The organism is Sporosarcina sp. 179-K 3D1 HS (assembly GCF_047228905.1).
Taxonomy (GTDB): Bacteria; Bacillota; Bacilli; order Bacillales_A; family Planococcaceae; genus Sporosarcina.
Window position 1 is genome coordinate 115,344 of record NZ_JBFEGI010000002.1, and the last position, 115,343, is coordinate 230,686.

The 115,343-nt window shown below is 46.3% G+C and carries 114 protein-coding genes, 1 other RNA gene, 1 riboswitch and 1 other annotated feature (2 of these 117 cut by a window edge); of the genes, 72 read left to right on the plus strand and 43 right to left on the minus strand.

Annotated elements, in window-relative coordinates; genetic code table 11:
• The 12 genes from AB1K83_RS03255 to AB1K83_RS03310 form a co-directional block, all read right to left on the minus strand.
• Positions 1–280 carry the 5' end (the start) of an amino acid ABC transporter ATP-binding protein gene (locus tag AB1K83_RS03255; protein ID WP_413056721.1) on the minus strand. It extends 452 nt beyond the left edge of the window, so the window shows 280 of its 732 coding nt (coding positions 1–280); it begins with the start codon at positions 278–280; its stop codon lies off the left edge, out of view.
• 14 nt (positions 281–294) lie between these two features.
• On the minus strand, positions 295–966 hold the full coding sequence (locus tag AB1K83_RS03260) for an amino acid ABC transporter permease (protein WP_413056722.1): 672 nt from the start codon (positions 964–966) through the stop codon (positions 295–297).
• Between the two features lie 28 nt (positions 967–994).
• A complete protein-coding gene (locus AB1K83_RS03265) occupies positions 995–1,807 on the minus strand; it encodes an amino acid ABC transporter substrate-binding protein (RefSeq protein ID WP_413056723.1) in 813 nt (270 codons plus the stop codon).
• A gap of 482 nt (positions 1,808–2,289) precedes the next feature.
• Positions 2,290–3,426, minus strand: a complete 1,137-nt coding sequence (nspC, locus tag AB1K83_RS03270) for a carboxynorspermidine decarboxylase (protein WP_413056724.1) — start codon at positions 3,424–3,426, stop codon at positions 2,290–2,292.
• Positions 3,427–3,441: 15 nt separating this feature from the next.
• Complete coding sequence (locus tag AB1K83_RS03275) at positions 3,442–4,641, minus strand: saccharopine dehydrogenase family protein (protein ID WP_413056725.1); 1,200 nt, start codon at positions 4,639–4,641, stop codon at positions 3,442–3,444.
• Between the two features lie 24 nt (positions 4,642–4,665).
• Positions 4,666–5,523: an agmatinase gene (speB, locus tag AB1K83_RS03280; RefSeq protein WP_413056726.1), complete on the minus strand. Its 858-nt coding sequence runs from the start codon at positions 5,521–5,523 to the stop codon at positions 4,666–4,668.
• On the minus strand, positions 5,504–6,364 hold the full coding sequence (speE, locus tag AB1K83_RS03285) for a polyamine aminopropyltransferase (RefSeq protein WP_413056727.1): 861 nt from the start codon (positions 6,362–6,364) through the stop codon (positions 5,504–5,506). Before speE ends, speB begins: the two co-directional genes overlap by 20 nt.
• Positions 6,361–7,824 (minus strand): aminotransferase class I/II-fold pyridoxal phosphate-dependent enzyme, encoded by a 1,464-nt coding sequence (locus AB1K83_RS03290; protein ID WP_413056728.1) that lies wholly within the window; start codon positions 7,822–7,824, stop codon positions 6,361–6,363. Before AB1K83_RS03290 ends, speE begins: the two co-directional genes overlap by 4 nt.
• Before the next feature lie 11 nt (positions 7,825–7,835).
• A complete protein-coding gene (gene speD, locus AB1K83_RS03295; protein ID WP_413056729.1) occupies positions 7,836–8,657 on the minus strand; it encodes an adenosylmethionine decarboxylase in 822 nt (273 codons plus the stop codon).
• 389 nt (positions 8,658–9,046) lie between these two features.
• The gene (locus AB1K83_RS03300) at positions 9,047–10,054 is read right to left on the minus strand and encodes a PQQ-dependent sugar dehydrogenase (protein WP_413056730.1); all 1,008 of its coding nucleotides are present in this window, start codon (positions 10,052–10,054) and stop codon (positions 9,047–9,049) included.
• 165 nt (positions 10,055–10,219) lie between these two features.
• Entirely contained in the window at positions 10,220–10,525 is a 306-nt protein-coding gene (locus AB1K83_RS03305) for a monooxygenase (protein WP_413056731.1), read from the minus strand.
• Positions 10,526–10,538: 13 nt separating this feature from the next.
• Complete coding sequence (locus AB1K83_RS03310; RefSeq protein ID WP_413056732.1) at positions 10,539–11,477, minus strand: polysaccharide deacetylase family protein; 939 nt, start codon at positions 11,475–11,477, stop codon at positions 10,539–10,541.
• A 78-nt stretch (positions 11,478–11,555) separates the two neighbouring features.
• On the opposite strand from AB1K83_RS03310, the gene AB1K83_RS03315 reads away from it, so the two are divergent.
• From AB1K83_RS03315 to AB1K83_RS03335, 5 genes are all read left to right on the plus strand, one after another.
• Positions 11,556–12,197, plus strand: a complete 642-nt coding sequence (locus AB1K83_RS03315; protein ID WP_413056733.1) for an SIMPL domain-containing protein — start codon at positions 11,556–11,558, stop codon at positions 12,195–12,197.
• Positions 12,198–12,247: 50 nt separating this feature from the next.
• The gene (locus AB1K83_RS03320) at positions 12,248–12,466 is read left to right on the plus strand and encodes a spore coat associated protein CotJA (RefSeq protein ID WP_413056734.1); all 219 of its coding nucleotides are present in this window, start codon (positions 12,248–12,250) and stop codon (positions 12,464–12,466) included.
• The gene (locus tag AB1K83_RS03325; RefSeq protein ID WP_413056735.1) at positions 12,463–12,729 is read left to right on the plus strand and encodes a spore coat protein CotJB; all 267 of its coding nucleotides are present in this window, start codon (positions 12,463–12,465) and stop codon (positions 12,727–12,729) included. The genes AB1K83_RS03320 and AB1K83_RS03325 overlap by 4 nt, the downstream gene beginning before the upstream one ends.
• 15 nt (positions 12,730–12,744) lie before the next feature.
• Positions 12,745–13,314, plus strand: a complete 570-nt coding sequence (locus AB1K83_RS03330) for a manganese catalase family protein (protein ID WP_413056736.1) — start codon at positions 12,745–12,747, stop codon at positions 13,312–13,314.
• A gap of 226 nt (positions 13,315–13,540) precedes the next feature.
• Positions 13,541–14,521: a YcjF family protein gene (locus AB1K83_RS03335; RefSeq protein WP_413057071.1), complete on the plus strand. Its 981-nt coding sequence runs from the start codon at positions 13,541–13,543 to the stop codon at positions 14,519–14,521.
• Between the two features lie 262 nt (positions 14,522–14,783).
• On the opposite strand, the gene AB1K83_RS03340 is transcribed toward AB1K83_RS03335, so the two are convergent.
• Complete coding sequence (locus AB1K83_RS03340; RefSeq protein WP_413056737.1) at positions 14,784–15,923, minus strand: DUF6612 family protein; 1,140 nt, start codon at positions 15,921–15,923, stop codon at positions 14,784–14,786.
• A gap of 148 nt (positions 15,924–16,071) precedes the next feature.
• Here AB1K83_RS03340 and AB1K83_RS03345 point away from each other — a divergent pair, with 148 nt between their 5' ends.
• Complete coding sequence (locus AB1K83_RS03345; protein ID WP_413056738.1) at positions 16,072–17,859, plus strand: mechanosensitive ion channel; 1,788 nt, start codon at positions 16,072–16,074, stop codon at positions 17,857–17,859.
• A gap of 366 nt (positions 17,860–18,225) precedes the next feature.
• Here AB1K83_RS03345 and AB1K83_RS03350 read toward each other — a convergent pair whose 3' ends face one another.
• On the minus strand, positions 18,226–18,699 hold the full coding sequence (locus AB1K83_RS03350; protein ID WP_413056739.1) for a general stress protein: 474 nt from the start codon (positions 18,697–18,699) through the stop codon (positions 18,226–18,228).
• Positions 18,700–18,833: 134 nt separating this feature from the next.
• Between AB1K83_RS03350 and nadX the strand changes: the two genes are divergently transcribed.
• Entirely contained in the window at positions 18,834–19,622 is a 789-nt protein-coding gene (nadX, locus tag AB1K83_RS03355; RefSeq protein WP_413056740.1) for an aspartate dehydrogenase, read from the plus strand.
• 44 nt (positions 19,623–19,666) lie between these two features.
• Here the strand turns inward: nadX and AB1K83_RS03360 are convergent, their stop codons facing one another.
• On the minus strand, positions 19,667–20,476 hold the full coding sequence (locus tag AB1K83_RS03360; RefSeq protein ID WP_413056741.1) for a DUF2935 domain-containing protein: 810 nt from the start codon (positions 20,474–20,476) through the stop codon (positions 19,667–19,669).
• Positions 20,477–20,586: 110 nt separating this feature from the next.
• Here AB1K83_RS03360 and AB1K83_RS03365 point away from each other — a divergent pair, with 110 nt between their 5' ends.
• Both AB1K83_RS03365 and AB1K83_RS03370 read left to right on the plus strand, forming a co-directional pair.
• Positions 20,587–21,009 carry a DUF1801 domain-containing protein gene (locus tag AB1K83_RS03365; protein ID WP_413056742.1) on the plus strand — a complete coding sequence of 141 codons (423 nt, stop codon included), beginning with the start codon at positions 20,587–20,589 and terminating at the stop codon, positions 21,007–21,009.
• A 59-nt stretch (positions 21,010–21,068) separates the two neighbouring features.
• Positions 21,069–21,260: a cysteine-rich CWC family protein gene (locus AB1K83_RS03370; protein ID WP_413057072.1), complete on the plus strand. Its 192-nt coding sequence runs from the start codon at positions 21,069–21,071 to the stop codon at positions 21,258–21,260.
• A gap of 20 nt (positions 21,261–21,280) precedes the next feature.
• Here AB1K83_RS03370 and cobT read toward each other — a convergent pair whose 3' ends face one another.
• From cobT to AB1K83_RS03390, 4 genes are all read right to left on the minus strand, one after another.
• Complete coding sequence (gene cobT / locus AB1K83_RS03375; protein ID WP_413056743.1) at positions 21,281–22,342, minus strand: nicotinate-nucleotide--dimethylbenzimidazole phosphoribosyltransferase; 1,062 nt, start codon at positions 22,340–22,342, stop codon at positions 21,281–21,283.
• Positions 22,343–22,384: 42 nt separating this feature from the next.
• Entirely contained in the window at positions 22,385–23,536 is a 1,152-nt protein-coding gene (gene trpB / locus AB1K83_RS03380) for a tryptophan synthase subunit beta (RefSeq protein ID WP_413056744.1), read from the minus strand.
• Between the two features lie 341 nt (positions 23,537–23,877).
• Positions 23,878–25,941 (minus strand): ATP-binding protein, encoded by a 2,064-nt coding sequence (locus AB1K83_RS03385; RefSeq protein WP_413056745.1) that lies wholly within the window; start codon positions 25,939–25,941, stop codon positions 23,878–23,880.
• A 52-nt stretch (positions 25,942–25,993) separates the two neighbouring features.
• On the minus strand, positions 25,994–26,722 hold the full coding sequence (locus tag AB1K83_RS03390; RefSeq protein ID WP_413056746.1) for a response regulator transcription factor: 729 nt from the start codon (positions 26,720–26,722) through the stop codon (positions 25,994–25,996).
• A gap of 248 nt (positions 26,723–26,970) precedes the next feature.
• Here AB1K83_RS03390 and qhpC point away from each other — a divergent pair, with 248 nt between their 5' ends.
• From qhpC to AB1K83_RS03435, 9 genes are all read left to right on the plus strand, one after another.
• Positions 26,971–27,288: a quinohemoprotein amine dehydrogenase subunit gamma gene (gene qhpC / locus AB1K83_RS03395; protein ID WP_413056747.1), complete on the plus strand. Its 318-nt coding sequence runs from the start codon at positions 26,971–26,973 to the stop codon at positions 27,286–27,288.
• Between the two features lie 12 nt (positions 27,289–27,300).
• A complete protein-coding gene (gene peaA / locus AB1K83_RS03400; RefSeq protein ID WP_413056748.1) occupies positions 27,301–28,914 on the plus strand; it encodes a quinohemoprotein amine dehydrogenase subunit alpha in 1,614 nt (537 codons plus the stop codon).
• A gap of 141 nt (positions 28,915–29,055) precedes the next feature.
• On the plus strand, positions 29,056–30,375 hold the full coding sequence (locus AB1K83_RS03405) for a radical SAM protein (protein ID WP_413056749.1): 1,320 nt from the start codon (positions 29,056–29,058) through the stop codon (positions 30,373–30,375).
• Between the two features lie 15 nt (positions 30,376–30,390).
• Positions 30,391–31,455 carry a quinohemoprotein amine dehydrogenase gene (locus tag AB1K83_RS03410; protein WP_413056750.1) on the plus strand — a complete coding sequence of 355 codons (1,065 nt, stop codon included), beginning with the start codon at positions 30,391–30,393 and terminating at the stop codon, positions 31,453–31,455.
• 17 nt (positions 31,456–31,472) lie between these two features.
• Positions 31,473–32,384: a hypothetical protein gene (locus AB1K83_RS03415; protein WP_413056751.1), complete on the plus strand. Its 912-nt coding sequence runs from the start codon at positions 31,473–31,475 to the stop codon at positions 32,382–32,384.
• A 16-nt stretch (positions 32,385–32,400) separates the two neighbouring features.
• Entirely contained in the window at positions 32,401–33,393 is a 993-nt protein-coding gene (locus tag AB1K83_RS03420; RefSeq protein ID WP_413056752.1) for a peptidase U32 family protein, read from the plus strand.
• Positions 33,390–35,174: an ABC transporter ATP-binding protein gene (locus tag AB1K83_RS03425; RefSeq protein WP_413056753.1), complete on the plus strand. Its 1,785-nt coding sequence runs from the start codon at positions 33,390–33,392 to the stop codon at positions 35,172–35,174. The genes AB1K83_RS03420 and AB1K83_RS03425 overlap by 4 nt, the downstream gene beginning before the upstream one ends.
• A complete protein-coding gene (locus AB1K83_RS03430) occupies positions 35,143–35,859 on the plus strand; it encodes a S8 family peptidase (protein ID WP_413056754.1) in 717 nt (238 codons plus the stop codon). The genes AB1K83_RS03425 and AB1K83_RS03430 overlap by 32 nt, the downstream gene beginning before the upstream one ends.
• Before the next feature lie 109 nt (positions 35,860–35,968).
• The gene (locus AB1K83_RS03435) at positions 35,969–37,447 is read left to right on the plus strand and encodes an aldehyde dehydrogenase family protein (protein ID WP_413056755.1); all 1,479 of its coding nucleotides are present in this window, start codon (positions 35,969–35,971) and stop codon (positions 37,445–37,447) included.
• A gap of 141 nt (positions 37,448–37,588) precedes the next feature.
• On the opposite strand, the gene AB1K83_RS03440 is transcribed toward AB1K83_RS03435, so the two are convergent.
• From AB1K83_RS03440 to AB1K83_RS03455, 4 genes are all read right to left on the minus strand, one after another.
• The gene (locus tag AB1K83_RS03440; protein WP_413056756.1) at positions 37,589–38,344 is read right to left on the minus strand and encodes an arylamine N-acetyltransferase family protein; all 756 of its coding nucleotides are present in this window, start codon (positions 38,342–38,344) and stop codon (positions 37,589–37,591) included.
• Between the two features lie 109 nt (positions 38,345–38,453).
• Positions 38,454–39,449: a hypothetical protein gene (locus AB1K83_RS03445; RefSeq protein ID WP_413056757.1), complete on the minus strand. Its 996-nt coding sequence runs from the start codon at positions 39,447–39,449 to the stop codon at positions 38,454–38,456.
• A 59-nt stretch (positions 39,450–39,508) separates the two neighbouring features.
• On the minus strand, positions 39,509–40,414 hold the full coding sequence (locus AB1K83_RS03450) for a DMT family transporter (protein ID WP_413056758.1): 906 nt from the start codon (positions 40,412–40,414) through the stop codon (positions 39,509–39,511).
• 43 nt (positions 40,415–40,457) lie between these two features.
• Positions 40,458–41,366, minus strand: coding sequence for an AEC family transporter (locus AB1K83_RS03455; protein ID WP_413056759.1), 909 nt, complete (start codon positions 41,364–41,366; stop codon positions 40,458–40,460).
• A gap of 267 nt (positions 41,367–41,633) precedes the next feature.
• Between AB1K83_RS03455 and AB1K83_RS03460 the strand changes: the two genes are divergently transcribed.
• Positions 41,634–42,941 carry a globin-coupled sensor protein gene (locus tag AB1K83_RS03460; protein ID WP_413056760.1) on the plus strand — a complete coding sequence of 436 codons (1,308 nt, stop codon included), beginning with the start codon at positions 41,634–41,636 and terminating at the stop codon, positions 42,939–42,941.
• Positions 42,942–42,993: 52 nt separating this feature from the next.
• Here the strand turns inward: AB1K83_RS03460 and AB1K83_RS03465 are convergent, their stop codons facing one another.
• The gene (locus AB1K83_RS03465) at positions 42,994–43,320 is read right to left on the minus strand and encodes a DUF5658 family protein (RefSeq protein ID WP_413056761.1); all 327 of its coding nucleotides are present in this window, start codon (positions 43,318–43,320) and stop codon (positions 42,994–42,996) included.
• A 131-nt stretch (positions 43,321–43,451) separates the two neighbouring features.
• Entirely contained in the window at positions 43,452–44,945 is a 1,494-nt protein-coding gene (locus tag AB1K83_RS03470) for a catalase (protein WP_413056762.1), read from the minus strand.
• Between the two features lie 435 nt (positions 44,946–45,380).
• Between AB1K83_RS03470 and AB1K83_RS03475 the strand changes: the two genes are divergently transcribed.
• The gene (locus AB1K83_RS03475) at positions 45,381–47,174 is read left to right on the plus strand and encodes an SLC13 family permease (protein ID WP_413057073.1); all 1,794 of its coding nucleotides are present in this window, start codon (positions 45,381–45,383) and stop codon (positions 47,172–47,174) included.
• A 205-nt stretch (positions 47,175–47,379) separates the two neighbouring features.
• A complete protein-coding gene (nhaC, locus tag AB1K83_RS03480; RefSeq protein ID WP_413056763.1) occupies positions 47,380–48,813 on the plus strand; it encodes a Na+/H+ antiporter NhaC in 1,434 nt (477 codons plus the stop codon).
• A gap of 38 nt (positions 48,814–48,851) precedes the next feature.
• On the opposite strand, the gene AB1K83_RS03485 is transcribed toward nhaC, so the two are convergent.
• On the minus strand, positions 48,852–50,102 hold the full coding sequence (locus AB1K83_RS03485; protein WP_413056764.1) for a hypothetical protein: 1,251 nt from the start codon (positions 50,100–50,102) through the stop codon (positions 48,852–48,854).
• A gap of 90 nt (positions 50,103–50,192) precedes the next feature.
• On the opposite strand from AB1K83_RS03485, the gene AB1K83_RS03490 reads away from it, so the two are divergent.
• The 4 genes from AB1K83_RS03490 (at position 50,193) to AB1K83_RS03505 (ending at position 54,407) form a co-directional block, all read left to right on the plus strand.
• Positions 50,193–51,305 carry a mandelate racemase/muconate lactonizing enzyme family protein gene (locus AB1K83_RS03490; protein WP_413056765.1) on the plus strand — a complete coding sequence of 371 codons (1,113 nt, stop codon included), beginning with the start codon at positions 50,193–50,195 and terminating at the stop codon, positions 51,303–51,305.
• Positions 51,302–51,997, plus strand: a complete 696-nt coding sequence (locus AB1K83_RS03495; RefSeq protein WP_413056766.1) for a GNAT family N-acetyltransferase — start codon at positions 51,302–51,304, stop codon at positions 51,995–51,997. Before AB1K83_RS03490 ends, AB1K83_RS03495 begins: the two co-directional genes overlap by 4 nt.
• Positions 51,998–52,165: 168 nt before the next feature.
• The gene (locus AB1K83_RS03500) at positions 52,166–53,905 is read left to right on the plus strand and encodes a methyl-accepting chemotaxis protein (protein ID WP_413056767.1); all 1,740 of its coding nucleotides are present in this window, start codon (positions 52,166–52,168) and stop codon (positions 53,903–53,905) included.
• 109 nt (positions 53,906–54,014) lie between these two features.
• Entirely contained in the window at positions 54,015–54,407 is a 393-nt protein-coding gene (locus tag AB1K83_RS03505) for a YmaF family protein (RefSeq protein ID WP_413056768.1), read from the plus strand.
• A gap of 43 nt (positions 54,408–54,450) precedes the next feature.
• Here the strand turns inward: AB1K83_RS03505 and AB1K83_RS03510 are convergent, their stop codons facing one another.
• Positions 54,451–54,630, minus strand: a complete 180-nt coding sequence (locus AB1K83_RS03510; RefSeq protein WP_413056769.1) for an H-type small acid-soluble spore protein — start codon at positions 54,628–54,630, stop codon at positions 54,451–54,453.
• 137 nt (positions 54,631–54,767) lie between these two features.
• Here AB1K83_RS03510 and AB1K83_RS03515 point away from each other — a divergent pair, with 137 nt between their 5' ends.
• Complete coding sequence (locus AB1K83_RS03515) at positions 54,768–56,261, plus strand: LysM peptidoglycan-binding domain-containing protein (RefSeq protein WP_413056770.1); 1,494 nt, start codon at positions 54,768–54,770, stop codon at positions 56,259–56,261.
• Here AB1K83_RS03515 and AB1K83_RS03520 read toward each other — a convergent pair.
• Complete coding sequence (locus tag AB1K83_RS03520) at positions 56,258–56,959, minus strand: DUF421 domain-containing protein (protein WP_413056771.1); 702 nt, start codon at positions 56,957–56,959, stop codon at positions 56,258–56,260. The two genes, AB1K83_RS03515 and AB1K83_RS03520, sit on opposite strands and share 4 nt — an antisense overlap.
• A gap of 149 nt (positions 56,960–57,108) precedes the next feature.
• On the opposite strand from AB1K83_RS03520, the gene corA reads away from it, so the two are divergent.
• Positions 57,109–58,065 (plus strand): magnesium/cobalt transporter CorA, encoded by a 957-nt coding sequence (corA, locus tag AB1K83_RS03525; protein ID WP_413056772.1) that lies wholly within the window; start codon positions 57,109–57,111, stop codon positions 58,063–58,065.
• A gap of 42 nt (positions 58,066–58,107) precedes the next feature.
• Here the strand turns inward: corA and thpR are convergent, their stop codons facing one another.
• A complete protein-coding gene (gene thpR, locus AB1K83_RS03530) occupies positions 58,108–58,677 on the minus strand; it encodes an RNA 2',3'-cyclic phosphodiesterase (RefSeq protein ID WP_413056773.1) in 570 nt (189 codons plus the stop codon).
• A 146-nt stretch (positions 58,678–58,823) separates the two neighbouring features.
• Between thpR and AB1K83_RS03535 the strand changes: the two genes are divergently transcribed.
• Positions 58,824–59,630, plus strand: a complete 807-nt coding sequence (locus tag AB1K83_RS03535) for an HAD family hydrolase (protein WP_413056774.1) — start codon at positions 58,824–58,826, stop codon at positions 59,628–59,630.
• Between the two features lie 46 nt (positions 59,631–59,676).
• Here the strand turns inward: AB1K83_RS03535 and serA are convergent, their stop codons facing one another.
• Together serA and AB1K83_RS03545 are read right to left on the minus strand one after the other, a co-directional pair.
• Positions 59,677–61,263 carry a phosphoglycerate dehydrogenase gene (gene serA, locus AB1K83_RS03540; RefSeq protein WP_413056775.1) on the minus strand — a complete coding sequence of 529 codons (1,587 nt, stop codon included), beginning with the start codon at positions 61,261–61,263 and terminating at the stop codon, positions 59,677–59,679.
• Positions 61,264–61,542: 279 nt separating this feature from the next.
• Positions 61,543–61,775: a binding site (T-box leader), on the minus strand.
• A gap of 110 nt (positions 61,776–61,885) precedes the next feature.
• Positions 61,886–62,830 (minus strand): M23 family metallopeptidase, encoded by a 945-nt coding sequence (locus AB1K83_RS03545; protein WP_413057074.1) that lies wholly within the window; start codon positions 62,828–62,830, stop codon positions 61,886–61,888.
• Positions 62,831–63,018: 188 nt separating this feature from the next.
• Here AB1K83_RS03545 and AB1K83_RS03550 point away from each other — a divergent pair, with 188 nt between their 5' ends.
• From AB1K83_RS03550 to AB1K83_RS03570, 5 genes are all read left to right on the plus strand, one after another.
• Positions 63,019–63,528 carry a DUF3231 family protein gene (locus AB1K83_RS03550; RefSeq protein ID WP_413057075.1) on the plus strand — a complete coding sequence of 170 codons (510 nt, stop codon included), beginning with the start codon at positions 63,019–63,021 and terminating at the stop codon, positions 63,526–63,528.
• A gap of 102 nt (positions 63,529–63,630) precedes the next feature.
• Complete coding sequence (locus AB1K83_RS03555) at positions 63,631–64,431, plus strand: GNAT family N-acetyltransferase (protein WP_413056776.1); 801 nt, start codon at positions 63,631–63,633, stop codon at positions 64,429–64,431.
• 15 nt (positions 64,432–64,446) lie between these two features.
• A complete protein-coding gene (locus tag AB1K83_RS03560) occupies positions 64,447–64,764 on the plus strand; it encodes a thioredoxin family protein (protein WP_413056777.1) in 318 nt (105 codons plus the stop codon).
• 18 nt (positions 64,765–64,782) lie between these two features.
• Entirely contained in the window at positions 64,783–65,502 is a 720-nt protein-coding gene (locus AB1K83_RS03565) for a gamma-glutamyl-gamma-aminobutyrate hydrolase family protein (RefSeq protein WP_413056778.1), read from the plus strand.
• 196 nt (positions 65,503–65,698) lie between these two features.
• Positions 65,699–65,842 carry a hypothetical protein gene (locus AB1K83_RS03570; protein WP_413056779.1) on the plus strand — a complete coding sequence of 48 codons (144 nt, stop codon included), beginning with the start codon at positions 65,699–65,701 and terminating at the stop codon, positions 65,840–65,842.
• Between the two features lie 18 nt (positions 65,843–65,860).
• Here the strand turns inward: AB1K83_RS03570 and AB1K83_RS03575 are convergent, their stop codons facing one another.
• The 3 genes from AB1K83_RS03575 to AB1K83_RS03585 form a co-directional block, all read right to left on the minus strand.
• Positions 65,861–66,445, minus strand: a complete 585-nt coding sequence (locus tag AB1K83_RS03575; RefSeq protein WP_413056780.1) for an SLOG family protein — start codon at positions 66,443–66,445, stop codon at positions 65,861–65,863.
• A gap of 109 nt (positions 66,446–66,554) precedes the next feature.
• A non-coding RNA gene (gene ssrS, locus AB1K83_RS03580) (6S RNA) lies at positions 66,555–66,749 on the minus strand.
• Between the two features lie 52 nt (positions 66,750–66,801).
• Positions 66,802–67,071: an AbrB/MazE/SpoVT family DNA-binding domain-containing protein gene (locus tag AB1K83_RS03585; protein ID WP_413056781.1), complete on the minus strand. Its 270-nt coding sequence runs from the start codon at positions 67,069–67,071 to the stop codon at positions 66,802–66,804.
• Between the two features lie 204 nt (positions 67,072–67,275).
• A riboswitch (SAM riboswitch) is annotated at positions 67,276–67,382 on the plus strand.
• Between the two features lie 92 nt (positions 67,383–67,474).
• Between AB1K83_RS03585 and metA the strand changes: the two genes are divergently transcribed.
• Positions 67,475–68,383 (plus strand): homoserine O-acetyltransferase MetA, encoded by a 909-nt coding sequence (gene metA / locus AB1K83_RS03590; RefSeq protein WP_413056782.1) that lies wholly within the window; start codon positions 67,475–67,477, stop codon positions 68,381–68,383.
• Positions 68,384–68,456: 73 nt separating this feature from the next.
• On the opposite strand, the gene AB1K83_RS03595 is transcribed toward metA, so the two are convergent.
• Positions 68,457–69,608, minus strand: a complete 1,152-nt coding sequence (locus tag AB1K83_RS03595) for an acyl-CoA dehydrogenase family protein (protein WP_413056783.1) — start codon at positions 69,606–69,608, stop codon at positions 68,457–68,459.
• A gap of 128 nt (positions 69,609–69,736) precedes the next feature.
• Here AB1K83_RS03595 and AB1K83_RS03600 point away from each other — a divergent pair, with 128 nt between their 5' ends.
• Both AB1K83_RS03600 and AB1K83_RS03605 read left to right on the plus strand, forming a co-directional pair.
• Positions 69,737–70,447 carry a hypothetical protein gene (locus tag AB1K83_RS03600; protein WP_413056784.1) on the plus strand — a complete coding sequence of 237 codons (711 nt, stop codon included), beginning with the start codon at positions 69,737–69,739 and terminating at the stop codon, positions 70,445–70,447.
• Positions 70,448–70,523: 76 nt separating this feature from the next.
• Positions 70,524–71,225, plus strand: coding sequence for a DUF421 domain-containing protein (locus tag AB1K83_RS03605; protein WP_413056785.1), 702 nt, complete (start codon positions 70,524–70,526; stop codon positions 71,223–71,225).
• A gap of 116 nt (positions 71,226–71,341) precedes the next feature.
• On the opposite strand, the gene AB1K83_RS03610 is transcribed toward AB1K83_RS03605, so the two are convergent.
• On the minus strand, positions 71,342–72,544 hold the full coding sequence (locus AB1K83_RS03610; protein WP_413056786.1) for an NAD(P)-dependent malic enzyme: 1,203 nt from the start codon (positions 72,542–72,544) through the stop codon (positions 71,342–71,344).
• Positions 72,545–72,809: 265 nt separating this feature from the next.
• Between AB1K83_RS03610 and AB1K83_RS03615 the strand changes: the two genes are divergently transcribed.
• The 3 genes from AB1K83_RS03615 to AB1K83_RS03625 all read left to right on the plus strand — a co-directional run bounded on the left by AB1K83_RS03615 (position 72,810) and on the right by AB1K83_RS03625 (position 74,125).
• Entirely contained in the window at positions 72,810–73,388 is a 579-nt protein-coding gene (locus AB1K83_RS03615) for a TetR family transcriptional regulator (RefSeq protein ID WP_413056787.1), read from the plus strand.
• A gap of 75 nt (positions 73,389–73,463) precedes the next feature.
• Positions 73,464–73,811, plus strand: a complete 348-nt coding sequence (locus AB1K83_RS03620) for a DMT family transporter (RefSeq protein WP_413056788.1) — start codon at positions 73,464–73,466, stop codon at positions 73,809–73,811.
• Entirely contained in the window at positions 73,811–74,125 is a 315-nt protein-coding gene (locus tag AB1K83_RS03625; RefSeq protein ID WP_413056789.1) for a DMT family transporter, read from the plus strand. Before AB1K83_RS03620 ends, AB1K83_RS03625 begins: the two co-directional genes overlap by 1 nt.
• Before the next feature lie 53 nt (positions 74,126–74,178).
• On the opposite strand, the gene AB1K83_RS03630 is transcribed toward AB1K83_RS03625, so the two are convergent.
• Complete coding sequence (locus AB1K83_RS03630) at positions 74,179–74,841, minus strand: HAD family hydrolase (protein WP_413056790.1); 663 nt, start codon at positions 74,839–74,841, stop codon at positions 74,179–74,181.
• Between the two features lie 184 nt (positions 74,842–75,025).
• Here AB1K83_RS03630 and AB1K83_RS03635 point away from each other — a divergent pair, with 184 nt between their 5' ends.
• Both AB1K83_RS03635 and AB1K83_RS03640 read left to right on the plus strand, forming a co-directional pair.
• A complete protein-coding gene (locus AB1K83_RS03635) occupies positions 75,026–75,934 on the plus strand; it encodes an RluA family pseudouridine synthase (RefSeq protein WP_413056791.1) in 909 nt (302 codons plus the stop codon).
• Between the two features lie 16 nt (positions 75,935–75,950).
• Entirely contained in the window at positions 75,951–76,736 is a 786-nt protein-coding gene (locus AB1K83_RS03640; protein ID WP_413056792.1) for an MBL fold metallo-hydrolase, read from the plus strand.
• Between the two features lie 89 nt (positions 76,737–76,825).
• Here AB1K83_RS03640 and AB1K83_RS03645 read toward each other — a convergent pair whose 3' ends face one another.
• Entirely contained in the window at positions 76,826–77,461 is a 636-nt protein-coding gene (locus tag AB1K83_RS03645; RefSeq protein WP_413056793.1) for a spore coat protein, read from the minus strand.
• A 157-nt stretch (positions 77,462–77,618) separates the two neighbouring features.
• Here AB1K83_RS03645 and AB1K83_RS03650 point away from each other — a divergent pair, with 157 nt between their 5' ends.
• Entirely contained in the window at positions 77,619–78,905 is a 1,287-nt protein-coding gene (locus AB1K83_RS03650) for a LysM peptidoglycan-binding domain-containing protein (protein WP_413056794.1), read from the plus strand.
• Positions 78,906–78,982: 77 nt separating this feature from the next.
• On the opposite strand, the gene AB1K83_RS03655 is transcribed toward AB1K83_RS03650, so the two are convergent.
• A complete protein-coding gene (locus AB1K83_RS03655) occupies positions 78,983–79,123 on the minus strand; it encodes a hypothetical protein (protein WP_413056795.1) in 141 nt (46 codons plus the stop codon).
• 385 nt (positions 79,124–79,508) lie between these two features.
• On the opposite strand from AB1K83_RS03655, the gene gdhA reads away from it, so the two are divergent.
• The 3 genes from gdhA to AB1K83_RS03670 all read left to right on the plus strand — a co-directional run bounded on the left by gdhA (position 79,509) and on the right by AB1K83_RS03670 (position 84,146).
• Positions 79,509–80,888 carry an NADP-specific glutamate dehydrogenase gene (gdhA, locus tag AB1K83_RS03660; RefSeq protein WP_413056796.1) on the plus strand — a complete coding sequence of 460 codons (1,380 nt, stop codon included), beginning with the start codon at positions 79,509–79,511 and terminating at the stop codon, positions 80,886–80,888.
• A 271-nt stretch (positions 80,889–81,159) separates the two neighbouring features.
• Entirely contained in the window at positions 81,160–82,368 is a 1,209-nt protein-coding gene (locus AB1K83_RS03665) for an argininosuccinate synthase (RefSeq protein WP_413056797.1), read from the plus strand.
• Positions 82,369–82,571: 203 nt separating this feature from the next.
• A complete protein-coding gene (locus AB1K83_RS03670; protein WP_413056798.1) occupies positions 82,572–84,146 on the plus strand; it encodes a hypothetical protein in 1,575 nt (524 codons plus the stop codon).
• Between the two features lie 51 nt (positions 84,147–84,197).
• Here the strand turns inward: AB1K83_RS03670 and hpaB are convergent, their stop codons facing one another.
• A complete protein-coding gene (gene hpaB / locus AB1K83_RS03675; RefSeq protein ID WP_413056799.1) occupies positions 84,198–85,682 on the minus strand; it encodes a 4-hydroxyphenylacetate 3-monooxygenase, oxygenase component in 1,485 nt (494 codons plus the stop codon).
• Positions 85,683–85,867: 185 nt separating this feature from the next.
• Here hpaB and AB1K83_RS03680 point away from each other — a divergent pair, with 185 nt between their 5' ends.
• From AB1K83_RS03680 to AB1K83_RS03690, 3 genes are all read left to right on the plus strand, one after another.
• Positions 85,868–86,749, plus strand: a complete 882-nt coding sequence (locus AB1K83_RS03680; protein WP_413056800.1) for a LysR family transcriptional regulator — start codon at positions 85,868–85,870, stop codon at positions 86,747–86,749.
• A 118-nt stretch (positions 86,750–86,867) separates the two neighbouring features.
• Positions 86,868–87,854: a 3,4-dihydroxyphenylacetate 2,3-dioxygenase gene (gene hpaD / locus AB1K83_RS03685; protein WP_413056801.1), complete on the plus strand. Its 987-nt coding sequence runs from the start codon at positions 86,868–86,870 to the stop codon at positions 87,852–87,854.
• Between the two features lie 184 nt (positions 87,855–88,038).
• A complete protein-coding gene (locus AB1K83_RS03690; RefSeq protein ID WP_413056802.1) occupies positions 88,039–88,899 on the plus strand; it encodes a MerR family transcriptional regulator in 861 nt (286 codons plus the stop codon).
• A gap of 10 nt (positions 88,900–88,909) precedes the next feature.
• Here the strand turns inward: AB1K83_RS03690 and AB1K83_RS03695 are convergent, their stop codons facing one another.
• Entirely contained in the window at positions 88,910–89,548 is a 639-nt protein-coding gene (locus AB1K83_RS03695) for a GntR family transcriptional regulator (protein ID WP_413056803.1), read from the minus strand.
• A gap of 346 nt (positions 89,549–89,894) precedes the next feature.
• On the opposite strand from AB1K83_RS03695, the gene AB1K83_RS03700 reads away from it, so the two are divergent.
• The 15 genes from AB1K83_RS03700 (at position 89,895) to AB1K83_RS03770 (ending at position 106,704) form a co-directional block, all read left to right on the plus strand.
• Positions 89,895–90,995: a TRAP transporter substrate-binding protein gene (locus AB1K83_RS03700; protein WP_413056804.1), complete on the plus strand. Its 1,101-nt coding sequence runs from the start codon at positions 89,895–89,897 to the stop codon at positions 90,993–90,995.
• A gap of 13 nt (positions 90,996–91,008) precedes the next feature.
• Positions 91,009–91,512: a TRAP transporter small permease gene (locus AB1K83_RS03705; RefSeq protein WP_413056805.1), complete on the plus strand. Its 504-nt coding sequence runs from the start codon at positions 91,009–91,011 to the stop codon at positions 91,510–91,512.
• Positions 91,509–92,813: a TRAP transporter large permease gene (locus tag AB1K83_RS03710; protein WP_413056806.1), complete on the plus strand. Its 1,305-nt coding sequence runs from the start codon at positions 91,509–91,511 to the stop codon at positions 92,811–92,813. Before AB1K83_RS03705 ends, AB1K83_RS03710 begins: the two co-directional genes overlap by 4 nt.
• A gap of 235 nt (positions 92,814–93,048) precedes the next feature.
• Entirely contained in the window at positions 93,049–94,545 is a 1,497-nt protein-coding gene (locus tag AB1K83_RS03715; RefSeq protein WP_413057076.1) for a 4-hydroxyphenylacetate 3-hydroxylase family protein, read from the plus strand.
• A 26-nt stretch (positions 94,546–94,571) separates the two neighbouring features.
• Positions 94,572–96,425, plus strand: a complete 1,854-nt coding sequence (locus tag AB1K83_RS03720) for a XylR N-terminal domain-containing protein (RefSeq protein WP_413056807.1) — start codon at positions 94,572–94,574, stop codon at positions 96,423–96,425.
• 206 nt (positions 96,426–96,631) lie between these two features.
• A complete protein-coding gene (locus AB1K83_RS03725; RefSeq protein ID WP_413056808.1) occupies positions 96,632–97,420 on the plus strand; it encodes a fumarylacetoacetate hydrolase family protein in 789 nt (262 codons plus the stop codon).
• Positions 97,417–98,175, plus strand: coding sequence for a fumarylacetoacetate hydrolase family protein (locus AB1K83_RS03730; protein WP_413056809.1), 759 nt, complete (start codon positions 97,417–97,419; stop codon positions 98,173–98,175). Before AB1K83_RS03725 ends, AB1K83_RS03730 begins: the two co-directional genes overlap by 4 nt.
• 14 nt (positions 98,176–98,189) lie before the next feature.
• Positions 98,190–98,576 carry a 5-carboxymethyl-2-hydroxymuconate Delta-isomerase gene (locus AB1K83_RS03735; RefSeq protein WP_413056810.1) on the plus strand — a complete coding sequence of 129 codons (387 nt, stop codon included), beginning with the start codon at positions 98,190–98,192 and terminating at the stop codon, positions 98,574–98,576.
• Between the two features lie 147 nt (positions 98,577–98,723).
• On the plus strand, positions 98,724–99,200 hold the full coding sequence (locus tag AB1K83_RS03740) for a flavin reductase family protein (RefSeq protein ID WP_413057077.1): 477 nt from the start codon (positions 98,724–98,726) through the stop codon (positions 99,198–99,200).
• A 37-nt stretch (positions 99,201–99,237) separates the two neighbouring features.
• Entirely contained in the window at positions 99,238–100,695 is a 1,458-nt protein-coding gene (locus AB1K83_RS03745; RefSeq protein ID WP_413056811.1) for an NAD-dependent succinate-semialdehyde dehydrogenase, read from the plus strand.
• A gap of 33 nt (positions 100,696–100,728) precedes the next feature.
• The gene (gene hpaI, locus AB1K83_RS03750) at positions 100,729–101,652 is read left to right on the plus strand and encodes a 2,4-dihydroxyhept-2-ene-1,7-dioic acid aldolase (protein ID WP_413056812.1); all 924 of its coding nucleotides are present in this window, start codon (positions 100,729–100,731) and stop codon (positions 101,650–101,652) included.
• A gap of 73 nt (positions 101,653–101,725) precedes the next feature.
• Complete coding sequence (gene hpaE / locus AB1K83_RS03755) at positions 101,726–103,237, plus strand: 5-carboxymethyl-2-hydroxymuconate semialdehyde dehydrogenase (protein ID WP_413056813.1); 1,512 nt, start codon at positions 101,726–101,728, stop codon at positions 103,235–103,237.
• A gap of 488 nt (positions 103,238–103,725) precedes the next feature.
• Positions 103,726–104,919: an ABC transporter permease gene (locus tag AB1K83_RS03760; protein ID WP_413056814.1), complete on the plus strand. Its 1,194-nt coding sequence runs from the start codon at positions 103,726–103,728 to the stop codon at positions 104,917–104,919.
• The gene (locus AB1K83_RS03765; protein WP_413056815.1) at positions 104,916–106,040 is read left to right on the plus strand and encodes an ABC transporter permease; all 1,125 of its coding nucleotides are present in this window, start codon (positions 104,916–104,918) and stop codon (positions 106,038–106,040) included. The genes AB1K83_RS03760 and AB1K83_RS03765 overlap by 4 nt, the downstream gene beginning before the upstream one ends.
• Positions 106,033–106,704: an ABC transporter ATP-binding protein gene (locus tag AB1K83_RS03770; protein ID WP_413056816.1), complete on the plus strand. Its 672-nt coding sequence runs from the start codon at positions 106,033–106,035 to the stop codon at positions 106,702–106,704. The genes AB1K83_RS03765 and AB1K83_RS03770 overlap by 8 nt, the downstream gene beginning before the upstream one ends.
• 6 nt (positions 106,705–106,710) lie before the next feature.
• Here the strand turns inward: AB1K83_RS03770 and AB1K83_RS03775 are convergent, their stop codons facing one another.
• On the minus strand, positions 106,711–106,896 hold the full coding sequence (locus tag AB1K83_RS03775; RefSeq protein WP_413056817.1) for a hypothetical protein: 186 nt from the start codon (positions 106,894–106,896) through the stop codon (positions 106,711–106,713).
• 52 nt (positions 106,897–106,948) lie between these two features.
• Between AB1K83_RS03775 and AB1K83_RS03780 the strand changes: the two genes are divergently transcribed.
• The 3 genes from AB1K83_RS03780 to AB1K83_RS03790 all read left to right on the plus strand — a co-directional run bounded on the left by AB1K83_RS03780 (position 106,949) and on the right by AB1K83_RS03790 (position 109,081).
• Positions 106,949–107,887: a hypothetical protein gene (locus AB1K83_RS03780; RefSeq protein WP_413056818.1), complete on the plus strand. Its 939-nt coding sequence runs from the start codon at positions 106,949–106,951 to the stop codon at positions 107,885–107,887.
• Between the two features lie 19 nt (positions 107,888–107,906).
• Positions 107,907–108,488, plus strand: coding sequence for a YdcF family protein (locus AB1K83_RS03785; protein WP_413056819.1), 582 nt, complete (start codon positions 107,907–107,909; stop codon positions 108,486–108,488).
• A 179-nt stretch (positions 108,489–108,667) separates the two neighbouring features.
• On the plus strand, positions 108,668–109,081 hold the full coding sequence (locus AB1K83_RS03790) for a carboxymuconolactone decarboxylase family protein (protein ID WP_413056820.1): 414 nt from the start codon (positions 108,668–108,670) through the stop codon (positions 109,079–109,081).
• Positions 109,082–109,143: 62 nt separating this feature from the next.
• Here AB1K83_RS03790 and AB1K83_RS03795 read toward each other — a convergent pair whose 3' ends face one another.
• Entirely contained in the window at positions 109,144–109,950 is an 807-nt protein-coding gene (locus AB1K83_RS03795) for a histidinol-phosphatase HisJ family protein (protein WP_413056821.1), read from the minus strand.
• Between the two features lie 302 nt (positions 109,951–110,252).
• Here AB1K83_RS03795 and hisZ point away from each other — a divergent pair, with 302 nt between their 5' ends.
• The 6 genes in view from hisZ to hisF are tightly spaced (at most 30 nt apart) and all read left to right on the plus strand, a layout consistent with a single transcriptional unit that may run on beyond the window.
• The gene (gene hisZ, locus AB1K83_RS03800; protein WP_413056822.1) at positions 110,253–111,476 is read left to right on the plus strand and encodes an ATP phosphoribosyltransferase regulatory subunit; all 1,224 of its coding nucleotides are present in this window, start codon (positions 110,253–110,255) and stop codon (positions 111,474–111,476) included.
• Positions 111,476–112,111 (plus strand): ATP phosphoribosyltransferase, encoded by a 636-nt coding sequence (hisG, locus tag AB1K83_RS03805; protein WP_413056823.1) that lies wholly within the window; start codon positions 111,476–111,478, stop codon positions 112,109–112,111. Before hisZ ends, hisG begins: the two co-directional genes overlap by 1 nt.
• Positions 112,108–113,385 carry a histidinol dehydrogenase gene (gene hisD, locus AB1K83_RS03810; protein ID WP_413056824.1) on the plus strand — a complete coding sequence of 426 codons (1,278 nt, stop codon included), beginning with the start codon at positions 112,108–112,110 and terminating at the stop codon, positions 113,383–113,385. The genes hisG and hisD overlap by 4 nt, the downstream gene beginning before the upstream one ends.
• Positions 113,382–113,966 (plus strand): imidazoleglycerol-phosphate dehydratase HisB, encoded by a 585-nt coding sequence (gene hisB / locus AB1K83_RS03815; RefSeq protein ID WP_413056825.1) that lies wholly within the window; start codon positions 113,382–113,384, stop codon positions 113,964–113,966. Before hisD ends, hisB begins: the two co-directional genes overlap by 4 nt.
• 30 nt (positions 113,967–113,996) lie before the next feature.
• Positions 113,997–114,710 carry a 1-(5-phosphoribosyl)-5-[(5-phosphoribosylamino)methylideneamino]imidazole-4-carboxamide isomerase gene (hisA, locus tag AB1K83_RS03820; protein ID WP_413056826.1) on the plus strand — a complete coding sequence of 238 codons (714 nt, stop codon included), beginning with the start codon at positions 113,997–113,999 and terminating at the stop codon, positions 114,708–114,710.
• Positions 114,707–115,343: the 5' portion of an imidazole glycerol phosphate synthase subunit HisF gene (hisF, locus tag AB1K83_RS03825; RefSeq protein WP_413056827.1), read on the plus strand. It continues 128 nt past the right edge of the window; 637 of the gene's 765 nt are visible here — the first part of the coding sequence; its start codon is at positions 114,707–114,709; its stop codon lies beyond the right edge, outside the window. Before hisA ends, hisF begins: the two co-directional genes overlap by 4 nt.

Sequence of the window (115,343 nt, forward strand, 5' to 3'; positions counted from 1 at the left end):
TTTTGAATAAATTATAGTTTTGGAACACCATGGCAGTCTTCTTTTGCAGTTGCCGCGCCTCGTCCCGGCTATATTTTTCCGCATTGAGCGCGGCGTCACCGATTTGGATGGTCCCGCTATCCGGTTTTTCCAATAGGTTCAAGCAGCGGAGGAGGGTGGATTTCCCCGAACCGGATGGCCCGATAATTGCGACGGTTTCCCCTCGGTTAACTTTGATATCGATACCATCCAGAACGACGAGATCCTTGAACTTTTTCTTTAAATTATGTACATGAATCATAAGTACGTTACCTCCTACACTTCATACGGCTTATTCAACCGGCGCTCCATCAATCCTTGCAAGTAAGTGTAGATGATGGTGAGCATCCAATAAATTAGGGCCACGGCCAAATAGGTTTCAAAATAATTCAGGGAGGCGGAAGCCATCATTTTTCCTTGGGCGAAAATCTCGGCGACTCCTAGCGTAAAAGCCAAAGAGGTCTCTTTCACTAAACCGATGAAAATATTGCCTGTGGCAGGCACTGCATTCCGCACCGCTTGTGGCAACACAATCCGGTACATCGCCTGGAATTTCGTCATCCCGATCGAATGACAAGCCTCCAGCTGACCTTCATCGACCGAATTGATGGCAGCCCGGAAAATCTCTGCCAAATACGCTGCGTTTTTCAGGCTTAACCCGATGATCGCCGCCGTCACTGCATTCAAGATGGACAGTGACGGGACCATCTGGGGCAATCCGAAGTAAATGAGGAATAGCAACGCGAGCATCGGGATGGCCCGGAAAAAGGAGAGGAAGACGGCTGTAAATTGGTACAGCACGGGCACCTTATATTTTGTAATCAATGCCATGATTAGTCCGATGATTATGGCGAAAATCATCGATACCACAGCCAACCCCAGGGTCAACGGAATGTATTTAATTAACGTAGGAAACACTTGCAACATATATTGTAGATCGAAATTCATAGCTTTCGGGCACCGCCTGCCTGTTTAATCAATTATTTGCTTCAACTGTAATATCTTCTTTGAAATATTTATCGGAAATCTCTTTGAGTGTGCCATCTTCGCGAAGTTTGTCGATGACTTTGTTGAACTCTTCAATGAGAGCGTCATTTTCTTCCTCTTTCACGAAAGGGAAGGCGACTTCCTGAAAAGTGATCGGCTCGCCGACCATTTTCAACGGCAAATCGATTTTTCCGAGTTCCGCGGATAGAATATTCCGTCCGCTGACATACGCATCAACGCGGCCAAATTCCACTTCATGCAGCGTGCCATCATGGGCTTCATAAGTTTTAATTTTCACTTCACCCGACGTGTCAGCAGTTTCCAAGTTTTTCGCGTGGTTAGAGCCAAGTACCGCAGCAACGGTTTTCCCTTTCAAGTCTTCCACGGATTGGATTTCGTTGTTATCTTCTCTTACTAAAATCTGAGTACCGTCATACGCGTATGGCCCGGTGAAATTGAACTTTTCCTGGCGCTCCGCATTAACGGCGACCTGATTGGCAACCGTGTCAATCTTACCTGATTCCAATTGTCCCATTAGGCCGCTGAAATCGGCAAGCTGCCACTGGATTTCATATCCTAAATTTTCGGCGACCTTCTCTATCACTTCCACATCAAATCCTTGTAATTTATCGTTTTCTTTAAAAGAGAATGGATATACAAGTCCAGTAGTGCCGACCTTTAATACTTTCTTCTCGGATTCAGCGGAAGCGTTAGCTCCTTCCTTTTTCCCGCAAGCAGCAACCGCCAGCAGTAAAATGATTGAGATGAGTGTAAGTAGTACTTTACGATGATGTTTTCTCATTTCCTTTGTCCTCCAATTTGTTTATTTCTGCAAGTAAAAACTATTCTGTTAACTAGATGTAATTATAAATAAATAAAGTATACCTGTCAACTAAGGATTTAGATTAAAAGGTTGATATAAATGCTTTCAGAGCAGGCAAGGACTAACAAGATCATATTGTGGAGAGTTGTAAGCGTTATCATTTAATTGTCAAAAAGCATAATTTCTTTATAATGGTAAAAAAAGATACTGGATGTTGTGCCCGAGGACGATTAGCCATTTGGATTTATGATCGCTTGCCGTGGGATATGAGCGGTCGTTGGGATTTATGATCGCTTGGTGGGAGATATGAGCGGTCCGTCGGGTTTATGATCACTTGCTGGGGGATATGAGCGGCCGACGCGATTTATAATCACTTGCATAGAAATTTGAGCGTGGTCCAGCAGCATAACCTATAGAAAAACCCGCCAAGCGGCGCAACGCGTGCTTGGCGGGTTTCTTTCTTACGACAATCGCTCCTTGAAATCTTCATAGCCGAATTCTTTGATGACTTGGATGCCATTATCGACTGAGTTCAAGACGATGGACGGCAGGTTGATGCCGTTGAATGTATTGTTTTTCACCATGGAGTAATGAGCCATGTCGCAGAAAACAAGTTTGTCTCCTGGCTTCAATGGTTCGTCAAAGGAGTAATCCCCGATGACGTCTCCGGCTAGGCAAGTCGGTCCGCCGAGACGGAACGTATGGGCTTTTTCCCCGGGCATGCCCGCGCCGATAATTTCCGGGCGGTATGGCATTTCCAATACATCCGGCATATGGGTCGTGGCGGATGTGTCCAGGATTGCAATCGGCATCCCATTATACATCGTGTCCATCACAGTCGCGACGAGGAATCCCGTATTCAATGCGATCGCTTCGCCGGGTTCCAAATATACTTCCAATCCGTATTTGTCCTGCATGAACTGGATGGAGCGGATGAGCGTTTCCACATCATAATCCGATCTTGTAATATGGTGCCCTCCCCCGAAATTGATCCACTTCATGTTCTTTAAATACTTGCCGAACTTCTCGTCTACGACTTGGATCGTCCGCTCCAACGTGTCGGAGTTTTGCTCGCACATTGTATGGAAATGAAGGCCGCTAATGCCATCCAACTGGTCCGGTTCGAATTGGTCGAGCGTCACGCCGAAACGGGAGTACGCGAAACACGGATTGTACAAATCGACTTCAATCTCCGAATATTCCGGGTTGATGCGGATGCCGCACTCGATCTGCTTTGGGTAGTTCTGCACTCGCTCTTTAAATTGAATCCACTGGCGGAATGAATTAAAGACAATGTGATCGGAATATTTCAGGATGTCATCGAACTCCGCTTCGGAAAAGGCGGGTGCATACGTATGCACTTCTTTGCCCATTTCCTCATAGCCAAGCCTTGCTTCCAATAAACCGCTCGATGTAACGCCATTCAAATATTTCCCGATAAGCGGATAGACCGAAAACATCGAAAACCCCTTTTGGGCAAGCAAAATTTTGCAGCCGGTCCGGTCGATGACGGATTTCAGTTTCTCCAAGTTCTGGATGAGCAATCCTTCGTCCACCACATAAGAAGGGGAGGGGACTGCGTGTACATCAAAATTCAATTCGGTCGCTCCTCCTTAATCGATCAATACAGGGTTGAAATCTTCTTGCCATGGCAAGCCGTATTCATTCAACGCTTCCATAAACGGATCCGGATCAAATTCCTCTACGTTGTAAACGCCTGGTTTGTTCCATTTACCTGTCAGGATCATCATCGCGCCAATCATAGCCGGTACGCCAGTTGTATAGGAAATTGCTTGTGAACCGACTTCGCGGTAACACTCTTGGTGGTCACAGATGTTATAAACATAATACGTTTTCTCTTCGCCGTCTTTCACGCCTTGGAAAATACAGCCGATATTCGTTTTTCCTTTTGTACGTGGTCCAAGGGAAGCAGGGTCCGGCAGTACGGCTTTCAAGAATTGCAATGGCACGATTTGCTGACCTTCGAATTCAATCGGTTCGATGGAAGTCATGCCGACGTTTTCTAACACGCGCAAATGCGTCAAGTATTTCTCGGAGAACGTCATCCAGAAGCGGATCTTTTTAATGCCTTTAATATTGACCGCCAAGGATTCCAGTTCTTCGTGGTATAGCAAGTACACATCTTTTGGACCGATTTCAGGCAGGTCATAGACACGTTTTAATTCCAAAGGTTCCGTCTCAATAAACTCCCCATTTTCCCAGTAGCGGCCGTTTGCTGTAATTTCACGGATGTTGATTTCCGGGTTGAAGTTCGTGGCGAATGGATAGCCGTGGTCACCCGCATTGGCATCGACGATATCAATCTGGTGGATTTCGTCAAAATAGTGTTTTTGCGCGTAGGCGGAGAAGACGCCCGTCACGCCAGGGTCGAAGCCGCTGCCGAGCAGAGCTGTGAGACCCGCTTTCTCGAACTTTTCTCTGTACGCCCATTGCCATTTATATTCAAATTTCGCCGTATCCAGCGGCTCATAGTTGGCTGTGTCCAAGTAGTGCACGCCTGTTTCAAGGCAAGCGTCCATAATCGTCAAGTCTTGGTAAGGAAGAGCAACGTTGATTACGATATCCGGTTTAAACTCATTGATTAACGCGACAAGTTCTTCGACATTATCCGCATCGACTTGTGCCGTCTGGATTTTCGTACGGCCGCCATCCAACTTTTCTTTCAACGCATCACATTTTGACTTCGTCCGGCTGGCGATGCAAATTTCTTCAAACACGTCAGGCACCTGACAACATTTATGAACGACTACACTTGCAACTCCACCAGCACCAATAATTAAAGCTTTACCCATTTTAAAAACACCACCATTTTTATATTAGTTTTTTGAACTGATTGCCAACAATAATTCACGCAGCACTTTGCATGCGACTGCTGTCGATACACCGCTTTGATCGTAAGGCGGGGAAAGCTCATTAACATCGCAACCGATAATATTGAGCTCGCTCACTTGTAGGATCGCTTGCAATAATTCCATAAAGCTGACGCCGCCAGCTTCCGGTGTCCCGGTTCCGGGGAAAACGGATGGGTCGAGGACGTCCAAGTCAATCGTCAAATAAACCGGTTTTCCTTTCAATTTATCAATTACATCGGTAAGACCGTTGAAATTGAATTTATTCGTAAAGACACGGTCTTTGCCCCATTGGAATTCGCTGCGGTCACCTGAGCGGATGCCGAATTGGTAGATCCGATTGTCCCCTAGCAAGTCCCATACCCGGTGGATGACCGTCGCATGCGACAAAGATTCGCCCAAATAGTCTTCCCGCAAATCGGCATGTGCATCGAATTGGATGACATGGACATCGGGATAATGCTTGGCAACAGCCCGCATCGTCCCCAAAGTGACCAAATGCTCGCCGCCGATCATGCACGGAATCTTGCCGTCTGATAAGACTTTTGCTGTGAACTCCTCGATCTGCCCGAGAGCCCGTTCCGTATTGCCGAAGCTCAGCTCTAGATCGCCACCGTCAAAAATGGCGATATCCTCCAAGTCTTTATCTTGGTAGGGGCTATACGTCTCGATTCCGAATGAGTCGCCCCGCATCGCCTTGCTGGCGAACCGGGTGCCGGGACGGAATGAGGTCGTCGAGTCGAAAGGGGCGCCGAAAATGACGATTCCTGACTCTTCATACTCATTATCACAGCCGATGAAAGTTTCAATGTTTCGGTTCAACATCTTTCAATTGCTCCTTTACATAGTTTGGTAGAGCAAACGAACCGACATGGATCTTCGGATTATAGTATCGTGTTTCCAGACCCAGGCCGTTCCATGCAGAAGCATCCAAATCCTGGATCGGATCAAACTTCTTCGAAGCAAAGCCGAATAGCCAGTGACCGGATGGGTAGGTCGGGATATGCACCTGATACACATCAGAAATCGGGAAGAATCCCATGATCTTTTGATGGGCCCTTTTCATGCCGAGGGCGTCTTCCTCATAGAAAGGACTTTCGTGTTGATTAACGAGAATCCCTTCTTCTGTCAGTGCTTTATAACAATTCCCATAAAATTCTTTCGTAAACAAACCTTCACCCGGTCCGAATGGATCCGTCGAATCAACGATGATTAAATCATATTCGTTCTCTTTCTTGCGGACAAATTTCAAACCGTCTTCGAAATAGAGGTGGACTCGGGGATCTGTCAGTTTGGATGCTGTCTGTGGCATATATTCCATGCACACATCGACGACCATCTGATCGATCTCCACCATGTCGATGTTTTCGATGGTCGGATACTTCACCAGTTCCCGTACCGTTCCGCCATCTCCTGCGCCGATGACGAGGACGTTCTTGATGTGCGGGTGTGTTGCCATCGCTACATGGGTGATCATTTCATGGTAGATGAATTCGTCTTTCTCCGTACACATGACAAGCCCGTCCAATGTTAATACTCTTCCGAATTCAGGTGTCTGTAAAATGTCGATTTTCTGAAATTCACTTTGGCCCGAGTAGAGATGTTTGTCCACTTTAATCGAGAATTTGACATTGGGCGAGTGGTGTTCCGTGAACCATAAATTCATGCCTCGACCTCCTCTTTCAACACGTTGATGAACTCAATACGACTATCTTCGGTACCGGTGAGGAAACAACCTTTTTCTTTGCAGTAATCGATGTATGCTACGATTTCGTCTGTAATCCGTTCGCCGGGAGCGAGGATTGGTATGCCGGGCGGATATGCCATGACAAATTCGCTTGCGACATGGCCGGCGCTTTCCGAGATCGGCAATGTCTTTTTCGGCGAATAAAATGCCGCTTGAGGCGTCTCTGCAATGATCGGCTTGATGTATTCGTGATCGAATAGCCCGCTTTTGTCACGTGAGTACCGTCTTTTGATTTCCCCTAGGGCGGCGACGAGCCGCTCCAAATCTAGCTGGCGATCCCCGACCGAGATATAGGCCAGCAGGTTGCCAAGGTCACCGAATTCGATCTGGATATCGTATTCATCGCGAAGAATATCGTACACTTCGACTCCCGCAAGCCCGATATCGATCGTATGGACGGATAGTTTGGTCACGTCATAATCGTAAACCGTGTCACCATCGATCAATTCTTTTGAAAAGGCATAGTAGCCGCCAATTTTATTAATCTCGTCGCGGGTGTACTGAGCCATCTCCGTCACTTTACGGAATGTCTCTTTCCCATGAAGTGCCAGATTCCTTCTTGAAATGTCGAGGGAGGAGAGCAATAAATAAGACCCGCTTGTCGTCTGGGTCAAGTTAATGATCTGCCGGGTGTACCCCTCACTCATCTCGTTATTGATCAATAAAAACGAACTTTGCGTCAGCGAACCGCCTGATTTGTGCATGCTAACGGACGCCATGTCGGCACCGACGGACATCGCGGAAGCAGGGAGATCTTCCCCGAAATAGAAATGGGTCCCGTGGGCTTCATCCACGAGCACAAGCATGCCGTGTTCATGTGCCAAATCGGTAATCGCTTGTAAATTGGAACAGATACCGTAATAGGTCGGGTTGTTAATCAAAATCGCCTTGGCATCAGGATTTTCCAAAATCGCTTGCTTTACTTCTTCTACGGACATGCCTAGCGGGATTCCGAGTTTGCTGTTGACGCCTGGGTTGACGTAGACTGGAACCGCTCCGCTAAGAATAAGCGCATTAATCGCGCTGCGGTGAACATTGCGCGGCATGATGATTTTCTCGCCCGCTTTACAGGCAGTCATGACCATCGCTTGGACCGCGGAAGTCGTGCCGTTCACCATGAAGAACGCATGCTTTGCCCCAAATGCCTCAGCCGCTAATTCTTCCGCTTCCCGGATGACGGACACCGGATGACATAAGTTGTCGAGCGGCTTCATCGAGTTAACATCGAAAGACAAGGCTTTTTCACCCAAAAAATCGGCCAATGCGGGATTGCCCCGTCCGCGCTTATGGCCCGGCACGTCGAATGGCACGACCCGCATCGCTTTATATTCATTCAAGGCTTCCATAATAGGGGCTCTATGTTGCGAAAGAGGTCCCATCTTATCACCCCTCACTCATTATATTCGTCATATATATTGGAACCGCTGAAGATTTCAATCATTTCTTTGCGTAAATTATTCGTAATGCGGAGCCTCTCCTTGGGAGGAATTTCATAGACGTCCGTGTTAAATAAATAATTTTGCAAATTGATGTCTTTAATCAACAGCTTGGTGTGAAAAATATTGGATTGGTAGACGTTGACATCGATGGCATCATATTTCTGTAATGTTTCGCTATCGATATAATCTTGAATCGACGTCATTTTGTGGTCCATGAATAACTTCTTCCCTTGATCATCCCGTGTGAATCCTCGGACTCGATAGTCGGTTGTGATAATATCCGAATCGAAACTGCCGATTAGGTAATCAAGTGCTTTCAAAGGCGATATTTCACCGCATGTCGAAACTTCGATATCCACCCGGAAGGTAGCGATCGAATTGTCAGGGTGATATTCGGGATATGTGTGGACAGTAACATGGCTTTTATCGAGATGACCGACGACGGAATCACGGGTTTTTAAGATGTTCATTTCGCCCAGATTGCAGGATTCGTCAATCAGGCCGACTGGAATCGATTGCTCTGTGATCAAGATGGTCACACTTGCACCTTGCGGATCATAATCCTGCTTGCTCACGTTCAGGACGTGCGCTCCGATGATTTCCGTCACATTATATAGGATTTTCGTCAATCGCTCAGAGTTGTATTGCTCATCGATATAGGCAATATAATCCTTCTGCTCCCGCTCACTTTTTGCATAGCTCACATCATAGATGTTGAAGCTAAGTGTCTTGGTGAGGTTGTTAAAGCCGTACAATTTCAGCTTATTTTCCAACCTAACACTCACGCCTTTCACTTAAAATACGTGCTGTCATAACTAAATGATCAATTACGCCTCGGCGTAATTGCGAATCGAACAGCGAAGGGTTCGATTTGCCTTAATTTCTGCGTTGTTTGCAGAAATTAAGGCACTAGCCCGTTGCAGCTAAAGCACAATTATAATCGCTTTATTTTACAATGTCGAACAAAACTTTTCCATACGAATTTTTAGCGAATTATATACACTCGAAAAAGCAGTAAACTGAAAAAAGAAGCAACCGTCCACCATGACGAGGTTCGACAGTTACTTCAGGGTTGAAAGTCCAAAATGCGCTTTTCCAGCACTATGCAAGTCTTCCTACATTATACATGGCTTGGCGGACCTGAACAACTGTGGAGCCGCTGTCATGTGCCGAACTGGATCAGCCGGTCATCGTCCCTCGACGGACTGCCACGACCATCAGTATTATTGGTGATGAAGTAAAGAGATTGGCCGTCTGAGAACACGTCACGGACACGGCCGAATCCTTCGATTCGATCAACAACTTCCGCTTGGGCCGGATCGATGACTAAAACGGCCTGACCACGAAGCGCGGCGACATAGAGGAGTCCCTTATGGAACGCCATGCCGGAAGGGGCCCATGTTTCGGACGGGTCGGAGGTGAGAAGTGGCGGCTCCATTCCGATGCGTGTCTCCCGCCCTTGGACGATCGGCCAGCCATAATTGGTACCTGGCACGATTTTATTGATTTCGTCATTTGCGGTTTGCCCGTGCTCGGAGGCGAATAGTGTCCTATCTTCATCCCACGCCAGCCCTTGCGGATTCCGATGCCCCGAACTGATTACACGAAAGGAACCATTCTCTTGAAGTGCAATGATTTTCCCGTTCCATGAATTCGGGTCTTGTGCAGATTCAGGACGAGCTCCGTCGCCTATTGTTGCATAGAGCGTCCCGTCAGGGGAAAGGGCAAGGCGGCCGCCGTGGTGAACTTGGCCTGAGCGGATGCCATCCAGGAGAATGTCTTGCTCCCGCCACGTACTGCCATTATATGATAACGTGACAATCCGGTTGACCGGGATGCCGTCCGAGTCATATGTGTAGTAGGCGTAGGCTGAACGGGAAGTCCGGAAATCCGGACGGAGCACAAATCCCATCAAACCGGCTTCCGCAGCAGTGGACAGCGGTTGTGACAAGGTTACGGACTCACGGACGGCTCGTCCATCCGGGTCCACTCGTACAATATTTCCCGTACGTTCGGAAATGAAAAACCGTTCCCCATCCGTTGAAATGGACCATGGTGCATCCAACCCGGTCGCCAAGGTTGCAAACGGCGGCGGTCCGCCAACGGATTGCGTCTGTTCCGAACAACCGGACAGTAGGAGGAGAAGGACCAGTAGGACGAAGCGTTTCATCAGTTTCACTCCTATACGATAGATATACCCAGAATGGCTAGAGATGAACATCTTTTTCCTTAATGATTGCTGGACGGCAGTATGAAACACTTTTCGTCTGCCGGTTCGGCGAAAAAAGCACGGATCAGTTGCAATCGATCCGTGCTAGGTTGTTTTCCCGATAGGCTATCGGATTGGCCCCCGATTCAGCTTGCTTAATACGGCATTCGTCTTGAAAATCTTGGCGTTGACGGCTGGTACGCCAAATCCTGTCAACCTGTCCGTGTGCATGGCCAGATAGCGTTCCGCATCTTCCTCCGTTTCAAACAAATAGATGCCTCCTGCTTCTTTCGTCTCTTCGTTCTCAGTCCATATTTTCCAAATGAACCCTTGTTCCTCATTAATGCTTTCTGCCAACTCTGTAAAGGCAGCCACCATATTATCACCGAATGGGCCATCATGCTGAAAATCCACTTGTAAAATATAAGTCATTCCGATTCCTCCTTCATCTCAAAGGCCGGACCCGTTCCTCGCTCATCAGTTCGGATACCGTCCCCACAACATAGCCTTTCCCTTTTATTTCTTCAATCATTCGCTCTAATCCTTCCGCAGTCGGCTGTGTCGGGTGCATGAGGATCATGGAGCCTTTTTCCACTTTCGAAACGACCCGATTCACCATTTCGGTCGTGTCCGGCTTTCGCCAGTCGACGGTGTCGACCGTCCAAAGGATTGTATACATACCGAGCTCCCGGGCGATTTCGATCGTTCTCTGATTGAAACTACCGCTTGGCGGGGCAAACCAAGTCGGGGTCAGTCCGAGCACTTCCTCAATCACGTCGTTCGTTTTCTGCAATTCGTCTCTCGTCTTGGCCTCGGAGGATTTTGCCAAATCAGGATGACTGTAAGCATGGCTGCCGATTTCATGTCCGTGGAACTGAATCAGACGTGCCATGTCGGGATTCTTTTTCGTCCAACTGCCGTCTAAGAAGAAAGAAGCCTTCACTTTGTGTTGTTGCAAAGTATGAAGGATGGGTTCAATGAATTCATTTCCCCACGCGACATTAATCAGGAGAGAGACCATTGGCTTTTCAGGGTTTCCCCGATAAATCGGAGAGGGCGGCAGGTCGCTCAAATGGACTTCGGGAGGGGTTTCCTTCCATATAATATCTTCTTCTTTGAATCGGGATCCCTCCATTATTCCCAAACTTTTTTCTTGGTCAACAACCAGGCCGTTATAGCCGGGGATCGCTTTCCATACCCGGTCAATCGTCGCGTCGATTGGTGGAATGTCATGCTTTTGTGCGTACGCTTCGATAGTCGTAGCCGTCGACTTTTCATCATAAGATGTCATGATGGAAATGGGAGAGTCGCCCGGTGTGGTCCACGACTGCAATCCGATCCATAGGGCGGCCATTACTAGGAAAGCAAAAGTTCCATGTTTCATGATATCCTCCTTAATTGACAATTCTTTGTATTCATTCCCTAATGCGGAATTTCAATACAATTTGAAAGGATGTTGCATATGTACCTTCAGCAAGTCCGCTGTTTTCCAAATCGGACGCTGACAGTGACGGGCGAGGGCAGCGTCACGGTCTCGCCTGACGTGGCGGAGATCCGATTGGAAGTGAGCACGGAGAATCTGGAAGTGCGTACGGCGCAGCAGGAAAACGCCGAGATTATGGATCGGGTTTTGGACGCCCTAATGCGAGCTGGCATTCCACGGGAGCAAATCCAAACTACCGCGTATACGATCTTTCCCCGGTATGACTTTGTGGAAGGAGAACAAATTTTCAGGGGATACGAAGTGAACCATGCTATTGCAGTAACGATCCCGGATATCGGCCGCGTGGGAGAGATAATTGACTTGGCTGTCCGGAACGGAGTGAACCGCGTTTCCAATATCCAATTCCGGGTGGGCAATGAAGAGCTTCATTACCAGCAGGCATTGGGGTTGGCTTTACAGGATGCCCGTTCAAAAGCGCAGGCGATAGGGGATGCGATGGGAGTGCAAGTGAACCCTATACCAAAGGAAGTCATCGAAGAACAAGTTCCGCAAGCGACCCCATTTCAGTCGATGGCATTAATGGAACGAGAGGCCGCTACTCCGATCGAACCGGGTCAGATGAAGATAACCGCTCGATTAAATGCCCAATTCATCTATTGAGGTATCAATTCCAGCTGTCCTGCATACGTTGGTCTGAGGAGTGATGAGATTTGGAAAGACCGTCATATCGGGGAAGTTTTCGACCATATGTCTCCCCTCTTGACCCTTGTCCGCCCATTCTTGTAAAGAAGTTCGTTTTGCCGCCGCAACTTTTCATGGATTTCCAGCCTCCGGGTCTTCCGCAATACACACCAGAACAGGCGTTGATTCATGGTTCGCTCTGGCCGGCCCTCGTGGATGGGTTTTCACGGAAGGAGGGTATATCGTGAGTTCGTTTGAAGAGGAACGCGAGATGATGCAACGTGTGCAGGAAGCCGATTTTGTCGTCGTCGAACTGACATTGTACACAAATACACATCCTCATGATGAGGAAGGGCTCAGGCAATGGAGGGAAGCAATCAAAGAAGCGGCACGCGTCCGGCGTCAATACGAAAATCGATACGGCCCGTTATCCTTGTATTCGGTGCCGTCCGAACAGGCACTGGAAGCTGGCTGGCGTTGGAATCAACCACCATGGCCGTGGCAACGGTAATAAGGGGGAAATGGAATGTGGGTGTATGAGAAAAAACTGCTCTACCCGGTCGAAGTAAGTACGTGTAATCCAAAACTGGCCAGATATCTCATGGAGCAATATGGCGGGGCGGACGGGGAGTTGGCGGCGGCCCTTCGATACATGAATCAGCGGTATACGGTTCCTGACAAAGTCATCGGAGTTCTCAATGACATTGCCACGGAAGAGTTTTCCCACTTGGAAATGTTGGCGACCATGATTTATAAGCTGACGAAGGACGCCACTCCCGAGCAGCTGGAAGAAGCCGGACTCGGGGCACATTTCGTCAATCATGGGCATGCCCTTTTTTATGAAAATGCAGGGGGGGTCCCATTTACCGCAACATACATTCAGGCAAAAGGTGATCCGATCGCCGATTTGTACGAAGATATCGCGGCGGAAGAAAAAGCGCGGGCGACCTATCAATGGCTTATCGACATCTCCGATGATCCATCTGTAAACGATTCCTTGCGGTTCTTACGGGAGCGGGAAAATGTCCACTCCATGCGTTTCCGGGAAGCGGTGGAAATTTTGAAGGATGAGCGCGACCGCAAGAAAATATTCTGATGTTAGACCGTCTCTTACTCAGGAGGCGGTTTTTGATTGTCATAAGTTTTGAATCATAAAAAGGAAGGAAAGATATAAGAGAGAGTCATTCGGCAGAACCTTAGGTAACAAGTGAAACTTTCCTATGTAGGAACCGTATAACAAGAAGAAGGAAAAAGTCGATTCACCATTATAAACCCGTCAATCACAACAGAAAGGAGGACGACAATTGGACAACCCAAAGTTCATGTCTGACCAAGAATTCGATCGCATCTTTGACGAAAAGACAACAGAAATCAATGAGCAACTCGAGAGGGAAGTACTCATCGCGATGATCGGCGATGTCAACGCTGGAAAGTCATCGACGTTAAATCAGCTTATGGAGGCGGATGTCGCGAAAGTCGGCGCGATGCCGGGCGAGACGCAAGAGATTCAGAAGTACATATACAAGAAGAATATCGTATTCGTCGACACGCCGGGACTGGACGACATTTATAAAGAACACTCTGCAGAAACAATGAAGTTTTATAAGCAGGCAGACTTGATTTTATTTTTTCTGAACGCCGCAGGCACAGTGTTGTCGGATACCGAACTCGTATCTTTGAAAAAGATCGCCAAGGTCAACCAGGACATCATTCTTGTATTGAATAAAATCGATGCAGCCGAAGATATCGGCAGCTTGGTGAAATATATCCAAGATCATACGAATTATGATTATCCTGTCGCGCCGATATCTTCGCGTACAGGAGAAAACATGGGTATGTTGCAAAATGAAATCCTGAAGCTATTGGAAGGTAAAAAAAAGGACATTTTGATGGCCGCCAACATGGCAGATAAATCGTCCATAGCGAATAAGTGGATTCTAGGCGCAGGCGGATCAGCCGCTGCAATCGGCGCTCTCCCTATGCCCGGTTCCGATTTCATCCCATTGACCGCCTTGCAAGTGGGACTTCTGCTTCGCCTCTCCACACTGTATGGCAAGCCGATTTCCAAGGATCACGCAAAGGAATTGATCATCGCCACCGTCGTGGGGAATGTGGGGAAAACCATCTTTCGCCAAATCGTCAAGATCGTCCCCGGTGCCGGAATGGTGGCGGGGGCAAGTGTGGCAGGAGCGATGACGATTGCGCTCGGACATGCTGTCAAATATGCACATGAAAACAATATAGAGCTGACCCCGAATGCGTTACTTCCTCTTTATAAAAAATTCCTTAAGAAGGGCAAATGAAAAACGGAGCCGTCCATTAACCGGATAGCTCCGTTTTTGAATGAAGGCGGGTGATGTGCAAATCGGTTATGGGCGGTCGTTGTGGAATATGAGCGATCCTCCGCCGTTATCGGCGCTTGCGGAGAAATATGAGCGCCAAGAAGTACTTATGAGCGTTTCTCTGTAAATATAAGCGCCATTCCAGTGTTATGAGTGCTCTCCGAAAGTTATGAGCGCAGGGACCTCAAGCGAAAAGGATTTCCTATGCAGGCTGCCCCGTTTTTCATTCGTCCAACTCGTCAAACAGCCCGATTTCCTTCCAATATGCTTTCTCGCTGATAGCATCCTTAAGAACTTTTTCAGGAATCCGAATTTGCTTCACGGTATCGTCATGGATGAACGAACGGTGCAGCTGTTCATGAATAGAGACCGAATCCTTGTCCGTGTCAATTGTCGTATCTGTGATGGTCAGCGCATGGATTGGAAGGAACGTTCGTTTATCGAACTGCGTGGACGTGTATCGGACCGTTTTACTGGATACGAAATCGTCTTCGTTATCACGATCCGTTATCCGCTGTACCAAAACAAACACATCCCCGTAATCATAAAGCTGAAGCGTCTCATCCTCGCCTATTTCTTTCAGCTGTTCGATCGGGTGGGGGCCAGGCAATACGCTTTCCATGAACTCTGCAGATGGCTCGTCTTCCAAATGGACCCATTTTCGGATTTCCTCTTTATACTCCAAGATACCTTCCTTCGTCAAAAACATTTCGGACGTCTGTTTCACCGGTCTGCCTTTCAACTTGGTTGCCATCGCCGTCTTCATGAATAAGGCCCCCTGCACTTCATTCACGATCAAATCTGTGTCAATCGTGAATTTGACGACTTCCGGATCATAGGAGAATATAGTCCGGTGTTCCAACTTGCTGGTTGATGAATAACCGGAAATTTCCTTTGCGGCAACCTTGTCCAAAAAAGGGGCGATGTCCTGTACCTGGTTGGTCGTCACGTAGACCGCTGACTGGTCCTTCGGGATATTCACCTTAAAACCTTCCAAGCTGGATAAAAAATCACTTGAGATATAGTTTCCGGCATTGCGTAACGTGAGTGGGAAATCGGTTTTCTTCGCCTCGCCATTCACTGTGATGACTCCAGTACGTGGCTGAAACTCGATGGTGAGAAACGAGTTGGTCACTTGCAGATGGCCTGATTTCTCGTTTGTTACATGGAATCCGGCCGCCTCGAATACCGGCTGAACCGGGAGCCATACTTGTCCGTTTGATTTGAGGAACGGTTGTTCATGGCCGTCGATTTTCACATCATCCACGAATAACTCCAATCTTTCACTAGCTGTTACTTTGAATGAAGTCCCTAGTAAACTGACAACCAGAAATATGAAGAGAATAACTGCGTTTTTTTTCACGAAAATCCCTCCAGTCAATGAGTAAATGATGACATATAAGTCTATTCCCGCTGGAGAGGAAATAGAACCGCTGCTCTTAAAAAAGGTTTATCAAAGTCAGTTAATAGGAATAGTCGAAGTAGACTAGCAAACGAATGGAGGAAATTAGATGTTCAGAGATCCGTATTATGATCATATTTTCAGTTGGCTGCCTGATTTATTATTTGCCCTACTCGTTCTGCTTCTCGGCTTCTTTGTCGCAAAAATCGCAGAAAATGCGGTTTACAAAATGCTGCGGAAATCGAGGGTGAACGAGCGGTTCGGCATGAGAGATTCGAAATGGAATATTGAAAAAATAATTAGTAAAGTCGTCTTTTTCGGTATTTTACTACTCGCGTTCCTATTATTCTTCAACATGATGAATATGCACATGATTGCCACGCCGTTCATTTCCATGTATTCCGGGATTGGCGGAGCGATCCTTGGAATTTTGAAAGCGGCCTTCATCCTGTTGTTGGCCTGGGTCATCGCGTTGGTCGTTAAAAAATTGATTTTGATGGCCGGCAATAAACTGAATTTGAATAAATACGTTATGAAAACAGGGGTTCCTCCCGAGGACGTGAACAAAGCGAAATGGGTGGAGACCGCAGCGAATATCGCCTTTTACCTCATCCTACTGCTATTTGTCCCTGCTATTCTTCACTCGCTTGGCTTAAGTGGAGTAAGTGGACCGTTTGAAGACATGCTGGCAGGATTCCTGAATTTCATTCCAAAATTGGTCGGTGCAGCGCTCATTTTCTTTGTCGGATTACTCGTAGCCAAAATTATCCGTACCATTTTGACGAAGTTTCTAGAAACGATCGGAACGGACCGTTTGGCGGATCGATTAAAGCTTTCCTCGTTTTTCAAAGGAACGAGCATTTCCAAGCTGGTCGGGACGGTGGCATTCATCCTGATCATGATTCCCGTCACCATTTCCGCTCTGGAAATCTTGGATCTGGAAGGAATTTCGCAACCGGCGATCGCCATGTTGAATGACATAATGACAATGCTGCCGAAAATTGCAGTGGCCATCCTGCTCGTGTTGGTTGGTACGATGCTGGCACGTTGGGTGAAGGGTGTCGTAATCGCACTTCTTGAAAATATTGGAGTCAATTCTTTGTTTGGCATGATGGGTGCCCGATCGAGAAGACCTTCCACGACGTCATTCACGGAAGTGATCGGAACGATTGCCCAAATCATAATTATTCTGTTGTTCGTTGTGGAAGCTTTGCAGATTTTAAACATGCACTTTATGGTGACACTGGCAACCGCCGTCTTTGCCTACTTGCCGATGGTCATCGCGGCAGTCGTCATCCTAGCTATCGGTTTCTGGCTGGCCAATCTCGCTGAACGATTCGTCGGCAGCATTATGACGACACGTACGGGCACGCCGCATGTCCTTCGTTACGTGGCAAAATATGCGATTTTGGCATTCGCCTTCTTTATGGCATTGAGCCAGCTCGGCATTGCGCCAGCCATTATTAATGCAGCGTTCATCCTGACACTTGGAGGAGTGGCCCTTGCATTCGGCTTGGCATTCGGTCTGGGCGGACGCGAACACGCTTCCCGCTATTTATCGAAAATGGAACAAAGTGTCCAGAATGCCAATGTGTCGAAAGATAAGTGGGAAGACGCTAAGCAGGACATACAGCAAAAGAAAGAGCAAGTGAAAGAGCAAACTGAGCAAGGATTCCGGAAGACGGAGGCAACCGATGGAATGCCGGATGGCGGAAGCGACCCAACCGGTTCATTTGCAACAGGCATGACTGTGGAACCGGAAGTGGACCCTGGCATGATGGGGCCTACCCATTCGGACGACGTGCCTCCAAGCGATCCGTCCTATGACCAATTGCCACCGGAAGGCAATCCGCCATTCAATCCGAATCAAAATCCGGACGATCCACTTAAGCCATAATCTCTAAAACGGCCACCCGAAGAGGGCGGCCGTTTTTTCGTTTCGATAGGGGGATGAGCAGTTAATTGGAGTTATGATCTCTAGGGGGGAATATAAGCGGTTGATTGGAGTTATGATCGCTAGTGGGGAACTATGGGCGGTTGTCCGAAGTTATGATCGCTTGTCGGAAACTATGAGCGGTGGTCTGAAGTTATGATCGCTTGTCGGAAACTATGAGCGGTGGTCTGAAGTTATGATCGCTTGCGGGGAACTATGAGCGGCCGTCTAAAGTAAAGAGCGCTTCCGGAAACTTATGGGCACTAGCACTTCATTCAACCAAAATGAAAAGCGTTCACAGCATTTGTGAACGCCTGTCAATTAGCGAAATCAGATCCGTTTTCCGGGAGGAATGCCTTCTATCGGAGGAATATCCATTTGATTTTCCGGTTGCTGTAGATTGGCTCCCAGATTCGGATCGGTGCCTGCGCCATCCAAGCTGGATACGTCGTCATTGCTCCGAATGCGTTGACCGTATTCACCGTGGTCCACGAACAATAACATAGCTCCGCCTTCCAGCAATTTATAATAGTTTTCCGCCTCGATCGGATCCAGCCCCATCTGTCCAAGTGCCTTCTGTACAGGCTCTTCACCGGACAAAAACGAGGTGAATCGATCCCACCAGGAACCGCCTGTCCGCTCGATTTCTGCGCCTGTCCGTGCTTTCACCATCGTAATATCCGTATTGTCTCTTGTGATGATATAAATATTCTCCTCGGTATACCCTTTTAGCTTCAGTTCATCGATTTTGGCAATCAAGTCATTCTCGTTATCAAAAACACCTATAAAAGAGGTCTCTGCCATAGTCCTTCTCCTCCCGAATTCATGTTGTACTACCATACCCTACCTGGACAAACCTTAAAACAACATCGAGTAACTGAAATGTTCGTCCTTTCAGGAAATGTTCGCTATGATAAAAGGGAAAGGAATGGATTTACATGAATATCGGATTAATTGGAACAGGTTCCATTGGAGAGTTTCTTTTGCAGAAAATTAATAAAGAAAATGGATTGCCTGGCTGTCAGATAACAGCGGTTTTTGATGAGCGAGAAAAAGCGAAGATGGCATTGCCCAAATTGTTGAATACTTATCGTTTCACGGCTTTCGATAATGTAGAGACATTTTTGAAATCGGATATCGATCTTGTTATTGAATGTGCCAATATAGAAGTCGTACGAACATTCGCCACCCGCATTGTCCGGGAAAAAGACCTGCTCTTAATTAGCATCGGTGCATTGGCGGACCTTGCCCTCTATGAGGAGTTAACAATGAATGCCAAAGAACACAACCGTAAAATCTATTTACCTTCCGGTGCAATCGGTGGATTGGATGTCATTAAAGCCGCACGGGTGGGGGGCGGATTGCAACAGGTTTCCTTAGAAACACGGAAACCGGCAAATTCACTAACGGCACAAACAATCACCGAAGAGACCATTCTCTTCGAAGGCTCGGCAAAAGAAGCCATCAGTCGATTTCCGCAAAACGCGAACGTCGCCATTATTCTCGCATTAGCAGGCGTTGGAATCCATAAAACCGAGGTTCGAATCATTGCCGACCCGCTAGTTAAAAATAATATGCACACAATGGAAGCGATTGGCGATTTTGGAAAATTGACAGTCCAGCTAGAAAACCACCCCTCTCCCGATAACCCGAAAACGAGTCAATTGACGGGACTCAGCATTTTGGCCGCCCTTCAAACATTGGATAGGGAGATTCAAATCGGATAATATTAAAAGCGGATCGCCTCATTACAAGGCGATCCGCTTTTCATTTACTCTTTTGTCCGCGGCTTTGCCGGGTCGCAGTCGGGGGCGGGCACCTCGGTCGTTTCAGCCAATTTCGTGAGATAATAGCACTCTTCCCGCGCCATATGGTCGGCCATGAGTGGCGACAAGACACCGAGTCCCTTTTTACTCAGTCTCAATTCCTCCAATTCTCGTAAAAAAGCTTTGAAAATGGTCATTTCTAGATGGACATCATCGTGGAATTTAGACAAGGCAGGAAATTGTGCGGCATTCGTCCGTAAAAAACCGGTCAACTCAATCGCTTTCAGATAAAAAGCTTCCCAATCCTTCATAAATTTACGGCTCTTCTTTTTCAACGGTTTCTCCACCAGGTCCAACCTGTCATCGATCGACCCCGCATGTCCTACTGCATCCAATAGCCAAAGCAAATCATGATGGAGCGGGTGAACGTGGGGCGGCATCTCTTCTTTCTCCAGATGGGAGAATAAGCGGATCGCCTCTTCCACCTCATTGACCATATGATTGATAAAGGTAGGGGGCAACGATATTTTGATTTTCCCGACGAGTTGTTCCCGAAGAATTGTCAGTTTAAACGTTCGGATCATCTCGCTAGCAGCCCTTGCCTTTTGAAGCAGGACTAGAAGTGCACGATGATCCATGTTCTGTTTCGAGTCGACCAGTAAAGAGTCGAATTGGCTGATAAAAGATTCCGCTTGCTCAATGAACGTAGTTTCACTTGGCGCCAACGAATCGTGGATGAACCGGCCGTGATCGCCTAAAATTTGCAACCAGAACTGCAGTTCATCCCGCGCCGTTTTTGTGAAATCCTTGCTCAAACTACCACCTCCGGATTCCTACTGACCAATATATGAAAAGCCGTTACTGAATATGTGATCATGTGATACAATTGGCAGAACAATCACTCTTTACAGGAAAGGAGAAACGTATGTACGAATTAAAAACAAAAGAGACTGATAGTAGCGTCATCGAGTTCATTGAACAAGTAGAACATCCCAAAAAGCGGGAGGATGCCTACCGCCTACTCGATATTTTCGCTGAAACGACAGGGTACGAGCCGAAACTATGGGGGCCCAGCATCATCGGTTTTGGCTCCTACCACTATGTCTATAAAACCGGACATGAGGGAGATGCTCCGTTAGTCGGCTTTTCGCCGCGGAAAGCGAAGATCAGTTTGTACTTTGCGCCCGGCGATCCGGATCGCGAAGCTTTATTGGCCAAATTCGGCAAGCATACGACAGGAAAAGCCTGTGTCTATATTAATAAAGTCGACGATATTAATGTCGATGTGTTAAAGAAATTAATTACCCAATCGGTCGATTTCCTACAAAAGCTGTATCCTGAAAAATAATAGCAAGATATTAGGGGTTAAATTCTGAGGTGGAAGGGTGAATGGTTATGAAGGCGACTATGGAGTATTGTCCGGTTTGCGGAAAAGGAAATAATTGTTGCAATGGTAAAGAGAAATCATTGGGAGAATGCTGGTGCACGAAAGAGTTCTTTCCAAAGGAAGTTTTTAATGAGGTGCCGGCCGACCAACTCCGGAAAACATGCATTTGTTTAGATTGTTTGGATTCATTTAAAAACCGTGCATCCCAGTAAGTGGAAATGCACGGTTTTCTTTAGGAGAGCGTCGCTGTCGATTCTTCTTCTTTTCCAGCAACCCCGGCACTTTCGAAGGTTGCCATTTCATTGATCATATTGACTGCAGCTTGCAAAATCGGGAATGCGACGGTGGCGCCGGTTCCTTCTCCAAGCCGCATATTCAATTGAATAATCGGTTCTTTCTGTATTTGTTCGATGGCCGTAAGATGGCCGGGCTCTGCGGATTGATGGGATAGAATCATATAGTCTGCCACTCGCGGATCGATTAATTTGGCTAAGAGAGCCGAAACGGTACAGATGAATCCGTCCAGTACAATAGGCACACGGTTTTCGGCGGCAGCCAGCATCGCTCCAGCCATCGCGCCCATTTCCAGACCACCTACTTTAGATAGGATATCATAGGCGTCTTGCGGGTCTGGCTGATGAAGTTCAATTGATTCCCGGACGACTTCAATTTTCCGTTCGTGCTGAGAGGAAGAGATGCCCGTTCCATAGCCTACTATAGTAGCGGGATCGGCCCCCGTAATAGCTGCCAGCACGGCACTGCTTGCAGTCGTATTTCCAATGCCAACTTCCCCGACGATCAGGCATTTCACACCGTTTTCCATGAGTCGCTTCGCTTCCGAATATCCGACCTCCACTGCTTGTTCGGCATCTTCCCGGCTCATCGCCAATTCCGATAAAAAGCTTCCGGTACCGGGCCGGATCTTCCTTGAACTAACTTCTTTTTCCCTAACTTCTCCGGCGACACCGACATCGACGACTTGAAACGTAGCCCCAATTTGCCTGCCGAAGACATTAATGGCAGCCCCGCCATGTATGATATTGGAAACCATTTGCAACGTCACTTCTTGAGGAAAAGCCGAAACGCCTTCCCGGGTTACGCCATGATCAGCCGCAAATACGATGATGCCAGGCGGTGTAATGTCCAATTTATGGGTCCCGGTCATTTTCGCGAGTTCGATCACCAATTCTTCCAATCGACCGAGACTTCCGACCGGCTTGGTCAAAGTCGTCAGATAGGCCTCAGCCTCTTTACCCGCTTGTTGGTCCAGGGCAGGTATATTCACTTGAATCATAACTAAATCCCATCTTTCTACAAAAATTTGATGCGGTGTTCCTTATTCATTCTGCAGCATTTCAAAAACTTGTTCAACGTCTTTGTCGCCGCGTCCGGAAAGATTGACCAATACAATGTCGTCCGGCGACAGAGTGGCTGCGTGCTTGATGGCAAATGCAACCGCATGAGAACTTTCCAATGCTGGAATGATGCCTTCCGTTTTGGAGAGTGTCTTAAATGCTTCCAATGCTTCCTGTCCGGTAACCGGGAAATAGGTTGCCCGTTCGGCGTCTTTCAAATAGCTGTGCTCTGGCCCGACGCCAGGATAATCCAGTCCTGCCGCAATGGAATAGGTGGCATCCGGCTCGCCGTTTTCGTCCAATAAAGTATAGCATTTGAACCCATGTATGACAGCCGGCACGCCTTTGGTCAAGCTGGCCGCTTCAGTCGGTTCCACACCGATCAAATCCACGCTCTCATCATTCAAATAATGGGCAAATGCACCAATCGCATTGCTGCCCCCTCCAACACAAGCAATCACGGCATTCGGAAGTCTACCTTCTCTTTCCAACATCTGGCGTTTGGACTCTTCGCTGATGACGGATTGAAAATATTTGACGATGGAAGGGAACGGGTGAGGACCTACCGCAGAACCAAGCAAATAATATGTATTTTCATAATTGGCCACGAGATCATTCAACGCTTCATCGACGGCATCTTTCAAACGGCCTTGCCCTTTTGAGACCGGCACGACTTTGGCACCGAGCAATTCCATCCGGAAGACGTTCAATGCTTGGCGTCTTATATCTTCTTCTCCCATGTAGATGACACACTCTATGCCGAACATCGCACAAGCGGTGGCCGTGGCGACGCCATGCTGGCCGGCGCCCGTTTCCGCAATGACGCGTTTGGCGCCCATCCGGTTTGCCAATAAAATCTGGCCGATCGCATTGTTGATCTTATGGGAACCGGTATGGTTCAAATCTTCACGCTTCAAATAAATCTTTGCGCCGCCGACCTGCTTCGTCAAATTTTCGGCAAAGGTGATCGGATTTTCCCGGCCGACATACTCGGCCAAATAACGGCGGTACTCGTTCAAGAAGGCGGGGTCCTGGATCGCTTCCTCAAATTGTTGTGCAAGATGATCCATCGCTTCCTGCAGCTCGGGCGGAATAAAACTTCCCCCGAATTCTCCAAAATAACCTTTTTCCATCAACTCTTCCTCCCTTTTCTACCATAAGTACTCCAAGTATAGTAGGTAGCTGTTGGCAAGTAAATAGGGTGGTAGGGAGATACTATGTCACAATTCCGACAATTATTAGGTGCGTTTCATTGATTAGGTTCTTGGGCAAAGGGGCTAGTATTCGCCAGCCGAGACTGGGCGCTTATATTTCATTTTAAGAAATCATAAGTGCACCGAGGCGATCATACTTCCGAAGTGACGCTTCGAGCAGCGCCGATAAGTCACCGCAAGCGATCATACTTCCGCACAACCGCTCATATTCCGTTGATTCTCCCCGTTTAGAAAGCGGGAATTCCTCCAATTTCTCCTCTTCAGCTAGACACCCCATCCGCATCCGTTGGAAAGGGGAGTGTGATGGTGAATTCGGTCCCTATGCCCAGTTCGCTGTGGGCTACAATGGTTCCTCCGTGTGCGTTCATCACTTCCTTGACAATGGATAGACCGAGCCCCGTTCCCGGCTTGTTCGAATTTCGTACTTTACTGACGCGGTAAAAACGGTCAAAGATATACGGCAAGTCCGTATCCGAAATGCCCCATCCTGCATCTTTTACGGTGATGACTGCATGTTGGTCCTGCTGTCTTACCTGGACAGCAATAGGTGTGTCAGGCTCGGAATATTTGAGGGCATTTTTAATGAGATTCATCAACGCCCGTTCGATATAGTGGACATCAATATTGAGCGGTGGTAGGTCTGGTTCAATATCGAATGCAATCTGTTCATAGCGGATAAAATTGTTTTTGATTTCCTGGAAGAAGGATACCGTATCGACTCGCTTGAAATGGAAAGGCTGCTCCTTCAAATCGATCCGATTCAGTTCGGAGGCATTCACCACCAGATTGTTGATGGAATCCAGATGATTTTGGATGCGATTGAAATACATCTCATAATCGTCTTCGCCGATCAATCCGTCCTGAATCGCTTCGATATAGCCATGGATGAGCGTGATTGGTGTTTTCAGATCATGTGCGATATTGGCGAAAAGTAGTTTCCTTTGCTGCTCCGTCTCTTGCAGCTTTTTATTTGTCTCGATGAGTGAAATGTTCAGGCGGACCAATTGCTGGGTACGTTCCGACACTTTGTCCTCCAATTGGCTGTTCAACGTCTGGTAGTTGCCGATTAATTTGTTAATCCGCTGGCTCATCGAATTGAAGGACTGGCTGACCACATTAAACTCGTGAAGTGATTGTTTAGGAATCACTGATTTAAAATTTTCATTTTGAAAGGAACGGATCCCGCCTAGGATCTCTCGGATCGGGTTTGTGAAATTGCGCCAAATGGCAATTGAACAAAAAATAATAACTAACAAAGTGAAAATCATGATATTGCGCAGGTGGCTGAAAATCGTTTGCTTATGAGCCGTTAATTCCCGGTCAGTCAAGCTTTTAATATGATCTATAATCCCCGCTTCAGGAATCGCAAAAATCAGTTTCCATCCAGAATGGTCAATTGTGGCGGACAGGAAAATTTTATTCAGACCGTTGACGTTCAGGAGGACAGGCTGTTCGTTTGCCGATATTTGTTGCCGGATTTCTTTTGTCAAGAAAGGCAGATCGTCATCCGCCTTGTCCTGATAGGCGATAAATTCATCATGTTGGTTCAATAATAGAGCGTAGGCGGATTCTTCTTTGAACTTCATATTAAGCAAATGGTTTAAGGCGCGGTGGGTCGTAATATCCGCGCCCAAAATGCCGAGTTCCTCACCGTTGCGGCCGGTAACTGGAGCTGAAATGGAGAACATTTCATGCCGATGAGTCAGGTCAATATATGGATCCGTCCAACCGACCGCATTGCTATCCGAGGAAACATTCGCTCCAGCAGTATAAAAAGTCTCTTTCGTAAAATCAACATCTGCCGTTAAAAAGCCATCCTTAATTTCCTTTGGAGCATCCATTGCCGGGTAAATACGCCACGCGGATGTTGGAGAAACATAATAAACAGCGACAATGGCTTTATTGCTTTTGACGATTTGTTTCATCGCTCCTTCAATGCTTTTTGTCTGTTCGAGCCGCTCCACTGTTTCTTCCGTTACGGGATAGACAGCAGTCGTTCCTGAATTGGAGGAATCTCCTTTTACTGACTCCCAATAAATACCGCTAATATCTTGTTGTAAATGGAGGGAATATCCTGGTGGCACAATGGACGATTCAAATGCCTCCAATAAAGATGTGCGCAATTGAAGGATCTGTTTTTTATATCCCTCCAGCTGAATGCTCGTCGCTTCTGCCTGTCTGGTAATATTTTCTTTATATAGATAAAGGACATACTCGCTGATATCTTCTTCAATATTTTCTCCTGTCACTGTGATGGAGTTTTTGGTGCTTTGAATGACGAAGTAGCTGATGATAACGAGCGGAACAAGTGAGAGAAGGAGCAAAGTCCATAGCATCCTGCCTCTGAATGTATAAAAGGATTTATGAATAAGAGTTTTAGCCTTTTTGGACAGACTCATTGAATTTATACCCTGCCCCGCGAAGAGTTAATATGACCTTTGGCTTTTTGGGGTCTTCCCCTAGTTTCTTCCGTAAATTCCCGATATGAACTGTCACTGTCTTCGTATCAATATCCGACTCGTATCCCCAAACTCTCTCCAGCAAATGCTCTGCGCTTAGCACCTGGAAAGGATGGAGCATGAAGAAATGAAGCAGTTCGAATTCTTTGGAGGAAAGCTGGACTTTTTTGTTCCGTATATAACAATCATGACGTGCGCTATCCAAGACAATTGAAGCTGATGTTAAAACGTTCCCCTCATCTAGAGCCGTATCTTCTAATAAAGGTATCTGGGATTCGAAATAACGGCGCAAATGGGCTTTCACTCGTGCGATTAATTCATTCATCCCAAATGGCTTCCCGATATAGTCGTCACCGCCTACACTTAGCCCAATGACCTTATCAATCTCCGAATCTTTACAACTCAAAAAAAGTACAGGCACGTTCGTCTCTTGGCGAATGCGTCGGCAAATTTCAATGCCATCCAGATCGGGGAGCTGGACATCCAGCAAGATGAGTTGCGGATTGACAGCTTTTAATTTCTCAAGCGCCTCTGTTGCATTGCTTGCCTCTTCGAAGTTATACCCTTCCTTTTTTAAATAAAGACCAATCAATTCCCGGATTTCTGGTTCATCGTCCACATGCAGAATAGTAGATTGATTCATCATTTTTCCCCCTTTTGAAGATGAATTTTTTTATTATGCCATAAACGGATGGTTCCATTGAATCCAAGTCCACATAGTTTCACTAGTTTACCATTGTCGGTATTCGCAATATTTCTCATCATATCAAAATACTATAATTCTGAAAAGTTGATATCTTTACTTTATTTTTACTTTCGCTTTGCTTTGATTTTACTCTACCTTGATATTCTTAATTTTGCAAAGGCTTACATTAAGAAAGGAAGGGTGGGCTTATGAAACATAGTAAACCGTTGAACCGCAAAGGGAAAATGGCCATGAGGCGAATAGAAGCAGGAGAAATTATGGACGTTGAAGGCTTACAATTGCCGATTGGCTGTACAACTGTCTTTGATCCGGGCTGGGAGGCGGACAGTTCGGGGACATCCGTAGCCGCCCTTTGCCAGCCGATGGAGCGTGATCTGTACGGCTGTTACGGAGATTGCTGGTGGGCAGCCCAAGTACCGGATGGTTTAACGAAGTATCCGGAATGGCATCAGGATTGCCCGGCTGCCGTAAGAGATTGGCAAAAATTGAAATTCATTGACGGGTAAGGGGGGATTCAGGTGATTCGCAATAAACGGACAATGATCGGGGTTATTTCATTATTGCTCGCTGCTCTTGTAATTGTTACCGCTTGTACAAAAGAAGAACCGCAGAAAGTAACAGATGACGAGGAAGTCAAGGCACCTGGGGTGAGCTTGGCAAATGAAGAATGGAGCGACACATTCCAGAATTCTTGTATAACATGCCATGCCGTGGGGGAAGACGGAAAGGTCGAGCGGATTAGCGACATCCGCAAAACACCGGAAGGATGGCAGGATACCATTACACGTATGCAAACGGCGTGGGGAGTTCAAATAACAGATGAAGAAAAGGCTGTGATCGTTCAGGAACTGAGCGACAAGAACGGTTTGACTCCCACTGAAACTGAAAAAGTCATGTACTGGCTGACCGAAAGCGGTTCAACAATTGAACCGGTTACGGAAGAGTATAACAAGATTGAAAAAAGTTGTATCGCATGCCATGCGGGAGGACGACCTCTTGCACAGTATCGTACCGAAGATGAGTGGATGAAATTAAAAGACTTCCACATCGGGATGAGTCCGGCCATGATTTATCAAATGCGGACGATGAAATGGGAAGAAGAGGCAGACCAGGTCCTTTCTTATATGGCAAGCATCCACCCGTATGATTCGGAGGATTGGAAAGAATGGAAAGACAATAAGGCTGATTATGAGATTACAGGTACATGGAGGATTGTCGGACATCAGCCGGGAATCGGATTATATAGCGGATACTCGGACATTTCTGAAAAGGGAGATATGTACTTTGAAAAACGGAAGTTGCTCATGTCCGACGAAAAAGAAACGAAATCCGAAGGGAATGTACGGAAGTATGCCGGGTATTCATTGCGCAGTAGCTTAACTGATGGCAATGTGAAAACCCGCGGCGTCTTTAATGTAATAGAAGATGGCAATAGAATTGAAGGCCGATGGAACGAGGTAAACGATAAAGGGATATACGCAGATGAAACGTATTATAAAGCGGACAAAACAGCTGTTTTGGCTACATGGCCAAGATCCATCAAAACAGGCACAACTGAAACGATCCGGGTGATTGGTACAAAACTGCCCGACAAGCTGACACCGGACAGCTTTGTTGCCTCTGAAGGACTGGTTGTCGATAAAGTTGAAAAGCAGAACGGTGATGACGTCTGGATTACAGTGACAGCTAAAGGAACTGGCGAATTAACGCTCGATTTGAAAGACGGTGAACAGCCGGTCAAAATCATAGCATTTGATAAAGTTGATTCCATCAAAGTATTGCCGGAGAGCGGATTGGCCCGTCTGAATTATACCGGTTATCAACAGAGTGTCCAGTTTGAAGCAATTGGCTATACTGCGGATCATCAAGAAATCGGTCCACTAAACGTCAAATGGGAACTTCATGAAGATAAAGAAGGAAACGAAGATTTGAAGTACATTGGACAGATCGATGCCCAAAACGGACTGTTCACGCCAGCAGTAGGAGGTCCGAATCCGGAACGGGTGTGGACTACCAACAATACGGGATACGTCACTGTCAAAGCAATTTATCAAGATGCGACCACTCAGTCTAACATGACCGGTGAATCAAAACTCTTTGTCACACTTCCAGACTATATGTACATCAAATAGAAAGCGGTGATTCCCATTATACAAACGGCAGATCAATTATCTGTGACAAATCAGCTCATTTTTGAAGTCAAAGGCAAATCATATGTGTTCCAGGGACTCAGTGGCTTTATCAGTGAAATCTCACCCCTTGGAAAATCGATTTTGGAAATATTGAAAAGTGGTCCGCTATCATTAAGCGAAGTAAGGGAGCAACTGAGCAGACAATACAAGACGGAGGAAGTCCAGTCGGCAATCGAGGAGTTGCTTCAGCAAGAAGTCATCCGGCTAAATGGCGGTATAGGGATGAACAGCCGGACTCCCGGCGTTCCGCAAGGGGAACTGCCGATCCAGACGCTCGTTTTCCATCTGGTGAATGAATGCAATCTCGGCTGTACGTATTGCTATGCGGGCGGCGGCGAGTACGGTGCTCCGATGAAAACGATGGATGAGCCGACTGCGGAAAAGGCAATTGATTTTCTAATTAAAGAATCCAAAGACGCGCCAAGCGTTTCTGTCATTTTATTTGGCGGAGAACCGACGCTCAATTGGAGGCTGTTGACCCATGTTGTTGAATATGGGAAAAAAGCGGCACGGCAGGCGGGCAAACAGATTGATTTTTCCATGACGACAAATGGGACGCTATTGAACGAAAGACGCATCGATTTCCTCGTCGAGCATAATATCGGCGTGTCGGTCAGTATGGATGGAGATGAAGATACCCAAGACACATGGCGGCCATTCAAAACAGGCCATGGATCTTATGAAATGGTCAATAGAAATGCACGCAAGCTGATTGAAAAGCATCGTACGAAACCGGTTGCTGCCCGAGTTACACTGACCAAGGACTTCCCGCATGTGAAAGAAACGTTTGCGCATCTTCAAGAGATGGGCTTCCATGAAGTCGGATTCGCGCCTGTTTCTGAGACGGACGAGGCTTTTATATTGAACAAACCAGAGTTATCCCGCCTACTTGACGAGTTTGAAGAACTTACAGAGATTTTTATTCGAGAAGCAAAAGAGGACCGCTATTTCGGTTTCTCCAATTTGGTGAATGTCCTAGTTGAATTGCATACGGGAGTCAACAAAAGCTACGGATGCGGGGCCGGTATCGGCTTTTATGCAGTCAGCCCCTCAGGCGACCTGTTCCTGTGCCATCGTTTTAATGAACAGGATGAATATAAGATGGGAGACATTTATCAAGGAGTGGACCGGAAATTCCAGAAAACGCTGCTTGAGTCGCTTCACGTCGATAACAAAACGACATGTTCCCGCTGTCCGCTGAAGCATACGTGTTCGGGCGGGTGCTATTACGAAGCGAAAGAGCGTCAAGGGGAGATCACGGCTCCGAATCTGCATTACTGCAACTGGATGTATCGTTGGTACACCATTGCGCTGAAAGCATATGTACAAGTCATGGAAGACAATCCGACGTTCCTTGACCGGATCGCCGGGCTGCCTCTTGACGATTGTCATGCCAATTAGAAGGGAGGAAGCGCAGTGAAGAGAAAATGGCTTATTTCGGTGCTTGCCGTTTTCCTTGTATGTAGTTTGAATGCTTCGGTATTGGCCGAAGAATCCGGGAAAACGAAAGAAATGCTTTATCTCACTGGTTATGAATATGTCTTTGCAGTAGATCCGGAAACGAAGGAAGTAACGGAAATTCCGGTAACCGGGATGACGAGGGATACGACTTTTTCGAAAGACGGGAGTAAATTATATGTTAGTACAGACATAAGGCAGAAAATTACTGTCATTGACACGGCCAAAAATATTGTTATTGATGAGCTAGATTTTACACAAGACAATTACCGTTCCCGCATCTATGGAATGACGGTAGATCCGGAGGGCAAGCTGCTCTACGCTATGACGATGCGCTCAAAAGTTGAAGGAGCAGAGTTGAAAACATTGCCTCCTGCCATACTCGTTATGGATATAGATAAGAAGGAGATTGTCAAGGAGATTGAAGTGCCCTACGGTGTCAACGCTCTGCAATTTTACGTGGACGGCAGCAAAATCGCTGTCTGGGGAAGAGATCTGTACGAATATGACATTAAGAAGGACACTTTGACATTACATTATGAGCTGTTCGACCCTGAGGATAAGAGTGCTGGCAACAGTAACTACCTCCAACTTTGGCCCCGCGATAGAGAGACTGACTATCTGGCATCCACAGTCAACTATGTGTACTATCCGGAAACAGGCGAAACGACGGAAGGCTTTGTTACATGGGATCTGAGAACGGGCGTTGTGGAGAAAATCGAGTACAAGGAAGAACCGATCGGCTTTTTCTCAGGGATAATTTCACATGACCGGAAAACGGCATATGGAGGCATGAACATGTTAGCCAAGACTGATCTTACGACTTTGAAGCATGATAAAGTCATCCAAACGAAGCTGGGAACGTCTTATGGCTTCAACATTAGCGGTGATGGAAAAACGATTTATGCCGGCGGAGGAGGTCCCGATGTCAACTTCTATGATGCCGAAACATTGGAATTTAAAGGAACAGTCGATTTGAAAACAGATGCGATGGATGTCCGTGTCGTACAAATAAAACAATGAATGGGAAGTGAAGCGATATGGAGTTGGCGCTCGCTGTCCAGGATGCAAAGCAACTCTCCCTGTTGGAAAACAGGGAGAAGCTTTCCCCGATGGAGCAAGAAACTATAGCAATCTTGGAAGAGAACATCAAACGAAAATTTCAGCTGACAGAACCGGAGCGCTTATATTTTGGATCGGAATTTTGTCAATATCGGATTGCGGAGCTGGCGGATGTCCAGAAAGCATACGAGTATGCGAGAGAAAGAGGGTACGCTTTTACATTTGTTACTCCGTATGTGCCGGAAAATGGTATGAAGTTGCTAATTCCCATCTTCGAATGGCTCGAATCACAAGAGGTCGCAGTAGAAGTGGTCGTCAATGACTGGGGTATGTGTTATGCAGTTGCCACAAAATATCCGAATCTACAAATCGTTATCGGCCGGCTCTTGAATAAGATGATCCGAGACCCGCGCGTCGCCCATTTATACAACCAGAAGCATGCACCGGAACGTGCAAAATCGGTGTTCATGAATTCTTCATTTGAAACGCCCTATTTCCGACAGTTCCTAGACCGAATGGACGTCAAGCGGATTGAATATGATTCGTTCATCCAGCCAATTGAAAAGACGGCTGACCGGGAAGGGTTGTCGACTTCGCTCTATTTAGGATATGGGGTCATTGCTACGGGCCGTTCTTGCTTGGTCGGAACGCTGCACAAGCCGAGGGAGGAAAAGTTCCAAGGGGATATCCAGTGCAAGCAGCAATGCTGCCAGTATGTCGCCCAGATGGAAAATACGAGGCAGCAGTTAGGCCAGCTGCCGGTAAAAACGATGCAAAAAGGAAACTCGGCGTTTTACCAGCAAACCGAAGAACTTGTCGGGAATGTCCTCGATTGGGCAGATGACATGCAGGTGGACCGTTTGATCATCAGCCCGAAAATACCGGTGTAAAAGGAGGGGAAATCGATTGAAAGTATTAGCACCTATCAGCCAGATCGAAGAAGTGGAGATGCTCGTCCATAACGGCGCGGAAGAATTTTATGCGGGATTCATCCCGACCAACTGGGTCCGTTCATTCACGAGCGGCGTCTGGATGAACCGCCGTGCAACACAGGCCAGTATCCCGGCTGTAGAAGAGTTTGCTAAATTGATTGAGAAATCGCATTCCTATGATGTCCCAGTCTTTATGACATTGAATGCACCGTACTATACCCAGGAACAAATCCCGTTGTTGCTCGATATTATCGGTGAGGCTTACAAATGCGGAACGGACGCTTTCATCGTTAGCGATATCGGCCTTATGATGGCGATTAAAGCACATTACCCAGATGCCGGCATCCATGTGAGCAGTTTGGCTGCACCGCTGAATAGTGAAAGCGTCAAATTGTATCGCGAGCTCGGTGCGGAGCGAATCGTCTTCCCGCGCAGCCTGTCACTGGAGGAGATGTCGGAGATCATGGATGCGGGCGGACGCGACCTGGAGTATGAGTTGTTCATACTGAATGATGGCTGCGTCTATGAAGAGAGCTTCTGCTTTACAACACATAACCAAGTCGGTGCTTTCTGTGCGACGCAAAACTGGGACTTCCAATTTGAATCGGCGGAAGATCGCGAGCTGTCTTCCAAGGAGCAGGAGAAACTCGCATCACATTTAAAAGACTACCAGGACTTTGTTTGGTTCACGCATAGTTGCGGGTCCTCCGTCTCGGATCATGGTATTCCGCTTGGTCCATGTGGATTATGCGCATTGCCAGACATTGCCGCACTAGGCATCGATTCGCTGAAAATCGTCGGACGAGAAGCGAATTCCGTCCGGAAACTGGCCAGCGTGCAACTCGTTTCAGATGTGGTGAAATCAGTACGTCGGGGGATGGAAAAGGAGAAAGTGCAGGAAAGGGCCATTGCCATCCGCAAGACCCCGGAATTCTGTGAATCCAAATATATGTGCTATTACCGATGATTCGGCAGCGAAAAATGCTCGGATGGCTCTGGCCCTTCTTTGCGCCGCACCGTTTCGTATTGGGTCTCGTTTTCATCCTTGCCATCATCGGAACGGCATTGGAGCTTTCCTACCCTTATTTATCGAAGGTGTTCATCGACGACGTGCTCATCCAGCCGAAATATTCGCTGAAGACCATCCTCTTGCTGACATTCGGATTGACCGTTTTTGGTATCGTCTTGCAACTGATCAATAGCTATATCTATTTGCGGACGACATTGACGATCATCAAGAAGCTGCGGCTGTATCTGTTCCATCAATTGGAACGACTCCGTTATTCATTTTTCGTTCGGACGAGGGTAGGAGACATCACGACGCGGCTTAATGGAGACATCAATATCGTCCAAGGGACATTGACTGACGGGTTGCTTCAACTTTGCATGTCTGTCCTAACGCTTGTTTTCATCACAGGCGTACTGATCTATTTAGACTGGAAGCTGTTTTTAATGACCTTGCTCATTTTCCCGTTTCTCATCGCTTCGCTTTTGTACTTTCGTCCGAAAATTACGAAAAAGACAAAAGATATTCGGGAGAATCAAAGCGATATCCAAGGTCATATGATTGAAACATTTGGCCAAATCCGCCTCATTAAATTGCTGCGGGCGGAAGTGGACAGGAAAGACAAGCTGGGCGTCAAAATCGATCAACTGAATCAAAACTCCTTGCAATACGCCATCATTGAAAGCGTGGCAGGGGGCATTCCGCGGATCATTACGATGGGCATGACATCAATCATTTTATTCCTCGGCGGGATGATGGTCATCGAAGGGAGCATGACGCTCGGGAGCCTACTTGCGTTCACGACGTATTTGGGCCGGTTCTTTTCCCCGGTGCAATCGTTGGCTGGGCTTTACATCCGATTTCAGAATATGTTCGTCTCCTTGAATCGGCTAATGGAGTATTTGCAGATGCCGCTAGAAGATGAGGGTGTGGGTGCTGCGCGTCCAAGGTTACGCCACTCCGGCCCGCTGTTCGAGTGCAGGGCTGTCGGCAAGCAATATGGGAAAGGTATGCCGGCTATATTCCGGAATGTAAATTTGACTTTGGAAAGGGATCGTTCATATGCGCTAGTCGGACCGAGTGGAAGTGGCAAAAGCTCGTTCATCGACTTGCTTGTCCGCTTGAAGGGACCGTCCGATGGAACTTTGTTATTTGAAGGACAGCCTATCAGTGACATACCCGTGAATGAGCTGCGCAAGCAGGTGTTCATTGTCGCGCAAGAAGTGGAAATTCTTCACGACACCGTGACGGAGAATCTGTTGCTCGGCCTTTCCGAGGAGGAACGGAAACAGATCACGCAGGATGAAATCATCCGGGTCTGTAAGGAAATTGGGCTTCATTCAGAAATAGAGAACTTGCCAGAGCAATATGAAACGGTGATCGGGGAACGAGGAAAAGTGCTATCGGGAGGCCAAAAGCAACGGCTGTCGATTGCCCGTGGCCTCCTCCGGAAACCGGCCGTCCTTATATTGGACGAAGCGACGAGCGGTCTCGACTACGAATTGGAGCGGGAGTTGTTCAAACGGCTACACTCCTGGCAAAAAGCGGAGACGGGCAGGATGCTTCTCGTCATCTCCCATCGCTTGGAATCATTGCAATGGGTTGACCGTTGGCTGGTGGTCCAGCAAGCTGCCATTTCGGAAGTAGACTCATATGTTGGGATGAGAGCCGTAGCGGATCATTGGAATGAAGGAGGAGAAGCGAATCGCCATGGTTATTGGGAAACAAGCAGAACGAGTTGACCCTTTGTCGGAGTTTACAGGAAAAGGTGTAAAAATCGCCGTTCTCGACAGTGGGGTCAATGTCTATCATTCGCATATCGATCAAGAGTTGGGAGGATTGGCTTTCCGAGTAAACCGGGAGGGCGGGATCGAGCTTCATGAAGACATCCGGGACTACCTTGGACATGGCACAGCGGTGACCGCGGTCATGCGTCAAATGGCTCCAGATGCAGAAATTCTTGTTGGAAAGATTTTTGATGAAAAGCTTGCTTGCTATCCTTCTGTCCTGGCAGAAGCGATTGACTGGGCGGTGGAGCAGGAAGTTCATATCATCAATCTGAGCTTAGGTGTAAACCGCAACCATCAAGTGATTGAAGAGGCGTGTGCTGCAGCCATTGAAAAAGGGGTTGCCGTTGTCGCCTCATACAACAAGCAAACTGGCTTGCTATGGCCTGCGAACTATCCTGGAGTCTTCGGGGTACGAGCAGGGGAAGTTCCTAGAATGGAATGGCAACTAAATGCTTTAAATAACTTTTCGGCATGTGGATTCCCGCGGGAGCTGCCGGAAGAAACGCAAATTTATAATATTCACGGGCATAGCTTCGCAGCCGCTCACTTCACTTCTTGGCTTGCTCGATTGTATGAAAAACAGGAAAGAAAAACCGTTCAGGATGCAATGTCTTACTTCCAACAATACGTCAGTTGACGGAACGCTCAAACAATTGGAAATCGGCGGTAGATCATTCAGTTATTTATCAAAATAGACACTCTATTTTGTTGGATAAAATAAATACTACACTTAGGGAGGAAATTACATGGAAACAACAATCGAATTGCATGCAAAGGTCAGAGAGTTTTTGAAAGGGACGAAAAAACTCCATATCAATGGACAAGACGTAGAATCCGTCACTGGCAAAACATTCGAAACGCTGAACCCTGCTACAGGTGAAGTGCTTGCGAAAGTGAGCGAGGCGGGTGCAGAAGATATAGATATCGCGGTGAAAGCGGCTCGGAAAGCGTTTGATGAGGGTCCTTGGTCGAAAATGAGTGCGGCGGAGCGAAGCCGGCTCATTTACAAACTGGCCGATTTGATGGAGGAAAACAAGGACGAGCTTGCCCAGTTGGAAACTCTCGATAACGGGAAGCCGATTGTGGAATCGTCGAATGCCGATGTCCCGCTCGCAATTGAGCACTTCCGCTATTTTGCTGGATGGTCGACCAAAATCGTCGGGCAAACGATCCCTGTTCCAGGTCAGTTCTTCAACTATACGCGACATGAGCCGGTTGGAGTTGTTGGGCAAATCATCCCTTGGAATTTCCCGCTCTTGATGGCGGCGTGGAAATTGGGGGCCGCCTTGGCAACGGGTTGCACCATTGTGTTGAAACCGGCGGAACAGACGCCGCTTTCTGCGCTGTATCTTGCGGGGCTTGCACGGGAGGCGGGCTTCCCGGACGGCGTTCTCAACGTGGTTCCTGGCTTCGGCGGTGATGCCGGCGCGGCACTTGTCGAGCATCCGCAAGTGAACAAAGTCGCCTTTACCGGTTCTACAGCGGTCGGAAAGTCGATCATGCGGGTCGCTGCAGATACGATGAAACGCGTCACATTGGAGCTTGGAGGAAAATCACCAAATATCATTTTGCCGGATGCCGACTTGTCCCGGGCAATTCCAGGTGCATTGTCCGGCGTCATGTTCAACCAAGGCCAAGTTTGTTCGGCAGGTTCTCGCGTCTTCATTCAAAAGAAAATCTTTGACAACGTGGTGGCGGATTTCGTCAGCCATGCCGAGAAACTGAAGCAAGGCCCAGGAATCAATCAAGACACGACAATCGGTCCGCTTGTATCGAAAAGACAGCAGGAGCGGGTAGTCGAATACATCGAAAAAGGAAAATCGGAAGGAGCCGAGCTGCTGACCGGTGGAAACCATACGGACAAAGGATATTTCGTGGAGCCGACCATTTTTGCCGACGTGCGCGACGAGATGACAATTGCGAAGGAAGAAATTTTCGGACCGGTGATCTCCGCTTTGCCTTTCGAGGATTTGGATGAAGTGATCAAGCGTGCGAACAACACGAATTACGGCTTGGCAGCGGGACTATGGACGGAAAATATTCGAAACGCCCATTACGTGGCGAACCGCCTGCAAGCCGGAAGCGTTTGGGTGAACTGCTATAACGTGCTGGACGCTGCTTCCCCATTCGGCGGTTACAAAGAATCTGGTTTCGGCCGGGAGATGGGTTCGTATGCACTTCATAACTACACGGAAGTGAAAAGTGTCTGGTTTAACTTGAGCTAATGGGGAAGGGCATCGTAAGTAAAACTAGGAAATGATGACAGAGCCCTCCACTTAAAAAGCGAGTATTCCGGTGCTAATGAAGGATTCAAAACGCCTTAATTTCTGCGCACTTTGCAGAATTTAAGGCGTTTTTGACTTGCTTTAGCCCTCCTTATCCAACACAATCCCAAATACCTCGCGTAACACTTCGATTTTCTCCTCGGGCGTCAGGGATCGATTGGTTTCCTGTCCGTCCTCCTTCACCTTCAATTCATGATCCGAAAGTGTGATCCGTCCCGACTCTGTGGCAATAGTAGCCAAATCTTCATGAGTGAACGTAGACTCCTTGGACACTTGGTTAAACACACAACCTTCATGAAAATCAATTAGTTCCTTGCTGTCCAGGCTAAATCGGTATAGTGTGCGCTTTGCTCCGTTTCTTCTACGCATCAAATCGAAAAATCCATCTTCTTGTGATTCCACCCAGAATGTCCCGCTTGGGTTCGTCCGCTCCGTGCCGTCCAAGGGAATCGGCTGGACTGTGGAATCGCCGAACCCGACGTCGACCAAGTAGGGCTGTCCCATTTGAACGATAAGTGCCGCATGCGTATCGGCTTTCGCCCATTGCCCGTTCGGCCTGCAGACTGTGGCGGCAATCAGGTGTGCCTCGTAGCCAAGTTCATTCAAAAGCCAATGGAATAGGCCGTTCAGTTCATAACAATAACCGCCACGTCTTGCGGTGACGAGTTTTTCATAGATGGTTTTCACATTCAGATAGATGGGCACTTTTCGGATGACGTCCAAATTCTCAAACGGAATATGCCGCATATGCAGAAATTGTAATTCAGTCAAGTTTTCGAGCGAAGGTTTCATTAAATGGGCGGCTTTAAATCTCTTTAAATAATCCGTGGTCTCCATGAGTTTCCCTCCTTGCTGTTCCGGAAGTTCCTGTCCACTTCCGCCTAAAAAAATAAAAAAAATAGCATACGATCACATTGTGATTGTATGCTATTTCACTTACCCTTCTTTAGTTGAAATAAGCCTTAACGTCTTTCGTCACTTCTTCAGGAACTTTCAAGCAAAGTGGTTCCTGATGCAAATAGTTGAAGACATTCATATCGCTCGTTTCCAGCATGCCCGTCGTCATCCGCGGAATCATCCGGACATGGACCCGCTCGTTTCCGCCGTCTGTCATTGGAATGAAAAGCCCCAGGTTGAAGCTGGCGAGTCCCACTTCACCGTAATATTTGAAGAATCGTGTGACGCTCTCCGCGAGATCTTTCCACGCTTCCTCAGTCAAGTCCTTGATGGAAGCTGCATCGAAAACACCGATGAAGTCGACGTGGCTTTTTGGCGCATAGGCATGCACCCAACTGATCGATCCGACTTTTCCGATAAAGCGTTCATCCCGCTTCTGTTCTTCTTCCAACAATTCCGCCAAGCGGTTATCGCCACTCTCCATAATCCGCTGATAGTTCGTCGGATGTTCGGAAGCGAGCACATGGATATGCGGATGTAGAATACTGCCGCCAGAAGGAGGGAGGTAGTTCCAGTTGATGGACGCGTACTTCGTGTCGGCATCGGACTCGGCTACCTTTTCCAAATAGGCAAAAGCCGCAGAGAAAGCATCCGAAATAATTGGCACGGTGAACTCGTCCAATTTCACGTAATGCTGGTCGCACATCCGGACGACGGCATTATGCTTGCTATATGGAAACAGATTCGGAAAAGCGACTGCTTCATTCTTGATCAATCTTCCGCCTTTGACCAGTTCCTCCGGAAACCGGGGTGTGAAGGACTCTACATTCTCCGGACAAAACGGACATTTGGCCCCTTCCGTTTCCTTCCCGAGCGCTTCATAATCAGGCGGCGAGAAAGGCGCGCCCGGATCAAAAATGATGCGGGATGTTTCTCCTGTCAACGGATCGAAACGGACTTCCGTTTTTCGGTCAATCAATTTCCCTTCCTGCATCGGATCGTGGAATGTAAAAAACTCCTCTTTCGCTTCAAATGAAATCGTCATCTAGATAGTTCCCCCTTTGATCTTCACTCTCTTAATCATAACGATAAATGGCAGAAAAGTCAGCCATCACTTGTCCGAGGCTGGGGTTCGCGTGTCGTAAGGAATACTCCCAAAATGACAAACAGGCCGCCGATCACTTGGAACAGTTGCAGCGATTCTCCAATGAATAGCACTGCAAACACAGTAGCAAACACTGGAATGAAGTTCAGATAGATGCCCGCTTTATTTGCCCCTAACCGGATCACTCCCGTATTCCAGCAAACGAAAGCGACAATCGAAGCAAAAATACCCGTATATAAAATAGCTGCAATGGAATGCAAGGACCACGTGATAACGATGTCCGGATTCGCCGTTTCATAGAGGAAGAAAGGAAGCAGCATGATCATTCCGAGAAAGATGCTCACCAGAAAGGTCGGACTCCCCGGAAGACGCATCGAGTATTGCTTCACGAGCAGTGAATAGACCGCCCAGCAGATGACCGCGATAATGACGATCAAGTCTCCCTGGTTGAACGAAAACTGCAATAGGCTTTCAAAGGAGCCTTTGGATATGATGAACAGGACACCGAGCAGCGAGATGAATGTCCCGATCAGTTGGTTACGCGTCAACTTTTCTTTTAAAAAGAAAAAAGACAATATGTATATGATGATCGGCGTCGACGTGTTCATCAGCGACGCATTGATGGACGTTGTATAGTGTAGTGCCACGTAAATAAGCGTATTGAAACTTGCGACCCCCGTAATCGACATGAAAACTACAGTAGGCCAGTGCTCTTTCATCTGCCGCCAGTCCCGTTTCAGGGGAACCCATGCAATCGGAAGAAACAAGAGGAATGCAGTGCACCATCGCAAGAACGATAAGGTGAAAGGCGGCAATTCGCTCGAAATACCCCGACCGATGACAAAATTGCCGCCCCACAAGATGGTGGCAAATACGAGCAAGACGAACGGAGGAACTTTATTCAATGTAATAACCCCACTTCTTTAAATTGAAATCTACACCCCTCAATCAAGGCACACCCAACAATAGTAAAACGATGGGAACTGTGACCAAGCTTAGCAACGTCGTCACAAGTGTGCAAAAGGAAACCAAATCCGATTCCGTCCCGAATTGCAAAGCAAACATCGTCGTGTTGGCTGAAGCAGGCATCGCAGACTGAATAATGAGCACGGTTTTCAGCAAATCGCTGACCGGCAGAAAATAAAGGACGGCAGCCGCGAGCAAAGGGGAAAAGATCATACGGATGAACACGGTAGCGGAAACGAACTTATAGACGACCCGCTTTCGCGTGATGACCGCCAGCTGCATCCCAAGGACGAGCATGACAGTCGGGATGGAGGCGTCTGCAATGAGATGAATGCCTTCCATTAAAGAAGATGGGATTTGGATGTGGAGCAGCTGCATGATTACGCCAACGATCGCAGCGTAAAGCACAGGCATGCGGATGACTCGTTGAAACGAATCCTGGATAGTCGCTTTTTCGGAACCACCTAAAGAGGCGAAAAAGATGCCGAATGAGTTCATCAAAACCGTCTGGAACACCATCATAATAACTGCATAATCGAAACCGACCGCTCCAAGGGCAAACAGGACGACCGGAGCTCCATAATTTCCGCTGTTCATGAATACCGCCCCGAGAATCATTGCAGCGAACTGTGGCCGTGTCGATTTCATCATGCGCGATGTGATCCAGACGGTGAGGAAGAGGGCTCCCATTTGAAAAAAGCAGAAGAGAATAATGTAGAAATAATCCATTGTAATTTCATTCGCATAAAATGTCCGGAATGCTAAAAAAGGGGACATCAGGTACAGTGCCATAGTGGAAATGGTTTTGATATCAAAACCTATGAGCTTCTGCCCTACATATCCTGCAGCGAAAATCAGAAAGACAGGTAAAATGATCAATAATAATTCCAAAGCGGTTCAACTCCACAAATTCTAGTCCTAAAACTCTTTAACTCTATCATAATTAATAAAATAAGAAAATGCTAAAAAACGGATTAAATCAGAAATCTAGCAATACAAGAGAATTAAGACACTTTTGTTTTAAGACACTTTTAGTAATGTAGTGGATAAAAAAGACTATTGAAAAAAATCCCATATCAATTAAAATGGTTCAAGGTACACATAGGGCGATAGACTTGGTAAATTTCCAATTAGCATGGAAAAGGAAGGATGAAAACTATGGTGCGTTATTTTCGGAGGGCGAATTCATCCAATGAACTGGTAGCAATTACTGGCCTGTCACAAACAGTAGCCGGTGTGATAGACGTTGCGGACTTTCCGACAGTCCAAAAGCAACTTACGCTAATCCATCTCACGACGAAGGACTTGGGGTTGCTGAAAGGATTGAAACCCCATATCGAACCAATGGTTGCGACCGCGGTCAATGCATTCTATAAGGCGTTGGAAGTCGAACCAACTCTGATGGAAATCATTAAGAAGAACAGTAATGTGGATCGGCTGAAAGGCACGCTCCATACACATTTGCTTGAAATGTTTGAGGGGCGCATCGATGCAGCCTACTTACACCAACGCAAAACGATCGCACGCGTCCATGTTCATATCGGACTGGAGCCGAAGTGGTATATGGGTTCATTTGAACCGCTCTTTTACGAGTTTTCGGAGTATATTAAAACATTGTCGATCCCACCAGGGCAAAAGCATAAGCTGTTAGTAGCGTTCAATAAAATCTTGAACTTTGAACAGCAGTTAGTACTGGAGGCGTACGAAGACGAACTGGCCAACATCCGGCAACAAGAACAGAATATCAAGATGGGGGTCAAGCAAGAAGTGATCCAGACAGCTCAAGGTCTTGCCTCTGTAAGTGAAGAGACGAGCGCTTCTGTAGAGCAATTGGCCATCCAAGCGGAAACTATCAAACATTTCACATCCAAAAATGTAACGTTTGTATCAGATACCGAGCAAAAATCCAAGCATGGCAATCAATTGATTGCCGAACAAACGATACAGATGGATTCTGTCCAAGCGAGCATCACTCAATTAGTGAGAAAAATGGCAGAGCTGCAGACCTCTTCAAGCCAAATCCGGGAAATCGTCAAATTGGTGACGACCATTGCCAACCAAACAAATTTGCTCGCGTTGAACGCCGCCATCGAAGCGGCACGGGCAGGGGAGCAGGGGGCGGGGTTTGCAGTCGTTGCTTCCGAAGTCCGCAAATTATCCGAAGAAACGAAAGAAGCCATTGGAGGCGTGACGGGTCTAATTCAGCAGACAGATGAAAAGATAGTGGAAATGACAGAATCTGTTACCGAAATGCACCAATTAATTCAAAACAGTGCGGAGAATACGGAACAGATTTCCGAATCATTCCGGGAAATTGTCGATGCGGTATCTGGCATCCAGCAGCAAAGCGAGCAATCAAACGATGAGATCCAAACCATCTCGCAAATCTTGAATGAATTAAATGAAGTTATCGATACATTGGCGCAATCTTCGGATGGGCTGATCCAAACGATGGAAAACCTATAGAAAAAGACCAAGTCCCACCTTTGTAGTTCAGTACAAGGGACCTGGTCTTTTTCTATAGGTGAGCAATCCAAAAGACATGAAGGCCGAAAACCATCAAATAGAGAAACAGTGCGGAACCAAGGAAAAAAGCCAATAATCGCTTCGGTTCGATAGATTTCAAAAGCAGCAAGAGGATTAGGGGGAGGCCGATTTTGATGCCATAGAAATAAGCGATATGATGGTCGTAGAGGAAACGCATGAGAGGGTTGGCTTCTTCAATGTGAGCATGACGTATGCCGATGTCGGTGCTTAGACAGTCAAAAATCGCTAATGCTATTAATAGAAGGGCGGCCTTCCGCATATGGTCACGTGTGAAAAGCAAGCTGTAATCCGCTCCCATCGTATTTTCCTCAGCATATGGAAAGGAACGTCGGTTTATACAGGACCACGAACAAAATACAGGACGCCGGAATCTGACGTTAAACACGAAGCAAAGAAAAAGCCGTGCAACTGGTGCACGGCTTCAGAGCATTATTTTATTTCGACTGGATCCACCGCGACATCGCTCATCGGAATGCCCAACGCTTTTGCTACACCTTCCCCGTATGCCGGGGCGGCAAGGAAACAATGCTTAATGTGGCGGATTTTGATTTCCACAGGGGCGTCACCCAAGTTGCGGGCCGTATTTCCAAACAACGCCTCTTTCTGATCCTCATTCATCAAGTTAAACAGCTTTCCAGGTTGTGTAAAGTAGTCGTCATCATCTTCACGGAAATCCCAATGGGCGGCATCTCCATATACTTTTAAAGGCGGCTCTTTGAAGTTCGGTTGCTCTTGCCATTCGCCATAGCTATTCGGCTCATAGGAAGTCCGGCTGCCGTAGTTACCATCCACCCGCATCTGGCCATCGCGGTGGAAACTATGGAATGGGCATTTCGGCGCGTTAACCGGTATTTGATGGTGGTTGACACCTAGACGGTACCGTTGCGCATCGCCATAGGAGAACAATCGTGCTTGCAGCATTTTATCCGGTGAGAAGCCGATTCCCGGAACGATGGCAGCCGGAGTGAACGCCGCTTGCTCGACTTCCGCGAAATAGTTGTCCGGGTTCCGGTTCAATTCAAATTCACCGACTTCAATAAGAGGGAAATCCCCTTTATACCAAACTTTCGTCAAGTCGAACGGGTTATATGGCATATTCAATGCCTGTTCTTCCGTCATCACTTGGATATACATCTTCCATTTCGGGAAGTCGCCATTATCGATGCTGTTCAGCAAATCACGTTGATGCGTCTCGCGGTCATTGGCAATCAAAGCCGCCGCTTCAGCGTCCGTCAAATTTTCAATGCCTTGCTGGGAACGGAAGTGGAATTTCACCCAATGACGTTCATTTTTGTCATTGATCATGCTGAACGTATGGCTTCCGAACCCGTGCATATGACGATATGTTTTTGGGATGCCGCGCTCGCTCATGACGATGGTGATTTGATGGAGCGCTTCCGGAAGGGAAGTCCAGAAATCCCAGTTATTTGTAGCGCTTCTCATATTCGTGCGTGGATCCCGTTTGACTGCATGATTCAAGTCCGGGAATTGCATCGGATCCCGGAAGAAGAAGACGGGCGTATTATTGCCAACCAGATCCCAGTTACCTTCTTCCGTGTAAAACTTCAACGCAAACCCGCGGATATCGCGTTCCGCATCGGCCGCGCCGCGTTCGCCCGCTACCGTCGAGAAGCGTGCGAACATATCCGTTTTCTTCCCGACTTCGGAGAATATTTTCGCTTTCGTATATTTCGTAATATCGTTCGTAACGGTAAATGTCCCATACGCGCCTGATCCTTTGGCGTGCATACGACGCTCCGGAATCACTTCGCGATCAAAATGAGCCAATTTCTCAATCAACCATACATCTTGCAATAATACAGGTCCCCGCGGTCCCGCCGTCATCGAGTTCTGATTATCAACAACCGGTGCTCCAGCAGCAGTCGTCAGCTTTTTTTGAGAATCATTCTCATTGTTTGTCATAAATAAAAGCCCCCTTAGAATTTTGATGTTAGGCTCAAGTGATTAAAGGAAGGAGCCACTTCCTAACTGCTAATACCTAAATTATAATTATTATCAACAAAGAATTCAACTAAAATGAAATTGATTTTAATAGTTATGGAAAGGGAAATGTCATGGTTAGGAAATTTAGAAATCCAATCGCTTAACAGTCGTGCCCCGCTCATAAGTTTCTTGAATCGCTCTTAATTAAATATTTCCAGACATGCGCTCATCGCCCGCCGCAACTTGCCTTTCCTCCTTGTATAAGTTTACCACATTTGGTAATCTGTTTTCATGTAACTTTCAAACAATCATGGGCTACCGGACTTATCATAAGGAGTCATTATAGAAAGGACTTTGTGCCGATTGCAACTTACGTTATCTTTTATCATTTTGGGAATCACCATTTTCTTTTTCATGAGCAATCTGCTTCGGGCAGATCTTGTGGCCGTACTGGCATTACTGGCATTCGTTATTACTGGCATTTTGGAGCCGGCGGAGGCGCTTGCGGGCTTTTCGAATTCGGTTGTGATCATGATTGCCGGTCTCTTCATTGTTGGAGCTGGCATTTTACGGACTGGGCTTGCCCAAATGGCGGGCAACCTGTTGCTCCGCTACTCGGGAGAGAGTGAAAAACGATTATTTATTCTACTATTACTAATCGTCGCATCGGTTGGTGCCTTCATGAGCAATACTGGAACGGTCGCTCTCATGCTACCGATTGTTGTCAGCATTGCGATCAGCATCAATAACAGTCCGTCCAAATATCTACTGCCTTTATCTTACATGGCCAGCTTTTCCGGATTGTTGACGCTGATTGCTTCGCCTCCCAACTTAATCGTCAGTCAAATGCTAGTTGACAATGGTTATGCAAAGCTTGGATTCTTTGAAATCACTCCTATTGGTATCATCGGGGTGGTTGTAGGGATTTTATACTTATATATGATACGAAACACATTGCTTCCTCATGACAAAAAACAAATCCGTTCGAAAAATGGTCAACGGCTATCCTTGAAGCAACTCGCCATTGATTATAAATTAAGGGGGCAGTTGATCCAGGTTAGTATTCCGTCGGATTCGGAAATTGTCGGAAAGCGTTTGGCGCAATTAAAGATACCAGCCGCGTATCAATTATGTATTTTAAAGATTCATCGTCGCTCGACCGAAGGGATGAATTTATTGCCGATTACGTATCAGGAAATGGCCGGGCCTTCAAGCGTCCTTCAGCCAAAAGATATTCTCTATATTCAAGGAGCACGGGACAAGGTGGAACAATTCGCAGCGGATTTCGGATTGCAAATTAAAGAAGGGGATTCCAATGCGGAAGAATTAATATCGAAACAACTCGGTATTGCGGAAGTTCTCCTTACCCCGCGTTCGAGTCTCATCAATGAGACTGTGCGAAGTATCGGCTTTCGGGAGAAGTATAATTTGAACATTCTCGGTATCAATCGTAGGGGAGAGTACATGCTCCAAGAAATGTCCAAACAAAAACTGAAATTCGGGGATGCGCTCTTAGTACAGGGTTCCTGGGATTCTATCGAATTATTGGCGAGGGAGACGGACGATGTCGTAGTCGTCGGACAACCGAAAGAACATGCTGGTATGGCGGCAGCCAGCGGTAAAGCAGCCGTAGCGGGGGTTATCTTGCTAGTGATGGTTATTATGATGGTCCTTGAAGTGTTTCCGGCTGTCATTACAGTGTTGATTGGAGCGGTGGCCATGATTTTGACCGGATGCTTGCGGAATATGGAGGACGCATACGGGCAGATCAACTGGGAAAGCATCGTCCTGATTGCGGCAATGCTTCCGATGGCGACTGCATTAGAGAAAACGGGAGGCATGGTGATGTTATCGGAAGGCATCATTCAAGTGCTGGGTGGCTGGGGACCGATCGGTGTCTTGGCAGGTGTTTATTTCATCACGATGGTGTTCGGGCAATTCATCAGCAATACTGCAACAGCGGTCTTGTTCGCCCCAATTGCATTGAATGCTGCGCTTAGCATCGGCGTGAGCCCTTATACGTTTCTCATTGCTGTAGCTGTGGCATCCAGCATGGCATTTGCTACCCCAGTCGCATCTCCAACGAATGCGTTGGTCATGACGGCAGGCGGTTATAAATTCATGGATTTTGTCAAAGTTGGAATCCCTCTGCAAATTATCATGTTCATCGTCATGATGGTGGCTGTTCCAATCTTTTTTCCTTTTTAATAAATACAAAACATACTTTCAAGCGCGCTATGTCAGCATGGCGCGTTTTTCTGTATTGAGGGCACTTGTTTGTCACTAGAGAGCGCTTTCAGTTTTTCGAAAATTATATTGACTTTGTTTTCGGCAAACCCTATTATGCAGTATAACGACTATTTAGCGACATTTCTCAAAACTTTAGAAATTTAGTAGGGGGGATTGCATCTTAATGGAGAGACAGAAGAAGGAAATAGGATTTTGGATGGCACTTCTCCCGTTAGTCATCATGATTCTAGTCATGCTAATAACAGTGGTCGGATTGGGACAAGGGCCGCATATGCCGCTCATTTTAGGGACAACCGCCGCAGCATTGGTGACATGGAGATCGGGGTTTACTTGGAAAGATATCGAAGAAATGATGTATAAAGGGATCCGGCTTGCCCTTCCGGCGGTTGTCATCATCATGCTTGTCGGCTTGACAATCGGTGCCTGGATGGGCGGCGGAATCGTAGCGACGATGATTTACTATGGACTTCAAATCATCACGCCATCCTGGTTCCTTGTTGCGATTGCAATTATTTGCGCTATCGTTTCATTGGCCATCGGCAGTTCATGGTCGACAATGGGGACAATTGGCGTGGCCGGTATGGGGATTGGGTTAAGCATGGGAATCCCAGCGGGGATGGTGGCAGGTGCCATCATTTCAGGGGCGTATTTTGGAGATAAAATGTCACCGCTCTCAGATACGACGAATCTGGCCTCCGGTTTGACAGGCACGGATTTATTCGAACATATTAAGCATATGTTATTTACAACAATTCCCGGGTTGCTCATTGCGCTCGGTGTGTACGCATTTCTAGGTAAGCGTTTTGCAAACGGGGAGACGAGCTTGGATCAGATCGCCCAAACGGCGGCTGTCTTGCAGGACAGTTTCCTGATCACTCCTTTCCTTTTACTCGTTCCTCTCGCTGTCATAGTCATGGTGGCACTGAAAATTCCGGCGATACCTGCATTGATTGTCGGGATTATCTTAGGTTTCCTCTCACAGATTTTTGTCCAAGGAGGCTCGGTTGCCGGAGCGATTGAAGCGCTGCAAAGCGGATATTCGATTGAGACGGGAAATGAAATGGTCGACGCCCTGTTTAATGGAGGCGGGCTGGATTCCATGATGTATACCGTATCAATGACGATTGTTGCTATGACGTTTGGCGGAATTCTTGAGTTTTCAGGAATGTTGAAAGCATTGATGGATCAGTTGTTGAAAGTCGTGAAATCGACGTCGTCCTTGATTGCTTCTACAATCGGGGCGTGTGTGTTGACGAACGCGTCTTGTTCCGAGCAATATATATCGATCGTTGTGCCTGCGCGGATGTTCAGTAAGGCGTATAAAGAGAAGGGGTTGAATTCTAAAAACCTATCCCGTGCTCTCGAAGATGGCGGAACGTTGACATCCGTTTTCATCCCTTGGAATACGTGTGGAGTATTCATTCTGGGGACACTCGGCGTCAGTGTGGTCCAATTTGGTCCATACGCTATCCTGAACTTTATTGTCCCAATCATTTCTATTCTCTATGCCATGACCGGCTTCTCTATCGTTAAAATGACAGAAGATGAGAAGTTGGCATATGAAAATGAGAAGGATCTGGAATTACAGGAGAATTAAAGAAGGAAAGCCTGCATCTTCGGACAGGCTTTCCTTTTTCATGTAAATGTTGAAAAGTTGAATTCATATAAAGCGCGAGGTCTACCTTGCCGATAAGTCATCTCCTCGCCGACAATCTTCACGTAGCTAAGTTCCATCAATCGTTTGAGTGTGCGCTCGGCAGTTCTGCGTGTCACCTGCAGATGGGAAGCGAGATCATTCGCCGTGAATTGCTTCGATTGACGGGATTGGCTGAAGACCATCAGCTTCGAGATGGTCATGGAACTTAACTTCGTCTTATTCGCCATTTCCAAGAGTGCAGGTTCATTGATTTTCATCCGGACCGTATCGGAAGAGTTGGGGTAGGGACCATGCAGTTTTTTGGCTCCATCCAATAGATAAAAAGAGAAACCTTCCTTCTTTCGGTTGAAATCAAGTGCGAAATAGGCATTTTCAGTCGCTTCGACGATCGATTCACCGCTGCCGAAGGAAATGCTAGCTGTTCCCGCCGCAGATTTTAACGTGGATAGGAATGTTGCGCTTTTCAATGAAAATCCGATCTGTCCCATTGTCGTAAAAAGCAAGTATTCTTCCTCTTTCTTTGTCCAATGGGCTTGTAAATGTCCTGCAACTCTTTCGACAAATGGGAGGAGGTCTGTATCCGGTCCATATCCTTTAATTACCCCGACTGCTGTTTGAGCCGCATCACTTTTCTGCAAGAGGGCAGCCTGTTTCATATGTTCGATACATTGAGTGATCGAGCTTTCTGGGTCGATCATTTTCATGGAAGGAATCTGCAGCGCTTGCAGCCGTTCATAGACGGCATGCACGCTCGTCACGGCCATATCTGTTTTACCTTCCATGGCCAATTCGCTATGATATGCGGTTATTTCCTCAATAGAATGGCCCTGTTGCAATACATGGATGAAAGGCGGTTCGTCGAATCGGTGAATGTCATGGAGAACGTGATTCAAAAGGCTGACATCGCGGACATCGATGGATAGTCGATGCAGCTCGATTTGATGGTGGGACGCCAGATGGAGCAATGTAATCGCAATAGCTGTTTCATCCTGCTCCAAGTAACTGATCGGAACGGTGAGGGTTTGGATCGCCTCTTTCGCGTACGTATAGGGGAGCGATCCCGAGAACAGAATGGCATCACAAGGTGTTATGGAAGCAATCAACGCTGCTGCCTCCTGGGGATCTGTATAGCGATAAAAAACGAGCTCGACATCATGATGATTGGCCATAACCTGTTCGGTCCGATGACAAAAGTCCTCTGATCCGATAATTGCAATTTTAATTTTCACGCGCAGGCTCCCCTTTAAAAATTATTAGCGGCTAATTAACGACAATGATACAATGAATCATATCATTTGCCAAGAGAGGATGAGAAATTTATGAAAATTTCGGAAATCGATATATATGCGATTCATTTGCCTTTATATGAACCATTCATTATTAGCTATGCTACGTATGATACGATGCCGTCCATTATCGTAAAAATCACAACTGATACCGGCCACATCGGCTATGGGGAAGCAGTAGCCGATGAGCATGTGACGGGGGAAAGTTGGGAAAGTACATTTGAAGTATTAAAACAGACGCTTGCACCCCGTTTAATTGGAGTAAATCCTCGGAACATGGAGAAGATCCATGAAGTGATGGATCAGGCGATTTATGGAGTGCCTGCCGCTAAAGCCGCGTTGGATATTGCGTGTTATGATGCGGTAGGCAATGCGTTGGGTGTCCCTGTCTATGACCTGCTTGGCGGAAGGTATCATAAGGAATTTCCGATCACCCATGTCCTCAGCATCGGGACCCCGGAAAAAATGGCGCAAGAAGCAGCGGACCGGGTGGCGGAAGGATACCGATCCTTGAAAATGAAAGTTGGTACGCAAGTGGCGGAGGATGTCAAGCGGATTGAAGCGGTGCGGGAACGTGTCGGCGAAGACATTGCCATCCGTGTCGATGTCAATCAGGGGTGGAAGAATAGTGCAGCCACATTGACAGGCCTGCAAAAGTTGATCCACTGTTCGTTGGACTGGCTGGAACAACCGGTTGTTGCCGACGATATCGACGGGATGGTCGAAGTGAAGTCCAAATCGATGGTTCCGCTCATGATCGACGAAGGGCTTCGCGGTATGAGGGAAATGCGTGAAATTATTGCCAAACGGGCATCCGATAAAGTGAATATCAAATTGATGAAATGCGGGGGCATCTATCCTGCGGTAAAACTTGCGCATATGGCCGAAATGGCGGGCATTGAATGCCAAATCGGTTCTATGGTCGAATCATCGGTAGGCTCGGCAGCCGGCTTCCATGTCGCCTTCTCCAAGAAAATCATCACGAGTGTCGAATTGACAGGACCTCTAAAATTCAGCAAAGATATCGGGAACTTACAGTATGACGTGCCGTTCATCCGGTTAACGGACAAACCGGGACTAGGCATTGCTATCGATGAAGCGGTGTTGGCCGATTTGAGCAAGTATTCCGGGAAGGTGACGGCATGACGCAGAAGCTGCAATTAAAAGATGGGCGGTCCGTCACGGTGCGATCTTTAATGATAGAACACCTGGATGAAATTCTTACGCTTCAACAGAAGGTCATAGCTGCGTTGACTACAGACTCATTTCTGCAACCGCTATCCGCAGAGGAATATAGCTCCATCTTAAATGGCAACGGCATGATGATCGGCGCTTTCTCGGGTGATGAACTAATTGCTTTCCGTGCGATGTTGGAGCCGGACATTGAAGACGAAGAACATCTCGGGAAAGATGCCCGACTGCCGAAAGAGGATTGGCATCGTATCTTGTATTCAGAGATTACGAATGTTGATCCGGACTTTAGGGGCAATGGTTTGCAATCCATTCTCGGCAACATCCTCTTGGTGGAAATCGATACTACCCGCTATCACTATATTTGCACGACTGTGGCACCTTTTAATATCGCCAGTTTGAAGGACAAATTTTCTCTTGGGTTTCAGATTGTCGCCTTGAAGGAAAAATACGGGACATTATTACGCTACATTATGATGAGGGAAGTCAATCCGCAAGCCAAGAACGGATATTGTGAGCAACGATTGGTTGAAATGGGGGAAATCGAGGAGCAGCAAGTCCTTCTGGAAGCAGGATGGGTCGGAGCCGGCATGACCATGCATGATGGGAAATGGTGGATCCAATTAGAAAAATCGAATCATTCATGATGGAATAACGCGGTCCTGACAGATATGGACCGCGTTGTTTTACCCTAAGGGTAGGTATACAGTCTTATTTATTGGTATATAAAAGAAATTTAAGTATCTTTCAGACTATACTCCATAATCCTATTAGTCTATAATATGCTCTGTACATAAATTCTTAGGGGTGACAATATGAGATTTACAGTCGGACGGAAGTTATGGGGCGGTTTCCTCTCGGTCCTTTTATTACTGATCATTGTTGGGGGTACGAGTTTCTGGTCTATTTCTTCTATGAACAAAGATTACCGCTTCCTGATCGATGATCGTATCAAGAAAGTGTTAATGTTAGAAAACCTGGCCTCCTTACAGAACGAAACCACCAGCAATATCCGGGGCTATCTCCTTTACAAAAATCAATCGTATCTTGAGAACCGAGAGCAATTGGGCGAACATTTCACGGATACGTGGGATGAATTGGACGGCATTATCCGTACGGAGAGTGCTCGTGAAACCTTGATGAAGATCAAGGATGCGAGGGAGGAATATGTCGAGACGGTCAATCTCTTGTTGATAGAATTGGATCGGGGCAACGAGGAGAGAGCACACTCGATAGCCGCTGAAGCGGCAGCTATCCAAAAGACGATCAATGACAATATCGATAGTCTCATCGAGTTTCAAATGAATGCAAAAGAGGTAGCGGAACGTGATATCGAAAGCCAGATTCAGGCTACTCTCACGATGATTATCACCATCATCGCATTATCAATCGCGGTTAGCATCATCGTGGCATATTTCATCGGTCGCAGTATTGCTCGTCCGGTCGGTCAAATGACGGATGCACTTTCGGAAATCGCAGGAGGGAATTTGGCCATCGAGCCTATCCGCATTCGGAATAAAGACGAAATCGGCGATATGTCAGCTGCGTTGAATGAAATGACGGATGACCTACGCGGAATCATCTCCCGTGCACGGGACACCTCCGTTCAGTTGGCAGTCCAAGCCGAGGAATTGTCCGCCAGTTCGGAAGAGAGCTTGGCTGCTTCCGAAATGGTGGCTGAAATCTCAGAGCGTAATTTGGCAGGCAGTGACGAGCAAGTCAGGATTATTAATGAGACGTCAACAGCGATGGGAGAGATGGTGGCGGGAATCGACCAGATCACCGAAGATAATGAGGACATGCTCCGTTCATCCGAAAAAGTGGCACAATTGGTGACGGAAGGTTCCACATTCATGGAAGATGTCACCAACCAGATGAATGTTATTAATTCGACGATTCGCCAATCGACGGAAATGATGAACGAAATGGCGAGCCATTCAGAGAAGATACGGAATGTGACAGGGCTTATTACCGCAATAGCCGAACAGACCAATTTGTTGGCATTAAATGCGGCCATTGAGGCTGCGCGGGCAGGTGAGCACGGGAAAGGATTTGCTGTAGTTGCGGAAGAGGTACGGCACCTTGCGGAACAATCGAAGCAATCCGCACAAGATATCGGCGAAATGGTCGATACAATGATCCAGAACGTAAATCGGGCTGTGAAGAGTACGCAAGAAGGAAACCAACGTGTCGAAGAAGGACGGATCATCACCGAACAAACCGCGGACATCTTCAAGCAGATCGAGCAAGCCGAGCTGGATGTGCATAATAAAGTGACCACGGTGGCTGCGGCCATTGAACAAATCCGGGCCATGACTGACGAAGTCACAATAGGGGCGGTCAAAACACAAGAGTTAGCCTTGCAGGCAACCGAAGAAGCACAATCGACCAGTGCCGCGACCGAACAGCAGCTGGCCGCGAATGAAGAAATATCATCCAGTGCACAAGTGTTGGCGGAACTCGCGGAAAAACTGCAGCAGGACATGGAACAATTCACTGTTTCAAATATGTTGTTAAATGAGGACAAGATAACCATTTCCGACCATAGCAAATGATAAAAAAGGTTGATTGCCCCGGGCAGTCAACCTTTTTTAAATGAGAGGTAACTTACGCTGCGATTCAGACATACGTTAGATAGGACGAATAGAAGAAGGAGTGGGTAGGTTGCAGCCTGAATATATGTTTAACCATTATGATGGGGTGATGATGTATCCCGAAGAAATGGGATACCCTCAATGGCAAACTGCAGTCGAACAACGGAGAGACGGGGAGGGTCATACGCATGGACATGGTGGGGCGACCACTTGCCAAGACGGGCATGTCCATCTTCATCCAGGTGTCACGAGCACCCCGATTGAAACTGAACAAGGCCATGTCCACTGGATGACCGGCAATACTACTTTTGATGATGGGCATATCCATCAATACGAAACCTATACAAGCACCCCGATCCCCTTGCCTGGCGGGTATCATACCCATTATGTAGAAATCAGAACGACTGAAGATGATGGACACACTCATATTATTAAAGGTTTTACGGAACCCTCCAGAAGCTGAACCAAAAAAGCCCCGTTTCTACGGGGCTTGCCAAATGAATCGATTAGCCCTCTTTGAGCTCGGCAATCGCCACTTCGGATCGTTCCTCCAACGATCTTCGCAAATGCACTGTTGCCGTTTTTCCGTCCTCATGAATCTGGTCAATCCATACAGAAACACCATTATAACTGACTTCAATATCGCCAGGGGAGGCGACAATCTGTTTGGCACGCTTCAACTCCAATTGCTATCCCTCCAATTTGTATTCATATTAAAAAAACAGCTGAATCTCGCTTTGCCCGCCATATCTCCTCCCTTACTATGACCCGACTCAGATGTTTTATTCGACCAGCCGGAATAAAAAAGAAAGGAGTGTTGGAGATGCAGGTTCTTTACCGGGTCCGACCCGGTGATACGGTGAACCGAATAGCCGCACGCTGGGGAATTTCAGCTGCCGCCCTGATTGCAGCCAATCAATTGTCGCCGCCTTATACTATATTTATTGGTCAACAATTAGTCATTCCTTTGGGACAGAAAGGGGTGATCGCTTACACATTAAGACGTGACGACACTTATGACATAGGGATTTTCCATCCGCAAAGCGGAGAACAGGAGCGCTTGACGAATGGGATAGGCGATTCGTTCTCGCACCCGTTCTGGTCCCCGGATGGCAATAAGATAGCCTTTGTTGGAAAGGGACGGATTGTCTATGTCATTTATCTTGATACTCGCCTAATAGCGGCCATTGATCGGTTGGAGGAGGGGAACACCTTCCTGTCTTGGTCTCCGGATAACCGACGACTTGCCTATGCAGCGCGCGGCAGCATCATGTTGTATGACGTAACGACACACGAAGCAAATCAAATTCGCCAGCCAGGGGTAACCGATATCAATTGGTTTCCGAGCGGTGTTGAATTACTTTTTCAAGCGGCGGATACTAAGGGGAAAAGTCAGCTTTACCGCATCCGGACAAACGGGAGAGGGAAACAGCTGCTGACGCAAAACACGGAAGGGCTTTTACAAAATGTCCGATTATCACCAGACGGCTCTTTTGCCTTGTATACCACACCGGGGGTCAGTGTCTCCATCATCCATACAGTCGATCTTGCAACCGGACAGGTGCATAGAGTGAAAGGTGGGCCGCTTGGTAAAAATTATTTCCCGGTATGGTCCCCAGATTCATCAAAAATCGCCTTTAGCTCTACTGGTTTCAGCGACAGTGCATATTTTTCCCAAATACGGACGGTCGGTCGTCGGGGAGAAGGAGAGAGGGTGTGGACCACCTCGAACTGCTTTTCGACGCCGGTCTCATGGTCTCCGGACGGAACAGAAATTGCCTACCTTTCTGGTTGCCAACTCAATCAGTTTGCTACAGAAATATGGTCTGTTTCTTTGAATCAACCTGTTCCCAAACGTTTGTTGAAAAGGGATGTCCAGTCGCTCCAATGGTCGCCAACAGTCCGTAATGCGGCGTCGAAGAAAACTTATTCAAACGAACTGTATAAGGTTCAGTTCCAATACCCCGCCGATTGGAATGAAGTGCGGGAGGAAAAGTACCAAGGGCCAAACGGCTTTTTTCAGATTTCAGCTGTATCCGGTACATCCATCGATGAGGTCTGCCATAATGAGGCGTTTCATGGGCTGCTGCCGTACGGGACGTCGCCCCAAATCATGAAAACCAAAATTCAAGGTGAATCCGCCTGTTTCGTCATTCCGTCCGAGGACCAGCCGATTATAATGGAACATCAGGCGGCGCTCATCGTCCGCTATCCGCGGCCTGTAGAAATCGGAGGGCAGCTATATCAATTTTTCGTCCTTTGGGCAGATCGGGATCATATCCATGAGTTTGCCGAAACATTGACCTTTCTCGGCTAACGATAATAATAGAACTTCAACATTTCTCCCTGATCGATTGTGGCAAGCAGGATATCACGGATTTCCACATGGTGAAAGGAAAGCTTATCCTTCAACCATTCCATATCTTTACCTGCCTGCTGCAACCCTACCGAATCGACCTTCCCCTCTCGAATTAGGATGGCTGGGAATGAAAATGGCTTCTTTACCAATTGAACATCCATTGGAGTCAACGGCTGTTGTTGAGGAGATAGGAAAAAAGAAATCGTACCGTCCGGTTCCCATAATGCCAATGCAATACTTTCAATTTCGACGATTTTCTCTTTCCGGATCTCTGACAATAAGTGATCAATTGTAATTCGTGCCTTCCGTAAATTGGCGTACCGTATCTCCCCGTTTTGAATGAGTGGGTAGGGAGCTGGTTCGATCAACTTTCGGAAGGCGTTCCATTTTAAAGTCAAGAATATAAATAAAATATACAAAATCGTCAAAACGGTCGTGGTGATCAATGACCCTTTCATTCCTAATCCTTCATCAGAAAGAGGGTGGGCCAGAATATTCCCTAAAATTAAGGCCATCGTAAAATCGATGAGCCGCAACTGAGAGATGGACCGTTCCCCCATTAACTTGGTCACGATCAATAAAAAGAAAAAAGCGATTACGGCCCGTAATGTCCATTGCACCGCGGTCAACGATTCTTGTGAGTGGAAAAATTCCACAACCTCCACATCCTTGCATTCTTTATTCCTCCATCAGTATTTCCTGTACACCTTGAATTATGTAATCGAGAACAGTTCGGTGGACAATGTTAAAGTTTCAAGGTACGATCTTGAAACAAGAATGGGCGGGTTAGAAAGAGGGGCGAACGATGATCCGGACAATGGGGCTTACTACAAACGATGAATGGATATTCGATTTCAATTTGGAGGATCTTCGCACTCTCTCCTTTCAATGGTATTGGATCGACTTTGACCGGCCGACATTAGAGGAGGAGTCATATTTGCACTCCTATTTTCAATTCCACCCGTTGGCTATTGAAGATTGCTTACAACGTCTACAACGACCCAAAATGGATTATTATGATGGATATGCCTTTTTCGTTTTACATTCCCTATGCCAGGATGACTTGGAAGCGGAGGAACTGAACCTTTTTCAAGGCGAGGACTTCGTCGTGACATTTCACTACAATAATCTTCGGGAATTGTCGGAAGTACGGGATAAAATGGTGCAACAAATGAATAGATGGGAGCGGGGCAGTGTCTTCTTGACCTACCTGATCATGGACAAAGTCGTCGATTACTATTTTCCGATCCTGTATCAGATCGAGGACCATTTAAACGATGTCGAAGAGCAGTTATCGCCATCTACCGTCCATTTGTCGATGGATTATGTGTTTGAAGTCAGAAGCGATTTGCTCCGATTGCGCCGGACCATCTATCCGATGCGGGAATTGCTTTATCGGATCCTTAATTCAGAACGCTTGGGCCTATCTCATAATGAACACACGTATTTCCGGGATATATACGATCATCTGTTGAGGTTGGGGGAAATCCTTGAACTGAACCGGGAGCTGACGGCGGATATCCGGGATAGCCAATTATCCATCAACTCCAATCGGATGAATAGTATTATGATGACGTTGACAATCATCTCTTCCATCTTTATCCCGTTGACTTTCATCGCTGGGGTCTATGGCATGAACTTTGATAATATGCCCGAACTACATTGGCGTTATGGATATTTCATCATCCTGCTCGCTATGCTGGTCATAGGAGTATCCATGCTGCTTTGGTTCAAATACAAAGGCTGGCTTCGGTTAAGGTGACAGTCACCCGAACATTCATGTTTATTGAAACAAGCGCGAATGTTAAACATTGATGTTTGTTTCGGTGCCTGGCATCAATCGGAAGACTTCCACCGCTTCATACTTTGGTGATTGTTGCGGATGGATGGTGAATAAAGTGAACTCCTTGACAGGGAAGGGGATTGGATCAAAACTCTCCTTTGCGATTTGCTGGGAATTATGGGACTTTAGTTTTTTCGCAATTGTAATATGAGGTGTGAACCGGTTGTCTTGCGGCATCTCGAGCAATGATGTGATTTTCGTGTTTACTTCCCGCTGCAAGGTGTCCAGTTCAGGTGGGTGGCTTACAGATAAGTAGACAACCCGCGGTCCTTTCGGGGACCCGAAAAAAGAAAATCCATCCACTGCCAACTGGAAAGACTGAATTTTATTTGCGATATCGGACAGCTGTTGTTGAATCGATGAAAGATGCTTACTTTCCACAGCACCGAGAAAAAGCAATGTGATATGCAGATCTTCCGGGTGAGGGATCACTTTATAATAGTCGGCTAATCGGAATTTCTCCCGGTACTGATCCACCTGGCCTCGGATTGAGGAGGGTGTTTTAATTCCAATAAAATAATGGTTTGGCATATTCTTTTCCTCCATTCCACATTCGCTTCCCACAGTTTACCCTGAAAGCACGGTAGTAGTCATCACGATTCATATAGAAAGTGAGAAACCGTGCCGACAACGTGTAATTGATTATGTATAATGGAGCAAGGAGGAGATGAGAAGCCATGATTAAAACAATTATTTTTGATTTGGACGATACATTGCTTTGGGATCTACATAGCGTTGCCACGGCATTCCGTAAAACATGCGAGCGAGCTGCAGAAGCGGTAGAAGTCAATCCTGAAGCACTTGAAGAAGCAGTGAGGGAAGAGGCGCGAAATCTATATGCTTCGTATGAAACGTATGCACACACCCAGCTGATCGGCATCAATCCATTTGAAGGATTATGGGGTACATTTGATGATGAAGGGGAATCCTTTCAGAAAATGAAAGAAATCGTCCCTGGTTATCGCCGCGATGCTTGGACCGGTGGATTAAAAAAACTAGGAATTGATGATCCGCAACTTGGCCAAGAGTTGGCGGAGTTGTTCCCGGAAGAAAGAAAGAAGCACCCATTTGTTTACGAAGAAACATTTCAAGTGCTGGATCGCTTAAAAGATCACTATACTTTGGTGCTCTTGACGAACGGTTCCCCGAGCTTACAACATCTAAAATTGGAAATTACACCAGAAATCGCGCCTTATTTCGATCATATTGTCATTTCCGGAGCATTCGGAATAGGGAAGCCGGACGCGTCGATTTTTGAGCATGTCTTGGAGATAGTGGATGGGTCGGCCGATGAAGCATTGATGATCGGAGATAATCTTATGACCGATATTCTCGGGTCATCCCGAGTAGGCATGCGAAATGTGTGGATCAACCGGGAGCAAAAAGCGCCAAGTGATGAAGTGACTCCGACATATGAAATCGATCACCTGGACAAGCTTTTCGACATTTTAGAGGAATTAACACATAAGGAAGCCATTCAATAAGTAGAAAAACGCTGATTCATCGGAATCAGCGTTTTTCTATCTTATATTACAAATCGACTGCTTTCACATCATGGATGTAATCAAGCTCTTTTATGCGTTTTACTTGATCGGATTCAACATGGTTGTCTACCGTTAACATCATGATCGCGTCACCGCCAGCAGAGGATCTGCCCACCTGCATCGTCGCAATATTGATATTTTCTTGGGCAAGCATTGTACCAACACGACCGATTACTCCCGGTTGATCGTGGTGTTTGATGAACAGCAAGTGCCCGGCCGGTGTGAAGTCCACGACGTAGTCATCGATTTTCACGATACGTGGTCCGAGTCCGTTGAGCAATGTACCTGCAACACTTCTTGTGCCACGTTGGGTAACGATTTCGACGGTGACCAAGTTCAGGAAACCTTTGGTCGTAGTTGTTTTAGTTTCATTCACTTTGATACCGAAACGGTCAGCCAATAACTTAGCGTTCACATCGTTCACATGGTTGCCGAGATTTCGTTTTAACAGGCCTTTCACCGTATTGCGTGTCAATGGCCGTACGTCATAATTCGCAAGTTCTCCGGAATAGTGGATATTGATTTCCTCAATGACCGAGTTATGGATACGGGAAAGGAAGATTCCCAAGTTTTCTGCAAGGTCGAAGAATGGCTCGATTTTAGCAAGCACTTCTTTAGAGACGGAAGGCAAGTTAACTGGATTTCTGACTGTTCCCCCTGTGAAGAAGTTGACGACGTCGATGCTGACATCGATTGCAACACTTTCTTGCGCTTCTATCGTACTTGCTCCCAAATGGGGAGTCGCGATCACTTCCGGAAGGGTCAGTAATTTGTGGTCAACGAATGGCTCTTCTTCGAATACGTCAAGAGCTGCCCCTGCCACTTTCCCCTCAACAATCGCATCATACAGGGCATCCTCATCGATGATTCCGCCACGTGCACAGTTGATGATGCGGACACCGTCTTTCATTATTTCGAACGCTTCTTTGTTAATCATATGGCGAGTTTCTTTCAACAATGGCGTGTGGATTGTAATAAAGTCTGCCGCTTTCAACACATCTTCCACCGTACCGAATTCAACGCCTAATTTTTTCGCTTTTTCCTCTGTCAAAAATGGATCGTAAGCAATGACGTTCATTCGCTGACCTTTCGCACGGGCAGCTACTTCCGCACCAATTCGTCCAAGCCCAACGACACCTAATGTTTTGTTCTTCAACTCAACGCCGATGAATGACTTCCGATCCCATTTTTGATTTTTCAATGAATTAAAGGCTTGTGGGATTTTACGGGCCAATGCCATGAGCATCGCAACTGTATGCTCAGCCGCAGAGTTGGTATTGCCATCCGGTGCGTTAACGACAATAATTCCATGTTCTGTCGCTGCATCCAAATCGATATTGTCGACACCTACACCAGCACGGCCGATAATTTTCAGGCGCTCTGCTTTTTCGATTATCTCTTTTGTCACTTGTGTCTGGCTTCTTACTAAGAGAGCATCGAAATCCTTAATTTTTTCAGCAAGTTCTTCGGGGGTGTTTGTCGTGTCAATGACAATGTTGAATCCTTCCGCTTGTCGTAGTGGATAAATACCATCTTCACTAAGTGGATCACTGATCAAAATATTATAAGTCATTTCCGTTTTCTCTCCTTCATTCATATAGGTTTCCTATGTACATGCAGTTTTAATTGTTACCGACATCTGAATAATTACACCTTTTCTTTCCCCTTTCGTTTCGTATGAAAATCAATTACGCCTCGGCGTAATTGCGTCCAGATTTTGAATCGAGCTTGCTCGATTAACTCCTTTCAAAATCTGTGACATCCGCCGGACAAAACTAGATTTATCCCCCAAATGTAGAGGTGGGGGTCTTCGGCTGAATAAAGATAAAAAAGCCTTCCTCCCCCTACAAATGTAAGGGGCGAAAAGCTTGTTACTTACGCGGTACCACCCTTATTCGCTGTCAAAATGAAAACTGACAGCCTTCCAGCATGCGTAACGTGCATGAGTCGTATAGACCTACTGATCATAATGTTGTTCGGTCTATCGATTCAGGAGTGCTACTTTATGCAGAAACCGCTAATTCACACCAGCCATTAGCTCTCTAAAGATTTCGGTCCACAAAGCTTCTCCGTCAAAATGTTTAAAACAATATTGAATTTGGAATTAATACTAACAAATATAACAAATCAGGGATAAAAGTCAATAGTAATTTTTTGATTTTGCAGATGTTTTCTTCAACAAACGGGCCATTCCCTCATGAACCGGACCGTTCCCATATCCGTAAGGAAGGGAAGGGGTCGAAAGCCCATTCGGTCCGTCCATTATATTTATACATCCCATAATGTAGATGTGGCGGGAACTTACCGGATGTCCCTTTTTTTCCGTAACCTGAATTGCCGACATAGCCGATGATCGTACCAGGTTCCACGATATCCCCTTCCTTCAGGCCTTTATTGAAATAGGCGAGGTGGGCAAAATAGTGGTACGTATTATGGTGGTCCCGGATACCCACGCGCCAGCCGCCGTATTCATTCCAACCCATGACTTCAACAATACCGAACGAAGTGGCCCGGACCGGAACTCCGTAACCGGCAAACAGGTCGGTACCTTCATGGATACGCCTGCCACCCCATCCACGTTTCGCGCCCCACGTGCTTCGGTAGCTATAATTATGCTGCCGGGGAAGGGGGAACGCATGTTCATCCAGGTCAATCGTTTCAAAATGCTTAAAAAGCTTGGCAATGGTCAGCACTTGGTTGACAGTTTCTTCCCGTTCGTAATAATCCCATAAAGCCGACTCAAAATCCTCTTCTGCAGGTCCGTACTTGCTGAGGAAAGAACCCATCGTGAATAGGGTATCTTCATCGTCATTTGGATCGGCGAAGCCATCTCCATTGCCATCCGCTCCATTGCCGGCGAAATAAGCAATTGACTGAGGTGACATATCGTCGGGCTCGGGATTCAAGGCGCCTGCCCAGAATTCGCTGGAATAGGTGATGGAGATCGCCCCATCTTTTTTCGGGATGTCTTTCCGGACTTGCTGTATATTCCGTTCGAATTGGTCGATTGCCGCTAAGTAATACCAAGGAATCGATTCGTCTTCAAAATGCAAATACAGCTGCATTCGGTTCTGTACAATCTCCTCCTTCGTAGGTTCCTCATTTGCGGAAGCCACCTTGAAGAAAACAAGCAGAAGCATGAGAAGATACAAGGGGAATAAAAGCCAGTGACGCACTTGAAAAGCCTCCTTTTTCTACGTACTATAGCTTCTCCTGATCACCGGTTATTATGATTGAGAAAATCTGTATAGGAAAAACGCCAACTTCACATAATAGGAGTGACCCGAACTAATCAGGGAAAAAATAAATGAAAAGAGGATGGCTGAAATTGGGCATTTTAAGTGGGAATCCAGAAGAGCAACCGTTGCATTACGGAGAAGTTATCGGGATTTGGGCATACGTCGGTGCAAATAACGGGCTAATCAGTGGCTATGAGGCGTTCATGAATCATGCAGGGGACCGTGACTTGATTAACCTGTTGGAGGAAGCGGTTAAGACGATGCGCTCGGAAAATAAGGAACTCGAAAAAGTCTTGAAAGAAAATGGAATTACTCCACCCCCATCGCTTCCGGAAAGACCGAAAGCGGACGCTGAGGATATTCCGCCGGGCGCACGATTCATGGACCCGGAAATCAGTGCGGCCATTTCGATCAACGTCGGGCAAGGTATGGTTTCCATCAGCCAAGTGATGGGCCAATGTCTACGTGAGGACATCGCCATGATGTTTGGTAAATACCTTGCGGACAAAGCGATGTTCGGAGGCAAGCTGTTGCGCATGAACAAAGAAAAAGGCTGGATCATCCCACCACCTCTCCATAAGGATGCCCCTTCTTCTTAACCAAATAAGTAAAGAAATACGAAAAGGACAATCCCAAGATCTGGGCAAGTTTCTTTTCGTATTTTTTTGCGGTAAAATTGGAGGATAGAGGAGGGATGACGGGTGATACGAAAGTTGACAGAAACGGATCGGCAGGCTGCGATGGATTTTGTATCCGAAAAACCGGCTGAGAATCTATTCATCATCGGAGATATCGAAATGTATGGTTTCGATAACCCCATTCAGACATTATGGGGTGATTTTACAGAATCAGGAATGTTGCGAGGCATTTTATTAAAGTTCACGGATAACTTTATTGTCTACGCGCCGGATGAGTTTGATGCGAAAGGGTTAGCAGATATCATGAATCGGGACCGTGATTTCAAGTTTCTTTCCGGAATTGAAGCCATCATTCGCCAAGTCGAGCCTTATCTGAATGAAAAACCGGCGGAACCTCGGGTACTCCATTATGCAAAATGTGAACGTGCTGATCAATTGCAAAAAGTACCGGACTCGATTGAAGTGAAACGGGCAGTTCCTGAAGATGCGGAGCGGATCGTGGAACAGTTACAAGGTATTCCCGAATTCGCCACCAGTACATTAAATGTCGAGCGGAACAGGGAAACCTTGCGTAATGGAAGCGGGCGAACATGGTATATTGAGGAGGGCGGAAAAATCATAAGCTCAGCCTCCAGCACAGCCGAAAACAGCCAATCGGCCATGATTGTCGGAGTGGGGACCTTACCGGAACACCAAAAAAAGGGGCTCGCCTCCTACTGCATGTCCGTATTATGTAAAGAACTGTTGAGTGAAGGGAAAATGCTCTGTCTGTTTTATGATAACCCAGATGCCGGAGTGATTTATAAACGAATCGGCTTTGTCGATATCGGAAAATGGTGTATGTGGACCTTTAAAGATAAATAACGGAGGGATGGTAAAATGAAAAAACTAGAGAATATTGAACAATTCGAGACTTTGAAAAATGAAGGAAAAACGATTTTCATGTTTTCCGCTGATTGGTGTCCAGATTGCAGAGTGATTGAGCCAATATTGCCTGGAATTGAAGCGGATTTCCCGGAATATACATTTGTATATGTGGATCGAGACGATTTTATCGACTTATGCCAAGAGATGGATATTTTTGGAATCCCTAGCTTTGTAGCCTATCATAATGGGGAAGAGGCCGGACGTTTTGTCAGCAAAAACCGGAAGACGCAAGAGGAGATTGAGGGTTTTATCAACGACCTTGCTCAGTAAGGTCAAGGGAGGTATGGGATGAAACCGGTTATTGGGTTGACATCGAATATGAATGCCGATGGGAAACACGAAATCGATCCTGAGTATATGGCCGCCATTGTGCAAGCGGGAGGTCTTCCCATTATCATTCCAGCGGACATAGAAGCAGACGTGGGACAGATGGCCGAGCTTTTGGATGGACTGTTGTTGACAGGTGGGAAAGACATCAATCCGATGTACTACGAGGAAGAACCACATCCACGGTTAGGGGAAGTTTCTCCTGTAAGAGATAGGACGGAAATTGCCCTGGTTCAACAGATGGTGTCGCAGGAGAAGCCTGTTTTGGGAATATGTCGTGGAATTCAGTTGCTGAACGTCGCTTGCGGCGGTGATCTATTCCAAGATATTGAATGCCAAATCGATCGACCTGTATTGCAGCATGCTCAAAAAGCGCCGAGGACCCATCCATCCCATACGGTGAAAATTGAAAAGGGCAGCCTCCTGGAAGGAATGGTTGATTGTGGTCGCATCCAAGTGAATTCGTTTCACCATCAAGCCGTGAAAAGGGTGGCGGCAACACTTCGGATTTCCGCATTTGCCAATGACGGAGTAGTGGAAGCAATTGAAGGCAGGGCAGAGCAATTTGTTCTCGGTGTTCAATGGCATCCCGAGCGATTGGCCGCAGCGGGCGATGCCCCATCTCTACAAATTTTTAATAGTTTCATACAAGCTTGCCTGAAAAGGCGGGATAAAAGCTGAGCGATTTGAAGCTCGGCTTTTTTTGTGGGAGATTTGCATTGTTCGCAAGCAATTGCGGCCCGAATGCAGGCAACTATTAACTAAGTGTAAGCAACTGCTAGTCGAGCGCAAGTGAACCGTAACCGAGAGCGACCAAATCAAATTGTCGGGATAAATGCAGGGGAAACGAACAGACTAATAGGACGGAGGTGATAAGATGACGAATAAAAATAATAAGAACCAAAAAGACCGGGAAGAATATGGGTACGGCTATGACCGGAGCGTAGATGATCTGCAAGTGATCGGGCAAAATAACGCGGCCAAGAAAGACAACAAAAAAAGAGAGGACACCAAAAAGTGAATCTCCTAATGCCAAGCTTCACGAGATGTCAAAATCGGAAGCTTGGTACATGTCCTGCAGTTGTTCCTCTTCCGCCACAACTTGCAAATCGTCCGCTGTAATCGAAAACACTTCATAATCGGTTTTCTCCGCAAACTGGTCAGCCATCCTTTTTACGAATTTCGGAGACCCCTCATTTTCTTCATCGTATACAATCAACAACCCATCCGAATTCCTTAGAAAAAACTTATCTTTTTCACTGAATTGCCATGGGGCCTCATACGGTTTATTGGTGAGCGGCTTATAAAAATCGGCTTGCGCTACGATGGCATGATACGCTTCCTGCTTCGATTCATTCCAATTCTTTTCCTGTTCAAGGAAAGGGGGCATGACGGCAAGCTGTAAAGCGGGATATTCACGTTTCAAGTCCAGCACGACTTCCGCTGCCCATGTCTCGACGCCAAGCTGCCCGCTAATGAGCACCCATTCCAGCCCTTCATCGAGAAATGATAGCAGGCGTTTCTCGATCGCTTTTTTGATAAATCGGATGCCGGGATGTTTTTCATCAAAGATACCCAATTCATGCTGTTTATAACCAGTAATGACAAGACGTTTCAAAGGCATGCGACTCCTTTCATAAAATCATTTCCCAAACTGTCGGACAGATCCGTGAAAGAAATAAATTAAAAAGGAGCTACCCTCCACTGTAGAGTAGCTCCTTGGCTTATATGTAATAGAAGCCGCCTTTGCCGTATAGGTATCATAGAAAGTTTTAAACCACCACTCCTCAAAGTGGGTGTTCGCAAAAACATTCCTGTTTGTCCCGATTGCCTAAGGAACCGGGCATGCCATTCCTGTTCTTATATAAAACTCCCTTTTACAGCTTAAAGGTTAAAACTTAATGTGTATACGAACAATGCAGCTTGTGTATTTATTATATATGAGCAAGGGATTATTATCAATAGAAAATAATTCCTTTGTTATCGATTGTGTTCAATTTCTTCAAGAAGGATCTGGGCCCCTTTGGGACTAAGGTACATGCCATTGGAATACATCTTATTTTCCGGTGTCACTTCACCTGTTACGGCACATGCTTCGCTGATTGTGTATTTGCGCAAGAGGATCATATCCTCATCCACAAAAATCTCCATTGGAGTCCCAGTACCTAGCTGTAATGTGTTTCGCAACTCTTTCGGAATAACAATCCTTCCAAGTTGGTCTACCTTCCTGACAATACCTAAACTTCGCATATAGTTGAAATCTCCTTTACTTCTATTTTTTATATAACTTATCTATATTGTACTTGAAAATTTAAAAAACGCCAGAAATAAAAAAATGGCCTAGAACAGAATATTAATAGTGTGAGCCAGAAGATTTCAGGGCGTGAGAATTGTCGTTTACATTGTAGGAATTAATAGTATAATTAACTATAACCTATACATTACAATCAAATATTCTTATCAAGAGAAGTCGAGGGATCTGGCCCGATGACACTTCAGCAACCTCTACCCTGTGAGAAAGGTGCTACTTCCATCAAGAATGAATTCTTGAGAGATAAGAACAGAGCGAATACAAACCCTCTTTTCTTATCATACGGAAAAGAGGTTTTTATTTTTAACTGAACGATTGACAGAGGAAAGGGAGAGATGGGTTATGCCAATTAATATACCGAAGCATTTGCCGGCAGGTGCACTACTGAAAGAGGAAAAGATTTTCGTCATGGATGAGGAACGGGCCGTCTCTCAAGATATCCGTCCGTTGAATATCATTATTCTAAACTTGATGCCCGAGAAGGAGAAAACGGAATTACAATTGCTCAGACTGTTGGGAAATACGCCTTTACAAGTGAATATCACGTTCATGACAATGGCTACCCATGAGTCGAAAAATACTAGCAAATTCCACTTGGACGCGTTCTATCAAACGTTCGAAGAAGTGAAAAATCGCCGCTTCGACGGGATGATTATCACAGGTGCACCAATCGAGCATTTGGAATTTGAAGAAGTGAATTATTGGGAAGAATTAAAAACGATCATGGACTGGTCGAAGGGGAACGTGACGTCGGTGCTCCATATTTGCTGGGGTGCCCAGGCCGCTTTGTACCATCACTACGGTATTAACAAGTATGCTCTTCCTAAAAAGTGTTCCGGCATTTATAGCCATACGTTAACCGATTCGACGATCAATTTAGCGCGCGGTTTCAATGATGAATTTAAAGCGCCGCATTCTCGCTATACGGATGTTGCGTTGGCAGACATTGAAAACGACCCACGCTTGATTTTACTGTCTAAGTCGGAGGATGCGGGTGCTTTTATCATTATTTCCAAAGATGAAAAACATATTATGATCACGGGTCATCTGGAATACGACGCTACGACACTGGCCGAGGAGTATGAACGGGATTTACAAAAAGGCATCGATATTGATATGCCTGAAAATTATTTTCCGAATGATGATGTAACCGCCAACCCTTTGAATTCATGGCGTTCCCATACGCATCTCTTGTTCTCCAATTGGCTGAATTATTACGTCTATCAACAAACTCCATACGAGTGGAATTAAACAGTGAAAAAGTTGTCTAGTGATTAAATAATGCAGGTGGATGGAAGCGAATCAACTTCCTCCACCTGCTTTTTTATTTGTTACCAAACTGCTGAATGGCTTTGGCTGCCAGTTTCGTCTTCTCCATATCCTCCATCGGCGGATTGTAAAGCCCTGCCAGTACGTTCAAGTAATAACGGTGCATCGGGTTGGACTCTGAGAGGGCGCGCGAGCCGACGATTTGCATCGCTTTATCGACTATTCGGATCGCCGCATTGGTCACAGCAACTTTTGTGACGCCAAGGGCTTCATCGAACCGGGAACGGTCTTCTGCATGTTCATAGCGCTCGATCGTTCCGTACAAAAGATGGCGAGCTGTTGTCAACTCCAGTTCCATGTCCCCGATCAGTTGCTTGATATTCGGAGTTTCGGCAATAGGTTTGCCCAACGAAGTCGGCACATAGGAAGTGGCAAACTCCAACGCATACGATCTTGCAGCCGTTGCAATCCCGATATAGCAAGCCGGAATATGGAGCAGCCAACCTTTATTTTCCGGCTTTTTCAAAGAATTTTGCTGCAAGACGTTCGTCACGGGAACTTTTACATTGTCCAACACAAGATTATGGCTCGCCGTGCCGCGCATCGCCAGCATATCCCACGTCTCTTTGATGGACACGCCGGGCGTGGTGCGAGGAATAATGATCAGATCCACTTGATCGTTCTCATTGGTTGCGGTAACAAGGAAATAATCGAGGACAGGTGCCACCGAGGTGTAGGTCTTCTCTCCATGGACAACTAATTCATCTCCCGATAACTTGACAGTCGTCGTCGGCAAAGCACCGCGCAATGGACTTCCTGCATTGTTTTCCGAGGCTGCCGTATTGATGAGCGCCCCTTTTCCAATCTCCTTTAGAAGCCAATCGGCGGCCTCTTCATTCCAATGCCGGTTTTCAACATATTGCAGAACGATTCCATTATGCCAACCGATCGATAAGCCGGTCGAGCCGCTACCTTCAGAAATCGCTTCTTGTGCTAAAATGTATTCATACAGACCTAGGCCTTGGCCACCATACTTTTTTGGCAGCGTCAACCGATGGTAATCAATATCTTTTAAATCTTTAAAGTCCTCATACGGAAACGAATTCAGTTTGTCTAGTTCAGGCTCTCTTCCTGTAAAACGGGCTTTTAATTCATTAATCTTATGTAAAAGCTCTCGCTGCTTCTCCGTCTTGGTAAATGATTCCACTTTAATCCACTCCTCGTATCCTCTCTTCTTTCCAAGATACCATTAAACTTATTTGGATGGTAGGTTTTGGTTTCCTGTAGCTATTTTTTTTATAATACATAATATAGAAAGGAAGAAGGGAGGATTATATGGGATTATATATGAATGCTGATCGCCATCCGTCAGTTTATATAAACGAAACCAGCCTGGATGGGAAGAATCAGGACTTATATAAGAGAGATTTCCTGACAGAGTGGAAAGAAGAACAACACTCCAAATTTTTGCAGCATCGTGCTGTGTTAGAAAACGTTCTTCGCCAGCAAAGACGGCTACAAGCCATTCAATATCAGATGATAGATGAGCAGTCGAATAACAGGAAACAGCATGACAAGCGAACTGAAGAAATCGTGGAAGAGATGAACCGCTTCTTCAATAAAATGACGATGGAGAATATTCGCATGCAGGCTGAATTCCAAAAGGCCATGGAAACACAATGGTTTCCGATTTGGCAAGCGGCTGAGGAGTTGAAAGACCGACTTGATAAGCTGGAACAATTAAATGGTGAATTGGCAAATCGAATGGAGAGGCAAGTGGAAGTACAGCGTCGGTTAGCGGAAAAGGCAATTGATTATGAGAGTTCACAAAAGGAAGTACTGCATCGCTTGGACAACCAAGAAGGGTTGATTGATAAAGTCATGAGGAGGTTAGATCATTTGCGGTCCATCCTGTTTGAAAGGACCCACTATCTTGCAGAAAAAATAGAAGCGGGTTCTTCCTCGCCAGCCAGACAGCTTGGCCGAGGAAGCGAGCGCTCCTTGACGATATATAAAAATGGCGATACACGAGAAGATACTGAATAGGATGATTCATTCCTCCGTATGTATACCTTCTTCACATTAGAGTGACACTTCCAGTATAGCGGAGGTGCATGTGAAAATGGAGGATATATTAAAACTGGATTTTTGGGAAATGATCATCCGGACAACAATGACGTTTATCGTTTTGCTGATTCTTGCACGATTCATGGGGAAAAAGCAAATCTCCCAATTGACTTTTTTCCACTATGTGACGGGTATTACGATTGGATCTATTGCGGCGGACATTGCGGGTGAATCAAAGATGCCTTTTTTGGATGGTCTTGTTGCAATGGTCTGGTGGGCCGTCTTGACGATACTAACCAATTATCTGGCGTTTAAATCCAAAAAAGCAAGAGCCTTTTTGGATGATAAGCCAACGATAATCATCAGAGAAGGGAAACTTATGAAAAAGTCCATGGAGAAAACACGACTTCACTTGAATGATCTGAGCATGATGCTGAGGGAACAGAGCATCTTCTCCATCAAGGATGTTCACTATGCTATTTTAGAGACGAATGGACAACTAAGTGTTATGAAAAAAAGTGATCAAGAACCCGCAACTAAAAAAGACGTGAAAGCCCCAGCCCCGCCACCGAAATTCATCCCAACTGAAATCATTTCCGATTATAAATTGATTCCCGAAAATCTCGAGGAGTTGAATTTGACGGAGGAATGGTTGAAAGAGGAGTTAATTAAACAAGGGATTGGTCATATTAGCCAAGTTTTTTATGCGGAGGTCCAATCGGACGGTACCCTCCATGTGGATATGGGAGAAGGGTGAAGTCAAATAAAAAGTAGAGGATGGGGAATTCCAATAATTCCATCCTCTACTTTTTTGTTTGAACAGCCATGGATGTAGTTGGGCAAGCCCGTTACAAGCTGTGGCAGCATTCGATTTTAGCCCTGCTTGAGCAGCATTTGTTTGCTGACGGAAACATTCGTATCCATCGCCGCTTGTGCTACGGCTTGCGCGACTCGGTTGACTACACGCTCATCGAAAGGATCGGGGATGATATAGTCATCCGTCAAATCGGCATCATCAATGATGTCCGCAATGGCGTGGGTCGCCGCCAACTTCATACTTTCGTTAATTTCCGTTGCGCGGACATCAAGCGCTCCCCGGAAAATCCCTGGGAATGCCAGCACATTGTTCACTTGGTTCGGATAATCCGATCTTCCTGTCGCAATGATCCGCACGCCGTATTCTTTTGCCAAACCAGGGTCGATTTCCGGAAGTGGGTTTGCTAGAGCAAAGACAATCGGATCAACATTCATGCACTCAATCATTTCTTTTGTCAAGATGTTGGCTGCAGAAACACCGATAAATATGTCAGCGCCCATCATGGCATCCTTCAGGGAGCCCGTCAAGAGCTGAGGATTTGTAATTTCTGCGATTTCATGTTTGACAGGATTCATAGCATTTGGCCGACCCTTATAGATAATCCCTTTCGAATCGCAAATGACGATGTCCTCAAAGCCGAGATTGCGAAGCAGTTTAATAATTGCAATACCTGCTGCTCCAGCTCCATTTACGACGATTCGTACTGAACCAATCTCTTTATTGACGACTTTCAGCGCGTTCAATAATCCGGCGCCGACAACAATTGCCGTCCCATGTTGATCATCGTGAAAAACTGGGATATCCAGCTCTTCGCGCAATCTTCTTTCCACTTCAAAACAACGCGGCGCCGAAATGTCCTCCAGATTAATCGCACCGAATGTCGGACTGATGAGCTTCACTGTACGAACAATCTCATCGACATCCTTCGTATCCAGACAGATTGGGAATGAATCGATATTTGCATACCGTTTCAATAACAGTGCTTTCCCTTCCATGACAGGCAGCGCAGCTTCCGGTCCAATATCCCCAAGGCCTAAAACAGCAGTTCCATCCGTTACAACTGCCACCAAATTCCCTTTGATTGTATATTCGTATACAAGTGAGGGATCGTTCGCGATTTCTACGCAGGGTTCTGCAACACCTGGAGAATACGCTAAACTTAAGTCCGTTTTATTTTCCAACGGAACTTTTGAGACAGTTTCCATTTTACCCTTATGAATTTGATGCATTTCCAACGAAGACTCATATCGTCCTGTCATGTAACAAACCCCATTCTGTTGATTTTTGTATATGAATATAAATTATTATCATGAATTATAGGAAATTACAAGACGTATTATTCGTCGATGTCAAAATATTTAAAAAAAGTAACCGGTTACAATACCGTCATTACAACGATTAGGAGGTCTTACGACCAGCTATAAAATTTTTTTATTATTTATCTATCGAGGCAAACTTATTGAATTTGTTAAATGTTTCACATATAATGAATGACGTTCAGTCACTTTTGAGGAGGGTTTTTACATGGGAAAAAGAACAGCTATCATACAAGCAGCAATAACAGTTTTTCAAGAAAATGGAATCGAGAAGACGAAAATATCCGACATTGTTAAAAAAGCCCAAGTTGCGCAAGGCACGTTTTATTTGTATTTTCCATCAAAATTGGCACTTATGCCAGCAATTGCCGAAGTGATGGTTGAAAAAACTTTAGAGGTCGTTCATAAAACTGTGCAAGACAGAGCCCCCTTCCAAGAGAGGATGGAGCAGCTTGTAGATGCTATTTTTCTAGTGACAAAGGATTATCATGAAGTGCTTGCCATGATATATTCGGGTTTGGCATCCACTGAACATTTAAAAGAATGGGAGACAGTTTATGCCCCATTTTATCAATGGCTTAGCCAATTTTTACAAGAAGGAAAGGAAAAAGAAGAGATCCGTCTATCCATTCAGCCAGATCGGACAGCTAAACTTATTATTGGTCTAATAGAATCTGCAGCCGAACAGATCTATTTATACGACATGAATCAGGAAGAACAGGCTCGAATTCAGAAAGCGGAAGTCAATGAATTTTTAAGAAATGCTCTTGGCATGGCGGAAAAATAAATTTTTAAATGCTATCTTTGTTATTTATTTAACTTAATGAATGATAGTCAGTCATTGGGAAAAGGAGTTATTTTTATGAAAAAGTCATGGATATATGTTGCATTGACGAGCTTTTTTGAGCTCGTTTGGATTTATGGATTCAATGTAGCTAGTGCATGGTGGCATTGGACATTAATTATTTGCTGCATTTTAATCGATTTTTATTACTTGACGAAAGCTTGTGAGAACTTGCCGACAGGAACTGTTTATGCCGTATTTGCGGCTATCGGTACGATGGGAACAGCGTTAATGGATGTCTACTTTTTTGGTGAAGAACTGAGTAACAGCAAACTGTTTTTCATTACGATATTAGTAATTGGTGTGATCGGATTGAATATGGCAGATCGTGTCGAAGAAAAGAAAGTTAGGAAAGGATTTTTATAATGGGTTGGTTGTATGTATTGATTGCAGCTAGTAGTGAATTGGTCGGTGTTATTGGACTTAAAAAATATAGTCAGAAAAAAACGGTGAGTAGCGGACTGTTATACTTGGCTGGATTCGGTGGAGGTTTTGCTTTTTTATATTTGGCGTTCCATTATTTACAAGTGAGTATCGCTTATGCAGTATGGATCGGAATCGGAACAGCCGGGGCTGTTTTGGTTAACATGATATTTTTTGGAGAATCCAGAAGTGCTGGCCGGATTATCAGCTTTTTGCTTATTGTCGTTGGCGTCGTCGGTTTGAAGATGGTGTCCTGAAGCACCGCCCAGGTAGTAAGGTTAAAAAACGAAGCCGGAAAGGGCTTCGTTTTTTAGATGATTTCCCAATTCCGTTGTTCCGCTATTGTTTTTAAGCGGCTTTCAGGATTGACGGCTACCGGGTTTCCAACGAGGTCCAGGACAGGTAGATCCGAAAGGCTGTCGCCATAGGCAAAACTGTTTTCCCAATCGATCGGTTTTCCATGCAGCGCTGCTTTTATTTTCTCGGTTTTTCGAGGGCCTTGCACATGGAAGAGCGGTGTGCTGAAGTCGATGTGCTCATCTTTTGTAAACTCGATATCAGTCCCGATGATTTCGTCAAAATGTAAATCCCGCGTCACGGCTTGCAAAAGTGGCGTATAGGCTCCCGAGACAAGCATCACTTGGACATTGTCTTGAATGTGCTGCTGAAGTCTTTGTGTGATTTCCTTGTTAAACCCACGCTTGACAGAATCGGTCAGTTCTGCAAAATAGTCTTCCAGCTCCTGCTTGGACAATGCCTTGAGGGAGTCCAAATAGATTTGCATCGAACGTTCTCTCATCTTGGATTCGGGCACGAGTTTCATCTTGTATCCTATGTACGGTGGAAGGATGGAACGGAAAAATGATTTATACCTGGACTTATGGATAGGGTGGTGTTTGAGGTGGTTCATTAACAGCTGAAACGTTTCGGACGAATATAAGGTCCCATCAAAGTCGAAGATTGCAACGCGCATCGTTATCACTCTTTCGATGTTTTTTGGAGATAATTCTTAATTCCTTCGGTAAATAAATTTGTTAATTGATTCCATCATACAGCATTCAAAGAAAGGAAACAATTTGCGTTGTAAGGGGAAGGTAGGAGTGGGTTTTATTGGTGTAGAAAGTTATAATGATATAAGAGAGTGAGGGATTCGGACGATGCAAAGAAAGCGAAGAAATCCAGCAATGGTAAAAAGGGGTTCCCAGCAATACAAAGTGGAGGCGGAGGGGGAACTTTTATCATTCTTGCTCGGCTGCATGAAGAAAAGTAGCCGGAACTCAGTCAAATCAATGTTAGCCCGCGGACAGGTGACTGTCGACGGCAAGGTGGTGACCCAATTCAACCATTTGGTAGTACCGGGGCAATTGGTGGCAATCATTAGCAACCAAACCGCGAAAAGTGAGAGTGAATTGAAAGGCGTTGCCATTCTATACGAAGATGACGATCTTCTCGTGGTTAACAAAGAAGCGGGACTCCTAACGATCGCTACGAGAAATGAAAGGGAAATGACCGCATACCGACAAGTGACAGAGTATGTCCAGCGCGAGAATCCAAAAAACCGCATTTTTATTGTCCATCGGTTGGATAAAGAGACATCTGGGGTTTTGCTGTTTGCAAAAAGTGAAAAGGTGAAGCATATTTTGCAAGATGCGTGGAATGAACGAGCGAAGGAACGGGTGTATGCAGCTCTCGTGGAAGGGAACGTTGAGAAAAAAGAAGGTACGATTTCGTCATGGCTGAAGGAAAGCAGAACGCTTAAAATGTTTTCCAGTCCTACGGATAACGGAGGACAGCATGCGGTGACGCACTATAAAAAAATCCGTTCCAATGGACGGTATACGCTTCTGGAAGTCCGGTTGGAAACGGGACGGAAAAACCAGATCCGGGTCCATATGGAAGATATTGGCCACCCGATTGCCGGAGACAAGAAGTACGGAGCAACGGATAATCCATTGAAACGGCTTGGCCTGCACGCCTCCGCCCTAGTAATCAGTCATCCTAGAACAGGCGAATTGATGCGTTTTGAAGCGAAGGTTCCATCTGGTATCATCGCGAAATCCAGGTAATTTGGGGGATAGGGAAATGGAACTGAAGAAATTCGAAGATCTGCAGCAAGCTCAACTTACCGTGTCTTTTGGTAGCCAGCGAATATTCATATCGGTCTTTTTTATCGATGGTTTATTGATTGATACGGGTCCTTCTAAAAAGAGAACTGAACTCATTCCACTTTTTGATCAATGGAAGATGGAACAAGTGATATTAACTCATCATCACGAGGATCATACCGGAATGGCCAGTTGGATTCAGCGGCATGAGAAAATTCCGATTTATTTACACGAAGCTGGAATACCTGGTTGTGAAAAAAAGATGAAGCTCCCTTTTTATCGAAAAGTGTTTTGGGGAGAACGGAAGCCGTACCTTGCGTCGCCTCTAGGAGATGCTCATCAGACACCCCGTTATGAATGGGAGATCATTCATACGCCCGGCCATGCAGATGATCATGTGGCTTTGTTAAATAAGGAAAAAGGATGGTTATTCGGGGGAGACCTATATGTCCAATCTTCACCGAAGAGTTCTTTTGCTTTTGAGTCGATTCCAGGAATCATCCAATCATTGAACAAGATTCTATCTTACGATTTTGATACGTATATTTGTTCCCATGCAGGAGTTTTGCAACATGGACGCCATGCTATCGAAAAGAAGTTGGACTATTTGACAGGTATCCAGCAGGAGGTTTTGCACTTGGCGGCTCGAGGAATGACCAATCTGGAGATACGGAAGCGTCTTTTTCCAAAACACCATCCAATGCACTATTTATCCTTCTTCGAAAATTCGCCTATGCACATCGTGAATTCAATTTTGAAGTAAGGGTAAGGGCAAGGTTGTCCCACTGTCATGATCATCGTTCGTAAATTAGCAAGAGGCTATCCGATTTGGATAGCCTCTTTTTGTTTAATTCATTGCATCGGCTTATTCGGCATGCCTGGTTGACCTGTAGTGGAGAACGCGTTCAGCAATTGCTGCATATCTTGCTGGGCCAGTTGCGGCACTTGATAGTAGTGGTGTTTGTTTTGGTAAATGGAAAGCTCATAAGCCATTTCAATACAGTTTGGAACAGAATCGGCTAGAACCCGACGCACGACCGGGTTGGTCGTTTCCAGAGCGGCCATTGTTTTGGCTGACGCAGCGGTCTTGGCAGCGTCTAGCAAAAAGCCGGAAATGATCTCGTCTGAAATTTCGGATTCATTCTGAATTGGTTTTTTAGGTTGAGAGGGTTTCATTCCATACACAAAGTCATTACCTTGTCTCATCTTGTAGCTCTGAGTCGGGTGGGAAGGATCACTTCCGGTTTTAAAACACTCGACTGTAATATTATACTCGTCCAAAGCAAATCGATATTGACGGTCTAAAATATCGAGCAATTCGGGATCTTTGACATGGGAGCGCATCAGCATCGCCATATTTAGTGAAGCGACAGCTCCCGATAAAACTTCGTGAACATCAAACACTTCATGACCACCATGATTCATTTGTTGTGGAACAGATCCTGTATGCATGTTTTGATGGGTTTGGCCAAATGGATTTTGCGTCACTACATATCCTCCTCGTAATTATTATTGTAAATCGAGGATAGTATGGCAACGGAGGTCAAAACTATTCATGAAAAATCGATTCCGATGACATAATTGGTCGTCTGCAAAAATAAACTAATGAGGAGCATATTTATGTCAATGAAAGGCAGATGATCTGATGCAAATTCATGTTGTTCAATCGGGCCAATCGTTATACGGCATTGCACAAGCCTATGGTGTGACGTATCAAGATATTGCGAATGCGAATGAAATCCCTGATCCATCGCGCATTGTTGTAGGGCAAGCACTGGTCATTCCGATTACGGGTCAATATCATTGGGTTCAGCCGGGGCAATCGCTGTATTTGATTGCGAGGCTGTATGGGTTGTCTTTTACTGAGCTGGCTAGAATTAATGGCATTTCACCAGCTGTCCCTTTGCAGATTGGACAAAGGCTTTATATACCTCCCCGGCCTAAGGGAAATGCCGAGGTCCTTCTATATGTAGAGCCTCGGGCGCCTGTCAGTCCATCATTCATTGAAGAGGTCAGACGACGGGCAGGATCGGTGACCTATATGGCCATGTTCAGTTATGAAGTCCGTCGTGACGGATCGTTAAAAGCACCTCCCCTCGATACGATTCCGCAAATAGTACGCGATGCGGGTGCGGCAAATGCGCTCGTCGTCACCAATTTGGAGGAATTCGCATTCAGTGCTGACTTGGCGCATGCCATTTTTACGGATGAAGCCGCGCAAAATCAATTGTTCGACAACTTGATTCAAGAAGCGAATCGGGTTGGCTACCGGGACATCCATTTTGATTTTGAAATAATGAACCCGGAAGACCGGGAGCTGTATAATTCATTTCTCCGGAAAGCGAGGGATCGCTTTCATGCAGCTGACTTAACTATTTCCGCGGCCTTGGCGCCGAAAGCAAGTGATGTGAAAACGGGGATCTATGGAGCGCATGATTATAAAACACTTGGAGAAATTCTGGACTTTGTCACCCTTATGACCTATGAGTGGGGTTTTACGTATAGTGAACCTCAAGCGGTCAGTCCGATTAAGCCCGTCCAAGCGGTTGTCGAATACGCTGTCAGTCAAATCCCAAGGAACAAAATATTATTAGGTCAAAATCTATATGGTTATAATTGGTCATCGCCGTATCCGACTCAGGGGGGCGCACCTGCACGGGCAATTAGTCCACAACAGGCCATAGCGTTGGCTTTAGAACAAAATGCGGCCATCCAATACGATTATGTAGCCCAAGCGCCTTTTTTCCGTTATATCGATGCGGAAGGCGTGCAACATGAAGTATGGTTTGAAGACGCCCGCAGCATACAGGCCAAATTCAATTTGATCAAGCAATTTCAGCTTCGCGGTATAATGTATTGGAAACTAGGTCTTGCCTTCCCGCAAAATTGGCTTCTTTTGCAGGATAATTTCACCATTCGGAAGATTACTTGACCGTTTCTATTCATATGGCGGAAAAACAAAAAATGAACCGGTGTGCAGGACGCACATCGGTTCATTTAATTTTTAAATCAATCATTATTCAAATACTTCATAAAGGATTGAAGGAAATCGATGTCGGCGTTAAAAACCAAGGCTGGCAGAAAAGCAAAAGTCATTAACAGCATTACATTTGCACCGACAATTGCGCGAGCAACTCTTTTAATATTCATTTCAATTCCCCTCTTTCACAAAGATAATCATATTCACAAAACCGTTTCAGTACCACTTAGAAACGGATTGTCTGAATAGTTATATAATACACCCTATTCGGACATCTGTAAATTGTTTTTTCTTATAATCTACATAAACTAGACACAATGCAGTATACTAATTAGATATAGAATAAAAAAAATCTTGTAACAAATCTATTTTTCAGCGATAATATAAAAATGTACAAAATAGATTGTGAATAAACAATCTTTGTTAACATGGAAGAATCGCCAGCTGTTAAAACCTTCGGTGGACGTCACAGATTTTTTCGGGCAAGTTCGAAAGTATCTGGACGCAATTGCGTCAAGGCGAAATTGATCATTTTCAAGAAAGGGATGATTGCGAATGACTAGAATGGATGTAGTTCAATCAAATAAAAATAGAGCGAACGATTACGTTCATGAAGTATATGAGTTAGTTAAGAAAAGAAATCCGGATGAAAAAGAATTTTTGCAAGCCACGAGAGAAATTTTTGATTCACTGCGCCCCGTCTTTTCCCAGCATCCCCATTTCATAGAGCATGGTATTCTTGAGAGAATTACAGAGCCTGAACGGATAATTACATTCCGAGTTGCATGGGAAGACGATCAGGGCAAGGTGCGGGTGAATAGAGGTTACCGGGTTCAATTTAATAGTGACTTGGGTCCATACAAAGGTGGAATTCGGTTCCATCCATCAGTTAACAGTAGTATTATGAAATTTTTGGCTTTCGAACAAATTTTCAAAAACGCGTTAACTGGCCAACCGATCGGTGGAGGCAAAGGGGGATCGGACTTCGATCCGAAAGGGAAGTCGGAGCGCGAAATCATGCGTTTCACTCAAAGCTTTGCTACTGAACTGAGCCGCCATATCGGCCCTGACCGAGATGTTCCTGCTGGAGATATCGGGGTCGGGAAACGGGAAATTGGTTATATGTTTGGAATGTATAATCGTTTAAGAGGCGGATATGAAGCTGGAGTCTTTACGGGGAAAGATCCAGAACATGGTGGAAGCCTCGGTCGAAAAGAAGCTACTGGTTATGGAACAGTCTATTTTGTGGAAGAGATGTTAAAAGAGAAAGGGCTTTCATTTAAAGGCAGTACAGTCATTGTCTCGGGATCTGGAAATGTTTCCACTTATGCGATTGAAAAAGCGATGCAACTAGGGGCCAAAGTGGTTGCGTGCAGTGATTCCGGCGGTTACATCTACGACAAAGACGGAATTAACCTGGAAACACTGAAACAATTGAAAGAAGTTGAGAATAAAAGAATCTGGGAATATACGAAATTCCATCCGCATGCAGAATATCATGAAGACTGCTCAGGCATCTGGTCCGTTCCGTGCGATATTGCGTTGCCATGTGCTACGCAAAATGAGTTGGATGAGATTGCTGCCCATACTTTGGTAGCCAACTCGGTCAAGGCGATCGGGGAAGGGGCGAATATGCCATGTACATTGGAAGCAATTCATTTATTCCAAGAACATGGAGTGCTCTTCGCTCCAGCAAAAGCGGCGAATGCAGGCGGCGTAGCCGTTTCCGCTATGGAAATGTCCCAAAACAGTATGCGGCTTTCATGGTCGACGGAAGAAGTCGATGAAAGATTGAAAGGAATCATGAAAAATATCTATACAAGCTGCATGGACGCTGCTGACCGATATGGCCGTCCTGGCGATTTGGTTATGGGAGCAAATATTGCAGGATTCTTGAAAGTTGCAAATGCGATGGTCTCACACGGCATCGGCTAAATAATTGAGAAAGCGGGCACACTATTCCGGTAGTTTGGCCGTTTTTTTTTTGTATTATTTATGAGATCCAGCTAGGGGGTTTTAGGTTGGATACTAATATATATATGATGTGTCATACTTACGATTCTATGCAACTATCCACTGAAATCATACGTATGATTTTTTTTAAAAAAATGATTGAAAACTATTGTGTTTCATTTTAGATGTGATATTATAAAAATACTATTTCTTGCATAAACATTCATCCGTAGTTTGAAGGGAGATTTTTCACATGACGAAAAAGAAAGTCGTTTTAGCATATTCAGGTGGACTCGATACATCCGTTGCCGTACAGTGGTTGACTGATCAAGGCTACGCAGTAGTAGCATGCTGCTTGGACGTTGGTGAAGGAAAAGATCTAGATTTCATTAAAGAGAAGGCGTTGCAAGTCGGCGCGGTGAGCAGCTACGTCATCGATGCAAAAGAAGAATTTGCGCAAGAATACGTCTTACTTGCGCTACAAGCCCAATCCTATTATGAGAATAAATATCCACTCGTTTCCGCACTTTCCCGTCCGTTGATTTCAAAGAAGCTCGTCGAAGTGGCCCATCAAGAAAATGCGACTGCGGTAGCGCACGGTTGCACGGGGAAAGGGAATGACCAAGTCCGTTTCGAAGTTGCTATCAAAGCATTGGATCCTTCTTTGGAAGTGTTGGCGCCGGTCCGTGAATGGAGCTGGTCACGTGAAGAGGAGATTGAATATGCGAAACAGAAAAACATTCCCATTCCGATCGATCTCGATAGTCCCTATTCCGTAGACCAAAATCTTTGGGGCCGTGCCAATGAATGTGGTATTTTGGAAGACCCTTGGGCTGCGCCGCCGGAAGACGCGTATGGACTGACGAATTCGATTGAAAAAACACCTGATACACCGGAAGTGATTGAAATTGAATTTAAGAAAGGCGTTCCCGTCAGCTTGGATGGCATAGAATATCCATTGAGCGAACTGATCTTGAAATTGAACGAAGTTGCAGGAAAGCACGGTGTTGGTAGAATCGACCACGTCGAAAATCGTCTAGTCGGAATCAAATCGCGTGAAGTGTATGAAGCCCCAGGCGCCATCACTTTATTGAAAGCCCATAAGGAATTGGAAGACTTGACGCTTGTAAAAGAAGTCAGTCATTTCAAACCGATCATTTCACATAAACTTAGCGAGCTGATTTACAATGGCTTATGGTTTTCGCCATTGCGTGAAGCATTGGAGGCTTTCATTAAAGAGACACAGCAGTATGTAAACGGTACGGCACGTGTCAAATTATTCAAAGGCCACGCGATCGTGGAAGGCCGTAAGTCAGCTAACTCCCTGTATGATGAAAAGCTTGCAACGTACACAGCGGATGACGAGTTCGACCAATCGGCTGCGGTCGGCTTCATCAAACTATGGGGTCTTCCAACTGAAGTGCACAGTATGATAAATAAAAAACAGACTGTGAAAATCTAATATTGGAAATTCGCCTTCCATCCGTTCGGGTGGAAGGTTTTTCATGCGTGAACAATCCTTCCTAGTTACAAAGAAGGAATTTCGGATTCGTGAATTATGGCTCATTTCTATCGAATTTGCGTATTTTTCTATCTTATTATAGTAAAATGACGAGTGGATATTGGATGCGTTATCCAATTACATATAAAGAGGGGGACGACAAAATGGAGGAACAGAACATAAAGAAAAAGTCGCCTAAATTATTTATAGCGCTTATTGTAGCCGCTCTTATAATTGTGGGTGGAAGTGCTTCCGCTTTTTTCATGTTCAGTAAATCACCAAAAGTGCAGTATTTCATGGCTGAAGGGGCTTCACTGAAACAGATGGGAGAAATCTTCCAAGATCGTTATAAAAATGAAATGAACTGGATGGATATCCAAAAGAAGAAGCCGACGGAAACGGCAATGGACCTTTCGGCTGAATGGAATGATCCCTATGTGGATTATGAAATGGAAGAAATCCAATCACTTGTCAACAGTTCCAAATTGACGATTCGGAATGTGTTCGACCCGGTCAATAAGGAAACTGAAATCGCACTGAATGCAGAGGTGGGAAGCACATCTGTAGACATGGGGAAATTCTTCGCAACACCCGAAAAGGTATTGCTGGCCCTGCCGTTCACGGATGATTTGATCCGCTTTGACGACAATGATTTTGGTAGAATCATGCGGGAAATTGATGAGAGCTATGAAGGAAATGAAGAGCTGGGTCTTTCTCAATTGTTCGAAACTGATTTTTCCTCGACCAACGAACTGACGACATACGTCAAAGAGGAATACTTGAAATACATTTTCAATGAATTGCCGGAAGATGCATTCGAAAGTGAAAAGGAAGAAGTCGATGTGTTTGGCCAATCGGTCAAAGCAACAAAACTGACGATGAAGATCAATGAAACGCAATACAAAGAGTTGCTTGAAAAAGTCTTAGTGAAAATGCAGAAAGACGAGAAGCTAAAAGAAATGATAAAAGACCAGGTTGCCATGTCCTCCTTTGCAGGCGATGTGACGACCAGTGATTTAGTTGACTTGATTGAGGGGTATGAGGAAGGGCTGGAAACAGCAATCGAAGATTTAAATGAGATGGATACTCCTGGAACCATCACTTCCACAATTTGGCACCAGTCCGACCGAATCGTCAAACGTGATTTTAATATGACCATTGGTGAAAAAGGAGAAGAGGAATCATTCCGTATCGAGGGTGTGCAACTTCTTGAAAAAGATGAACAACAATGGAAGTATACTATTGTGGTAGATGACGCGGATTTTGGTAAGGAAGATGTACTGAAATTCAACGGCCATCTAACATGGAAAGACAATGAAGCAGAAGACTCCATCACGCTGTCCGTCGATGACGTGAAGATCACGTATAAAGGAGAAGAAGAACTGGACGGTTCCAAACGTACATTTAAGCGTACATTCGGGTTCACAGACGGCTATACTTCTCCGAAAATGATCTGGAGCGGAAGTGCGACGCATGAAAATGATTCGATGAGTGCCGATCACAATTTCACCATCAGTGAGAAATCGATGGATCCTGATATGTATAACTTGAAAATGAAACAGAAGAGCAAAGTCGTCAAGAAAGTCGATATGCCAAATGAATCGGACAACTTGATTATGTTGAAAGATATGAGTGTGGAAGAAATGGTCGAATATGGGGAGAATTCATTGGCCCCTGAAGCCCAAGAGTGGATGTGGGATCTCATGGGGGATCTGGAAAGTGAACTATACGGCAATTAAGTAATAGGAAAGAGGCTATCCGCGTGGATAGCCTCTTTTCTTAGAAGTTCATCATTTGGAGCCGATGCCTGATAGGGAACCTTGTTCGGAACGCTGTAAAAATTCTTTGACATGGTCGACGTAAGGTTGTTTATCATAGCCATTGTAAAGAGCCCCAGCCATACGGACCGGATCGCCGAAGAAGAAGCGCTCGTATAGAGTTTGTCTTGTACCGAATGCGCTCATACAGACATCCCATGCCAAGCGATACAATTTCACGCGGTCATAAGCAGAGCCGGTTGCGGACTGTAGGTATTTATCCAAGTCAGGGCGGAGCTCCGAAGCGAAGTCTTTCTCGTTAGGAATTGCCATCAGACCACTTGCACCCATCAACTGCATAATTTCGCTGAAGCGTGGGTAGATTTTCGGATAGTAGTTACGTGCAGCATTGAGCGGCGCGAACTCTGGTGTCATAATACCCCAACGGTCCTCTTTAGCATTCGCTTCAGATGCAGTTACAAATGCTTTCATTGTTTCCAATGCAATGATGACTTCAGACATCTTTTCGTGGATGTGCTGGAATTGACCGATGTTGATTGTCTCCACCATCAATTGAAGGAGACCAAGGATGAATTCCGTCTTCGCCACGTTTTTCGAAACGACTTGGTGTGTCATATGGACAACTGCATTACTTTCATTGTACGCCTCATTACATACTTGGACATCTCCTAATGCGAAAACGCGGTTCCATGGGACGACGACATCATCAAAGACGACAATCGAATCCATCTCTTCGAAACGGGAGCCAAGCGGATGATCGAAATTAGACTTTCCATAGTCGAACGTTTCACGGCAAATGAACTTCAGCCCCGGTGTATTATTCGGGATGGAGAAGGCATACGCATACGGATTTTCCTCTTCCGATTGTTTCAGCAAAGTGGAAGGGAACACCATGATTTCATCGGTGATTCCACCTTGCGTTGCAAGAAGGCGGGCTCCCCGGATGACGACACCTTCCGATGTTTTCTCAACGATGCGCGCCGCAATATAAGGATCCGGCAATTGAGCGGAATTCACCGCACGGTTCACTTGTGGCTGAATTAATGTATGCGTCAACGACAAATCGTTTTCTCGGCAATACTCATAGTAGTCCTGCATGTTTTTCTGATAGAACGGATCTTGTTTCCCGAACATTTCAGAAGCGGAACCATATGCCATCATGCCTGCATTAATATAATCAGGGGAACGTCCCATCATCCCGTTATTATGGCGGGCCCATGTCTGGATCATCATCCGACGCTTTTCCAAATCCTCTTTCGTTCTTGGTTGAAGGAAGGAAGTACCTACCTGATTTCCAGTCGTCGGTGATTTGTACGTCATATAATCCTTTTTGTCCGGGTCATGTTGTAAGTCATACAATTCCCCTTGCGATTTCATGACTCCTTTAAACGCAGGATGTTCTGATATTTTCCCTTTCACCTGCTCTCCATCAATCCACACATTGGCCTGTGCCTTGTCGACTCCATCGATATACTGCTGTCCTGTTTTAGCGCCCATTTGTAAAACTCCTCCCAATCTTTTATTCAAATTGTAAACGCATTCATTCCCAAATCAGAATTAATGAACCTTTCACATTATTTAGGTTGTACTGATAATATAACACGTGCTATCATATATGATAAATATATATATTGTTTGTTTACTATATTCAATTGATATATTCAGGGAAAGGAGGAAACCATTTGAATCTGAAACGCTTGGGCTATTTTGTGACAATCGTAGAGGAAGAACAGATCACCAAGGCAGCCCAGAAACTTCATATGGCCCAACCGCCGTTAAGCCAGCAGCTCAAATTATTAGAGGAAGAATTAGGGGTCCTGCTATTTGAACGCATTGGCCGGAAACTGGAACTGACAGAGCCCGGAAAAGTGCTATATGAAAAGTCGAAACATTTGCTGAACCAATATGAAGAGGCTTTCATGGAAGTGGAGGAAGTGGCAAAAGGGATGAAGGGCGTGCTCTCTATCGGTACGGTCAAGTCCTGTTTTTCCTATGTACCCGGCAGGCTTCGTTATTTCCGGGAGCATTATCCGGAAGTCACATTCCGGATAAAAGAAGGAGACACGTTCCGGATGACCGAATATTTGCGGAATCGGGAGATTGAACTGGGAATCGTCCGGCTGCCCGTGGAAATGGATGATTTCTCATCCATCGACTTGCCTGCGGAGCCGTATGTCCTGGTGGCGCCGAAAAAATGGAGTCAAAAAAAGACTATTTCTATGAAGGAAGTTGCCGAATTGCCTCTCCTTTTGCTACATCGGGTCAAGGGAAGGGGCCAGTATGAGCTCATTTTGGATGAATGCGCAAAGCACGGCTTTGAGCCTACCGTCGTCTGTGAATGTCCGGATGCGGGCATGCTACTTTCTTTGGCAAGGGAAGGGATCGGTTATGCCATGCTGCCACAATCAATTGTCGAATTCCTTCTATATGATGACCTCCAGATCACCCAGATCGAAGATTGCTTCATTCAAACGGAAGGCACAATCATTTGGTTGAAGGACCGTTATTTATCCAAGGCGGCGAGTCGATTTCTCGAAACCTTCCAACAACCGCAAATGACTTAGTCAATACGATGCAATGGATGGTGATTCCTGCCAAGTGATTAAAATTTCAGATAACATTTGCGTCTCCAGTTAGGGGAGAGTTTATAATGGAAATAACCATATCGGAGGAGGAGTATTGATGACAAAGAAAAACTTTGATATTGTCCGGTTGCATCATGCGGAAGTAACGGTGACAGATTTAGAAAAAGCACGACATTTTTATTGCGATGGCCTTGGGTTTATTGAAACAGAATCCGACGACAATCATATTTACCTTCGGGCGCTGGAAGATGCCAATCATCATACATTGATCTTGACGAAAGGTAAGCAAGCCAGCCTCAAGCATATCGCGTATCGTGTAAGCGCTGACAGTGATTTGGATGAGTTGGATAAATTGTTTACTGACCTTGGAGTGAAAAAGCGTTGGCTACAGCCAGGGGAGGAGAAAGGTCAAGGTCGCGCACTTCGTATCCAAGATCCGGGCGGCATTCCGGTTGAATTCTTCTTTGAAATGGATAAGGCGGAACGGATGCTTCAGAAGTATCATCTACAAGGAAATGTGAAGATTAAAAGAATTGACCATGCCAATTGTCTGATTACCAATATCGACGATCTGTATGCGTGGTATAGCGAACATCTCGGTTTCCGTACGTCGGAGTATACGGTGAAAGGGCATGGCGACGACGAAAAAATCTGGGCTGCTTGGATGCACCGTAAGCCAAGTGTCCACGATTTGGCGCTTATCAGCGAAACCGGTCCTCGTTTTCACCATACCGGCTTTTGGATGGACGATGCAAAATCCATTTTGGATGCGTGCGATCATCTGGCGGCTCTTGGCTACTATGCAAATATTGAACGGTCGCCGGGCAGACATGGTACGTCCAATGCCTTTTTCGTATACGTCCGGGATCCGGATGGCAACCGGATGGAATTGTATACAGGAGACTATTTCACCAACGATCCGGACTGGGAGCCGATCAAATGGAACCTGGAAGATCCGCAGCGGGCCACGTTCTGGGGCGCAATGCCTCCGAAGACGTGGGTGGAAGAAGCGGTCCCTGTCGAAGACATCCTGACAGGCGAACTTTTACCGATTATCCCATTCAAGAAAACTGTGGAAGCTTAAATAGTTTGAAGGCGTGTCAAAGAATTTTCTTTGACGCGCTTTTTTGATGGGCGGGGGGTGCGGGGGCAGCAGTTATGATCGCTTGAATGGAATTGTGAACGATCCCCCGAAGTTTTAATCGCTTGAGCAGGAGTACCTCTACTTCTGATAAGATGAAGAAAACGAATGGAAAGGGGGCTATGGGTTGAAAAACAAATTTTCGATTGGCCAGATGTCTAAATTACATAATACATCTATTAAGACTTTACGCTATTATGACGAAATTGATTTATTCAAACCGAATGAGGTGGATCCCGAAACCGGATACCGCTATTATTCGGTGGAACAATTTAAACTCTTGGATATTATCAATTACTTAAAAGCCTTGGGGGTGCCGTTAAAGGAAATCAAAAAACAGACCTCCAATCGAGATATGGACGATTTCATAGGTACGCTGCATACTCATAAACAGACAATTGAAGAAAAGATGCAAGAACTGGAGATTGCTAAAAAGAAACTGGAGATCCGTATCGAGGAGCTTGAATCGCTTAAGAAAATCGAACAGATCGGCATCCCTTTTATTAAAGAAATTGAGGAGCGGACCATTATCCAGTTGCGGGAGTCTATCCAATCACTCTATGATCTAGAACTCTCCCTACGGAAATTAAACCGTCAATTTCATGACTTTGCTTCGATTTTTATCGGGAAGGTCGGTCTCACTCTTTCGGTCCATCGCTTCGAGCGGAACTGCTTTTACGAATACGATTCCATCTTTTTATTATTGGAAGAAGTTGAAAAATGGAAAGTTGTCCAAGACGGAGATCTCGTCACGACCTTGCCAAAAGGGGCTTACGCCTGCGTCTATTTCCGGGGAGTCCATGAGACTGCGCCAGAATATGTGGCGCTTCTCCATCGATATATAATGGAAAACGAACTGGAGCCAATGGGCGATTTCATCATCCGTACCATCGTCGATCAATTCATCTCTCATAATGAAGATGAATTTTTAATGGAAATTCAAATACCGATCGCCATGCCAGGCACCAAAAAACGTGAAAAACACTGACCCGAAAAGGTCAGTGTTTTTCACGTTTTTTGAATGCTTCCAATGTGTTCATCTTGTGCTCTCGAGCGAATTCCTCAATGACATCCCCGCTCGCCTGCACTTTGATTAGGTCAATCAATTTCTTGTGTTCCTCAATCGATTGAGGTGTCCGGTTGGGCAAGAACGTAAACCCGGTTTGGCGGACAATATCCAAACGATCCCAAGCCTCCTGAATATTTTTGATTACTAACTTGTTTGGGCAAAACGAGTAAATTGTAAAATGGAATTCCCGATTTAACTGACCAAGTTGCTCTAACTCATAATTCTCCAACATCTTCTTCATTTCGTCATTAAGACTGTCCAATTTCCCTATGGCTTCCGAGGGGATATGAGGGGCGCTTAATGATGTCGCATAGCCTTCCAATAAGGCAAGCACCTCAAGCGTCTCCATATACAAATCATTGTCAATTCCTCGGACCACCGCTCCTATATTCGGCTCATATTGAATCAGCTGCTCCGATTCCAACTGATGGATTGCTTCGCGGACCGGAATATGGCTTGAGCCGACCTCCTTTGCAATTTGGTCAATAATGATTCTTTGGCCAGGGGCATATGTTCCATCAACGATTCGGGTACGAATCACTTTATAGGCGTATTGCCGTTTATTCATTTTAGTTTTCATATTCAATATGATATATGAATTTATATATGATTTCAATATATAAAGAAGCCCCTATATAAAAGCGGGGTGACGGATTACAAGTATTTTCATTTTACATATAGATAGGTCGACGATGCAACAAGGTTGGGAGGTGTTCAAGGATATTTCAAACTATAAGAATATTTCTAAAAAGACCTTGATAACATATATTAAATGATATATGATGATTTCAAATAAACCCCATTCAATACGATGTGAGAAACATCCGTCTTGTAAACGTTGTCAATTGAATGAGGCATGTTTCAGAGTCTATGAGCATGAGGTTTATTAAACTTTACTGGGAGTGAGTAATTTGATGTGTACAATCAGAAACAGAAAGTACCAAGCTTCATTCGTATTCCTTCTGATGATGAGCCTCCTTTTGGCCGCATGCGGCGGTGGCAAGGTCTCTGAACAAGTTCCGGTATCCGGGTCCAGCGAAGGGTCGAATGCAGGAAGCGAAGCGGCTTCAGGGAAAGAAGTGGAGCTTGACTTTTCACACTTTTTCCCGCCAAGCCATGAGATGGAAACGGTTGTCGTCCAAGAGTTTGTGAAGGAAGTAGAAGAAGCGACGGGCGGAAAAGTGAAAATCACTACGTATCCGGGATCGTCCTTAGCTGCGCCAGATGGCCAGTTTGATGCTGCCGCAACGGGAGCTGTCGACATTGGTCTAAGCGTTCACAGTTACACGCCGAACCAATTCCCGATGACTTCTGTCATGGAACTTCCGTTTCTCAGTAAAAAAGGGGAGCAAGGTTCCGAGATGCTGTGGAAGCTCTATGAAGAATTCCCGGAATTTGAAGCGGAGTACGCAGGAACGGTTCCACTTTGGCTCTCCACTTCCGATCCGGGCCAAATCTTTACGGTCGGAAAACCGGTTAAAAGCTATGAAGACCTGAAAGGAATGCGCATTCGGTCCCCGTCTGCCGAAACGAATGAGTGGTTGACTGCTCTTGGGGCTACACCGGTATCCATGCCGATGAGTGAAACATATGAAGCACTTGAAAAAGGTGTGGTGGACGGAACGATTGCACCTTGGGAAGCGATTCAAGGTTTTAGCCTTGTAGACGTCATCGACTATGCGACAGTCGGGAACTTCTATATGACGACATTCTTTGTGACCATGAATGAAAATAGCTGGAACTCGCTTGGCGAAGAAAACCAAGCTGCCATTAAAGAATTGATCGGAGAAAAAATGGCGAAGAAAGCCGGCGCCAACTTTGATGATGTAGGACAACGTGCAATTGAGAAGGCGAAGGAAAAAGGCGTCGAAATCTACGAATTGAACGATGAAGAGTTGGCTGAATGGAGTAAACTAATTAATCCGACAGTGGAAAAATGGATTAAGAAGGTAGAAGACAAAGGTCTACCTGGACAAGCGGTTTATGATCGTGCAGTCGAGTTGAGCGCACAATAAGGGGTGGAAGCTTGTGGCGCAAACATTAAAAAAGCTTGATAACTTTTTACATAAGTTATCAAGCTTGCAATTATTTCTTTCGAATGTTCTTTTGATCTTTATGATGTTAATCATCAGTTTTGATGTGATCGGCCGTAATTTCTTCAATAAACCATTGGTCGGGACTTTTGAAATGACCGAGTTGAGTTCCGCGTTACTTGTGTTTTTTGCTTTAGCGATGACGCATCGGCATAAAGAGCATATTAGCATTGACTTTGCGGTTGCAAAATTACCTGAAAAAGCAAAAAAAATATTGGATGGAATTATTGAGCTCGTTATTTTTGCAACGCTGCTCTTTATGAGCAATCAAATGTTTGCGAATGCGGGCCGGATCATGGAAAGGAAAATGACGACAAGTGATTTAGGTTGGCCCGTCTATCCGTTTTTCTATATTGCCACATTTGGCCTTTGTGTCTTTGCACTCGTCGCATTAGCTAGTGCAATTAAATATTTTGCATCGGCGGTGAAGAAATCATGAGTGCAGAAATGATTGGAATGCTTGGGGTTATTGCGTTACTCGTCCTGTTCGCGTTAAAGGTTCCGGTGAGTGTGTCTTTAGTCATCGTCGGGACGATCGGAATCGGGTTCATCCGAAACTGGGAGACCGCGCTTGTTCAATTGGGGAGTACCCCGTTCAGTACGGCGAGCTCCTATTCGTTGAGTGTTATTCCGCTTTTCATTTTGATGGGGATGTTCCTATCGTATAGTGGATTCGGAAATGATTTGTATACGGCAGTCGATTCGTGGATTGGACATATCAGGGGCGGTCTTGCCATTACGACGATCGGTACGAGTGCGCTTTTCGCATCGATTTCCGGATCGGTTAATGCGACGACTGCGACAATGGCGCGGATTGCTTTGCCTGAAATGAAGAAATACAAGTACGATGAAGGATTATCCACTTCTGCTGTGGCCGCGGGTGGGACATTAGGGATTCTAATTCCGCCTAGTGTCATCTTAGTGCTTTACGGTGTTCTGACGATGGAGCCAATTGGTAAGTTATTGATAGCGGGAATTATCCCTGGGATCCTCCAAATGCTCCTCTTTATGATAGTGATTTATTTTATCGTCGTCAGAAAACCGGAACTTGCACCCGTCACCCCGAAAAAGCCATTCATGGTGAAGGTGAAATCGCTGAACAGTGTCTGGCCTTTTGCTGCCCTTTTCCTGCTCAGTATCGGAGGAATCTATTTCGGTTTCTTCACTCCGACCGAAGCAGGTGGAATCGGCGCGTTTGGTGCTTTCCTATTGGCGGTCGCCACGAGGAGGCTGAGCTGGGCTGATTTTAAAACATCTCTAAATGAAACGACCAGATTAACGGCCATGATGTTTTTCATTTTAATCGGGGCGGATATCTTTAGTAAGTTCCTCGCGTTAAGTCGCATTCCAGTCGCCATTACACAATATGTGAGTGAACTGGATGTATCCCCGATGCTAATCATGTTCTTCATTTTAGTCGTTTACTTCATTTTAGGTATGTTCTTGGAAGGTTTGGCGATATTCGTATTGACATTACCTGTCGTATATCCATTAATCATTGAATTAGGATTCAATGGCGTATGGTTCGGGATCGTCATGGTGCTGGTGATGAATATCGGATTGGTAACACCGCCACTTGGATTAAGTGTCTATATCATTAGTGGTGTCGCAAAAGATATTCCGATTGAAAAGATTTTCCGTGGGGTCATTCCTATGTTATTTGCAATGATTCTTTGTTTAGTGCTGATTGTGATTTTCCCACAAATCGTCACAATCCTTCCAGATTTCATGAAAGGATAGTACATAAGACTTTTGGAAGCTGCAAATGCAGTTTCTGAAAGTCTTTTTTGTTTGTTAGCAAATCCTCGTCCTATTCAACAATATTTGTCTTAAATTTTATTCATCTCCAACAAGTATTATCGTATACAGCAGTTACAGAAATCTTTATTATAGATTGTAAGTTGATAGAAAATAATGATAAGTTAAAGGGGCGGATCATATGACTACGATGGCGAACGCGAAGAGCGGTAAGCGGATGATGGATGGGAAAGATTATATGGAAAGCTTGCGTGACGGACGGAAAATCTTTTTGAACGGGGAAGAGATCGATGATGTGACAACGCATCCGGCTTATCAAAATTCGGTCCGGTCGATGGCGCGCCTCTATGATGCGCTGCATGACAAAGACTCGTCCAAGATTTTGACAACAACGACAAAGGAAGGGATCCGTACGCAAAAGTTCTTTAAAGCATCCGAAAGTGCGGCGGAGTTGTTGGAAGCCCGGGATGCCATTGCGGAATGGTCGAAGCTCAGTTACGGGTTCATGGGAAGAACGCCTGATTACAAAGCGGCGTTTACCGGTCATCTCGGACCATACGCGGAATTTTATAAAGGATTCGAGGACAATGCCCGCAGATGGTATGAAAAAACGATGACGGAAGTGCCGTTTTGTAACCATACGATCATCAATCCGCAAATGGACCGGTCGAAGCCGCTCCATGAAAATAAAGACGTGTTTGTCCGTGTTGTAAAAGAAAGGGATGATGGCATCATTGTAAGCGGTGCCAAAATGGTCGGAACTTCCGCAGCGATTACGAACTACAATTTCGTGGCCAATTACTCACCGGTCGATCTCGTGGACGACGATCTCGACCATGCGCTAATTTTCTTTGTGGAAATGAATGCACCAGGCCTGAAAATCATTAGCCGACAGTCCTATGAATTCATGGCGGCCGTAACGGGGACGCCATTTGACTACCCATTGTCCAGCCGGTTTGATGAAAATGATGCGGTCATTGTCCTTGATAATGTCTTTGTCCCTTGGGAGAATGTGTTTGCGTACCGCAATGTCGAAATTGCCAATGGTTTCCGGGGAAAGACGGGCTGGATGAATCGCTATACGCTGCATGGGTGCACCCGCTTCGCGGTGAAACTGGACTTCATGGCAGGACTGTTGATGAAAGCGACGGAAATGTCAGGAACAAAAGGATTCCGTGGTGTCCAGGCGAATATTGGACAACTAATTGCATGGCGCAATACGTTCTGGGCCATTTCGACAGCGATGGCTTCGAAACCTGAACAAGGGGTGAATGGTGTCTGCCTGCCGAACAGCCAATATGCGACGGCATATCGGGTCCTAGCTCCGACTGTGTGGCCGCAAGTAAAGGAGATCTTTGAAACAGTCGTCGCTGGCGGCCTGATCCAATTGCCGTCAAGTGCCAAAGATTTTGCCAACCCGGAGCTGCGTCCATTCTTAGACCAATACTATAAAGGGTCGGGTGTCAGCGCGGAAGAACGGGTGAAGCTGATGAAACTGATCTGGGATGCAATCGGCACCGAATTCGGCGGCAGGAACGAATTATATGAAATCAATTATGCCGGCAATCATGAGAATATCCGATTGGAGACATTGAAAGTCGCCGATCAGACAGGCCAATCCGCCATCTATAAATCTTTCGTGGATGAGGCGATGAGTGATTATGATTTGAACGGCTGGACGAACGATACGTGGGTGAACGCCCACCAGAAATGAAAGAATGAAGGGGGCTATTCACGACGATGATGGATCGGCAGCCAATCCTACAAGAAAAAAACGGAGTGATCCAACTGGAAGGTGAGCGCATTTTGCTCACCTCCGCTGCCGTTTTCGGGACGCTTCGCAAAGATTTGATAGAAAACTTGGGCAGAGAACGGATGAAAGGGTTCCTGTTGCGCTACGGATGGAATCTGGGGGCGGCGGATGCCCAGAAAGTTCTCGATAGTCCACAGACTTCGATTGAAGAGGCGCTGAAGCAAGGACCACGCTTACATATGCAAAAAGGCTATACGAATACGACAACGACTCAATTCAACCTCAATAAGTCAGAGGATGGGCGAGTCGAATCGGTTTCTGTCAGCGGTATCTGGTCGCATTCCTATGAAGCGGAAGAATCGCTGCGCTTGTTCGGAATCGAAGGTGAACCCGTCTGCCATACACTCATCGGGTATGCGAGCGGCTTCTATTCCAGGATTTGCAATCAAACAATCATCTTCAAAGAAGTGGCATGCAGGGGAATGGGCAATCCGGATTGTCGTTACATCGGGCAGACTCTGGAACAATGGGGCGGGGAAGCGGAGGAAGAACAGCAGTATTACGAAAACAATGCGATCATCCACGAACTGGAACAGACATATGAGCAACTCCGGGAAGAACGGGATCATTTGGCGAAGGTGGCCCTCATCCATAAGAGGCTAGCAGAAGAATTGATGGACGGAAAGGACTTGGATTCGATTGCGGAGGTCATCGTTGCCGTTACGGATACGCCGATTCTAATAGAAGATATCCATTTCCACCGGATTACGTCAGCCGGGATTTCAGAAGTTGAACTCCAGAAAATCGGGGAAGAGTTCCAGGCATATGCCAAGGATGTGCAGCCTTTTCAACCGAAACAGACGATACAATTTCAGACGGATGGATTCATCCGGCTGATGGCTCCAATTTATCTGCAGAAAAAGATTTATGGTTATTGCTCTTTTATTTATAAACTAGGGGACAACGCTCCTTCGGACATTGATCAAATGATCTTGGAACGTACGGTGACGGTCTGCTCGCTTTATCTATTGAATGAAAAAGTGAGCTTCGAGGCGGAAGAGCGGGTGAAAGGCCATTTTTTGGATCAAATGCTGAGTGGCCAGTTTAGCACGATGGAGGATATCCGGAAACGGGGGAGCCATTTCCAACTCGATCTGCAAAAGCCGTATTATATGATTGCGTTGGAACAGACCGGTTCGGGAGAGAAGCTATTCCTGAATGAACGGATTATGGAGGAAACCTTCCATTTATTTAAAAATCGGAAGCCGGGTCTATTAGTGGGGCAGCAAAAAGGTTATGCCGTCTTGTTAGTCCAGTCAGATTTAGCTGACGAAGATCAAGGGATCATTCCGTTTTGCGAAAAGCTGCTGAATCATTTGCAAACGAATGTGCCACATTATCTGCTCCGCATTGGCATCAGCACGAAAGGCGGACGGCTGGAAGATGTGAAAGGCCGTCTTGATGAGGCGGTCCTGGCTTTGAAGCTAGGGGACCGGAAAGAAGCCATCATGTCGTTCGATGACCTTGGCGTGATGGGGATCTTGATGAACTCGTTACATAAAGAGGCCATAGAGCAAAAAGGGAGGCAGCTGCTATCGCCTATCTATGAAAACGATGACCGGAAAGATTCGGATCTGATCCAGACGATGTACATCTTCCTGCTTAACGGCGGGAACTTGGAAAAGACGATGCGGGAGTTGTCCCTATCCATGAGTGGGCTCCGCTATCGGATTGAAAAAGTGGAATCATTGCTTGGTAAGAATCTCCGAGATCCAGAAACAGCTTATGAAATGACTTTCATCCTAAAAGCGCTAATAGCAGCAGGCGAGTTAAATTTATAAAAACAATCCATGATTGATGTGCACCCCGAAAGTTAGATTTTGACTCTAACTTTCGGGGTGCACGTCAGATACGGGGATTGTTTTTTATTTTATCTAATGAGGTCGAACAGCTAATTCTTGAAATCATATATTTAATGATATATGATTATGTTGGTAGGAGAAGTTTGAAAGATTCGTATATTTTGATTGCACAAGGAGTGAGATGGATGAAAAAGGCGAAAGTCAAACTGCTCGGCATAAATGAACTGGTCGAAGTGGATGTGAATACAAAGGAAAATACGGTTTCATCAGCCGGGAAGGTCCATGGGGTCAGTGAAATTCCATTGGATGTTCCGGTAAGGGGTACCATTTTCGGGACCGCACTAAACTATAAAGGTGCTTTGGAACAATTGGGCGATGCGGTGAATGAAAAACCTTATAATGCGCCACCGATTGCACCGATCCTTTATATCAAACCAGCCAATACATATAACCGGAGCGGCGGGGTGATCCCGATGCCAGAAGGGATGAACGAATTGGAAGTGGGCGCTTGCCTCGGATTGGTGATCGGAAAGCAAGCGACGAAGGTGGCCGAAGCGGAAGCTTTGGAGTACATTGCCGGTTATACGGTTGTAAATGATGTCAGCGTGCCGCATGCAAGCATCTATCGTCCGGCGGTCCAGCATAAATCGCGGGATGGTTTTTGTCCGGTCGGTCCATGGATCGTCGAACGGGATGCTGTGGAGAATCCGGATCGGTTGGGCATCCGGGTCTTCATCAATGATGAGCAGCGCCAGGAAAATACGACAGCCAATCTGATCCGCCCCATTTCCAGGTTGCTAGCGGATGTTACGGAATTCATGACGTTGAGCGCCGGTGATGTCCTGCTGGTCGGCATACCGGAGCAGGCACCTCGGGTTCAAGTCGGAGATTCCGTCCGGATTGAAATCGAAGGAGTAGGAATCCTGGAAAACACGGTAGGTACAGAATCGGATGTATGGGAGGTATTGACATGAAAAAAGCCCGTGTAGCTTTTGGAGGTTCTATACATGAAGCGATCGAATGGGAAGGTCGCTTGAAACTGGACGACGGACGGCTCGTTGAAGAAAACGAAGTGACTTGGCTCCCGCCAGTCGAACCTCGTACCGTCTTCGCCCTTGGTCTGAATTATGCGGACCATGCAGCAGAGCTAGCGTTCGCGGCACCCGAAGAGCCTTTGGTATTCCTCAAGGGGCCGAACACTTTCATCGGCCATAATGGATTTACCCGGCGTCCTGCCGATGTGACGTATATGCACTATGAATGTGAATTGGCGGTCATCATTGGAAAAACAGCCCGTAATGTGAAAAAAGAAAAGGCCTATGACTATGTAAAAGGGTATAGCGTTGCAAATGACTACGCCATCCGCGATTATTTGGAGAACTATTACAGGCCGAATCTACGGGTTAAAAATAGGGACACATGTACAGTGATGGGACCTTGGTTTGTAGACGCCGAGGACGTGAAAGACCCGATGGATTTGAAATTGACGACTCATTTGAACGGAGAGCTCGTTCAAGAAGGGACGACAGCGGATATGATATTCGACATTCCGTCATTGATCGAGTATTTGAGCAGCTTTATGACATTGAGCGAGAATGACATCATCTTGACAGGCACTCCGAAAGGTTCGGTTGATACGGCGGTCGGCGATGTTGTCGTGACGGAAGTCGAAGGGGTCGGGCGGCTCGTCAATACGATTGTCGGCGATGAGGAATTTGCCGGCAGGTAAGGAGGAAGAGTGGAATGCCGCATTTTATAGTGGAGTATTCAGATAACCTGAAAGACGAAGTGAAGATGCCTGAATTGCTGAAGAAAATCCATGAAGTGATGATTGCCAGAGATTCGGTGTTCCCAATCGGCGGGCTGCGTTCGAGAGCGATTGAATTGAAGGATTATCGTGTGGCAGATGGCGCAGAAGACGATGCGTTCGTCCATGCGACATTGAAAATCGGCGCCGGCCGACCGGAAGATGTAAAGAAAGAAGCCTGCGACGCTTTATTCGAAGTGATCAAAGACCATTTTGCCCCAGTGATGGCAAAGCGCTACTTGGCACTCTCAATGGAATTATATGAATTCAGTGAGGCGGGCACGTATAAGCAAAATAATATACACATCAGATTTAAAAAGTAACGGAATTGTGAAAATACAAATTGAAATCATATATGATTTGGTATATGATAAATGGGAAGTTATGATTCTAACACCTCCAATGGATTTTATTTACTAATTTCTCAACAATAGAAGGGAGCTGTCATCATGCAGCAAGTAGACAAAGAGATCGATGATCGTTTATTCCGGAATGCCATGGGAAGTTTCGCGACAGGTGTAACGGTCATTACAACGGAAAATGAAGAGGGTATCCATGGCATGACTGCGAATGCGTTCATGTCGATTTCACTGAATCCGAAGCTGGTTGCGATCAGTGTCGGAGAAAATGCAAAGATGCTCGAACATATTCAAAAGGCAAAGAAGTTTGCAGTAAACATCCTGTCTGCTGATCAGCAAAAGGAATCGATGCAATTTGCAGGTCAGTTGAAAGATAATCCATATGAAGTTTCGTTCACAACACATCAAGGGCTTCCAATTATCGAGGATTCTTTGGCAAACGTCACTTGTGAACTGCATAGCCAGTATGTGGCAGGCGATCATACGATTTTCATCGGTCATGTGACAGGCGTCATCTTGACGGAAAGAGATCCGTTGTTATTTTTCCAAGGGAAATACCGCGATTTAAAAGAACTGGAACAACAATAATCATCGGAAGCAAACGGTAAAAGGATGTGATGGAGGAATGGAAACAGTGACGAAAGTGGAGAAACATCATTTATATATAGATGGATCATGGACTGAGCCGGAATCAGGCGAGTATTACAATGTGGTCAACCCCGCTACGGGAGAAACGATTAGTCAAGGATCGTATGGGGATGATCGGGATGCCAAAAAAGCGATTGACGCGGCACATGCAGCATTCAAGGAGTGGGCTGCAATTCCGGCAACGAAGCGAAGTAAATACCTCGTCCGCATTTATGATCTATTACTTGAAAACGCCGATCGTCTGGCACGGACGATTTCGGAAGAAATGGGCAAACCGATCCGTGAGGCACGCGCTGAAGTGAGTGCGGCGGCTGAATATGTCCTTTGGAATGCAGAAGAAGCGAAACGGACATACGGCGACGTTATCCCTTCACCGATCAAATCAAAACGTCTCCAGACTATCCGTCAGCCGGTCGGACCGGTTGCAGCCATCACGCCTTGGAACTTCCCGCTGTCCATGGTGACCAGAAAGATCGCTCCTGCTTTGGCGGCAGGCTGTACGGTTGTATTCAAGCCGGATAGTCAAACACCGGGCAGTGCTGTCGAGTTTTTCAAAATTGCGGAAGCGGCTGGCTTGCCGAAAGGCGTGTTGAATCTGGTAACGGGGAATTCGTCCAAAATTGGCAGCGCGGTGATGCAAGATCAGCGTATCCGGAAAATCACATTTACCGGATCGACGGAAATCGGAAAACTGCTGCTCAGGCAGGCGGCTGAACAAGTGAAAGGCGTGTCCATGGAACTTGGAGGCCATGCCCCGTTCATCGTATTCGAAGATGCCGATCTGGACAAAGCGGTGGAAGGTGCCGTCGCGAGCAAGTTCCGCAATAGCGGGCAGACGTGCATTTGCACAAATCGCATCTACGTCCAGGAATCGATCAAAGACCAGTTCTTGGAGAAGATGAAGGCGAAAGTGGAACAACTCGTCATCGGAAACGGCTTGCGGGAAAACACCGAGTTCGGCCCGGTTGTCAACGCAGGCAGCTTGGATAAAGTGAAAAACCAAGTGCAAGATGCCGTAGCAAAAGGTGCTGTCATCGTTACTGGAGGAGAAGAGTGCAAAGTGGAAGGACATGAAAATGGTTTCTTCTATGCCCCGACAATCCTCTCTGACGTGGACGAAAGCATGCTGATCACGTATGAAGAGACTTTCGGTCCGCTTGCACCTGTTTATACATTCAAGACGGAAGAAGAAGTAATCGAGAGGGCGAACGATTCCATTTATGGATTGGCTTCTTATTTTTACACAAATGATCTGAGCCGTTCCATTCGCGTCGCAGAAGCGCTGGAATATGGAATGGTCGGTGTGAACGATGCGTTGATCACATCCGTCCAAGGTCCATTCGGCGGTGTTAAGGAAAGTGGCCTTGGTCGAGAAGGCGGTCCAGACAGCCTAAGCGAATTCTTGGAAACAAAATTTATTTCAACCGGCCTATAAGGCAATTAATTCATAGAAGAGGAGACGATTACAGTGGCATACGAAGAAGCAAGAAAGAAAATCAGAGGGTCGATCTGCCCAGTTATCACACCATTCAAAGAAGACGGCTCCATTGATGAAAAGACATTTGTGGAACTTATTAATTGGCAAATTGAAAGTGGTAGCCATGGAATTTCCGTTACTGGAACGAGTGGTGAGCCAAGCTCAATGACGGTTGCGGAGCGTAAACAAGTCATGAAACTCGCGAAGGATGCAATCGATGGACGTGTATTCTTCACGCCAGGCACAGGCTCCACAAACCACGATGAAACGATGGAACTGACGAAATATGCGGAAGAAATCGGTGCGGACGCGGCAATGGTGATCGTCCCTTACTATAACAAACCGAACCAGGAAGCATTGTTCCAGCACTTCAAAACGGTTGCGGATTCCGTAAAGATTCCAATCATCATCTATAACATCCCAGGCCGTTCCGCTGTCAACATGGAAGTGAGCACAATGAAGCGCCTTGTCGAAGCTTGCCCGAACATCATCGGTGCAAAAGAATCGAATAAAGACTTCGAACACGTCAACCGCGTCCTATTGAACTGTGGCCGTGACTTCCTACTGTTCTCGGGAATCGAATTGCTTTGCTACCCGATGCTTGCAATCGGCGGCGCTGGGTTCATCAGTGCGACAGCAAACGTTGAGCCGAAGCGCGTAGCTGAACTATACAATGCTTGGGAAGCGGGAGATATTGCGAAAGCACAAGATCTTCACTACGAATTAATGCCATTGAATGACGTATTATTCAAAGATACGAACCCGGCACCTGTCAAAGCGGCGCTTGGAATGATGGGCAAAGCGACGCCGAAACTGCGTATGCCACTAGGTTTGCCATCGGCTGAATTGCAAGAGGAAGTCCGTGAAACATTGATCAGCCTGGACATCCTGCCAAAAGAAGTCGCAGCGAAGTAATCCGAATGTCCATCCGGTAGTGCCAAGCACTGCCGGTTTCCCTAAAATCTAAAGAGAAAATAGGTGAACACGCATGACGTCCGTAAAAGATCAAAAAGCGTTGACGCATACGAAACAGAAAGATATTCTTCTTTATATTAACAATGAATTCGTGCCAAGCGTCAGCGGAGCAACGATTAAAAATATCAACCCGTTCACGAATGAACAGATTAACGAAGTCGCAGAAGGTCGCGCGGAAGATATCAACAAAGCTGTCGCAGCTGCTAGAGAGGCATTCGACAATGGCCCATGGCGCACAATGAAGCTGGAAGAAAGACTCGCATGCATCTACCGCATCGCGGATCTGATTGATGAACACCTTCCAGAAATCGCATATTTGGAGTCTTTGGACACAGGGCTTCCAATTGCACAAACGCGTGCGATGGTCAGCCGTTCTGCAGAAAACTTCCGTTTCTACGCGCAGATGGTGAAAACCCGTCTAGTCGGTGATGCGTACCAAGTGGATGAAGAATTCATCAACTACACCATTCATAAACCGGTTGGGGTAGCAGGCTTAATCACTCCATGGAACGCTCCATTCATGCTGGAAACTTGGAAAGTGGCTCCGGCATTGGCAACCGGTAACACGGTTATCCTGAAACCAGCGGAATCGTCCCCGTTGACGGCGAATCTGCTAGCGGAAATCATCCACAAAGCAGAGTTGCCAAAAGGTGTCTTTAACGTTGTCCACGGTTATGGGGAAACAGCGGGTGACGCACTGGTACGCCATGAGGATGTCCAGCTCATTTCCTTCACAGGGGAAACGACAACAGGTTCGACAATCATCAAAAACAGTGCGGATACTTTGAAAAGCTGCTCGATGGAACTCGGCGGAAAATCGCCGATCATCGTGTTTGAAGACGCTGATTTTGACCGCGCACTCGATGCAGTTGTCTGGGGAATCTTCTCCTTCAACGGTGAGCGCTGCACAGCAAACTCCCGTCTCTTCGTACAAGAAACGATCAAAGACGAGTTCGTCGATGCGTTGAAAGAACGTGTCAAAAACATCCGGATCGGGGATCCGCTTGACCCTGAAACGGAAGTCGGTGCATTGATCGATAAAGGACATTGGAATAAAGTGAAGAGCTACGTGGAAATCGGAAAAGAAGAAGGTTGTGAAATCTTCTCCGCTGAAATTCCGGAAGAATTCTCCAAAGGGAACTTCGTAGCCCCAACACTACTTCTGAACGCAGATAATAGCATGCGAGTGGCACAGGAAGAGATCTTCGGGCCAGTCATGGCGGTCATGACGTTCAAAGACGAAGAAGAGGCCATCAAGCTGGCGAACGATATCAACTACGGTCTGGCTGGTTACGTCTGGACAAACGACATCAAGAAAGGCCACCGCGTCGCGCATGCTGTTGAGGCAGGCATGCTATGGGTCAACTCCCAAAACGTCCGTGACCTCCGCACTCCGTTCGGCGGTTCAAAATCATCCGGAATCGGCCGCGAAGGTGGACATTACGGTTTCGATTTCTATACAGAACAGAAAATCGTCCACGTCTCGATTGCAGAACATCGAATTCAACAGTTCGGGAAGAAATAAATTTGAAAGGGGCTGTCCATTCGGGCGCCCCTTTTCTGGTTGGCCTATTTTGAGCGTGCCTGGCCCTTTCAAATGATTTTTGGAACTTTGCAACGAGTCCTCCAAAGTGCACAACGTTTACAACGAACCTCACAATATTTTCTCCGCCCTTCAAAACGCTTCCATCAAAGTTTTCAACGTTCTTCAGGACCTCTCAAAGTTCCAGGTAAAGTTCGAAATGTTTAATTCAAACCTCAAAACATTTCCTCCCAAGTTCGAAACGTTTAATTCAAACCTCGAAACACTTTCTCTCAAGTTCGGAACACTTCCCCAGAACTTCACAACGTTATCCCGCTTTTTAGCGTTTTCATAGATCTACCCGACGTTCCCCCTCAACCTCGCTACAATTTGTTATACTAGTCTCATCTATGCAATCCAAAGAATCGTATAAAACCTATCAAAGATTGGGCGTGAGCGGTTTGCTATCCATTCAGCGGATATTATTTTTCATGAATCAATACAGGATCCAGTTGAAGAAGAGGTGGGCGACCCTGCTTCTTCTTTTATTATTGCCCGTCCTCCTGGTTGGACTGGCGCTACGGATTGTCGCGGGCCTGCTTGTTCCGGAGGAAGATGCGGCGATCCGGGTGGCGCTCGTCGATGAAGACGGGACGAAGGAGTCGCAATTATTCTCGAAAGTGCTGGAAGAGACTGCAAGCGGGAATGCCTTGCTGCAGATTGTGACGCTGCCCCGGGAAACGGCGGAGGAGTTCATCCATAACAATGAGATTAGTGCCTATTTTTCATTCCCTGAAGGGTTTACGGATGATCTGTATGAGGGTGTGTCCGTCACGCTACCGATCATCGGCAACCCAAACCAGCCGATGGAAAGCCTGGTCGTCAAGGAATTGGTCGAAAGCATGTCCCGGCTGCTCGCCACGGCACAAGCGAATATCCTTACTATCAATACATATGCGAAGCAGACCGACATGACCAAACAGGAACGATATGACCTCATGCTGAAACAGTTCATAGATTTCACGCTCTATACATTAGGGAAGAATAAACTGCTTGACGAGGAAGTGCTGACGAATGCGGCAACAGCTTCACCGACACAGTATTATTTGCTCGCCGGCTGGTTCATCTTACTGACGATCTGGCTGCTCGTTTTTTACATCGTTACCGGCAAGGAAGAGCATGTAACGATGCAGACCCGCATGCGGCTGATCGGTGTCACGATATGGCAACGTCTGCTTGCGCGTATCCTTCTATCGTTGCTCAGCGGTTGTTTAGCAGGTGGCGCTGCATTTTTCATCGTCAAGAAGTACATTCCTCATGAACTCTTCATGCTAGATTACTTTAGGCTTGGATTATATGTGCTTCTCTATGCCTTGCTATTCCTTGTCGGCCTCGCTTTGCTCGACATCTGGTTCCCATCCCAGCGGAGCGCGTTGTTAATGCAGTCGCTATATGTCGTCGTTCTCCTATTGGCGAGTGGAGCGTTTATCCCGACGGTCTATTTTCCGCAGGCCATTCAAGGGGCGCTTCCTCTTTTATTTTCCAATGAAAGTCTGAAGTGGATGATGGATATCGCGCTAGAAGAGCGGAATTATACCAATTATACGAACCTGGCCTCGTTGGCGGGTGTCGGATTGGCGGTGCTCTGGTTATCGAGTGCAGCGAAAGAGAGGTGGTCCGTATGAGAACGAATTGGATGCCCGCCCTCTTATTCAGGCTGCGTAAGGAGTGGAAGGGAGCTGTTATCTGGCTGCTTTTTCCGATCCTTGCCACAATTCTCGTCGTGAGGACGGTCGGCGGATGGATTGACGAAACGAAAGTGCCGATCGCCTTGGTCGTGGAGGAGGAGAGCCGTCTGGCCGGCCAGTTGGCGGATGAAATCCGGAATATCGAACTGTTCGATGTCCAATCGCTCGATCAGGGAGAAGCGCTTCATAAGTTGGAGCAACACGAACTGGACAGTGTTTTCATCATTCGGAAAGGATATGAAGAGAGCATTTTGGACAACCAACGCAATGCGTTGATTGAAGCGTATTCCTCCAACCGTTCGTTCGCTTATCCGGCGGTGGTGGAAACCATCACTTCCTTGGCCCAGCAAGACGCGGCTCGTTCAAAATCGGCTTATGTCGTCAAGCATCTGTTTGCCGAGCATGGTATGGCAGACGAGTGGAATTACGAGGAAGTCATTGAAAAAAGCAAGGAAAGGCAGCAGGAAGAGGCATTGATCCAGACGACGTTCGCGTTTGCGGATGAGACAGGGAGTCAGGAAGAGTCTGATCGGGAGCTGATCAGCATTCAGGGGGTCTGGTCTTTATTCTCCATTATCGCGACGTTTTTCCTCTTCGATTGGATGTTGAAGGAAAATCGGCCGGCGATGCGAGCGAGGTGGCTATTCACTTCCGTGCCGTTCCCGTATTATGCGGTCGGCATGCTTGTCGTCTATACGGTGATGTTGTTTGCAGTGGATCTTGTAAGCTTTGTAGTCTTCCACGCTATATTCCCTGGAATGCTGAAAATGCTGAGTGTCATAGCGCTGTTCGCTTTCCGGCTCACTGTCAATTTACTGGCGTTCTTGCTATCCGCGTTATTCCGACAGATGTTCCTATTTTATGTCGGAGGCATGGCCATTGCATTGGTTCTCGTCGTGACGGGGGGAGCCATCATTCCGATCCAAGCGGGTCGATCGTTCGAAAGGGTCCACCCGGTCCAAGCGTTTTTGGGCGACTCGGTCCCGGTCGCTACGTTGATTCTACTCGCGGGTCTGCTGGCGATTTGGATCGGGAAGAGGAGGAAAGCATATGCTTGAAGTGAATGGGTTGAATAAAACATATAAAAAGAAGACCGTCTTGCACGATCTTTCATTTGAAATGCAGCCGGGAGAGATCGTCGGCCTTGTCGGGGAAAACGGGGCGGGGAAATCGACCTTGCTGAAAATTTTGGCGACTGCACTCCCGGCGACGGCTGGGAAGGTTACGCTTGCCGGCGTGCCCTACCAAAACGGAAAGGGCGTCCGGCCTAAAATCGGCTATGTCCCGCAGGAAATCGCAGTATGGGAAGAGTATACCGTCGAGCAGAATATGCGGTTCTTCGAGAAGTTATCGTGGAAGCGGCGATCGCCTGAAGAATGCCGGCAACTTTGCCTTGATATGCAGCTGGATTGTTGGAAAGAGCCGGTGCATTCGCTGTCAGGCGGAATGAAACGGAAACTGAACATGGCGATCAGCCTGTTACACGATCCGGTGCTCTTGCTGTTGGATGAACCGACCGTCGGTATCGATTTGAAGTCAAAAACGGAAATTGGCACGTATTTGCATAAACTCGCCAAGCGGGAAGGCAAAATGATCCTATACACGTCCCATGACATGGACGAAATCGGCAATTTGTGCGATAGGGTCTATTCGATAGGGAACGATCCTTTTTACACTGACTTACTGCGTAAACGAGGGATTGCGGTGGAGGAATTGAACTAGCGGTGTTTAACTCCGGCTCCTAAATGGGGCCGTTTTTTTATTGGGTAAAGCCCGATTTGCAAGCAAAGTGCAAAGAAGTGCAACGACTTGGGGACGGGGTGCAATCAAACCCGCTGTCAGTGCAAGCAAGTGGATCCGGAATGCAAGCAAATGCTGTCTTGACATCGGCAATAGAGGAACATTTTTTTCCATGCCCCGTCTTATAGTTAAATGACTGAAACGTCTGTTAAAGGAGAGATTGCCGTTGAAGAAAATCGCATTATATATCCTCACTCCGATTCTTTCCTATTTAAGCGGATTCATTGCATTCAGTCTCGCTTTTTTCACCACCGCGCAGGAATCCATCGGGGGAGAGGCCGTTTGGCTCCTGACAGTAAGCGGCCTTACTTTCCTGTTCATCGGCTTTCCCGTTTATTTGGGGATCATTCATTGGATTGACTCGAAATACAATACATTCAAGGGCTTGCTCTACCCAATGGGCTGCATGCTCGTTTTCTTCATTCCTACCCTGGCCATCAACTTGCGGTATGGCAGCATCAATCTGCTGGCTCCGGAATCGATGCTGTTCCACTTGTTTTTCATTGTCACAGGTGCCGTATTCGGACTTTGCCATTGGGCAATCAAACAGGAGCGGGTTCCCCATGCGCTTGCCTATTCCTTCATAGCCATTGGGATCTTAGCAAGTCTTACTTGGTTGGGTATGGAGAAGTACCATTCCTACGCTACACCGGAAAATGCTTTTGCCGCTGTGGAGGGGGATGTCATAGCCATCCCGGGATACTCCGACTTCTTCGGCCGGGAGCTGCGTTATTTTTTTGTCAAGGAAGGTTGCCTGGGGGTTGCCTATGCAGAGCGGGCGCCGTTCGGTTGGAAGGCGGAGGGGATTTCTTGGAGTAATCTTGAACCGCCAGCAAATTATGCTCGGCTGCACGAATATGGATTTGATGCAGAGAACTTGATCTATGGCTTCGTCAAGCTGGAACCACTATCGGATTATACAGTGGCGATGGAGGGGGCGGAATCCAATATCATCCACCCGCTGCTTCCGGAAGAGGTCAGCAAAGCGTTTCATTTGCAGGACGTATACATATGGTATGCCTCGAAAGAAGAGCTTATAAAAGAAGGGGAAGTAGAATTGGTCGACAAGCGGACTGGCGAAGTGATCGATACGCTGGTGTTTTGATCGGCAGGAGGGTATCAATATGATGAAATTATGGAAATGGCTGGTTTGGTCCGGCCTTTTACTAGCCGCCCTGGGCATGTTCCTATGGGCGTTGACTGGATATTGGATGGGGGAGGGACGGAAGGCGAAAGCGGACGGAAAAAACGAATTTGCAATCGTTCTCGGCGCAAAAGTGAACGGGGAAGTGCCTTCCTTATCATTGCGCTATCGGTTGGACGCGGCATTGGCTTACGGGGAGGCCCAGCCGCATGTGAAGTTTATCCTGTCCGGAGGGCAAGGACCGGACGAAGCAATCACAGAAGCGGAAGCGATGCGACGGTATATGGTGGAACACGGGATTCCAGAAGACCGGCTCATTTTGGAATCAACCTCCACCTCGACGTATGAAAACATTCGGAATTCGAAGGAACTCCTACCGGAAGGCATCACAGCCGTTACCCTTATCACGAGCGACTATCACGTGTCACGCGCGCGTAAAATCGCAACGAACCTCGGCTTGACGACGGATGCGGTAGCCGCCGAAACCCCGCAAGTAGTAAAAGCGAAATTGAAGGCAAGGGAGCGGCTTGCACTGTTGAAGACTTTTTTGACGGGGAAATAAAAAATCGGATTATCTTTCTATTTATGTTGGCATTCATTACAGAGAATAAAAGCAAGATTTGGATTTATTCCAAGGTTTGTTACAATGGTTATTACGATCGCCATTTATCGACATCGTAGAATGGTTTAAACAATATGTACTTAATAAAATGGCGAGTAATACATAGGGAGGTTTTTCAAGTGGCAGAAGATCGGTACCAGCGAGGTTTAGAGAAATTAATGGAGCTTACTTTATCAGATTATGAAAATCCAACAGGCGAGATGGACATCGGGGAAGGATTTAAAGATATTGCCCCTGATTTAAGCAAATATGTTGTGGAGTTTGCTTTTGGAGAAATTTACTCGCGTCCTGGATTGGATAACAAGCAGAAAGTCCTTACAACCATTACAGCCCTTGTTGCACAGGGAAAACCGCAGATCGAGATGCATATCAAGACGGGGCTTAACGTTGGCTTGACACCAGATGAGATTGTGGGCTGCATTATGCATCTTATCCCTTATACAGGATTCCCGAGTGTTCTGAATGCGCTAACAGTTGCTAAAAAAGTGTTTGCAGAACGCGGTGTATCCATTTCAGCGTCTGGTGATCAATAGTTTTACGCAAACAACCCCCATCTGAATGTCAGAAGGGGGTTGTTGATGTTTACGCTTCAGGATCACGCCTTTGCTAGCAGTCCATCAATCGCATGGAAAGTTGGTTCCATCTTGTCAAAAGTCGAAATATATTTAAACCCAATAGACTGGAACAGCTCCAGCGATTCGCGGAATTGGAAGGCGATGTCTTGCGGCTTATGGGCATCGGATCCCAATGTGAGGATTTCGCCGCCGCATTGCTTGTACAATTTCAAAATATCGTCGCTCGGCATGCCGTTAGGTAAACCGTAACGCACGCCCGATGTATTCAATTCAATCCCCTTGCCGTCCGGAATGATGATGTCGAAAATCTCTTTGATGATGTCAAGGTAATCGCGGTCGACCTCTTCCTTCCCATAGCGCTTCATCAAATCGATATGCCCCAAGATGGAATACCGCTTGTAGTTTTTCACACAATAGAGAAGTTCCTCGTAATACGTTGTAAATGCTTCTTCCGTAGTTTTATCCAAGAAGATTTCTCCAAAATGCAGATCTTTTTTATCAACCGTATGCATGGAACAAATGACAAAGTCGAACTCTTCCTTATCCATCAATTCTTCATACTGGCTGAGGATATGCGGCTGAACCCCGATCTCCACTCCTTTTTTGATGCGAATCTGCCCCTCGAATTTTTGTTGCAGCTGAGAAATTGTATCCGCATATTCCTTTTTATTGAAATCGAAAATGAAATCCTTATCCGGGTATTCATAGTCGATATGCTCGGTAAAGCAGATTTCAGACAACCCTTTTTCAATCGATCCTTGTATCATCTTCTCCATCGGAATTTCGCAATCCGCTGAAAATGAACTGTGCATATGATAATCAAACAATGAAAACAACTCCTTAATAGTTTCGTCTAGACTCCGGGCGCCAGAGGCTCGGGGTCATAAGTCAAAGCTGCTCGAGAACCGTGCCTTAATTTCTGCAAAGTACGCAGAAATACGGCAAATCGAACCCTTCGCTGTTCGATTGGCAAAAAGCGCCACAAGTCCGCCCCGTCTTATGCCTGTCGCCTCTAGGCAGGCGCCCTGCGCTTTTATCCTTGACATTTCCTTCATCTCGCTTTATAGTACTATATAACTTTAGTGTAGTAAAGCGATGAAGTGAATTCTGGAAGGTGGTTGGAATGACTATGTATTCCAAATTAATCTCTGATGAACACGAAAAATACGAACAAATCATTGACACGATCAGCAAACGGTTTACCACATATGGCTATAAACGGATTAAAACCTCGGCATTTGAGCAATATGATCTGTATTCCAAAGTGAAAAGTTCCATCAATCAGCTTGAAATGATTAAGGTGATTGATTATACAGGCGAGGTTCTAGTCCTGCGTCCTGACGTTACCATTCCTGTCACGCAGGAATTGGCGCATACGATCGGCAATCTAGCGGATGAACTGCGATACTATTATGTCCAAGAAGTATTCCGCCAGCCATTCGAGCAAAACGAAAAAATCGGCCGCACTCAAGCGGGTATCGAGTATTTCTGCGAAAGTTCGCCTGAAGCCGATGCGGAAGTCATTGCGCTCGCATGCCACACGATGAAAGACTTGGGCTTTGCCAACATTAAGATCGAGATAGGCCATGCAGGTTTTTTTAACGAGCTTATTCGGAATCTTCCGTTGAAATCTCGCCAAATCAGTCAGCTGAAGACGCTGATTCAAGCGAAAAACGTCGTAGAAATCGGACCGTTTGTCAAGAACTTGGATATCGATGAAGCAGTGAAGCAAGCGATTGAACAAATTCCATTCCTTTATGGAAATCCGGCTGATGTCACTGAAAAAGCGAAACGGATTGCCTTGACAAGCGAGATGCAAGATACGCTCGATTATTTAATGGACGTCTACAGTATATTAAAAATGTATGGTTTAGAACAGTATCTCGTTGTTGATCTGGGCCTCATCAACCATATGGATTATTATTCGGGCGTCATTTTCCAAGGATATGTCGGACGGTTAGGGAAACCGGTTTTGATGGGAGGCCGCTACGACCAATTGGGAAATGAATTCGGGGCTACGCTGCCGGCAATCGGATTTGCATGTGAAATCGATTCTTTAGTAAAAGTCGCCACAGATTCGGACTTTGCCTCCAGCTCCCTGATAGATGTCCAAATCGTCTACGAGAAAGAACAGTTGGAGCTGGCTATCCAAATTGCCAACGAGTTGCGTGATCAGTCCATGAAAGTCCTGTCCAAATCGGTGGATATAGGGCAACCTGACAGCCGACTAAGCGCCTATACGGTTTATTTAAAACAAGAGGGCCATGTGTTGCAGGAGGACGATGATCGCATTTCATTTACGAATCTGGAAGAACTGTTGAGGTTACTTGATGGCTTAAAGGGAGTGTCGTAATGGATTATTTAACAGTAGCAATGGCGAAAGGCCGTACAGCGGACCGTGCCATGAAATTTCTGGAGAAAGCGGATGTCCGTTTTTCCGAGTTCACGGATGAAAGCCGGAAATTGGTCATCTTTGACGATGAACAGAATATCAGATTGATCTTCGTCAAGGCGGTGGACGTCCCGACCTATGTAGAAAAAGGGGCGGCCGATGTCGGCATTGTCGGGAAGGATACGATCATGGAAGATCCGCGCGATGTTTACGAGCTACTTGATCTGGGCTTCGGAAAATGCCAATTGGCGGTTGCCGGTTTTCCGGGGAAAGAAATAAAGGGCGTGCCGTTTTTGACAGTCGCTTCAAAATATCCGAATGCGGCGAAAGAGTATTTTGACCGGGTCGGCGTACGCACGGAACTGATTAAATTGAACGGGTCGATCGAGCTGGCCCCATTGATCGGCATGGCGGATGTCATTGTTGATATAGTGGAGACAGGGACGACATTGAAGGAAAACGGATTGGTCGTGCTGGAAGAAATCGCGGATATCAGTGCACGATTGATTGTTAATAAAGCGAGTTACGCAACGAAGACGGAGCGGATCCAACAATTCATCTCCGATTTGAAGATGGGATTGGAGGTTAATTCATGAAGATTGTGTCCTGGCAAGAGTTTGAGGGAGAAAAACGGGATTCCAGCCAACAGGTCGACTTGGAGTTTGACCGGTCCGTCCTCGCCATTATCGACAACGTACGGGAGAATGGAGATCGGGCGTTGCGCGAATATACGGAGCGGTTTGATCGGGTAGAGGTGAAGGACTTCACCGTATCAGAATCCGAGTTTGCGGAAGCTAGGGAGCTTGTAACGGACGAATTCGTTTCGGCTCTTCAGAACGCGAAGCGACGGATTACCGAATACCACGAAGTTCAAAAGGAGCGTTCTTGGTTTATCAATCAAGACAAGGGAATCATGCTTGGCCAGAAAGTGACCCCTTTGGACAGTGTCGGCATTTACGTTCCGGGAGGGAAGGCAGCGTATCCATCGACAGTGTTGATGAATGCCATTCCCGCCAAAATCGCGGGCGTCGGACGCCTCGCCATGGTAACGCCGCCTCAATCGGACGGTACAGTGAATCCGCACGTCTTGGTGGCGGCCGAACTGGCAGGAGTCGATACCGTGTATAAAGTGGGCGGTGCCCAGGCGATTGCAGCTCTCGCCTATGGAACCGAAACCGTTCAAAAAGTGGTGAAAATCACGGGGCCGGGGAATGCGTTTGTTGCCCGGGCGAAAAAATGGGTATTTGGCGATGTGGCGATCGATATGATTGCCGGACCGAGTGAAATCTGCGTCGTCGCGGACGATACGGCCAATCCTGTGTACGTAGCGGCCGATCTATTATCGCAGGCCGAGCATGACGAACGCGCGGCTGCGGTTTGTGTCACGATGAGCCGTTCCTTTGCGGAAGCGTTGGCGAAGGAAGTGGACAGGCAATTGGTCAAGTTGGATCGGGTGGAGATTGCCGGGAAATCGATTGCCGATTACGGCCGCATTGTCCTCGTTGACAATGTGCAGGAAGCATTTGATTTCGTCAATGAACTGGCACCGGAGCATTTGCAGCTTATGATCGAAAACGCGAATGAGCAATTGCCGTATATCCAGCATGCGGGTGCGGTTTTTCTCGGAGATTATTCCCCGGAGGCATTGGGGGATTATATCGCGGGACCAAATCATACTTTGCCGACGAGTGGGACGGCAGCATTTTCATCTCCACTCGGTGTCTATGACTTTATGAAAAAATCAAGCATCATCCACTTCACACAACAAGCTTTTCAAGATGTAGCGGATGATATTATCACATTGGCAACGGCTGAGCAGCTGACAGGCCATGCCAATTCAATACGGGTTCGAAAGGTGGATTCAAGATGAGGCGGAAATCAATTTCACGTCAGACGGCGGAAACATCCATTAAGATGGACTTTGCAATCGATGGTACGGGGGAAACGGAAATTAATACGGGAGTCGGTTTCTTCGACCATATGTTGACTTTATTCACAAAGCACGGACGATTTGATTTGGACGTCAAATGCGACGGCGATATCGAGGTCGATCAGCACCATACAGTCGAGGATATCGGCATCGTTCTTGGTCAGGCGTTTAGCGCAAGCATCGGTACGAAAGAAGGGATTGAGCGCTATGCGCAAGCTTCAGTTCCAATGGATGAAGCATTGTCCACGGTGACATTGGACATTAGCGGTCGCTCCTTCCTCGTCTTCAATGTAGAAGGTATGAAAGACAAAGTCGGCAACTTCGACACGGAATTGGTGGAAGAGTTCTTCCATGCGTTCACAAGCCATGCCAAGGTGACATTACATATCAATTTGGATTATGGAAAAAACACACACCATATTATCGAATCCATTTTCAAAGGATTCGGACGCGCCTTGCGATTGGCCAGTGCCATCAATCCCGATGTAAAAGGGATTCCGTCTACGAAGGGTTTATTATAATAGAGATTATCCGATAAGGAGGAGCCAACCATGATTTTATTTCCAGCAATTGATATCCGAGGCGGGAAGTGTGTCCGTCTGATCCAAGGGGATTATGACCAAGAAGTGATCTATAATGATTCGCCGACAGATATGGCGAAAGAGTGGGAGAGACAAGGGGCCGAATTCATCCACGTCGTCGATCTGGATGGCGCGAAAACCGGGGATTCGTTGAACCGGGAAGCGATCGAGCAAATCGCCAAAGCGGTCCAAGTACCGGTTCAAGTCGGCGGAGGCATTCGCTCGATGGACATCGTAGATTCCCATATCTTGAGCGGAGTAAGCCGAGTCATCATCGGGACTGCTGCTATTCAAGACAAGCAATTTTTGAAAGACGCGGTCGCGAAATACGGATCGAAAATAGCTGTCTCCATTGATGCACGTAATGGGTATGTTGCAACAGACGGCTGGACGGAAACAAGTGGAGTGAAGGCGGTCAATCTGCTGGAGGAGCTTGTTGAAATCGGCGTGGAAACAATCGTATACACAGATATTGCGAAAGACGGAATGCTGCAAGGCCCTAACTTCCAAGAGTTGGAGCTCATGAACAACGCATCCAGCATTGACGTCATCGCTTCAGGTGGGGTGTCAACGGAAGAGGACATCCGGAAGCTCCGCGAATTGAATATGTACGGTGCCATTATCGGAAAGGCTTTATATGAAGGCAAGCTATCCTTGGAGAAAGTACTGGAGGAGTCCAAATGACAACGACGAAGAAGATTCTCCCATGTCTAGACGTCGATAATCGTAAAGTTGTAAAAGGGAAGAAGTTCTTGGACGTACAAGAAGTGGCCGATCCGCTTACATTGGCGAAGAAATATGTGGCGGATGGTGCAGATGAGCTTGTATTCTATGATATTTCCGCATCCACGAAAGGTCGAGGCATGTTCTTGGATTTAATAGAGGAAATTGCGAAAGAAGTGCCAGTGCCGTTTATCGTAGGCGGTGGCATCCGCACCATCGAAGACGTCGAAAAGATTTTGAGCATCGGCGGCGATAAAGTGTCCATTAATAGCGCAGCGCTGAAAGATCCATCCATTATTGAAGAAGCGGCGAAGAAATTCGGCTCGGAGTGCGTCATACTGTCGATGGATGTCAGCGAAGTCGGCCCGTCCAAATGGAATGTGTTCGCAAAAGCCGGCATGGAGGACACGGGCATTGATGCGATCGAATGGGCGAAAAAAGGGGAGCAACTCGGCGCGGGGGCACTCGTTGTCAACTGTATCGACCAGGATGGTGTGAAGGATGGCTATAACCTGGAGTTGAATCGGGCGATGGCGGAAGCAGTCCATATTCCCATTGTCGCAAGTGGAGGCGCCGGGAAACCGGAACATTTCC

Excerpts from the sequence above, each read along its gene's own strand:
- speB (WP_413056726.1), bottom strand. The coding sequence starts at position 5,523 with ATGTTGAACCGAAACATTGAAACTTTCATCGGCTGTGATAATGAGTAT.
- AB1K83_RS03615 (WP_413056787.1), top strand. The coding sequence starts at position 72,810 with ATGGGAAAAAGAACAGCTATCATACAAGCAGCAATAACAGTTTTTCAA.
- AB1K83_RS03490 (WP_413056765.1), top strand. The coding sequence starts at position 50,193 with ATGAAAATTTCGGAAATCGATATATATGCGATTCATTTGCCTTTATAT.
- AB1K83_RS03260 (WP_413056722.1), bottom strand. The coding sequence starts at position 966 with ATGAATTTCGATCTACAATATATGTTGCAAGTGTTTCCTACGTTAATT.
- AB1K83_RS03390 (WP_413056746.1), bottom strand. The coding sequence starts at position 26,722 with ATGATGAATCAATCTACTATTCTGCATGTGGACGATGAACCAGAAATC.
- hisB (WP_413056825.1), top strand. The coding sequence starts at position 113,382 with ATGAGGCGGAAATCAATTTCACGTCAGACGGCGGAAACATCCATTAAG.
- AB1K83_RS03745 (WP_413056811.1), top strand. The coding sequence starts at position 99,238 with ATGGAAACAGTGACGAAAGTGGAGAAACATCATTTATATATAGATGGA.
- AB1K83_RS03635 (WP_413056791.1), top strand. The coding sequence starts at position 75,026 with ATGCAAAGAAAGCGAAGAAATCCAGCAATGGTAAAAAGGGGTTCCCAG.
- AB1K83_RS03430 (WP_413056754.1), top strand. The coding sequence starts at position 35,143 with ATGGTTATTGGGAAACAAGCAGAACGAGTTGACCCTTTGTCGGAGTTT.
- AB1K83_RS03300 (WP_413056730.1), bottom strand. The coding sequence starts at position 10,054 with ATGAAACGCTTCGTCCTACTGGTCCTTCTCCTCCTACTGTCCGGTTGT.
- serA (WP_413056775.1), bottom strand. The coding sequence starts at position 61,263 with ATGACTTATAATATTTTGATCAGTGATCCACTTAGTGAAGATGGTATT.
- AB1K83_RS03725 (WP_413056808.1), top strand. The coding sequence starts at position 96,632 with ATGAAAAAGGCGAAAGTCAAACTGCTCGGCATAAATGAACTGGTCGAA.
- AB1K83_RS03610 (WP_413056786.1), bottom strand. The coding sequence starts at position 72,544 with ATGACAGGACGATATGAGTCTTCGTTGGAAATGCATCAAATTCATAAG.
- AB1K83_RS03735 (WP_413056810.1), top strand. The coding sequence starts at position 98,190 with ATGCCGCATTTTATAGTGGAGTATTCAGATAACCTGAAAGACGAAGTG.
- thpR (WP_413056773.1), bottom strand. The coding sequence starts at position 58,677 with ATGCCAAACCATTATTTTATTGGAATTAAAACACCCTCCTCAATCCGA.
- AB1K83_RS03665 (WP_413056797.1), top strand. The coding sequence starts at position 81,160 with ATGACGAAAAAGAAAGTCGTTTTAGCATATTCAGGTGGACTCGATACA.
- AB1K83_RS03655 (WP_413056795.1), bottom strand. The coding sequence starts at position 79,123 with ATGAATATTAAAAGAGTTGCTCGCGCAATTGTCGGTGCAAATGTAATG.
- corA (WP_413056772.1), top strand. The coding sequence starts at position 57,109 with ATGATCCGGACAATGGGGCTTACTACAAACGATGAATGGATATTCGAT.
- AB1K83_RS03560 (WP_413056777.1), top strand. The coding sequence starts at position 64,447 with ATGAAAAAACTAGAGAATATTGAACAATTCGAGACTTTGAAAAATGAA.
- AB1K83_RS03475 (WP_413057073.1), top strand. The coding sequence starts at position 45,381 with ATGAGCAATCTGCTTCGGGCAGATCTTGTGGCCGTACTGGCATTACTG.
- AB1K83_RS03730 (WP_413056809.1), top strand. The coding sequence starts at position 97,417 with ATGAAAAAAGCCCGTGTAGCTTTTGGAGGTTCTATACATGAAGCGATC.
- cobT (WP_413056743.1), bottom strand. The coding sequence starts at position 22,342 with ATGATTCAAGTGAATATACCTGCCCTGGACCAACAAGCGGGTAAAGAG.
- gdhA (WP_413056796.1), top strand. The coding sequence starts at position 79,509 with ATGACTAGAATGGATGTAGTTCAATCAAATAAAAATAGAGCGAACGAT.
- speE (WP_413056727.1), bottom strand. The coding sequence starts at position 6,364 with ATGAATTTATGGTTCACGGAACACCACTCGCCCAATGTCAAATTCTCG.
- AB1K83_RS03535 (WP_413056774.1), top strand. The coding sequence starts at position 58,824 with ATGATTAAAACAATTATTTTTGATTTGGACGATACATTGCTTTGGGAT.
- AB1K83_RS03330 (WP_413056736.1), top strand. The coding sequence starts at position 12,745 with ATGTGGGTGTATGAGAAAAAACTGCTCTACCCGGTCGAAGTAAGTACG.
- AB1K83_RS03565 (WP_413056778.1), top strand. The coding sequence starts at position 64,783 with ATGAAACCGGTTATTGGGTTGACATCGAATATGAATGCCGATGGGAAA.
- AB1K83_RS03435 (WP_413056755.1), top strand. The coding sequence starts at position 35,969 with ATGGAAACAACAATCGAATTGCATGCAAAGGTCAGAGAGTTTTTGAAA.
- AB1K83_RS03570 (WP_413056779.1), top strand. The coding sequence starts at position 65,699 with ATGACGAATAAAAATAATAAGAACCAAAAAGACCGGGAAGAATATGGG.
- AB1K83_RS03495 (WP_413056766.1), top strand. The coding sequence starts at position 51,302 with ATGACGCAGAAGCTGCAATTAAAAGATGGGCGGTCCGTCACGGTGCGA.
- AB1K83_RS03785 (WP_413056819.1), top strand. The coding sequence starts at position 107,907 with ATGATGAAATTATGGAAATGGCTGGTTTGGTCCGGCCTTTTACTAGCC.
- AB1K83_RS03335 (WP_413057071.1), top strand. The coding sequence starts at position 13,541 with ATGTCTGACCAAGAATTCGATCGCATCTTTGACGAAAAGACAACAGAA.
- AB1K83_RS03670 (WP_413056798.1), top strand. The coding sequence starts at position 82,572 with ATGGAGGAACAGAACATAAAGAAAAAGTCGCCTAAATTATTTATAGCG.
- qhpC (WP_413056747.1), top strand. The coding sequence starts at position 26,971 with ATGAAACATAGTAAACCGTTGAACCGCAAAGGGAAAATGGCCATGAGG.
- AB1K83_RS03625 (WP_413056789.1), top strand. The coding sequence starts at position 73,811 with ATGGGTTGGTTGTATGTATTGATTGCAGCTAGTAGTGAATTGGTCGGT.
- hpaB (WP_413056799.1), bottom strand. The coding sequence starts at position 85,682 with ATGGGCGCTAAAACAGGACAGCAGTATATCGATGGAGTCGACAAGGCA.
- AB1K83_RS03415 (WP_413056751.1), top strand. The coding sequence starts at position 31,473 with ATGGAGTTGGCGCTCGCTGTCCAGGATGCAAAGCAACTCTCCCTGTTG.
- AB1K83_RS03500 (WP_413056767.1), top strand. The coding sequence starts at position 52,166 with ATGAGATTTACAGTCGGACGGAAGTTATGGGGCGGTTTCCTCTCGGTC.
- AB1K83_RS03465 (WP_413056761.1), bottom strand. The coding sequence starts at position 43,320 with ATGGGAGCGGATTACAGCTTGCTTTTCACACGTGACCATATGCGGAAG.
- hisG (WP_413056823.1), top strand. The coding sequence starts at position 111,476 with ATGGATTATTTAACAGTAGCAATGGCGAAAGGCCGTACAGCGGACCGT.
- AB1K83_RS03315 (WP_413056733.1), top strand. The coding sequence starts at position 11,556 with ATGTACCTTCAGCAAGTCCGCTGTTTTCCAAATCGGACGCTGACAGTG.
- trpB (WP_413056744.1), bottom strand. The coding sequence starts at position 23,536 with ATGGAAAAAGGTTATTTTGGAGAATTCGGGGGAAGTTTTATTCCGCCC.
- metA (WP_413056782.1), top strand. The coding sequence starts at position 67,475 with ATGCCAATTAATATACCGAAGCATTTGCCGGCAGGTGCACTACTGAAA.
- AB1K83_RS03630 (WP_413056790.1), bottom strand. The coding sequence starts at position 74,841 with ATGCGCGTTGCAATCTTCGACTTTGATGGGACCTTATATTCGTCCGAA.
- AB1K83_RS03515 (WP_413056770.1), top strand. The coding sequence starts at position 54,768 with ATGCAGGTTCTTTACCGGGTCCGACCCGGTGATACGGTGAACCGAATA.
- AB1K83_RS03345 (WP_413056738.1), top strand. The coding sequence starts at position 16,072 with ATGTTCAGAGATCCGTATTATGATCATATTTTCAGTTGGCTGCCTGAT.
- AB1K83_RS03305 (WP_413056731.1), bottom strand. The coding sequence starts at position 10,525 with ATGACTTATATTTTACAAGTGGATTTTCAGCATGATGGCCCATTCGGT.
- AB1K83_RS03545 (WP_413057074.1), bottom strand. The coding sequence starts at position 62,830 with ATGCTTCTGCTTGTTTTCTTCAAGGTGGCTTCCGCAAATGAGGAACCT.
- hpaE (WP_413056813.1), top strand. The coding sequence starts at position 101,726 with ATGACGTCCGTAAAAGATCAAAAAGCGTTGACGCATACGAAACAGAAA.
- AB1K83_RS03775 (WP_413056817.1), bottom strand. The coding sequence starts at position 106,896 with ATGGAAAAAAATGTTCCTCTATTGCCGATGTCAAGACAGCATTTGCTT.
- AB1K83_RS03695 (WP_413056803.1), bottom strand. The coding sequence starts at position 89,548 with ATGAATAAACGGCAATACGCCTATAAAGTGATTCGTACCCGAATCGTT.
- AB1K83_RS03440 (WP_413056756.1), bottom strand. The coding sequence starts at position 38,344 with ATGGAGACCACGGATTATTTAAAGAGATTTAAAGCCGCCCATTTAATG.
- AB1K83_RS03585 (WP_413056781.1), bottom strand. The coding sequence starts at position 67,071 with ATGCGAAGTTTAGGTATTGTCAGGAAGGTAGACCAACTTGGAAGGATT.
- hisA (WP_413056826.1), top strand. The coding sequence starts at position 113,997 with ATGATTTTATTTCCAGCAATTGATATCCGAGGCGGGAAGTGTGTCCGT.
- AB1K83_RS03605 (WP_413056785.1), top strand. The coding sequence starts at position 70,524 with ATGGAGGATATATTAAAACTGGATTTTTGGGAAATGATCATCCGGACA.
- hisZ (WP_413056822.1), top strand. The coding sequence starts at position 110,253 with ATGTATTCCAAATTAATCTCTGATGAACACGAAAAATACGAACAAATC.
- AB1K83_RS03425 (WP_413056753.1), top strand. The coding sequence starts at position 33,390 with ATGATTCGGCAGCGAAAAATGCTCGGATGGCTCTGGCCCTTCTTTGCG.
- AB1K83_RS03265 (WP_413056723.1), bottom strand. The coding sequence starts at position 1,807 with ATGAGAAAACATCATCGTAAAGTACTACTTACACTCATCTCAATCATT.
- AB1K83_RS03370 (WP_413057072.1), top strand. The coding sequence starts at position 21,069 with ATGGAGTATTGTCCGGTTTGCGGAAAAGGAAATAATTGTTGCAATGGT.
- AB1K83_RS03365 (WP_413056742.1), top strand. The coding sequence starts at position 20,587 with ATGTACGAATTAAAAACAAAAGAGACTGATAGTAGCGTCATCGAGTTC.
- AB1K83_RS03765 (WP_413056815.1), top strand. The coding sequence starts at position 104,916 with ATGAGAACGAATTGGATGCCCGCCCTCTTATTCAGGCTGCGTAAGGAG.
- AB1K83_RS03700 (WP_413056804.1), top strand. The coding sequence starts at position 89,895 with ATGTGTACAATCAGAAACAGAAAGTACCAAGCTTCATTCGTATTCCTT.
- nhaC (WP_413056763.1), top strand. The coding sequence starts at position 47,380 with ATGGAGAGACAGAAGAAGGAAATAGGATTTTGGATGGCACTTCTCCCG.
- AB1K83_RS03445 (WP_413056757.1), bottom strand. The coding sequence starts at position 39,449 with ATGACGATTTCATTTGAAGCGAAAGAGGAGTTTTTTACATTCCACGAT.
- AB1K83_RS03640 (WP_413056792.1), top strand. The coding sequence starts at position 75,951 with ATGGAACTGAAGAAATTCGAAGATCTGCAGCAAGCTCAACTTACCGTG.
- AB1K83_RS03310 (WP_413056732.1), bottom strand. The coding sequence starts at position 11,477 with ATGAAACATGGAACTTTTGCTTTCCTAGTAATGGCCGCCCTATGGATC.
- AB1K83_RS03650 (WP_413056794.1), top strand. The coding sequence starts at position 77,619 with ATGCAAATTCATGTTGTTCAATCGGGCCAATCGTTATACGGCATTGCA.
- AB1K83_RS03715 (WP_413057076.1), top strand. The coding sequence starts at position 93,049 with ATGATGGATGGGAAAGATTATATGGAAAGCTTGCGTGACGGACGGAAA.
- AB1K83_RS03760 (WP_413056814.1), top strand. The coding sequence starts at position 103,726 with ATGAATCAATACAGGATCCAGTTGAAGAAGAGGTGGGCGACCCTGCTT.
- AB1K83_RS03460 (WP_413056760.1), top strand. The coding sequence starts at position 41,634 with ATGGTGCGTTATTTTCGGAGGGCGAATTCATCCAATGAACTGGTAGCA.
- hpaD (WP_413056801.1), top strand. The coding sequence starts at position 86,868 with ATGACAAAGAAAAACTTTGATATTGTCCGGTTGCATCATGCGGAAGTA.
- AB1K83_RS03575 (WP_413056780.1), bottom strand. The coding sequence starts at position 66,445 with ATGCCTTTGAAACGTCTTGTCATTACTGGTTATAAACAGCATGAATTG.
- AB1K83_RS03290 (WP_413056728.1), bottom strand. The coding sequence starts at position 7,824 with ATGGGACCTCTTTCGCAACATAGAGCCCCTATTATGGAAGCCTTGAAT.
- AB1K83_RS03470 (WP_413056762.1), bottom strand. The coding sequence starts at position 44,945 with ATGACAAACAATGAGAATGATTCTCAAAAAAAGCTGACGACTGCTGCT.
- AB1K83_RS03720 (WP_413056807.1), top strand. The coding sequence starts at position 94,572 with ATGATGGATCGGCAGCCAATCCTACAAGAAAAAAACGGAGTGATCCAA.
- AB1K83_RS03275 (WP_413056725.1), bottom strand. The coding sequence starts at position 4,641 with ATGGGTAAAGCTTTAATTATTGGTGCTGGTGGAGTTGCAAGTGTAGTC.
- AB1K83_RS03350 (WP_413056739.1), bottom strand. The coding sequence starts at position 18,699 with ATGGCAGAGACCTCTTTTATAGGTGTTTTTGATAACGAGAATGACTTG.
- AB1K83_RS03620 (WP_413056788.1), top strand. The coding sequence starts at position 73,464 with ATGAAAAAGTCATGGATATATGTTGCATTGACGAGCTTTTTTGAGCTC.
- nadX (WP_413056740.1), top strand. The coding sequence starts at position 18,834 with ATGAATATCGGATTAATTGGAACAGGTTCCATTGGAGAGTTTCTTTTG.
- hisD (WP_413056824.1), top strand. The coding sequence starts at position 112,108 with ATGAAGATTGTGTCCTGGCAAGAGTTTGAGGGAGAAAAACGGGATTCC.
- AB1K83_RS03770 (WP_413056816.1), top strand. The coding sequence starts at position 106,033 with ATGCTTGAAGTGAATGGGTTGAATAAAACATATAAAAAGAAGACCGTC.
- AB1K83_RS03600 (WP_413056784.1), top strand. The coding sequence starts at position 69,737 with ATGGGATTATATATGAATGCTGATCGCCATCCGTCAGTTTATATAAAC.
- AB1K83_RS03710 (WP_413056806.1), top strand. The coding sequence starts at position 91,509 with ATGAGTGCAGAAATGATTGGAATGCTTGGGGTTATTGCGTTACTCGTC.